Consider the following 110,211-nt stretch of genomic DNA (forward strand, 5'->3'; position numbering starts at 1 on the left):
GCCGCGGCCGGTTTCACCCCGCGGGTCGTGCAGCGCGCCGCCACCGTCCAGGGCCTGCTGGGTCTCGTCGCGGCCGGGGTCGGGGTCACCCGGCTGACCCGGTCCTCCCACAGCCTGCGCCGCAGCGGGGTGGCGTTCGTGCCGCTCGCCGGCGACGTCGCCCGGACCGAGCTGGTGTGGTTGCCGGGCAACGACAACCCGGCCCTCCCGGCGATCACCGACGTCGCGGTCGAGCTCGCCGCGACCACGGACCTGACCCAGGCGGGCTAGAACGTCTTGGCCGCGTCCCGGGCCGCCTCGTGCGCGATCCGGCCCAGCTCGTCCGCGTCCCCGGTGAGCGTGGGGTGGAAGCGGACCTCGGTGACGTCGTCGATGCCCGCCCAGTTCAGCCAGCCGGTGAAGAACGGCGCCTGGAAGTCCGTGCCGAACTCCTTGCCCAGCCCCGGTCCCCACACCGCGCTCGTGTAGACGACCGCCGCGCGCTTGCCGCGCCCGGCGAGCAGCCCTTGGTAGCCGGTCACCGCGTCGACCCCGAACACCAGCCCCGGCTGGGACACGACGTCGATGAACTGCTTGAGCACGTACGGCACCCCGGAGTTCCACATCGGGACGCTGAACAGGATCCGGTCGGCGGCGTCGAACCGCGCGAACGCCGCCTTCGCCGCGGCCCAGGCTTCGGCCTGCTCACCCTGCGGCGTGCCACCACCGAAGACGGTCATCTTGGCGCGCGCGGCAGCCGGGCCGAACGCGGGCAGCGAGCCGTCCCAGAGGTCCCATTCGTCGATCTCGGCGTCCGGGTGGATCGTGCGGTAGGTGTCCAGGAAGGTAGCTGCCAGGCGCAGCGACTGGGAGTCTTCGCCGCGTGGGGACGCGGAAACGTGCAGCAGATCAGGCATGGTGATGCTCCTCGATGGGGTGTCGGCTTCCGCCGGACGAAGAATCGGACTAGAGTCCGCTTATGTCTCCGAACCGTAGCGGACCCGAGTCCGCTTCGTCAACGCCGGTCGAACTGCCCGTCCTCGGCGCCCCCGTCCGCGAACGCGCCGACGCCGCCCGCAACCGCATCCGCGTCCTCACCGCTGCCGAAACCCTCTTCGCCGAACACGGCGTCGACGCCGTCACCATGGACGACGTCGCCAGTGCCGCCGGCGTCGGCAAAGGCACCCTCTACCGCCGCTTCGGCGACAAAGCCGGCCTCGCCATGGCCCTGCTCGACGAACGCGAACGCGAACTCCAGCAGCACCTCCTCACCGGCCCCCCACCCCTCGGCCCCGGCGCCGACCCCGCCGACCGCCTCGGCGCGTTCATCCACGCCTACCTCGACCTCCTCGCCCGCCAGCTCGACCTCGTCCTCCTCTCCGAGACCGCCACCACCGGCGCCCGCTTCCGCACCGGCGCCCACACCCTCTGGCGACGCCACTGCCACCACCTGCTCGAAACCGGCGGCGCACCCGACGCCGAAACCGCCGCCGACGTCCTGCTCGCCGCCCTCTCCGCCGAACAGGTCCGCCACTGGCTCCACGACCGCGAACGCACCGCGCAGACCCTGGCCGAGTCCCTCGTCCGCCTGGTTCGACCCTGGATGCCGGCCGCGTCCGGAAAGTGACCTTCCCCCGATACGGTCCACGCCGAACCGACACCGAGGGAGACCCATGCGGAAAGCCGGCCCCGCCTTCGCACTCTCGGCACTGCTCCTGACCGCGTGCGACCCCGGACCCGGCGCCGCCGCGCCGCCACCCACCCCGACCCTCGCCGCACCCGCCACCGACACCACCCAGCTCGTGGCGGCCGTCCGCGCCGGCATCGGCAAAACCCCCACCGCCACCTTCACCCTGAACGCCGAATTCGGCCCCGCCGGCAAAACCGCCACCGGCGCCCTCGAGTTCGACGGCGCCACCAGCAACCTCACGATCACCGTCGACGGCAGCGAAACCCGCGTCCTCGGCAAACGGACCTTCACCCACGCACCGACACCCGGCATCCCCGGCAAACCCTGGATCGGCACCGACCCCGGCAACCCCGACCCGATCGCCCAAGCCGCCGCCGCGGGCGTGCCCGTCGTCGTCAAGCTCCCCGACCTCGGCCGCGCCCTGACCGAGATCGAACGCGCCGGCCGCATCCTCTCCGCCGGGCAAACCTCCCTGCGCGAGCAGCCCGCCACCCACTACCGCCTCGAAATCGACGCCGCCAAAGCGCCCGACCTCTTCCCCGAGTTCGCCCAACCCCCGCTCGACGGCAAACCGGCCGAGCCCGTCACCGCCAAGCTGCCCGCCGAACTCTGGCTCGACACCGCGCAACGCCCCGTCCAGCTCACCATCGACCTGTCCCCCGGTTTCCCCGCCGGAAACGGCGTCAAGGGCACCACCGACTACCGCGACTGGGGCGACCCGGTCGACATCCCGGTCCCACCCGCCGACCAGGTCGTCGACCTCTCCGAGCTGATGAAGAAGATGGGCACCTGACCCGCGACGTCACGGTCCGTGTCCGGCGTCGGACCCGATCACCCGATCCGTAGAATCAACGGCGATGCGACGTCTTCGGTGGTACTGGGGGGCACTGGTCCTCGCCTGCGTGGCCCTGCTGGTGGGCTTCTTCGCCTTCTTCGGCTCCGAAAGCAAACCCGGGCAACCCCAGCCCCGGCAGGGCCCACCCGGCACCGGCCCGCTCACCGTCGTCGCCATGGGCGACAGCACCGTCTCAGGCGAAGGCGCCGGCCAGTACACCGCCACCACCAACGGCCAGGGCGGCAACTGGTGCCACCGCTCCCCCAACGCCTTCGTCGACAAGATCGCCCTCCCCGGCATCACCGCCCACGTCAACCTCGCCTGCTCCGGCGCCCCCGCCGAACAGGTCGCCCTCGGCGACGTCAAGCAGTGGACGGAAGGCTCCCAAGCCCAGCAGCTCGCGGCCCTCGTCAAGGACCACCGCGTCGCCGTCGTCGTGATCGCCGTCGGCGCCAACGACGAACCGAAGTTCTCCAACCAGGTCACCGACTGCTTCAAAGCCTGGTTCAACCCCGGCGGCCCCCCGTGCAGCACCGCGCTCAAGCAGACCTGGCAGTCCAAAGTGGACGCCATGGTGCCGAAGGTCGCCACCGCCGTCTCCGACGTCAAGAAAGTACTGGCCCAAGCCGGATACGTGCCCGCCGACTACCAGCTCGTCGTCCAGTCCTACGCCGCCCCCATCGGCCCCGACCTGCCCGAAGACCTGCGCAGCCTCAACGGCTGCCCCTTCCGCGTCGAAGACCTCCGATGGATCTCCCAGACCGGGATCGGCATCCTGTCCTCCGGCCTCAAAACCGCCGCCCAGCAAACCGGCGCACGGTTCCTCGACCTCGCCAAGGCAGGCGTCAAACACGAAGCGTGCAGCGGCGGCGCGAACCCCGCGACCGAATGGTTCACCCGCCTCACCCTGCAGCTGGCCGACCTCGGCCAAGCCGACCGCGCCGGGCACGCGCTACAGGAGTCGTTCCACCCCAACGCGGCCGGGCACACGGCGATCGCCAACTGCCTGACGGAGTTCCTCGCGGCCCGCGAAGGCAACGCCTCCTGCCTGGCCGGCGCGGACGGGAAGCTCCACTCGGCCCCGGAGGTCGTCGCCCGCTGAGCTGGCCTTCCCGCTCTACTGCGGGTTTTTGGCTGACTGGACCACGGTTTCTCTACCGTCGCCGGGCCGTATAGGTCGTTATACTCTCAAAGGTCGAGTGCGGCGCGCAGTGCGATGTCGATGCGCTCCTGGACGTCCTGGTCGATCTCGGCGATGCGTTCGTCGAACCAGGGCCGGTAGAGCCGGGTGAGGTTGAGCGTCGACACCCAGTAGCGGGCGTCGACCGCCACCCCGAGGATGTCCTGCGGGTCGCGCTCGAGCAGTTCGGTGCCGAGCAGCCAGGGGCGCTCGGACTCGTTCACCCCGTCCGAGGACAGCAGCACGACGGTGCGGTGCCGGGCCGGTTCGGTCGGGGGGTGGTACGTCCAGACTTCACCCCTGCGCACGCAGATCCTTCTCCGCCGCCGTACGCTCGGCCTCGTCGAACTCCGCGACGGCCGGCTCCGGCTTCTGCGGGGTGTAGCCCGTGCGAACCGCCTCGCGCCTGGCCGCCTTCGACAGCCAGGACGAGACCGAGATCCCGTGTGCCTTCGCGGCGCGTTCGGCGAATTCCAAGGCGCCGCTGTCCAGCGAAAGTGTCACCTTACGTGTTGCCATACCTTTTACCGTACCAGTGCCCCGGTCATCGGGCGGCCCGCCGGGGTCAGAACGTCGGCGAACGTCCCTCGAACGGCGTAGAGAGCACCACCGTCGTGCGGGTCGACACCTTCGCGGCCTCCCGGATCCGGCGCAGCAGGTCCTCCAGCGCCAGCGGCGACTGGACCCGCACCAGCAGGATGTAGGACTCGTCGCCGGCCACCGAGTAGCACGACTCGATCTCCTTGATGTGCTGGATCCGCTGCGGGTAATCGTCCGGCGCGCCCGGGTCGTTGGGCGTCAGCGAGATCAGCGCCGTCAGCGGCAGCCCGATCTGCTCGCCGTCGAGCCGCGCGGTGTACCCGAGGATGACCCCGCGCTGCTCGAGGCGGCGCACCCGCTGGTGCACCGCCGACACCGAAAGCCCGACCCGCTCGGCGAGGTCGGTGAAACTGCGCCGGCCGTCGGCCGCGAGCTCCTGGACGATCGACTGGTCCAGCGGCTCCAGGCCGCCGACGGTCATGCGTTCAGCACGACGAGCTCGTGCGGCTGGTTGTTCACGGACTCGACGCCGTCTTCGGTGACGATCACGATGTCTTCGATGCGGGCGCCCCACCGGCCCGGCTGGTAGATGCCCGGCTCGACGCTGAAGGCCATGCCCGGCTCCAGCGGCAGCGTGTTGCCCGCGATGATGTAGGGCTCCTCGTGCACGTCCAGGCCGATGCCGTGCCCGGTGCGGTGGATGAAGTACTCGCCGAAGCCGGCTTCGGCGATGACCTCGCGCGCGGCGGCGTCGACCGCTTCGGCCGTGACGCCCGGCTTGACGGCGGCGACCGCGGCGGCCTGGGCGCGCTGCAGCACCGCGTAGGTCTCGGCCACGTCGGCGTCGCGCGGCGTGCCGACGGCGTAGGTGCGGGTGGAGTCGGAGTTGTAGCCGGCCGGCAGCGGGCCGCCGATGTCGACGACCACGACGTCACCCTTCTCGATGACGCGGTCGGAGACGTCGTGGTGCGGGCTCGCGCCGTTCGGGCCGGAGCCGACGATCACGAAGTCGGCTTGGGTGTGGCCCTCCTCGACGATGGCCGCGGCGATGTCGGCGCCGACCTCGGCCTCGGTGCGGCCGGGCCGCAGCCACTCGTGGACCCGCGCGTGCACACGGTCGATGGCGGCACCGGCGTCCCGCAGCGACGCGATCTCGGCGGCGTCCTTGCGCATCCGTAGCTCCCGCACGACCGGGCCGGCGAGGGTCTGCTCGGCCTCACCGAGCGCCGCGCGCAGCGCCAGGACGTGCAGCGCCGGGGTGAAGTCACTGACCGCAACCCGTCCGGGCTTGCCGAGCCGGCCCGCGACGAGCTGGTACGGGTCGTCGCCGTCCACCCAGGTGAGCAGCTCGACACCGAGCTCGTCGGTCGGCACGTCGGCGTACCCGGGCGCCTCCAGCTTCGGCACGACCAGCGCGGGAGCGCCGTCAGCCGGCACGACGAGGGTGGTGAGCCGCTCGAAGGAGCCACCGGCCTGCCCGATCAGGTAGCGCAGGTCGGAACCGGGCGCGATCAGCAGGGCATCGGTGTCCGCGGCCGCCGCGGCGGCGCGGGCCCGGTCGAGGCGGGCACGAAGGGCTGCGGCGTCGGGGGCAGGCGTGTGGAGGGAACGGCGCGACATGGCCCCGAGCCTAGCCGGGTGGTCAGCCTGATCCACTCGCCCGGTGCCCCGACATGCCGCCCACTCCCCCGGTGGCGCACATCGGCCTAGGAGACGCGGGTGGGATGCGCGGCGCGGCGCGCCGCGGCCGGACTCGGGATCGTGGCGGCTGGCGGCGCACTCCGCCTGGCGTACGCGGTGGGCAGCGGGCTACCGGGGCGATGGCCGGGTTGCGTGCTCGCTCGCCGCCGCCAAGTCGCGCTGGCGACGCACCTTCCCGGCGCGGCGACGGGAGCCCATCGGGCCGAGCCAGCGGACCCCTCCGGCCGGACCGGCATCTCCCCCGATGCCCTCCTTCCCCACCCCAGGTGCGTCGCGCCCCCTGTCGGACGGGCCGGCGTGGCAGGCTGTGCGGGTGACCGGACCACTTGCCCTGCTCGACTCCGCGAGCCTCTACTTCCGCTCGTTCTACGCCCTGCCCGACTCGATGCGCGCCGCCGACGGGACGCAGGTCAACGCCGTGCGGGGGTTCGCCGACACGATCGCGCGGATCCTCACCGACCGGCACCCCTCGCGCCTCGTCTGCTGCCTCGACGCGGACTGGCGGCCGAAGTTCCGCACCGACCTGCTGCCCAGCTACAAGGCGCACCGGGTCGCCGAGGAGACCGACGCGAGCAACCCCGACGTCGAAGAGGTCCCCGACACCCTCACCCCGCAGGTGCCGATCATCCTCGAGCTGCTGGAGGCCTTCGGCTTCGCGACCGCGGAGGCGGCCGGCTACGAGGCCGACGACGTCATCGGCGCGCTCGCCACCCGCGAGAAGACCGACGCCGTCGAAGTCATCACCGGCGACCGGGACCTGTTCCAGCTGGTGCGCACCGAGCCGACCCCCACCTCGGTGATCTACGTCGGCAAGGGCTGGGCCAAGGCCGAGGTGCTCGGCCCGGCCGAGATCGCCGAGCGCTACAGCCTGCCCCGCGAGACGGCCGGTCCTGCGTACGCGGACATGTCCATGATGCGCGGCGACCCGTCCGACGGGCTGCCCGGTGTCGCCGGCATCGGCGAGAAGACCGCCGCGAAGCTGATCACGCAGTTCGGCTCCCTGGACGCGCTCCTCGAAGCGTCCGCGGCGAGCGACGCCCGGGTGCCGCTCAAGACCCGCCTGCGTCTGGCCGACGCGGCCGACTACCTCGCGGTCGCGCCGACCGTGGTCCGGGTCGCCGTCGACGCGCCGGTCGAGCAGTCCCGGCCTGACCCGGTCCCCGCGACCCCCGCCGACCCGGACCGCGTCGCCGAGCTGGCCGAGCGGTGGAACCTCGGCAACTCCGTCGAGCGGCTGCTGAACGCCCTGCCCGGCAACTAGAACAGCGTGCCGCACCACGGTGCCGTGACCGTGGTGAACAGCTCGTCGGCCCGTGCGACCGCCGCCGCGTCGTGGACCTCGATCCGGCCGGTGTCCGCCAGCGCGGTCGCGCTCCACTCGCCGAGGTAGAGCATGCCGAGCGTGTCGGCGTCGAGCGCGAGGTCCGCGGCGGCGTCCGTGCGATGGGCGCCGTCCGGGCCGACTTCGTAGTGTCCCGTGTTGGCCGGCAGGCTCCGGTCGGTCACCGCGAGCACCACCGGCTCGGCCGCGCGGTAGGTGCGTGCCGCGAGCGCCGCGGGGACGTCGACCGGGCGCAGCCACAGGTCGTCTTCGACGTCGAGGGCGCGGGCGTGCCGGTGGTCGGTCAGCATCGGGGCGAGTGGCTCGTCGACCGGACGGTGCCGGGCGTGCACGGCCGACACCAGGTCCACCGACAGCAGGAACCGCCACAGCGCGGCGCGCGCGACCGGGCCGGCCGCGTGCAGGTCGCGGACCTTCAGCACGGCGCCCTCGTCCGGCGCGTCGAGGGAGCGCCGCTCGACCGTCTTGTACACCGCGAAACCGTCGTCCCCGTCCGGTCCACTGTGGACGACCACGACGTGGATGCCGTCCCGGTCGACGTGCCGGTCGTGCGCGATCGGCCACCAGATGTCGGGGCGCCCGATCATGCCCGCCCGGCCGAGCCCGATCCGCCGGTACAGCTCGGGAATCTCCTTCACGGCCTCCTCGGGCGTGAGCATCCGGACGTCCCCGCCGGCCGGGACGCGCTCGTGCAGCCGGGCGGCGGGCCGCGGCAGCCGGACGGTCTTGCCGAGCGCGGCCGAGCCGTAGCCGAACCGGCCGTAGATCGTCGGTTCGCTCGCGTGCAACACGGCCAACGGCACGCCGCGCGCGGCGAAGTCGGCCAGCTGCACGGCCATCATCGCGGTCAGCACGCCGCGCCGGGTCCGGTCGGCGCGGACCCCGACGCCGTCGACCGCGGCGACCGGCACGACCCGTCCGCCGGGCACGGCGATCTCGGTGGTGTACGAGCTCGCGATCCCGATCGGGATGTCCCCGTCGAACGCGCCGAACTTGTGCGCGGCGGGCCAGGAATCCCCGAACCGGGCCCAGGGTTCGTCGGCGACCCGGTTGCCGTGCAGGGAACGGCTCAGCAGGTCGAACGTGCTGCGGCGGTCGTCCTCGGTGACGGGGCGGACGTCGAAGGTGCGCATGCCGCCGATCCTGCCGCCCCGCCCTCGGCGCAGCATCCCGTTTTCCGCCTCAGTAGTGGGTGCCGCTCCAGGACGCCACGCGGGTGCCGAAGAGCCGGTCGGCCGCCGCGGGCGCAGCCGGGTCACGCACGACGATGCGACCGGCTCCGGCCAGCGCGGACGGCCGCCACGTGCCGAAGTAGACCATCGCGAGCGTGGTGACGTCGAGGACGAGCCCGGCCGGCTCGCCGGTGCGCTCGGCGCCGTCCGGCGTGATCCGGTAGGTGCCGCTGTTGCCGGGCAGCACCGGGTCCGTCACCTCGACCACCACCGGCTCGGCAGGCCCGTATTCGCGGGCCGCCAGCGCCTTCGGAACGTCGACGAGCCGGGTCCAGTGCTCGTCCCCGATCCGGTCGACGGTGCTCCGCCGGTGGTCCTCGAGGATCAGTTCGATCGGCTCGTCGAGCGGCCGGGCGTCGGCGACGATCCGGTCGACGAGGTCGATGCCGAGCAGGAACCGCCACAGCCCGGCGAACGCGGCCGGCGTGCCGGGGAACAGGTCCACCAGGTGCAGCTGCTTGGTCCACGGGTGCTTCTGCAGGCCGTCGACGTAGTAGGTGGCGTACCCGTCCGGGCCGTCGGGCCCGTGGTGCACCAGCGCCTTCACCGGCGGGCTGGTGCGCCGCGCGTGGTTCTCGTAGAGCCGCCACAGCACCTCGGGCCGGGTCATCATGCCCGGCCGGAACTCGAGACCGTCGTACACGCGCGGGCACACTTCCAGCGCCTCGTCGAGCTCCAGCAGCTCGACCTCACCGCTCGAAGGAACGTCCGGGTGCAGCCGCACCCGATGGCGGTCGACGCTGTAGCCGCGGCACCGGGTCGCCAGGCCGTACCCGAACCGCCCGTAGATAAGCGCCTCCGACGCGAGCAGGTTCGCGAACACCACACCCCGCGCGGCGAAGTCCTCCAGCTGGGTCGTCATCAACGCCCGCAGCACCCCGCGGCGCGTGCGGTCGGCCCGCACGCCGACACCGGTCACGCCGACCATCGGCAGCCGCGCGCCGCCCGGGACGGTCAGCTCGGCGTCGAACGACCGCGCCGTCCCGACGAGCTCCGGGTCGAACGCCCCGAGCGTCCTGCCGGGCTGGTAGGCGCGGGCGGCCCGCTCCCAGTCCGCGTCGTCGCTCGGCGCCGCGTGCAAGCTGTCGCGGAAGAGGTTGCTCGCGGCACGGTGCTCGTCGACGCGCAGGGTCCGGATCTCGAAATCGGTCATGCCCGGATCATCGCCGGAACGACCGAGGTCCGGCCACCGGAATTCCCCGGTGGCCGGACCTCGGCTCGTGCGCTCGCGTTACTTCGCGGCGGGCGGCGACACCTCGTAGTTGCCGCCGTCACCCTTCACCGTGATCGTGATCTGCTGCGGCTTGCCGGCGATGGTCGCGGTGCACTCGAACTTCGCACCGTCCTCGACCTTCTGCTCGGCCGGGCAGGTCACCCCGGTGACCCCGTCGATCTTGTAGGTCTCCGTCAGCAGCTTCTGCACGTCGGTCTGCATCTGCGTGTTGTTGAAGACCTGAGTCTTGAAGAACCCGGGCGCGACAAAACCGAGGATGCCGACCACCGCGACGACCACGACCAGCACCACGATGCCGATCAGCAGGCCCTTCTTGGACTTCTCCGGCTTCTCGCCCTCCGGAGCCGCCCCGCCGGGGAACTGCTGCTGCTGGCCGTAGTCGTACTGGCCCGGCTGCTGCTGGCCATACTGTGGCTGCGCCTGCGGCCCGCTCTGCGGATACGCCCCACCCGGCTGCTGCCCGTACTGCGGCTGGGCCTGCGGGCCGCTCTGCGGATACCCACCGCCCGGCTGCTGACCGTACGGCGGCGGCTGCTGACCCCACTGCGGCTGCTGCGGCGGGGTGTACCCGCCAGGCTGCTGCCCGTACTGCGGCTGCTGAGGGTGCTGCGGCTGGCCCCACTGCTGTTGCTGGTTCGGGTCGTACGAAGGCGGCTGCTGGCCCCACTGGGGCTGTTCCTGCGGGCCGCTCGGCGGGTACGCGCCGCCCGGCTGCTGCCCGTACTGGGGCTGCTGTGGGTCGTTGCCGCCATACGGCGTGCTCATCGTCTGCCTCCGCCTGCCTCGATCATCTCGCTGTCCACCCCGAAACCGTCGTCAAGCCGCGTACGCACGGTGTTGTTCGCGATCCAACCACAGGTCGGAGCCGAGCACACGTGTCCACGCACATCCCCGCCGCCGCCGGCGAGCAGGCCTGACACGGAGTTCACGCCGCGCCCGCGGCCACCACGCCCCGGCGCAGCGCCTTCACCGCCTCGGCCGCCGCCGCGCCGACCGGGTCACCCTTGCCGAGCACGTCCCGGATCTGGTCGAGCAGGTCGATCACCTGGCGTGACCAGCGCACGAAGTCCCCCGCCGACAGCTCCTGGCCGTTCGCCTCCGCCGCCGTGAGCACCTTCTCCAGCGACTCACCCCGCGCCCACCGGTAGACCGGCCACGCGAACCCCGCGTCCGGCTCCCGGGTGCGGTCGAGCCGGTGCCGCCGCTCGTCCTCGGTCAGCTCCACCCACAGCCGCGCGGTCTCCTCCCACGCCTCGGGCACCGCGCCGCCGGGCAGCCGCGGCTCCCCGGCGGTGTCCCGGCGCGCCTCGAACACCAGCGTCGAGACGACGGCGGCGAGCTCCGCCGGCCCGAGCTTGCGCCACACGCCGTGCCGGATGCACTCCGCGGCCAGCAGGTCGGACTCGCTGTAGAGCCGGGTCAGCCGCCGGCCGTGCTCGGTGACGCGGTCCTCGCCGTCCCCGGCCGACTCCGGCCCCAGGTAGCCGCGCTCCCCCAGCAGCGCCAGGATCCGGTCGAACGCGCGCGCCAGCGAGTGCGTGGTCGCGGCCACCTTCCGTTCCAGCTGCTGGGTTTCCGCCGTCAGGCGCTGGTACCGCTCGACCCAGCGCAGGTTCGCCTCCCGCTCGGCCAGCCCGTGGCCCGGGTGCGCGCGCAGGGCGCGCCGCAGCGCCGCCAGCTCGCCGTCCTCGTTCGTGCCGGACCGCCGTTTCTGCCTGCCCGGCAAGGAAATCCCGGCGTTGCGCAGGGTCGAGGCGATGTCCCGGCGGGTCTTGGGCGAGCGCAGCTCGATGTGCTTGGGCAGCTTGATCCGGCCCAACGCCTCCACCGGGGCCGGGAAGTCGGCCACCGACAGCGGTCCGGACCACCGGTCCTCGGTCACCACGACCGGCCGCGGCTCGCGGATCGGGTCCAGCCCGGGATCCACGACGACGGCGAGCCCCGCCCGCCGGCCCGCGGGCACGGCGATGACGTCACCCTTGCGCAGCTTCTCCAGCGACTCGGCGGTCCCGGCCCGCCGCACCGCCGTGTTCTGCCGCGACAGCGCCTTCTCCCGCGTCGAGATCTTCGCGCGCAGCTCGACGTACTCGAGCATCTCGTCGAACTCCCCGGTCACGGCGGCGGTGTAGCCCTTCAGGGCTTCCTTGTTCCGCTCGATCCGCCGCGCCGTGCCCACCACCGACCGGTCGGCCTGGAACTGCGCGAACGACTGCTCCAGCAGCTCCCGCGCCGAGCTCGCGCCGACCTGGGCGACCAGGTTCACGGCCATGTTGTAGCCAGGCCGGAACGACGACCGCAGCGGATAGGTCCGCGTCGACGCGAGCCCGGCGACCTGCTTCGGGTCGACCCCCGGCTGCCACGCCACCACGGCGTGCCCCTCGACGTCGATACCGCGCCGCCCGGCTCGCCCGGTCAGCTGCGTGTACTCCCCCGGCGTCAGGTCGACGTGCGCCTCGCCGTTGTACTTCACCAGCCGTTCGAGCACGACCGTCCGGGCCGGCATGTTGATGCCGAGCGCGAGGGTCTCCGTGGCGAACACGGCCTTCACCAGCCCGCGGACGAACAGCTCCTCGACCGTCTCCTTGAACGCCGGCAGCAACCCGGCGTGGTGCCCGGCGATCCCGCGCTCCAGCGCCTCCCGCCACTCCCAGTACCCGAGCACGCCCAGGTCACCCTCGGGCAGCTCGGACGTCCGCTCCTCGATGATCCGGCGGATCTCCTCGACCTCGTCCGGCCCGTTGAGCCGCAGCCCCGAGCGCACGCACTGCGTGACCGCGGCGTCACAGCCGGCCCGCGAGAAGATGAACACGATCGCCGGCAGCAGCCCCGCCCGGTCCAGCTGCTCCACCACGTCCACCCGGGACGGCGGCCGGAACCGCGGCATCCGCGGTGCGCCCCGCCGCGACCCGCGCGGACCGCGGAACCCCGCGGGCGCGTACTGGCGGCCGATCTCTTCGGTGCGCCGCAGCAGGGTCGGGTTGATCCGCAGCTCGGCGCCGGCCGAATGGACGTCCTCGCCCGCGAACAGGTCCAGCAGCCGGTTCCCGACCAGCATGTGCTGCCAGAGCGGCACCGGCCGGTGCTCGTCGACGACCACCGTGGTGTCGCCGCGGACCTCCACGAGCCATTCGCCGAACTCCTCGGCGTTGCTGACGGTGGCCGACAGCCCCACCACGCGGACGTGCTCGGGCAGGTGCAGGATCACCTCTTCCCAGACCGCGCCCCGGAACCGGTCGGCGAGGTAGTGCACCTCGTCCATGACCACGTACCCGAGGTCGGTGATGGTCGACGACCCGGCGTAGAGCATGTTGCGCAGCACCTCGGTGGTCATCACGACCACCTGGGCGTTGCCGTTGATCGAGGAGTCGCCGGTCAGCAGCCCGACCGCGTCCGAGCCGTAACGCGCCACCAGGTCGCCGTACTTCTGGTTCGACAGCGCCTTGATGGGCGTCGTGTAGAAGCACTTGCGGCCTTCGGCCAGCGCCAGGTGCACGGCGAACTCGCCGACGATCGTCTTGCCCGCGCCGGTGGGCGCGCAGACGAGCACACCGTGGCCGCCTTCGAGCGCTTCGCACCCGCGGATCTGGAACTCGTCGAACTCGAAGGACGCTTCCGCGGCGAAGCGCGTCAGCTGGGGGTACTTCCCTCGACGCGAGGAGGCCGCGAAGGCCTCGGCCGGGGACTGAGAAGGGCTACTGGCCACCTCGTCAGGGTTCCACATGCCCCCGACAGTTTGCACGCGGTGTGACCGACGGCGTGGCGCCCCGCAGTCACCGCTTCTTTTGCTTCCGGCCGACACGCTGGTGTCGGCCGGAAGCGGCCGCCGTATAGGTCGTTATACACCAAGGTGGCGGGAACCGGTCCGGGCCGGGCGGCGTCGGAGGCTGCATGAGGGCGGGAGGTGGCTGGTGATGACCGAGCCGTGTCCGAGCTGCGGGCAGCTGGACCAGGTGCAGCACGTGCCCGCGGTCTACCACGGCGGGCATTCGTTCTACCGGGGTCAGGGGCCGGTGGTGGCCGTGCCCGCCGGTGACGGGGTCCTCTACACGAGCAGCCAGGTTTCGGGGATCACGGTGTCCGGGGTCGCCCGGGCGCTCGACCCCTTCCCTCCCCCGCGCCGCGGCGGCGGTCTGCTGGCCGCGGTGGTGCTGCTGGCGCTGGTCGGGAGCTGCTTCCTGCTGCTGCCGCTGTCGGCGGCCGATGACCCGCCGCCCGGTGGGGCCGGGGCGAAGGTGCTGGGGATCGTGCTGATCTCGCTGCCGTCGCTGTGCGTGTACGTCGCGGCCGGGACGCTGGTGTGGCTCTACGTCCGGCGGGTCCGGGCGCACCGCCGTCAGCGACGCGGGGTGCCGGCGGCGAAGCAGCTGTGGGAGCAGGGCTGGTTCTGCCACCGCTGCGGCGGGGTGTACTTCGCGGACACGCGCGCCGAGCGGCTGCTGACGCCCGCGCACTTCCGCCAGCTGGTGGCCCGGGCGGGTGGATACGAACGTTAGGCCAGGACGGTCAGCGCGCCCGGGACGCAGCTGACCGTCACCGGCACGCTCCCCTGCGGCTCACCGTCGGCGTAGGCGGGCCAGGTGTTGCCGGTCAGGGACACCGAACGGGCGCGCAGCGTGCGGACCGCCGGGTGGGTGAGGTGCTTGCCGGTGCGCAGTCCGGGGAGCATGCGGATCAGGCCGCGGCGGCTGACGTCCCCGACGACGGTGACGTCGAAGACGCCGTCCTCGGGGTCGGCCGTCGGGCAGATCGGGACGCCGCCGCCGTAGAAGCGCGTGTTGCCGACCGCCACCAGCGTCGCGTCGAGCTCCAGGCGCTCGGCGCCGGTGTCGACCACCACCGGCCGGGAGCGGAACGCGGCCAGTTCGGCGAGGATCGCCACGTCGTAGCGGCGCGGCCCGGACGGCCAGCGCATCCGGTTGGCGCGTTCGTTGACACTCGCGTCGAAACCCGCGCACAGCACGGTCGCGAACCAGGTGTCTCCGAGGCGGCCCAGGTCGATCCGCCGCCGGGCCCCCGACTTCAGGGCCGCCACCAGCGCGTCGACCGCCGGCAGCGGCTCGCCGGGGACACCGAGGGCGCGGGCGAAGTCGTTGCCGGTGCCGGCCGGGACGAGCCCGAGCGCGACGTCGTGGTCGGCGCAGAACTGGACACCCTGGTGCGCGGCGCCGTCCCCGCCGAGCACGATCAGGACGTCGAGGCCCGCGTCGTGGGAGGTCCGCATCAGCTCACGGGACTCTTCGACGGTGTTGGCGACCAGCACGTCGAGGCGGTCGACGGCGGCGCGCAGGCGCTCGGCGACCGTGTCCATGATCCGGGCGGCCGCGCCGTGCCCCGAGGCCGGGTGCACGGCGAGCGCGGCGTGGATCCCCACTACGTGATGTCGTCGGTGCCGGACCGGCCGCCGGAGGTGGTCGGTGTGGACGGCTCGTCGTCGATCTTGCTCGGCGTGTAGTCGAACGGCGCCGCTTCGTCGTCGTCCAGCTGGTCCCAGCCCTCGTCCGCGCGTTCGCGGTCCTTCTTGCGGTCGTGGATGCGGGCGAGCTGGACCGACAGCTCGAACAGCACGGTCAGCGCGCCGGCCAGGCCGAGCATCGAGAACGGGTCCGAGCCGGGGGTCACGAAGGCGGCGAAGACGAACAGCGCGAACACGATGCCGCGGCGCCACTTCTTCAGCTGCCGGTACTTGACCACGCCGACGCGGTTGAGCATCACCACGAGCAGCGGCAGCTCGAAGCTGATCCCGAAGATGATCAGCAGCGACAGCATGAACGAGATGTACTTGTCGGCGGTCAGCGCCGTGACGAACTCGTCCTGGCCGAAGCCCATCAGCAGCTGCAGGGCGTGCGGGAACAGCATGTACGCGAGCACCGCACCGGCGGCGAACAGCACCGAGGCGAAGCCGACGAACGTCAGCGCGTACTTGCGTTCCTTGGAGTACAGCCCGGGCGCGATGAACGCCCAGACCTGGTAGAGCCACGCCGGCGAGAACAGCACGGCGCCGGCCGCGAGGCCGACCTTCAGCTGGATCATGAAGGCTTCGAACGGCACCGTCTGCAGCAGCTGGCAGCCCTGGTAGCCGTTGAGCCGCCGGTCCGGCGGGATGGCGCAGTACGGGTCCTTGACGATCTCACCGAGCGACGGGATCGGCCCGACCTTGGTGCTGAACCAGAAGAAGCCCAGGATGCCGCCCACGACGACGGCGAGCAGCGCGAAGCCGAGACGGCGGCGGAACTCGTAGATGTGCTCGATGAGCGTCATCGTGCCGTCGGGGTTCTTGCGACGGCTGCGCTTGCTCCGCTTCGACCGGCGGGTGTCGCCGTTTCCGGAGGCGGGTTCCGCCACGGGATGTTCCGTTCTCGTCGGTGTCCGCCGGAGCGCGCCGGCTGGGGCGCGCTCCGTGGACCAGGGACCGGGTGTGGCCTAGCCGCTCAGCTGGCGTTCTTCTGCGGCTGGTCGGCGGACTGCTGCTTCTTCAGCTCGTCGAGCTGCCGCTGGAGGTCGGCGACCTGCTGGTCGGTCGCGGCGGTCGCCGGCGGGGCGACGGGCGTGGCCGGGATCTGCTTGGTCTCGACGGGCTCGGCGTCCTCGTGCGAGGCGCTCTTGTCGCCCGCGAGGTCCTTGGTCTCGGCCTTGAAGATCTTCATGGACTTGCCGATCGACCGCGCCGCATCGGGAAGCCGCTTGGCCCCGAACAGCAGCACGACGAGCAGCACCAAGATGATCAAATGCCATCCTTGCAATCCGTTGGCGAACAAGATGGCCTCCTATCTGCGTCTGGTAGGGATGTTACTGGTTTTCCGGTTTCCGGCGGCGCTCCGCGAAGGCGACGCGCAGCGCGGCCGACCGCGCGCGGAGGAGCCCGGCCCGGTCCTGGGTGTTCGTAGCCACCATGCTTGCGGTCTGCTTGAAACCACGCAAGACCTTGGCGGTCCGCACCAGCAGGACGACGAGCAGCAGCAGGCCGATCGCGGCGAGCACGACGGTGGGCAGGTACGGCACGTCGATCACCCTAGTGGTCGCAGGTTGACGGAAGGTGACGGGCTCGGGCCACCGCGTCGGCCGCCCGGCGTCCGACGTCCGCCGCGAGGTCGGCCGGGCTCTCCACCAGCGCTTCCCCGCCCAGCCCCAGCACCAGGCGCACCATCCAGGACTGGTCGGCGTAGCGCATCCGGATGCGGAGCCGGCCGCCGTCGAGCTCGTCGAGCTCCTCGCAGGGGTAGTACTCGGCTACCCAGCGTGCGTCCGGCTCGAGGACGAGCACCGCTTCCCGCTGGTCGGGACGCTCACGGAAGACGCCGTCGGAAATGTCGGTCGGGTGGGCGTGCGCGGGCGGCCGGGACGGCTCGTCGAGCACCGTCAGCTCGTCGATCCGGTCGAGCCGGAACAGCCGGACGCCCTCGGCGCGGCGGCACCACGCCTCCAGGTACCCGACGGCCTGCACGATGAGCAGCCGCATCGGGTCGACCGTGCGCTCGGTGACCTGGTCCTTGGACGCGGTGTAGTAGCGGATCCGCAGCGCCCGCCCGTCCTGCAGCGCCTGGGCGACCTGCTCGCGGGTCCGCGCGGTCTTCTTGCCCTCGCGCACGCCCCCGCCGACGACGACGCCGGCGGGCTGGGCCTGCCCGGCGGCGGACTCGATCTTGGCGATGGAGCGGCGCACCGCGTCGCCGTCGACCACGCCCGGCGTCTCGGCCAGCGCGCGCAGCGCGACCAGCAATGCGGTCGCCTCGCCGCCGGTGAGCCGCAGCGGGCGGTTCATCCCGGCGTCGTGGGTGACGACGATGGTGTCGCCCTCGAAGGACAGGTCGATCAGGTCGCCGGGCCCGTAGCCGGGCAGCCCGCACATCCACAGCAGCTCGAGGTCCTTGCGCAGCTGCTTCGGCGTGACGTCGAAGTCGTGCGCCGCCTCGTCGACGCGGATGCCCGGGCGCGCCAGCAGGTAGGGCACGAGCGCCAGCAGCCGCGGCATCCGGTCGGTGGACCCGCTCACGAAGCGCTCCCCTGCCGGGCCACGACGGCTTCGAGCCGGTCCTGGACCGTCTTGGCCAGCACGTCGGGTTCGAGCACCAGGACGTCGGGGCCCTGGGCGGTGATCCAGTCGGCCGCGGACTCCGGGAAGTACAACCCGATCTCGACGAGGTCGCCCTCTTCGCCGTCGACGGTCTCCCGGCCGATGACCTTCCCGCGGCGGCGGACCCCGGCGGCGCGGCCGTCGGCGACCCAGAGCCGCGCGGTGGTCACCGGCGCCGGTTCGGAGTCACCGGTCACCGACACGAGCTTGAGCAGGTTGACGCCTTCCGGGCGGTGCACGGCGCCGGGCTTGCCGACCGGACGCACCTGGCCGGTGACGCGGGAGAGGCGGAAGCAGCGGGTGGCGCCGCGGTCGCGGTCGTGCCCGACGACGTACCAGCGGGCCTTCCACGACACGACACCCCACGGCTCGAGGGTGCGCACGATGCGTTCGGGCGAGCCGCTGCGGCGGTATTCGAAGCGCACGACCTGGCCGTTCTGCACCGCGGCCAGGAGCGGCCCGAACGCCGGTTCGGCGCGCACGCGCGGCTCGACGATCATCGGCGCCTGGTCGTCGACCTCCAGGCCGGCGGCGCGCAGCTTCACGAGCGCGCCCTGCGCCTGCCCGGTCAGCTCCGGGGAGTCCCACAGCCGGGACGCCAGCGCGACCGCGGCGGCTTCGTCGGGGGCGAGGTCGATCTCGCCGAGCTCGTAGTCGCGGCGGGCGATGCGGTAGCCCTCGATCGCGTCGAAGGCGGAGTTGCGGCCGGTCTCCAGCGGGATGCCGAGCTCGCGCAGCTCGGTCTTGTCGCGCTCGAACATCCGGAAGTAGGCGTCGTCGCTGGCGGCGTCCCCGTATCCGGGCACGATGCCGCGAATCCGCTCGGCAGTGAGGTACTGCCGGGTGGACAGAAGGGCCAGCACCAGATTGACCAGCCGTTCGGCGCGTGCGGTGGACACCCCGTAGAGCCTAGCCCGCGCCGCCCGGCCCGATCGTGAGGTCCGGGGTGCGCGCGTCGTAATCGCCCCTCGCGGCGTCCACGGCGTCGAAGTTCGCCTCGGCCCAGTCCTTGAACCCGGCCATCAGCGCGCGCAGGCTTTCTCCCAGCGGCGTAAGGGAATAGTCGACGCGCACGGGCACCGACGGGGTCACCTCGCGGCGCACCAGGCCGTCGCGTTCGAGCACCCGCAGGGTCTGGGTGAGCATCTTCTGGCTGACCCCGGCGATGCGCCGCGAAAGGTCGCTGTAGCGCTGCGGCCCGTCACCGAGCGCGACCAGGATCAGGCTGACCCACTTGCCGGCGATCTCGTCGAGCAGCTTCCGGGTGGGGCAGGCGGCGAGGTAGGCGTCGTAGGCGGCCTTCTCGTCCTGCCGCCGCTGTTCCGCCGTGCGCGTGGCCACCGGGCGAACCTCCTCGTGCCGTGGGCACCTTCGGGTGCGTACTTCCCGTTGGAGAGTAGCTCCCCATACGTTCGCGAGGAAGGTTCACCTCGCGAAGGAGACGAAGATGCGTGCGATCGTGGTCCGCCGGTTCGGTGGCCCGGAGGTGCTGGAGCAGCTCGAAGTGCCGGTGCCCGAGCCGGGTCCCGGGCAGGTGCGGATCCGGGTGGCGGCGGCCGCGGTCAACCCGGTCGACGTCGCCACCCGGGCCGGGATCCTGACCGAGGCCGGGGTGATCCCGCCGCGGGCGGTGCTCGGCCTCGGCTGGGACGTCGCCGGAGAGGTCGACGCGGGCTCCGGCTTCGAGGTGGGCACCGCGGTGATCGGCCTGCGCGACCGCATCGCCCTCCCGCTCGGCGCCTACGCCGAGCAGATCGTGCTGGACGCCTCCGCCGTGGCTCCCGCGCCCACCGGCGTCTCCCTCGTCGAAGCGGCCACCCTCCCCCTCAACGCGCTCACCGCCGCCCAGGCGCTCGATCTCGTCGAAACCACCGGGACCGTCCTGGTCACCGGCGCGGCGGGCGCGGTGGGCGGGTACGCCGTCGCCCTCGCGCACGCCCGGAAGCTGCCTGTCGTCGCCGTCGCGGCCGAAAGCGCCGAAGCCACCGTCCGGGGCTTCGGCGCGGACCTGTTCGTCCCGCGCGGCCCGGACCTCGCCGAGCGGGTCCGGGCCCTGGTCCCGGGCGGGGTGGACGCCGCCCTCGACACCGCGCTCCTCGGCCTGGACACGCTCGACGCGGTCCGCGGCGGCGGGGAGTTCGTCGCCTTCGCCGCCGGGGCCGCGCCGATCCCCCTGCGCGGGATCCGCGTGCGGAACGTCTGGATCCGCGCGGACGGCGAGCGGCTGGCCGAGCTGGCCCGGATCCTTCCCCCGCGCGTCGCCGACGTGCTGCCGCTCTCGCGGGCCGCCGAAGCCCACGAACGGCTGGAAGCGGGCGGGCTGCGCGGCAGGCTCGTGCTGACGCCGTGAATCGTGCCTAGCCTGGACGCATGGATGATCGTGTTCTTCTCATCACCGGCGCCTCACGCGGGCTCGGCGCCGCCACCGCGCGGCTGGCCGCCACCACCGGGTTCAAGGTCGCTCTCGTGGCCCGCAAGGCCGAGTCCGCCGCCGCGCTGGCCGCCGAGCTCGGCGAGGACCGGGCGCTGGCGCTCGGCGCCGACGTCGGCGACTGGCCGAGCATCTCGGACGCCGTGAGCAAGACCGTCGAGCGGTTCGGGCGGCTCGACGCGGCCTTCGCCAACGCCGGTGTCGGCGTCGGGACGTCGTTCTTCGGCACCGGCGGTGACGACCCGGAGCGGTGGGCGGAGATGGTCCGCACCAACGTGCTCGGCGCCGCCTACACCGCCCGAGCGACGCTGCCCGCGCTCGCGGAGTCGTCAGGGCACCTGGTGATCACCGGCTCGGTCGCCGGCCGGTTCATCCGCAACGCGAGCCTGTACTCGGCGACGAAGTGGGCGGTGACCGGGCTGGCCGGTTCGATCCGCGAGGAGGCCGTCGGCTCCGGTGTGCGGGTCACGCTGGTCAACCCGGGCATCACCGACACCGACATCCTCGACGACGAGATGCGCAAGAAGCCGAAGCTGGAGCCGGCCGACATCGCCCGCGCGGTGCTCTACGCGCTGCAGCAGCCGCCGCACGTGGACGTCAACGAGATCATGGTCCGCCCGACCGGCCAGGTGCTCTAGCGGCTCAGGCGCGCGACGCGGCCCTGGGCACCGCTGGCCCAGCAGCTCGGTCCGGCGCAGTCCACCGAGTCGAAGCTGCCGGTGTCGAACGAGGTCCAGTGCCGCCCGCCGTCCGGGCTGTAGTCGCTGCCGCCGGTGCCGACCGCGATGACGCCGCCGCCCCGCCAGGCCAGCCCGGAGCGGTACCCGGCGGGGTACTGGCCCGGGGTGCGCCAGGTGCGGCCGCGGTCCTTCGTGAGCGCGACGGCCGGGCCGGGTGCGGTCGGGTTCGCGTAGTCGCCGCCGATCGCGATGCCCTCGCCCGGGGTCCGGAACGCGACGGCGAACACGCCGGCGGACGGGCTGCTCGGCAACGGCGTGTCGGACGCCGTCCAGTGGCGGCCGCCGTCGCCGGAGTGCAGGACGCGGGCGGTGGCGCCGCCGCCGGTGGCCAGCCAGGCGTCGAACGGCCCCGACGTGGTGATGCACTGCCCGCTGGCGGCGAACCCGGCCTCGCCGGGCAGGGCGGGCGGGAAGCCGCTGTCGGGCACCGGGCGCCAGCTGCGGCCGCCGTCGAAGGTGGCCTGGACGCGGAAGTGGCCGTCGACGGGGTCGCTCATCGCGAGGCCGCGCCAGGGGTCGAAGAAGGCCAGGCAGTCGTAGAACGCGGCGGCTTCGGTGTTCTGGAACGTCTGGCGCCAGTGCTTGCCGCCGTCGTCGGTCCGGTAGATCCGCGAGTCGGCGCCCGGGCCGATCGAGAGGGTCACGGCGTGGTCGGCGTCGAAGGCCTCGATGTCCCGCAGCTCGAGCGTCTCCGCACCCGGCGGGCCGACGGACTTCCAGCTCGCCCCGCCGTCGGTGGTGCGCAGGACGGTCCCCTGCGTTCCGCTGACCCACGCGACGCGGGCGCTGAGCGCGGACAGGCCACGGAACTGAGCGGTGACGCCGGTGGCCTTCACGTCCCACTTCGGCGAGTGCTCCCCCGCCGACGCCGGAGCCGCCACCGAGACCAGCAGGGCGAGCACGAGCAGCACAACACGCATGCGGGAGATCCTGCCGCACCCGCCCGGCGACTTTCGTAGGGAACACCGGGCGGGCGCGCGCGGGACTAGAGCGAGCTGATCAGGCGCTCCACGCGCTCGTCGACCGAGCGGAACGGGTCCTTGCACAGCACCGTGCGCTGGGCCTGGTCGTTCAGCTTCAGGTGCACCCAGTCGACCGTGAAGTCGCGCCCGGCGGCCTGGGCGGCGGCGATGAAGTCGCCGCGCAGCTTCGCCCGGGTCGTCTGCGGCGGGGTGTCCTTGGCGGCCTCGATCTCACCGTCGTCGGTGACCCGGCGGACCAGGCCCTTGCGCTGCAACAGGTCGAAGATGCCCCGGCCACGGCGGATGTCGTGGTAGGCGAGGTCGAGCTGCGCGATCCGCGGGCTGGATAGGTCCAGGTCGTGCTTGTGCCGGTACCGCTCGACCAGCCGGTGCTTGATCGCCCAGTCGATCTCGGTGTCGATCTTGCCGAAGTCCTGCTGCTCGACCGCTTCCAGCGCCCGGCCCCACAGCTCGACGACCCGCTCGTTCGCCGGGGTCGAGCCGTTGTCCTTGAGGTGCTGCACGGCGCGGGCGTGGTACTCGCGCTGGATGTCCAGCGCCGAGGCCTCGCGGCCGCCGGCGAGGCGCACCTGGCGGCGGCCGGTGAGGTCGTGGCTGATCTCGCGGATCGCCCGGATCGGGTTGTCCAGGGTGAAGTCGCGGAACTGGACACCCGCCTCGATCATCTCGAGCACCAGGTTCGCCGAGCCGACCTTGAGCATGGTCGTCGGCTCGGCCATGTTCGAGTCGCCCACGATGACGTGCAGGCGCCGGTAGCGCTCGGCGTCGGCGTGCGGCTCGTCGCGGGTGTTGATGATCGGCCGTGACCGCGTCGTCGCGCTCGAGACGCCTTCCCAGATGTGCTCCGCCCGCTGCGAGAGGCAGTAGACCGCGCCGCGCGGCGTCTGCAGCACCTTGCCGGCGCCGCAGATCAGCTGGCGGGTCACCAGGAACGGGAGCAGCACGTCCGCGATCCGGGAAAACTCACCCGCGCGGGTCACCAGGTAGTTCTCGTGACACCCGTAGGAGTTCCCGGCCGAGTCCGTGTTGTTCTTGAACAGGAAGATGTCGCCGCCGATGCCCTCGTCGGCCAGCCGCCGCTCGGCGTCGACGAGCAGGTCCTCGAGGATCCGCTCGCCGGCCTTGTCGTGCGTGACGAGCTGGACCAGGTCGTCACACTCGGCCGTCGCGTACTCGGGGTGCGAGCCGACGTCGAGGTAGAGCCGGGAGCCGTTCGACAGGAAAACGTTCGAAGAACGGCCCCACGAGACGACCCGCCGGAAGAGGTAGCGCGCCACCTCGTCGGGCGAGAGCCTGCGCTGGCCGTGGAAGGTGCACGTGACCCCGAACTCGGTCTCGATGCCAAAGATCCGCCGCTGCATTCCACCAGAGTAGGCGCTGCACCCCCTTCGAAGGTGCGCCGTTCGGGCGTCGACACGCCCCCAGTGCGCCACAGACGGTGAAAACTCCCCGAATCAGGCACGATTGAAGCGGCGCTCTTGACGACTTCCGGAAGGCGACTCCTTGACACACCAGCTCATCCAGGCCTTCCGGCGGGTCGGCCGGACCGACCGCGCCCTGATGCGGCGCAGCGCCGCGCTGCCGGCGACGAAGGCCGACGACGCGCTGATGGCGCTGTCGAGATCGGCGAACAAGTCCCGCCTGTGGTGGGGGGTCGCCGCGGTGCTGGCCACGCGCAAGGGCGCGCCCCGCCGCGCGGCGCTGCGAGGTGTCGTCGCGATCGCCGGGGCGAGCGCCGCCGCGAACCTGATCGGGAAGCCCCTGTTCCCCCGCCGCCGTCCGGCCGAGGAGGAGGTGCCCATGCACCGCCGCCTGCGGAAACGCCCGACGTCGTCCTCGTTCCCCTCCGGGCACTCGGCCTCGGCCGCGGCCTTCGTGACGGCGGTGGCGATGGAGTCGCCGCGCGCCGGTCTCGCGGTGGCCCCCCTCGCGCTCGCCGTCGCCTACTCGCGCGTCCACACCGGCGTCCACTGGCCCTCCGACGTCGGGGTCGGCCTGGGCATCGGGGTCGGCGTGGGCCTGGCGACCCGGCACTGGTGGCCGCTGCACGACGACGTCCCGGCCCGCACCGCCCACGACGCGGACGCGCCCGAGATGGTCGACGGCGACGACATGCTCGTGCTGGTCAACCCGAAGTCCGGCATCGACGGCCAGGACCCGACCGAGGACGCCCGGCACGCCTGGCCCAAGGCCGAGATCCTCCACCCGGACCCCGACCAGGACCTGATCGCCCAGCTCGAGAGCGAGATCGACGCCCGCGGGACGGTCCGCGCGCTCGGCGTCGCGGGTGGCGACGGCACCGTGGCCGCGGTCGCCGCGGTCGCCGCGGAGCGCGACCTGCCGCTGGCGCTGATCCCGGCGGGCACGCTCAACCACTTCGCCCGCGACGTGGGTGTCAGCTCCATGGTCGACGCGGACGAGGCGACCGAGATCGGCAACGCCGTCGGCATCGACCTCGGCGAAGTCGAGATCAAGGAGGCGGACGGCGACACGGCGCACCGCTGGTTCGTCAACACCGCGAGCCTCGGCGGCTACCCGGAGATGGTCCGGCTGCGCGAGAAGCTGCAGGAAAAGCACCCCAAGTGGCCCTCGGCCGCGATCGCGCTGACCCGGACGCTGCGGCACGCCAAGCCGCTGACCGTGCGGCTCAACGGCAAGCTCACCCAGGTCTGGCTGCTGTTCGTCGGCAACGGCACGTACGCCCCGAAGGGCTTCGCGCCCAGCCGGCGGCCCGCGCTCGACACCGGCCTGCTCGACGTCCGCTACCTGCGCGCCGACCTGCCCTACTCGCGGGCCCGGTTCCTGCTGGCCATGGTCACCCGCACCCTCGCGGCCAGCCACGTCTACCAGGAGCTCGATGTGGCCGAGCTGGACGTCGAGCTGCTGGACGGGCACCGGCGCGTCGCCACCGACGGCGAGGTCGGCCCGCTCGGCAACCGGTTCCGCTTCCGGTCCCGGCCCAGCGCCCTCACCATCTATCGCCTTTAATCTTTCTTTACTCTTTCTCAACAAACCCACAGCCACCCCTGGCTAGCGTCTTGATCGAGATGCGGGCAACCCTGCCCGCATCTCGGCGACGAACGGGGTGGGATGGATCTGGCGAGCGTGGTGCACCGGGCCGCCACCGACCCCGTGCTGCCCGGTGACGTCACCGCCCGCGCCCGTGACCTCGGGCCGCTCGAGTCGCCGTTCATCTGGCTCGGCCTCGCCTCGGCCGCCGTCGCGGTCCTCGCCGTGGTCGTCGCGCTCGCGCACCGGCGGCGGGTGCGGCGCTGGGGACTCACGGCGTTCGGCGTCCTCCTGCTGCTCGCGGCGGTCACTGCCCTGAACAGCTACGTCGGGTACGTGCGCACCTCCGACGACCTGGCCCGCCTGCTGCAGCGCGGCCCCGGTGTCGCCAACCTCGCCGGCCGCCTGCTCGACGACGGCAAGGAAGCCCCGTCAGCTCCGCACGCCTCGGGAGGCACCGCGGCCGCCGGGCAGCGGATCGACGTCCTGAACCTGCCCGATCCCGCGCACGGCGTGCCGTCGGGCAGCAACTACGTCGTCCTGCCGCCCGGGTACGCCGCCGACACGGCCCGCCGGTACCCGGTCGTCTACCTGATCCACGGCTACCCGTTCGGCGGCCCGCGCGACTGGCTGACCTCGGGTGACGCGCCCGGCACGCTGCTCGCGCTGCAGCAGGCCGGCGTCATCGCGCCGATGATCGTGGTGAGCGTCGACCTGACCGCGGGCAACCCGGCCACGGACTGGGAGTGCCTCGACGTGCCGGGCGGTCCGCAGCTGGAGACCTACCTCGCGAAAACGGTCGTCCCGGCGGTCGACCAGCGCTACCGCACCCTCGCCGACCGCGGCCACCGGGCGCTGGGCGGCATGTCCGGCGGCGGCTTCGGGGCCCTCAACATCGGCCTCCACCACGTCGACGAGTTCGCCACCCTGCTGATCGCGCTGCCGTACGACGACCTCAACGACTCCGTCGGTGTCCTGAACGGCGACCGGGCGGCGATCGCGGCCAACACCCCGCGCCGCTACCTGCCCACGATGAAGTTCTCCGCGCCGATCTCGGTGATGCTGGCTGTCGGCACCGGCGCGCCGACCGACGTCACGACGGCCCACCGGATCGCCGACGCCCTGCGCGCCCGCGGTCAGAACGCCGTGGTGCACGCCGAACGCGGGTTCAACCACACCTGGCACACCGCCCGGGCGACCCTGCCCTACCTGCTCGCGTTCGCCGACCAGGACTTCCGGGCCTCCCCCGCGACCTCCTGAAACCCGGTTGCGCCGTCCGGGACCCTGAGACATGGACCTCCCGACGCACTACGCCACCGGCCCCGCCGAAGCGGGCAGGCTCACCCGCACCCCGCACGGCCGCCTCGAGTACCTGCGCACCCAGGAGCTGCTCCGGCGCTTCTTGCCCGGCCACGAACGCGTTCTCGACGTCGGGGGCGGCACCGGCGTCCACGCGGCCTGGCTCGCCGCCGACGGGCATCCCGTCCACCTCGTCGACGTCGTCCCGGCCCACGTCGCCCAGGCGGCGACGCTCCCCGGCGTCACCGCCTCGGTCGGCGACGCGCGTGCCCTCGAAGCGGCCGACGCCACCTACGACGTCGTCCTGCTGTTCGGCCCGCTCTACCACCTCGTCGACGCCGGCGACCGCGCTCGTGCGCTGGCCGAGGCCCGGCGCGTGCTGCGCCCGGGCGGCCTGCTCGCGGCGGCCGGGATCAGCCGCTACCTCTCCCTGCTGGAAACCGGCGCCACCGGCACCCTCGGCCGCGTCGAACCGGTCCGCGCGGTCATCACCACCGGCGCGTACGACGCCCACGTCGGTTTTGTCGCCACGCACTGGCACACGGCGGACGAACTCCGCGACGAAGTCACCGAAGCGGGTTTCACCGGCACCGCCGTCTTCGGCGTCGAAGGGCCTTCGTGGCCCGCGCTCGACACGGCCGGGCTCTCCCGGTTCGACAACCTCGCCGAATCCGCCCTGCGGGCCGCCCGGATCGTCGAGCGGGACCCGCATCTCGTCAACGCCAGCGCGCACCTGCTCGCCGTCGCCCACCGGCCCGCATGACGAAGGCGGGGGCGCGGTCACCGACCACGCCCCCGCCTTCACCAAGTGCTACTCGCCTTCCGGCTTCTCCTCCGGCTCGTCACCCTGCGGGTCCGGCACCGGCAGCAACGTGTCCAGCGCCGTGCCCGTCAGCCTGCGGAACGAGCGGCGCGGCCGGTCGCGGTCCAGGACCGCCACCTCGAGCTTGATCGGGTCGGCCTCGCCGTTGCCGTTCGCCGACGAAGACGAGGATGACGTCGAAGACGACGAGGTGCCCGCCGACGAAGACGCCGTCGTCGACGGCTGGGCCGGCGTGCGCAGGGCCGCCACGGCCACGCCCAGAGCCGCCTGCAGGTCCAGGCCGTCCTCGAACGTCTCCTTCAGCTTCGCCGCGATCTTCTCGTTCTGGCCGCCCATCACGATGTACTGCGGCTCGTCGAAGATGGACCCGTCGTAGGTCAGCCGGTACAGCTGGTCCTCCGCCGCGCTCGCGCCGACCTCCGCCACGCAGACCTCCACCTCGAACGGCTTCAGCTGCTCGGTGAAGATGCTGCCCAGCGTCGCCGCGTAGGCGTTCGCCAGCGCCCGGGCGCTGACGTCACGACGGTCGTACTGGTAGCCCTTGAGGTCCGCGTGCCGGATGCCCGCCACGCGCAGGTTCTCGAACTCGCTGTAGCGCCCGACCGCGGCGAACCCGATGCGGTCGTAGATTTCGGAAACCTTGTGCAGGGTCGCAGACGGGTTCTCCGCCACGAATAGCACGCCGCCCGCGTACTTCAGCACCACCACGCTCCGGCCGCGCGCGATGCCCTTGCGCGCCAGCTCGGAACGCTCCCGCATCAGCTGCTCGGGAGAGGCATACAACGGCATCGTCACGGTGTGCGCTCCACGTCTTCCGGTGTTGCAACGTTCATTGGTCCAGGCCCCGCGTCAGGAGAGCCGGCTCTGCTGGCGCTCGATCCGCCCGGCCACCACGGCCTCCGCGACCGCCGCCGTCTCCGACTCCGGCAGCTGCACGGCGCCGTGCTCCGCGGTGATCGTCACGACGCTCGGGAAGATCCGGCGCACCAGGTCCGGGCCGCCCGACGCGGTGTCGTCGTCCGCCGCGTCGTACAGCGCCTCGACCGCCACCCGCACCGCGCCTTCGACGTCGGCGTCCGGGTCGTGCAGCTTCTTCAGCGCCGACTTCGCGAACAGCGAACCCGAGCCGATGCCCGCGTAACCGCCGTTCTCCTCGTACCGGCCGCCCGCGGCGTCGTACGAGACGATCCGGCCCGCGTGCTTGGCGTCCTCGGCTTCCAGGTCGTACCCGACGAACAGCGGGATCGCGGCCAGCCCGGCCATCGCCATCTCGAGGTTGGCCTTGACCATCCCGGCGAGCTTGTTCGTCTTGCCGTCCAGCGACAGCGAAACGCCCTCGATCTTCTCGTAGTGCGCGAGCTCCACCGCGTACAGCCGCACCATTTCCACGGCCAGCCCGGCCGTGCCCGCGATGCCGACCGCCGAGTACTCGTCGGTGACGTGGACCTTTTCGATGTCGCGGCTCGCGATCAGGTTGCCCGACGTCGCCCGCCGGTCACCCGCGATCAGCACACCGCCCGCGAACGTCAGCGCGACGATCGTCGTGCCGTGCGGCACGCCGAGGTCACCGGCGCCGTTGCCCACCCGTCGCTCCGGAAGCAGCTCCGGCGCCTGTACCCGCAAGAAGTCCGAAAACGACGACGTCGCCGACGAGAAGTACGCGGCCGGCAGCGCGGGACCCGAGATGCCCCTGGTGTTGTCCATACGTGCTCAAAAATCCCATCTGTGCGGGCCGCGACCCCACGCCCGGCGACCCGGCCCACCCGGACCACGGTCACCACCACGCAGGGCCCCGGCCGCCGGCTGAACGGTCGGCAAGGGCGCGGACGCCCCGAGCGGCTACTCGCCGCCCTTCTGCACGTAGGCCCGGACGAAGTCCTCGGCGTTCTCTTCGAGCACGTCGTCGATCTCGTCGAGGATCGTGTCCACGTCCTCGCCGAGCTTCTCGCGCCGCTCCTGACCCGCCGCGCCGGTGTCGTCGAACTCCTCGTCGGAGTCGCCGCCGCCGTGCTTTTCGATCTTTTCCTGGGCCATCTCGCCTCCCGGTGTGGCTGATGTTTCCTAGCCTACCCAGCGGCCCCGACATTCGGGGTCACGCCGCCATCGCTGGTGCGTCCCGCCTAGTCCGAACCGGTGAGCGCCTCCACCAGGTCTTCGGCCGTCGCCGACTCGTCCAGCAGCTTGCCGACGTGCGCCTTCGTCCCCCGCAACGGCTCCAGGGTCGGGATCCGGACCAGCGACTCCTTGCCGACGTCGAAGATGACCGAATCCCACGACGCCGCCGCGATCGAGGTCGCGTACTTCTCCAGCGCCCGGCCCCGGAAGTAGGCCCGCGTGTCCGACGGCGGGGTCGTCACCGCGGCCAGCACCTCTTCCTCGGTCACCAGCCGCTTCATCGACCCGCGCGTGACCAGCCGGTTGTACAGGCCCTTCGCCAGCCGCACGTCCGAGTACTGCAGGTCGACCAGCCGCAGCCGCGGCGCGCCCCAGGCCAGGCTGTCGCGCTGCCGGTAGCCCTCGAGCAGCCGCAGCTTCGCCGGCCAGTCCAGCCGGTCCGCGCACTCCTGCGGGTCGCGCGCCAGCGCGTCCAGCACCTCGCCCCAGACCCGCAGGACCTCCTTGGACGCCTGGTCGGCGTCCGTGCGGTCCAGGTTCTGGGAGACGATCTCGTGGTAGGCGAACTGCAGGTCCAGCCCGGTGTACTTGCGGCCGTTCGCCAGCGCGACCTTCGCCTTCAGCGTCGGGTCGTGGCTGATCTGGTGCACCGCGCGCACCGGCTCGTCCAGCTTCAGGTCGTCGAACCGGATACCGGACTCGATCAGGTCCAGGATCAGCGCCGTCGTCCCGACCTTCAGGTAGGTCGAGTACTCCGACATGTTCGCGTCACCGATGATGACGTGCAGCCGGCGGTACTTGTCCGCGTCCGCGTGCGGCTCGTCGCGGGTGTTGATGATCCCGCGCTTCAGCGTGGTCTCCAGGCCGACCTCGACCTCGATGTAGTCCGCACGCTGGGAGAGCTGGAACCCGGCCTCTTCGCTCTGCTGGCCGATCCCGACCCGGCCCGAGCCGGTCACCACCTGCCGCGACACGAAGAACGGCGTCAGCCCGGCGATGATCGCGGTGAACGGCGTCGAGCGCGCGCACAGGTAGTTCTCGTGCGTGCCGTAGCTGGCGCCCTTGCCGTCGACGTTGTTCTTGTACAGCTGCAGCTGGGGCTGGCCGGGCACGGACGCCGCCTTGAGCGCGGCCTCCTCCATCACCCGTTCGCCGGCCTTGTCCCAGATGACCGCGTCGCGCGCGTTCGTCACCTCGGGCGCCGAGTACTCCGGGTGCGCGTGGTCGACGTACAGCCGCGCCCCGTTGGTCAGGATGACGTTCGCCGCGCCCAGGTCCTCGACGTCGGGGTCGTGGCCCGGCCCGCCGGGGCCGGTCAGGTCGAACCCGCGCGCGTCCCGCAGCGGGGACTCCACCTCGTAGTCCCACCGCGCGCGCCGGGCGCGCGGGATGTCCGCCGCCGCCGCGTAGGCCAGCACGACCTGGGTCGAGGTGAGTACCGGGTTCGCCGTCGCGTCGCCCGGCACGGAGATGCCGTACTCGACTTCGGTTCCCATGATCCGCCGCATGTCCACCACCCTACGGGGTCGCCCTAGTGGAACGATGCACCCATGCCAGGCAGTGACGAACTCGTTGCCCTCTATGACCAGGCCGGCTCCGAAGTGGGCACGACCACCCGCTCCCGGGTCCGCGCGGAGGGCCTGTGGCACGCCGCCGGCGTCGTGCTGGTCCGTTCGGGTGACGGAAGCGCGGTCTACGTGCACCTGCGCACGCCGGAAAAGGACGTGTTCCCGTCCACCTGGGACTGCTGGGCCGGCGGGGTGGTCGCGGCCGGCGAGTCACCGGCCGGGTGCGCGCGCCGCGAACTGGCCGAAGAGCTCGGCGTCCACGGGGTGGAACCCGTTCCGCTGTTCACCAAGGTCTACGACGACGGCCGCAACCGCTGTCACAACTTCGCCTTCGAGGTCCGCTGGGACGGCCCGATCCACCACCAGGCCGAAGAGATCGTCGAAGGCCGCTGGATCCCGCTCGAAGAGCTGCGCGCCTGGATCGACGACCCGGCGCCGGAACTGCCCTTCATCCCCGACGGCCGCGAAGGCGTCCAGGAGTGGTTCCGCCGCTACGGCTGAGCCGTCAGCTTCGCCGCCATCGCGGGCAGCAGCCGCTTCGCCGCGTCGATCGCGCGCGCCGCGGTGCTCGCCGACACGGTCAGCCCGGACACCAGCGTTCCCTTGGCCAGCAACACCGTGCACGTCTTGCCCTCGCACCAGGCGCGCTGACGCTCGACCCCGGGCTGGGCCGGCACGTCCACCGGCTCCCCGGTGCACACCGTCTTCGCCACGACGTCCGCGCCCGGCTGGTCCGGGTAGACGGCGACCCGGTGCCGCAGCTCCGATCCGCTCGGGTAGCGCCAGCTCGCGGTCCGGCTGGCGACCGACGTCTCCTCGGAGAGGCACCCCGACGCCGCGCCCGACCCGGGCTGCACCCCTTCCTCCGCGACGTCCGCGTCGGTCAGCAGCGCCCGCTCGGCGAGCAGCCCGGCGTCCGGCGCCGCCGGCGTCACCGGAGCCGTCCTCGCGGCGGGGGCGGGGGCTTCCGTCGTGGGCGGGGCCAGCGTGGCCGTGGGGGCCGGATCGTCGTAGTACGTCTCGAGGTTGTTCGGGTCGGGTCCGTCGCAGCCGGTCAGGCCGACCAACGCGACCGCGGCCAAGGCAACCACCTGGCGATGACGCACCTGCTCCGGCCTCCCGTTGTCCGTCCGTGCCTGCGAAGGGTAGTGCAGCCCGTCAGTGCCACCCCAAAGAGGACCGGTGTCGCCAGTACTCCCCTGCATCCTCCGCCAGCCCGGCGAGCGCCGCTTCCTCGTCCGTGCTCAGGGAAAGCGTGGTGGCGGCCAGGTTCGCGGCCAGCTGCGCCGGGCTCGCCGGCCCGATGACGGCGGTGTCGGCCCAGCCCCGCGCGAGCACCGCCGCCACGGCGACCGCGTCCGGCCCGGTCCCGTGCGCCTCGGCGATGTCGGCCACGACCCGCGGCGCTTCGACGGCGAGCCGGCCGTTGGCCAGGGTTTCCTTGACCAGCACCCGGTTCCCGGCCGCATGCGCCGCGGCCAGCGCGGGCCCGGCGGACGGCTCGAGGACGTTCCAGGTGGACTGCACGGCCGAAAACACCGGCCGCCCGGCCACTTCCAGCGCGAACGCCCGCTCGATCGCCGCCGCCTGCGCCGGCCCGGACGTCGAGAACCCGACCGCGACCCCGTTCGCCGAAAGCTCGGCCAATGCCTCGAGCAACGGCTCGTCGCCGAACAGCGGACTGTCCACAGTGAGCGAATGGACCTGGTAGAGGCTCACCCGATCCCCCAGCAGCGCCAGGGTTTCCGCCCACTGCGCGGCGAACCGCGCGGCCGAGTGCTCCTTCACCTCGTGCACCTCGGCGTCGAGCCGCCAGCCGCCGACGTAGGCGTAACCCCACTTGCTCGAGACGACGACGTCGGTGTGCCCGCGCTCGTCGAGCCAGCCGGCGAGGAACTCCTCCGAGAGCCCGTAGGACCGGGCGACGTCGACCCGCCGGACACCGGCGCTGTAGGCGTCGTCGAGGACGGTGAACGTCGCGGCCCGCATCGACTCGACGTCGCGCACCCGCGGCAGCGCGTCGTCACGGCCGAGGTTGATGTAGGCGGGGCGGCCCAGCGCCGCCAGCCCGAGGGCGATGCGGTTCACGCCGTCTGCTTGTGCCGGAGGATGGCGAGCCACTGACCGGAGTTCTGGGCCTGCCGGTGGAGCTTCTCGAGCCGCGCAGCCGGGGCCCGGACGTACCCCTTGCCGAAGACCGGAGCGATCTGACGGAGGCTCGCGCCGCCTTCGCGGGCGGCGAGCAGCGCCCAGTCGGACGCGTCGGCGCAGGCCGCGGAAGCGCGGCGGAGCTCGCCCAGGATGTCGATGAGGTCCTGGGCGGGGACCTCCCCCGCCTCGACGGCGGCGGCGGTCGTCTCCAGCCAGGCCAGGACGTCGGACTCGGTGATGGGCGCGCGGGGCCGCCGGCTTTCTTCGCTCACAGCCGGTGAGTATAGGTCGTTATACGTCGATATACTCGGTGGCAGCCATGACGACACGCGCCGAATCCCAGCCGGAGGTCGAGCAGCTGCTCGACGTCTTCAAGGCGCTCGCGAACCCGGTGCGGCTGCAGGTGCTGCAGTGGCTGCGGGAGCCCGCGAAGCACTTTCCCGTGGAGCGGGCCATCGCCGACCCGGTCGAGGTCGGCGTCTGCGTGAGCCACATTCAGGAGAAGACGGGGCTCGCGCAGTCGACGGTGTCGGCGTACATGGCCGAGCTGCAGCGCGCCGGTCTGGTGCGCGCGACCCGCGTAGGCAAGTGGACGCACTACAAGCGCGACGAAGCCCGGATCGCCTCGCTCGTCGCCGTGCTGGGCCGCTCTCTCTGACCCCGCCGCCTGCTCCTCGGTCCGACCGTTGACTCATATCGTAAATCTGCGATACTTCGATGCATGAACAAGCCGCGGCTCGGCCGCTACGGGATCTGGACGTTCGACTTCGAGGATCAGCCGGCGAGCCTGATCCGGGACTCGGTGCAGGAGCTGGAAGGGCTCGGCTGGCCGGCCGTCTGGATCCCGGAGAGCACCGGCCGGGAAGCGCTCACCCACGCCGGGTTCCTGCTGTCGGCCACCGAGCGGCTCGCCGTCGTCAACGGGATCGCGCAGATCTGGTCGCGCGGACCGCGCTGGACCCGTGGCGCGGCCCTGCTACTGGCCGACGCGTACCCGGACCGCCACCTGCTCGGACTGGGCTTCGGCGGCGGGAAAACCGACGCGAAGCCCCTTCAGGCGATGAACGACTATCTCGACGAACTGGACGCCGTCACGAGTCCCAACCCCGAGCCGCGGACGCCGATCCGGCGGCTGCTCGCCGCGTACGGCCCGAAGATGCTGGAGCTGGCCCGGGACCGGTCGGCGGGCGCGCACACCTACCACGTGACCCCGGAACACACCGCCCAGGCGCGAGAGATCCTGGGCGCGGAATCGTTCCTCGGCGTCGAGCACGCCGTCCTCTTCGAAACGGACGCGGCCAAGGCGCGGGAGATCGCCCGCGACCACTTGCACCGGTACCTCACCTCGCCGTACAACGTCGCGAAGTTCCGGCGGCTCGGCTACACCGAAGCCGACATCGACGGCGGCCGCGGTAGCGACCGGCTCGTGGACGACCTGGTGTTCTGGGGTGACGTCGACACGATCACCGGCAAGCTGCGCGCCCACCTCGACGCGGGCGCCGACCACGTGGGCGTCCAGGTCATCGGCGTCGCGCCGGGCACCTCGGCCATGCCGCAGTGGCGGCGGCTGACCGAAGCGCTGCTACCGGCCGGGGCCGTCGCGTAGGCCGAACCGCGCAGTGCAGTGCCAGACGCGCTTGAGGACCTGAGGATCGTGCCGGCCGGCGCGCACGGCTTCGCCGATGACCCGCGCGTCGAGCCAGCCGTCCTCGGCGATCTCCACACCGGCGCGGACGACGTCTTCACCGCGAAAGTCGGCGTGCTCGGCCAGCAGCCCGGTCGAGAGCCGGAACCCGTGGTGCCAGTACGCCGGGAACGGCAGGGCGGCGGCCGCCGCTTCGACGTCGGTGCCCCGGAACGCCGGGTCCAGCACCAGCGCCTCGACGTCGTTCGCGAGCACGAGCGGACCGTGGACGTGGGCTTCGATGTGGTCGTCGAGCTCATCCTGGTGGTCGGCTTCGGCGAGCGGCAGGTGCGCCGCCGTGCCGAAGTCTTCGGGCTCGGCGAAGCTGTCCGGGTAGCAGAACGTCGTCCGCCGCAGCACTTCCCGCTTCAGCCGCAGGTGCGAGGAGCCGAACCGGACGGACCCGCCCGCCGGGCGGCGGCGGTAGTTGAGCGAGCCGTACTTCGGCCGGGCCGACGGCGGCAGGGCGTCGTAGGCGCCACCGAAGATGCGGTGCTCCCAGCGCCAGCGGTCGCCGCCCGGGTACGCCGTCAAGCCGCCGTTGCTCGTGCCCGTCTCGAACTGCGAGCGGTAGACGCCGTCGGTGGCCCAGTGCCGCAGCAGCGGCACCTCCCCCACGAGCCGGTCCGGGTGGAAGTGGACGGTGACGTCCAGGTCCTCCGGCAGCGGCGGGCCCTCGACCCGGTCCGCGACGTGCCGGACGGCTCGTGCCCACGCTTCTTCTCCGGTCCCCCTGGCCATACGACTCAGCTTACCCGAGCGGTATAGGGCGTTATACACACAGAACGACGTCCGAAAACCGCTGGCTCCGCGGGTGGTCCGCCAGCTTGACTGCGGCCATGCGGTTCGGTGGGTTCGGGGTCACGGTGCGGTTCGCGCTGCTGGCCGTCGTGTGGGGTGCGAGTTTCCTGTTCATCAAGGTCGGGCTCGGCGGGCTCTCCCCCGCCCAGGTCGCCCTGGCCCGCGTCGCGCTGGGCGCGCTGGCGCTGGGCTTCGTGCTGGCGGTGCGCCGGCGGCCGCTCCCCCGGGATCCCGTGCTGTGGAGCCATCTCGCGGTCGTGTCGGTGCTGCTGTGCGTGGTGCCGTTCCTGCTGTTCTCGTGGGCGGAACAGTACATTTCGTCCGGTTTGGCCAGCATCTTCAACGCGACGACACCGCTGATCACGATGCTGCTGGCCGCCGCGGCGCTGCCCGAGGAACGGTTCACGCCGCCGCGGGTGCTCGGCCTGCTGCTCGGTTTCCTCGGGGTGCTCACGATCGTCGGGGTGTGGCAGGGCGTCGACGTCTCCCACCAGCTGACCGCGCAGCTCGCCTGCCTCGGCGCCACCACGTGTTACGGCGCGTGTTTCGTCTACATGCGCCGGTTCGTGTCGCCCCGCGGGGTGGATCCGGTGGTCGTCGCGTTCGGGCAGACCGGCTCCGCGACGGTCATCCTCGCCCTGCTGGCCCCGGCGATCGCCGCCACGCCGGTCCACCTCGACCTGGCGGTGGTGGCGAGCATGCTCGCGCTCGGAGTCTTCGGCACGGGCATCGCCTACGCCTGGAACGTCCGGATCATCGCGGCCTGGGGCGCCGCGAACGCATCCGCGGTGACCTACCTCACACCGGTCGTCGGCGTGCTGCTCGGCGTGGTCGTGCTGGGCGAGCCGGTGAGTTGGAACCAGCCCGCCGGCGCCGTGCTCGTGGTGCTGGGCATCCTCGCCGCGCACGGCCGCCTAAGCCGGGCGGCGAAACCGGTGCCCGAAGCCGAACTGGTCCGAGAGTAGAGACGCCGATGGGGCGGTCGCCGAAGCGGCCGCCCCATCGTGCGCAGCGAACTACAGGTACTGACCGGTGTTCGTGGCGGTGTCGATCGCCCGCCCCGAGTCCTGGTTCTTGCCGGTGACGAGCGTGCGGATGTAGACGATCCGCTCGCCCTTCTTGCCGGAGATCCGGGCCCAGTCGTCCGGGTTGGTGGTGTTGGGCAGGTCCTCGTTCTCCGCGAACTCGTCGACGATCGCGTCCAGCAGGTGCTGCACGCGCAGGCCGGGCTGGTTGGTCTCCAGCACCGACTTGATGGCCGACTTCTTCGCCCGGTCCACGATGTTCTGGATCATCGCGCCCGAGTTGAAGTCACGGAAGTACAGGACCTCCTTGTCCCCGTTGGCGTAGGTCACCTCGAGGAACCGGTTCTCGTCGCTCTCCTCGTACATGCGCTCGACCGTGTGCTGGATCATCGCGTCGAACGTCGCCTTCGAGTCCCCGCCGAACTCGGCGAGGTCGTCGGCGTGGATCGGCAGACCCTCGGCCAGGTACTTGGAGAAGATGTCCTTCGCGCCTTCGGCGTCCGGACGCTCGATCTTGATCTTGACGTCGAGCCGGCCCGGCCGCAGGATCGCCGGGTCGATCATGTCTTCACGGTTGGAGGCGCCGATGACGATGACGTTCTCCAGGCCTTCGACACCGTCGATCTCCGACAGCAGCTGGGGCACGATCGTGGTCTCCACGTCGGACGAGACGCCCGAGCCACGGGTCCGGAAGATCGAGTCCATCTCGTCGAAGAACACGATCACCGGGGTGCCCTCGGAGGCCTTCTCCCGCGCCCGCTGGAAGATCAGGCGGATGTGCCGCTCGGTCTCCCCGACGAACTTGTTGAGCAGCTCGGGACCCTTGATGTTCAGGAAGTAGGACTTCCCGTCCTCGTTGTCGCCCCGCGCCGCCGCCACCTTCTTGGCCAGCGAGTTCGCGACCGCCTTCGCGATGAGCGTCTTGCCGCAGCCCGGCGGGCCGTAGAGCAGGACGCCCTTGGGCGGGCGCAGCTGGTACTCCTGGTACAGGTCGGCGTGCAGGAACGGCAGCTCGACCGCGTCCCTGATCTGCTCGATCTGCCGGGTGAGGCCACCGATGTCCTCGTAGCGGACGTCGGGCACCTCCTCCAGCACCAGGTCTTCGACCTCCGCCTTCGGCACGCGCTCGTACGCGTAACCGGCCTTGGAGTCGACCAGCAGCGAGTCGCCCGGCTTGAGCGGCTGCTCGGCCAGCAGATCGGAGAGCAGGACCACCCGCTCCTCGTCCGCGTGCCCGACCACCAGCGCCCGCGGGCTCGCGCCCTCGGAGTCCGGTGCGAGCACCTCACGCAGCGCACACACCTCGCCGGTGCGCTCGAAGCCGCCGCCTTCGACCACGGTGAGCGCCTCGTTGAGCCGCAGCGCCTGGCCACGACGCAGCGAAGAGACCTCGACCGCGGGCGAAACCGACACCCGCATCTTGCGGCCCGCCGTGAAGACGTCCACCGTGTTGTCCTCGTACGCCTCCACGAAGACGCCGTACCCGGACGGTGGCTGGGCCAGCCGGTCGACCTCCTCGCGCAGCGCGAGGAGCTGTCCCCGGGCTTCACGCAGGGTTTCGACCAGTTTGGTGTTCCGCTCGGTGAGCTGGCTCACCCTTTCCGAGGCCTCGGCGAGTCGTTGTTCGAGAACTCGGTTCTGCCGTGGCGAGTCGGTCAGTTTGCGGCGCAGCAGCGCCACTTCCTCCTCGAGAAAACGGATCTGCCGAGCCTGCTCGTCCGCCGTCGTCCCAGCTCCGGATGTTGCTGAAGGGTCGGCCTCCTCGCGCCGACCTCCGGGAAGGTCATGATGCATCGGGCACCTCCTCGGAGTGCTTTTCATTCCACGGTACCGGCGATCACCGACAAGAAAAGGCCTTTCCGGATCACAAGATCGGCGCGTCGCGGTTTCAGCACCTCGTCCAGCACGGACATTCCCGCAGCACAAGGGGCCATTTGTGTGCCGTGGCCCTGGCGTGTCGCGGGGGCATCCGGGGCTGGACGAAGCAAGCACGTCGGGAGTACCCAGCCCTTGACGGCCCCAATCGCGGTGCGGCCGGGCGATTCGGGCCAGTTCCGCCCTAACCGCGCGGCGGGCGCGCCCGGTGGCTAGCATCGGGCCGACGCCGGCCGCCCCATGGCCGGCCTCTCCGAAGGACGCTAGGGGGCACCACCCATGACCTACCCGCCGCAGCAACCGGGCGGCTACGGCCAGCAGCCCGGCGGCTACGGGCAGCAGCCCGGGCCCTACGGACAGCCCCAGCAGGGCGGTTACCCCCAGAGCGGACAACAGCCGCAGCCCGGCTACGGCGGCACCCAGCAGTTCGGCCAGCCGGACCCCTACGGCCAGCCCCAGCAGTACGGGCAGCAGGATCCCTACGGCCACCCCCAGCAGGGCGGTTACCCGCTCCAGACCGGCGCTGGGCCCCAGCAGGGCTATCCCCAGTACGGCGGGCAGCAGGACCAGTGGGGCCAGCCGCAGCAGGGCTTCGGCGGCTACGACCCGTACGGGGGCGGCGGCTTCGGTGACGCACCCCCGCCCAAGAAGAAGAAAACCGGGCTCATCGTCGGCATCGCGGCCGCCGCGGTGATCCTCGTCGGCGGCGGCGTGACCTGGTTCGTCCTGGCGAACGGCGACGACAACAACGCCGCCGCACCGCCCGCGAGCAGCAGCTCCCAGGCCCCGACGTCCGCGCCGAAGACGTCCACCCCGAAGAGCAAGAGCAGCTCGCCGACCAGCCCCTCGACGAAGAGCACGAAGCCCGTCGGCGGGCCCGCCCCCGGCGGGAAGCCCAGCTCCCAGGAGCTGTTCGACTCCGTCGCCGCCGCCTACAACGCCAAGAGCGCCAAGGACCTCGACGCGGCCATCTGCCGCAGCGTCCACCAGGACGGCTCCGTCGGCGAGGTCACCGGCGAGATCTCGCTCAAGCTGGACGGCGCGCCCCAGGACACCGGCACCTCGTCCACGGTGCACTGGACCAACAGCGTGAACGGCCAGACGGCCAAGGGTGTCTTCACCGGCAAGAACGAAGCCGGGCTGTGGTGCCTCCTGGACGTCAAGAAGGACCCGAAGTGACCGTCCAGCGGTGAACCGCGTGCTGGTCGCCGGGCTGGTGCTGATCGGCGTGGCCGGCGCGGGGGTGGTGCTGGGGCTGTTGCTCGTCGCGCCGTCGGGCTCCGCGCCCGCGCCGTCCGGCAGCACCCCGCCGGCGACCCGCGCTTCGACGTCCACCGTGCCGAGCGCGGTGGACACGGCGGCGGTGAACGTGCTGGCCAAGGCGATCGTCAACGCGATCACCGCCCACGACTCCGCCGCCTTCGGCAAGCTGACCTGCCGCCCGCAGACCGCCGAGGCGCTGGCCGGCCTGCAGCGGACCTGGGACGCCGCCGGGCCGGTCACGGCGACGCTGCGGCAGCTCCCCCAGGTCCGCGGCGAGTCCGCGACCGCGCTCGTGCACGTCGAAGCGGCGGGTGGCACGAAGGACACGCCGTTCCCGCTTCACAAGGAGAGCGGCCGCTGGTGCGTGCCGGGCTGACTCAGCCCTTGCCCTTGGCGGGACGCCGGGACACGCGCGGGGACACGGTGCCGTCCGCGAGCCGCCGGGCGGTGAGCAGGAACGCCGTGTGCGCGACCATCCGGTGGTCGGGGCGGACCGCCAGGCCCACCACGTGCCACGGGCGCATCAGCGTTTCCCACGATTCGGGCTCGGTCCAGCACTGCTGCTCGCGCAGCGACTCGGTGACGCGCGAAAGCTGCGTGACGGTCGCGACGTAGACCGTCAGCACGCCGCCCGGCACCAGGTGGGCGGCCACGTTCGGCAGCTGGTCCCACGGCGCCAGCATGTCCAGCACGACCCGGTCGACCTCGCCTTCGTGCGAGGCCAGGTCGGCGACGGTGAGCGACCAGTTGGCCGGCTTCTCGCCGAAGAACTTCACGACGTTGTGCTCGGCGTGAACGGCGTGGTCGTCGCGGATCTCGTAGGAGTGCACGCTCCCGGCCGGGCCCACCGCGCGCAGCAGCGAGCACGTCAGGGCGCCGGAGCCGGCGCCCGCCTCAAGCACGCGCGCGCCCGGGAAGATGTCGCCCCACATCACGATCTGCGCGGCGTCCTTCGGGTAGATCACCTGCGCGCCGCGCGGCATCGAAAGCACGTAGTCCGGCAGCAGCGGGCGCAGCGCGAGGTAGGTCGACCCGCCCGCGGACGTGACCACCGACCCCTCGGGACGGCCGATCAGGTCGTCGTGGGCCAGGCCGCCGCGGTGGGTGTGGTACTCACCGCCGTCGGCCAGCGTCAGGGTGTAGTGCCGCCCCTTCGAGTCGGTCAACTGCACCCGATCACCCGCGCGAAACGGTCCGCTGACCGACAACACTTCCTCCAGTACCCCGAATGGCCGACGACAGATCTTCGCAGGCCGCCCGGGCCGGGAACGCAGCGGGTCTCAGCCTCGGCGGGCGCGGCGGTTCAGCGCGGCGCGCAGGTCGTCGCGGCGCAGCACGCCCGCCGGGCGGCCTTCGTCGTCGACCACGAGGAACTGCCACGCCGGGGTCTCGCGGACCCGCTCGACGATGTCCTCCCCCGGCTCCGAGGCCAGCAGCACGGTCTCGGCGCGGATCGGCTCGGCCGCCAGCTCCGCCGGCGCGTGCGGGGACGAGCCCGCGAGCCGTTCCGCCGCGCCTTCGTCGAGCAGACCGGCGGCGACGCCGTCGGCGCGCACCAGCACCACACCCCGGCCCGCCGACGCGGCCAGCGCGTCCGAGACGGGGCTTTCGGCGGGCAGCTGCAGCACCGGCCGGACCAGCTCGCCCAGGACGAGGCCCTCCGGCCAGCCGCGGCGCCGTTCGGCCGCCAGCTCCGAGCGGGCGCCGAGGATGACGAACCACGCCGTGACGACGCAGACGCCCAGCCGCAGCCAGCGGTCCGGGCTCGCCGTCGCCAGGCCCCACAGCGCCCACACGAGCAGTCCGGCGGCCACGACGGCGCCGCCGGCGACCGCGGCGCGTGTGCCCTTCGCGCGGATGCCGGTGGCCGCCCAGACGCCGGCGCGGACCAGCCGGCCGCCGTCGAGCGGCAGGCCGGGAAGCAGGTTGAAGACGCCGACCGCGAGGTTCGCGACCGCGCACTCGGCGACCAGCAGCCAGACGGCGCCGTCCGGCGGCACCGCGAACATCAGCAGGCCGCAGAACCCGCCGAGCAGCAGCGACACCGCCGGGCCGGCCGCGGCGACGAGTCCTTCGTCACCCGGGCGCTTCGGCGTGCGGGCCACTTCGGACAGACCACCGAGGAGGAACAGGCGCAGCCGCCGGACCGGGATCCCCAGCCGCAGCGCGACCAGGCAGTGGCCGAGCTCGTGCAGCAGCACCGACAGCCCCAGCAGCAGCGCGAACGCGCCGGCCAGCAGCCACGACGTCGCCGCCGAGGCGTCCGGGAGCAGCCGTCCGACCAGCGGCGCGTACAGGACCACGACGATCAGCGACCCGATCCACCAGGACGGCGCGAGCAGCACCGGCACCCCGGCGACCCGGAACAGCACGAGACCGCCGTCCGGGCGGACGGCCTGCCGGGCGCCCCCGGTGCCCTGTTCACTGGTCGCGGCCATGCCGGAGAGCCTAGAGCCCCCGGTGTGGGTCCCGGGTGATCCGGCCCCGGCCGCAACCGGGTCGTGTCACGCCCCACCCCGCCCCAAGGCCACATTGGGTGCGTCTGACGCACCGAAGGCCGCCTTGGGTGCGTTGAACGCACCCAAGGCCACATTGGGGCGTTCGCCGTCGGGGGGGGTGGCTCGGGCGTTGCGGTCGCCGGAACTGTCGTACCCCGGCGTTACGCTCTGCCCATGCCCGACGCCGACACCGTCACCACGGATCCCCCCGCCGCTTCCGCCGTCGCCACCCAGGTGCGGCGGCGGCCCGCGTTGTCGCCGTCCCGGGCCAGCGACTTCAAGCAGTGCCCGCTGCTCTACCGGTTCCGCGCGGTCGACCGGCTGCCGGAGGTCCCGACGAAGGCGCAGCTGCGCGGCACGCTCGTCCACTCCGTGCTGGAGCGGCTCTTCGCGCTGCCCGCCGCCGAGCGGGTGCCCGCGCAGGCGCGGGAGCTGCTGGGTCCGGCGTGGACGGAGCTGTCGGCGGACCGTCCGGAATGGACGGAGCTGTTCGACGGCGAGAAGCCGGACGAGCACGCGGACTGGTTGCGCTCGGCGGAAAAACTGCTGGACGCCTACTTCGGGCTCGAGGACCCGCGGCGGCTCGAACCGGAGGCGTGCGAGCTGCACGTCGAGATCGAGCTCGGCTCCGGGGTGCTGCTGCGCGGCTACATCGACCGCGTGGACGTCGCGCCGACCGGTGAGATCCGGGTCGTCGACTACAAGACCGGCGCCGCGCCGCGCGAAATCGGCGAAGCCAAGGCGATGTTCCAGATGAAGTTCTACGCCGTGGTGCTGTGGCGGCTGCGCGGGATCGTGCCGCGGCAGCTGAAGCTGATGTACCTCACCGACGGCCAGTCGCTCGCCTACACCCCCGACGAAGCCGAGCTGATCCGCTTCGAACGCACGCTGGAAGCCATCTGGCAGGCCATCCTCAAGGCGGGCAAGACCGGCGACTTCCGGCCGAACAAGAGCAAGCTGTGCAACTGGTGCGACCACCAGGCGCACTGCCCCGAGTACGGCGGCACCCCGCCGGAGTACCCCGGCTGGCCGGAGCCCGACGCGGGCGACGAGACGCCGCTGGACCGGGCCGACTGATGGCCGACGCGTTCTACGTCCCCCTCGGCGGTGACCGCTTCGCCGCGACCGCCCACACGGCCGGACCCTGGTCTTCCGATTCGCAACACTTCGGCCCGCCTTCGGCGTTGCTGGTGCGCGCCCTCGAAAACGTCGAATCCGCCCACCCGGCGCAGCTCGCGCGCGTGACCGTCGAGATCCTCGGCCCGGCGCCGGTCGCCGAGCTCACCGTGCGGGCACGCGTGGAGCGGCCCGGCCGGTCGGTGGAGCTGCTCCAGGCCGAGCTGGCGAGCGCGGAAAGGGTTGTCGCGCGTGCGTCCGCCTGGCGACTCGCCACGTCGGACACGGCCGAGGTCGCCACCGACGCCGGCCCGCTGCTGCCCGCGCCGGACAGCGTCACCGAGTCGCCGTGGCCCGAGGGCTGGCAGGCCGGCTACCTCGACGCGGTGGAGTGGCGCGCGGTCCGCGGCGGCATGGACGTGCCCGGCCCGGCGGCGGTCTGGGCCCGCCAGCGCGTCCCGCTGGTCGACGGCGAGGAGCCGAGCGGGCTGCAGCGGCTGTTCACCGTCGCCGACTCCGGCAACGGCGTGTCCAACTTCCTCGACCCGCGCCGGTGGTGGTTCATCAACTCCGAGCTGACCGTGCACCTGCGGCGGCCGCCGTCGGGCGAGTGGATCGGCCTCGACGCCGTCACGCTGGTCGGGGCGGCCGGCATCGGCACGGCGACGAGCATCCTGCACGACGCCGGCGGCCCGGTCGCCACCGGCGCGCAGGCGCTGCTGGTCCGGCCGCGACAGGCCGGGGGCGGATAGCCACCCACAACGGGCCCGCATCCAATAACCTTCGCGGAACGACCGACATGAGGAGCGCTCCGGCATGCAGATCACCTCGGTGGTCAACCAGAAGGGCGGGGTCGGCAAGACCTCGCTGAGCGTCGGCACCGCGGCCGCACTGGCCGAACAGGGCCGGCGGGTGCTGCTGGTCGACCTCGACCCGCAGGGCCACGCGACGACCGAAATGCTCGGGTTGTCCGAAGTGCCGGCGGACCGGCCCAGCCTGGCCAAGGCGCTGGCGAAGACGTGGAAGGGCTCGATCGAAGAGCTCGTCGTCCCGCACCCGCGCAGCAACCTCGGCAAGGGCGGCGCGCTCGACGTCGTGCCGACCTCACCGGGGATGTTCGACCTGATCCGGCGGCTCGACTCGTTCCGCGTGCCCGGCTGGCAGCTGGCGCGGGTCATCCAGTTCGCGAACTACGACCACTGCGTCATCGACTGCCCGCCCGCGCTGGACGTGCTGACCAACAACGCGCTGGCGGCGTCGCACGGGATACTGGTCCCGGTCCAGCCGGACAAGACGAGCATCCGCGCGCTGCGGCTGCTGGCCGACCAGGTCCGGTACGTCGAGCAGACGGTCGGGCGGCAGCCGCTGTCGTGGTTCGGCCTGGTGCCGAGCCTCTACCGGCGCCCGATCTCGCACTACGCGGCCGCGGCGCTGCAGGAGATGTACGAGTTCGGCATCCCGATGCTCTCGCACCTGCCGCTGGGCGTGGTGATGAACGAGGCGGCGGCGCACGGTGTCCCGGTCACGACGTACGCCCCGGAAACCCTGCAGGCGCTTTCGTTCCGCGAGATCGCGACGACGCTCGACAGCTACCTTGAACAGAACCAGGCGCCCGCGGTGGTGCCAGCCGACGAGGAGTTCGTCTTCGAGGACTTCATCTCCGAGGTGGCGGTGGCGCGCAACGTCAACGACAACGGCGCCCGCAAGGGGCTGTACGACCTGCTGCCGAAGAAGCCGAACCGCCCCCGGTCGTGAGGTCCGCCCGGACCCCACGACCGGCGCGGGTCAGAGGCGGCAGGAGCGGATGTCGGAGGCCAGGATCGCCTTCGCGCCCACTTCGGCGAGCTCGTCCATCACACGGTTGACGTCCTTGCGCGACACCATCGCGCGCACCGCGACCCAGTCGTCGTCGGCCAGCGGGGCGACCGTCGGCGACTCCAGGCCGGGCGTGATGGCGATGGCGCGCTCGACGAGCGTGCGCGGGCAGTCGTAGTCCAGCATCAGGTACTGCTGGGCGAAGACGACCCCGCGCAGGCGCGCCGCCAGCTGCGACTTCGCCTTGCTCTGCTCGGTGCCCTTCCGCTGCAGCAGCACGGCTTCCGACACGCAGATCGGGTCGCCGAACGCCACGAGGTTGTTCTGCCGCAGCGACCGGCCGGACTCGACGACGTCGGCGATCGCGTCGGCGACCCCGAGCTGGATCGAGATCTCGACCGCGCCGTCGAGGCGGATCACCTCGGCGGTGACGCCGTGGCGCGCGAGGTCGTCGCGCACCAGCCGCGGGTACGACGTCGCGAGCCGCTTGCCCTGCAGGTCGGCCGGCTTCCAGTCCTGGCCCGCCGGGGCGGCGTAACGGAACGTCGAGCCGCCGAAGCCGAGCGCCTGGATCTCCTCGACCGGGGCGCCGGAGTCGAGGGCGAGGTCGCGGCCGGTGATGCCGAGGTCGAGGTCGCCGGACCCGACGTAGATCGCGATGTCCTTGGGGCGCAGGAAGAAGAACTCGACCTCGTTGACCGGGTCGAGCACGGTCAGGTCGCGCTGCTCATGCCGCTTCCGGTAGCCCGCCTCGCCGAGCATCTCCGTCGCCGCGGCGGCGAGGGCTCCCTTGTTCGGCACGGCAACACGCAGCATTTCGCTTCTCTCCTCGTATCTTCGAGCGACCCGTCACAGGTAGCGGTAGACGTCCTCGGTCGACAGACCGCGGCCGAGCATCAGCACCTGCAGCCGGTACAGCAGCTGGGAGATCTCCTCGGCGAGGCGGTCGTCGGACTCGTGCTCGGCGGCGATCCACACCTCGCCCGCTTCCTCGAGCACCTTCTTGCCCTGGGCGTGCACCCCGGCGTCCAGGGCGGCGACGGTGCCGGACCCGTCGGGACGGGTACGCGCGCGCTCGGCAAGCTCCGCGAACAGCTCATCGAAGGTCTTCACGGTCTGCAGATCCTTCCATCCCGGACCGGCGAGCGCCGCCCCGGCCCGCCGCGGATGCCGCCGATCTCACACCGAAGTGGACACGGCCTCCCGAGTACTGGGACGGCGTTCGAAGTCGAGGAGGTACTGCTTCCGCTCCAGGCCGCCGCCGTAGCCGGTCAGCGAACCGGTCGAGCCGATCACCCGGTGACACGGGACGATGATCGAGATGGGGTTCTTGCCGTTGGCGAGGCCGACCGCCCGCGCGGCCGACGGCTTGCCGAGCAGCTGCGCCAGCTCGCCGTAGGACGCGGTTTCGCCGTACGGGATCTCGAGCAGCGCGGACCAGACCGCGCGCTGGAACGGCGTCCCGCGGAAGGTCAGCGGAAGGTCGAACTCCCGGCGTTGCCCCGCGAAGTACTCCCCGAGCTGGCGCTGGGCGCGGTCGAAGATCTCCGCGCCGGTGCTGGGTTCGCCGAACACCGTCTCGGCGGGGCGGTGGCGCTGCTGGTGCATGTACAGCCCGAGCAGGGCGCCGTCCTCGGCGACGAGGGTCAGCGGGCCGCAGGGGCTGTCCACGACGAGGTGGGAAGGCATGGTTCTCCAGACGGGGTCAGGCGGCGGGCATCCGGTTGATCGCGTGGTCGCCGGTGGCCCACAGGTGCTGGGTGGCGTAGGCGCGCCACGGGCGCCACGCCTCGGACCGGGCGACGACGGCGGCCTGGCCGCCGAGGCCGAGCGCCTCCGCCGCGTACTTGATGCCGAGGTCGGTGGGCAGGAACGCGTCCGGGTCGCCGAGGGCGCGCATCGTGATGCTTTCGACCGTCCACGGCCCGAAGCCGGGCAACGCGGTCAGCGCGGCCCGCGTCTCGCCCCAGTCGCTGCCCGCGCCGAGGTCGAGCCCGCCGGTCAGGGCTTCGACGAGCGCCAGCAGCGTCCGGCGGCGGCTGCGGGGCATGGCCAGCGTCTCCGGGTCCAGCGAAGCCAGGGCCTCGGGGGACGGGAACAGGTGCGTCAGGCCGCCTTCGGGGTCCTCGACCGGCTCGCCGTGCGCGACGACGAGCCTCGCCGCGTGCGTCCGCGCGGCCGCCGTCGACACCTGCTGGCCGAGCACCGCGCGGACGGCGAACTCGGCGCCGTCGACCGTGCGCGGGACCCGGCGGCCCGGCGCGGCCGCGACCAGCGGCGCCAGCAGCGGGTCGGTGGCCAGCTGCTCGTCGACGGCGACCGGGTCGGCGTCGAGGTCGAGCAGGCGGCGGCAGCGGCTGGTGGCCGAGGGCAGGTCCCGCAGGTCGGTCAGGCTGAGGCGGCAGGCTATGTAGCCGGCAGCGGGGTCCCCGGGGCGTAGCGCGACGACGCCGTGGCCGCGCGGCAGCCGCAGCGTCCGGCGGTAGGCGCCGTCCCGCCACTCCTCCACGCCCGGCACGCCGGTGGCCACGAGGTGCCCGAACAGGTTGTCCGGGCACAGCGGCTTCCGGTAGGGCAGCCGCAGGACGATCGACCCGGCCGCGGCCGGGGGCGTGCCCTTCGCGCGGCTGCGCAGCTCGGTGGGCGAGAGCGCGAACACCTCTCGGACGGTGTCGTTGAAAGTCCGGATGCTGCCGAACCCGGCCGCGAGGGCCAGCTCGGTCATCGGCAGGGTGGTCGTCTCGATCAGGGTCCGCGCGGTCTGCGCCCGCTGGGCCCTGGCCAGGGCCAGCGGCCCGGCGCCCAGCTCGGCGAGCACCTGGCGCTCGACCTGCCGGACGCTGTAGCCGAGCCGGGCGGCCAGGCCGCGGACGCCTTCGGTGTCGACCACGCCGTCCGCGATCAGCCGCATCGCCCGCGCGACGAGGTCGGCGCGCTCGTTCCACAGCGGCGAGCCGGGACTGGCGTCCGGGCGGCAGCGCTTGCACGCCCGGAAGCCGGCCTGCTGGGCCGCCGCGGCGCTCGGGTAGAAGCTCATGTTCCGCGGTTGGGGCGGCGCCACCGGGCAGCTGGGCCGGCAGTAGATCCGGGTCGTCACGACCGCGGTGTAGAACCACCCGTCGAACCGGGCGTCCTTCGCCTGCACGGCCCGCACGCACCGCTCGAAGTCCTCATGCACCCCACCAGCATCGCCGAGCGCGGCGGCGAGGGCTAGCGGAAAAGCGACATGGGCGTGGTCAGCCGAGCAGGGCCGCCAGCGCCGGCACGTCGACCCCCACGAGCGAGTCGCGGAACACCCGCCGCTCCCCCGGCTCGACGGCGACGTCGTTCGGGACCACCAGCACCGTGCAGCCCGCCGCGACCGCCGACGCCGTGCCCGGCGGGGAGTCCTCCACCGCCACGCACCGCCGCGGGTCGACGTCGAGCAGCTCGGCCGCCTTGAGGTAGGGGCGCGGGTGCGGCTTGTTGAAGCTCTCGACCTCGTCGCCGCACACGGTGACGTCGAAGAACTCCCGGCCGATCGTGTTGAGCGCCAGCTCGGTCAGGTCCCGTTCCGTGGACGTCACGAGCGCGGAGCGCAGGCCGGCCTCGCGCACCGCGGTCAGCGCCTCGCGGGCGCCGGGGCGCCACGGCAGCGCGTCGTCGAACAGCCCGGCGGTGCGGCGGCGGATCTGCTCCCCGGTCGAGGCGACCGCCTCCGGCGTCACGGCCTGGCCGACGACCTCGAGCAGGTACGCCGAGGTGTCGTCCATGTTGGACCCGACCAGCGTCATCCGCTGCTCCTCGGAAAGGGTGCCGCCGAGGGCTTCCGCCGTCTCGTAAAGCGCGACGTCCCACAGCTTCTCGGAATCGACGAGGGTGCCGTCCATGTCCCACAGCACGGCGACGAGTCCGTCCACAGTGGATCCCTCCAGGGTCAGGTATTGAAGTACTTGGCTTCCGGGTGGTGGCAGACGATCGCGTCGGTCGACTGCTCGGGGTGCAGCTGGTACTCCTCGGACAGCTTCACGCCGATGCGGCCCGGCTCGAGGAGCGCGACGATCTTCGCCCGGTCCTCGAGATCGGGACAGGCGCCATAGCCCAGTGAGAACCGTGCCCCACGGTAGCCGAGCTTGAAGAACTCCTCGACGTCGTCCGGGTCCTCTGAGGCGACCGCCACACCGCCCGGGAGGGTCAGCTCGCCCCGGATGCGGCAGTGCCAGTACTCGGCGAGCGCTTCGGTGAGCTGGACACCGAGGCCGTGCACCTCGAGGTAGTCGCGGTAGGCGTCGGCGGCGAAGAGCTCGTTCGCGTAGTCGGCGATGGGCCGGCCCATGGTCACGACGGTGAACGGGACGACGTCGACCACACCGTCCGAGACGGCTTCCCGCGGCCGGTAGAAGTCGGCCAGGCAGAGGCGGCGGTCCCGGCGCTGGCGCGGGAAGGTGAACCGCAGCCGCTCCGGCGCGCCGGGCGACGGCTCGGTCAGCACGACCAGGTCGTCCCCTTCGGCGACACACGGGAAGTAGCCGTAGACGACGGCCGCGTGCGCGAGGACGCCGTCGGCGGTCAGCCGGTCGAGCCAGTACCGCAGCCGCGGCCGGCCCTCGGACTCCACCAGCTCGTCGTAGGTCGGCCCGCTGCCGCCGCGGGCGCCCTTGAGCCCCCACTGGCCCATGAAGGTCGCCCGCTCGTCGAGCATCGCGGCGTAGTCGCCGAGCGCGACCCCCTTGACCACCCGGGAACCCCAGAACGGCGGCGTCGGCAGCGGGACGTCGGTGGCGACGTCCGAGCGGGCGGGCGGCGGGCCTTCGAGGGCTTCCTCCTCGGCCTTGCGGGCTTTGCGGGCTTCGGCGATCCGCAGCGAGCGCTCCCGGCGTTCCTTGCGCTCACGGCGTTTCCCGTCCGCCTCGGCGTCCACAATGGGCGGCTCCCCGCGCTTGGCGGCCATGATCGCGTCCATCAGCCGCAAGCCCTCGAAGGCGTCCCGCGCGTAGCGGACGTCGCCGAGGTAGAGCTCGCTCAGGTCGTTCTCCACGTACGACCGGGTCAGCGCCGCGCCGCCGAGCAGGACGGGCCAGCGCGCGGAGACACCCCGGGAGTTCATCTCCTGGAGGTTCTCCTTCATGATCACCGTGGACTTGACCAGCAGCCCGGACATCCCGATCGCGTCGGCGCCCTGCTCCGCGGCCGCGTCCAGGATGGTCGTGATGGGCTGCTTGATACCGAGGTTGACCACCTCGTAGCCGTTGTTGGACAGGATGATGTCGACCAGGTTCTTGCCGATGTCGTGCACGTCGCCGCGGACGGTGGCCAGCACGATCCGGCCCTTGCCCGAGTCGTCGCCGGTTTCCATGTGCGGTTCGAGGTGCGCGACGGCCGCCTTCATCACCTCGGCGGACTGCAGCACGAACGGCAGCTGCATCTGCCCGGACCCGAACAGCTCGCCGACGGTCTTCATGCCGGCCAGCAGCGTGTCGTTGATGATCTCCAGCGCGGGCCGCTGCTCCAGCGCGCTGTCGAGGTCTTCGGTGAGCCCGTTGCGCTCGCCGTCGACGATCCGCCGTTCGAGCCGTTCGAACAGCGGCAGCGCGGCCAGCTCCTCGGCCCGCGACGCCTTCCACGACGCCGCGCTGACGCCTTCGAACAGCGCCATCAGCTCCTGGAGCGGGTCGTACCCCTCGCGGCGGCGGTCGTGGACGAGGTCGAGGGCGACCGCACGCCGGTCGTCGGGGATCCGGGCCATCGGCAGGATCTTCGACGCGTGCACGATCGCGGTGTCCAGCCCGGCCTGGACGCACTCGTGCAGGAACACCGAGTTGAGCACCTGCCGCGCGGCCGGGTTGAGGCCGAAGGAGATGTTCGAGAGGCCGAGCGTGGTCTGGACGTCGGGGTGGCGCCGCTTGATCTCGCGGATCGCTTCGATCGTCTCGATGCCGTCGCGCCGGGACTCTTCCTGGCCGGTGGCGATGGTGAAGGTGAGGGCGTCGATGATGATGTCGGACGTCCGCACGCCCCACTTCCCGGTGATGTCGCCGATCAGCCGGGACGCGATGTCGGCTTTCTTCCGCGCGGTCCGCGCCTGGCCCTCCTCGTCGATGGTGAGGGCGACCACGGCGGCGCCGTACTCGCTGACCAGCTCCATGACCTGGGTGAACCGGGACTCGGGGCCGTCGCCGTCCTCGTAGTTGACGGAGTTGACCGCGCAGCGGCCGCCGAGGCGCTGCAGCCCGGCGCGCAGCACCGGGACCTCGGTCGAGTCGAGCATGATCGGCAGGGTGGACGCGGTGGCGAGCCGCCCGGCGAGTTCGGCCATGTCGGCGGTGCCGTCGCGCCCGACGTAGTCGACACACAGGTCCAGGAGGTGGGCGCCGTCGCGGGTCTGCTCGCGGGCGATCTCGACGCAGTCGTCCCAGCGGCCTTCGAGCATCGCGGTGCGGAACGCCTTGGAGCCGTTCGCGTTGGTCCGCTCGCCGATCATCAGCACGCTGGCGTCCTGCTTGAACGGCACCGCCTGGTAGAGCGACGACACGCCGGGCTCGGGCCGCGGCCGCCGCGGGACCGGAGCGGTTCCGGCGACGGCGGCCGCGAGCTGCCGGATGTGCTCGTCGGTGGTGCCGCAGCAGCCACCGACCAGGCCGACGCCGAACTCGCGCACGAACCCCGTCAGCGCTTCGACCAGGGCCTCCGGGCCGAGCGGGTACACCGCGCCGGTCGGGCCCAGCTCCGGCAGACCGGCGTTCGGCATCACCGACAGCGGCACCCGGGCGTGCTTGGCCAGCTGCCGCAGGTGCTCGCTCATCTCGGCCGGGCCGGTGGCGCAGTTGAGCCCGATGACGTCGATGCCCAGCGGCTCCAGCGCGGCCAGTGCGGCGCCGACCTCGGTGCCGAGCAGCATGGTGCCGGTGGTTTCGACGGTGATCGAAGCGAGGATCGGGACGAGCCGGCCCTCGGCGGCCATCGCGCGTTTGGCGCCGATGATCGACGCCTTCGTCTGGAGGATGTCCTGGGTGGTCTCGACGATCACCGCGTCGGCGCCGCCGGCGAGCAGGCCGCGGACCTCCTCGCGGTAGGCGTCGCGCAGCGTGGTGAACGGCGCGTGGCCGAGCGTCGGCAGCTTGGTGCCCGGGCCGACCGAGCCGAGCACGAACCGCGGGCGCTCCCGGGTCGTGAACTCGTCGGCCGTCTCGCGGGCCAGGCGGGCGCCGGCCTCGGCGAGCTCGAAGATCCGGTCCGCGATGTCGTATTCGGCGAAGTTGGCGAAATTGGCCCCGAAAGTGTTGGTTTCGACGGCGTCCGCCCCGGCTTCGAGGTAACCGCGGTGGACCGACCGGACGACGTCCGGCCGGGTGACGTTGAGGATCTCGTTGCAGCCTTCGAGGCCGCCGAAGTCGTCCAGGTTCAGGTCGTGGGCCTGCAGGGCGGTGCCCATCGCCCCGTCGGCCACCAGGACGCGCGAGCTGAGGGCTTCGAGCAACGGTGACGACCCGCGATCGGACATGCTGAACAGCGTAAGGCCGGTGGTCGTAGGCTGGTCCGGTGAGTGAGCCCGTCGACGAGACCCCGCGGCCGCCCGGCGACCGCCCCGAACCCTCCCGGCCTCTGATGGTCGTGGCCTTTGAAGGCTGGAATGACGCGGGTGACGCGGCCAGCCGGGCCGTCGAGCATCTCCAGCTGAACTGGGACGCCACTCCACTGGCCGAGCTGGAGCCCGACGACTACTACGACTTCCAGGTCAGCCGCCCGACCGTCCGCATGGTGGACGGCGTCACTCGACGGGTGGACTGGCCGACGACGACGTTGTCGGTGTGCCGTCCCGACGGGTTCGACCGCGACGTGGTGCTCGTCCAGGGGCCCGAGCCGAACATGCGCTGGCGCGCCTTCTGCGCCGAGCTGCTCGAGCACATCAAGCAGCTGGACGTCGCGACCGTGGTGACGCTCGGCGCGCTGCTCGCCGACACCGCGCACACGCGGCCCGTCCCGGTCACCGGTACGGCGTACGACAAGGACACCGCGTCGCTCTACGGGCTCGAGATGAACAACTACCAGGGCCCGACCGGCATCGTCGGGATCCTGCAGGACTACTGCGTGCAGGCGGGCATCCCGGCCGTGTCGATCTGGGCTGCGGTGCCGCACTACGTGTCGCACCCGCCGTCCCCGAAGGCGACGCTGGCGCTGCTGCACAAGCTGGAGGACATCCTCGACGTCGAGATCCCGCTGGGCGCGCTGCCGGAGCAGTCCGAGGAGTGGCAGCGCACGGTCAGCGAGATGGCCGACGAGGACGAAGAGATCAGCGAGTACGTCCGCAGCCTCGAAGAGCGGGGTGACGCGCAGACCGAGGTCGCGGAGCAGGACGTCAGCGGGGACAAGATCGCCGCCGAGTTCGAGCGTTACCTGCGCCGCCGCGGCCGGGGCGGCGGGCAGGAAGGCTTCGGCCTCCGCTGAGGGCTACTTGAGCCAGCTGGTGGCGAACGCCCGCGCGGGGTTCGCCACCAGCATGGCCGTGACGACGTCACCGCCGAGCCGCCGGGTCAGGCGCGGCGCCAGGGTCGTGAGCAGGTAGGACGCGCCGGGCTCGTGACGGGCCGCCGCGGTCGTCGTGTCGCCGCCGAGCAGGATCTGCCCGCCGTGCCCCGCCTCGACCAGGGCTTCGAGACTGTCGAAGAGCCGCCCGTCGGTGGCGTGGTTGGCGCGCGACGGCCCGTCGAAGCCCAGGAACACGCCGGTCTCGGCGATCTCCCGCTGGATCCGCGGGTCCGGGTTGCGGTTGAGGTGCCCCAGGATCACCTGGTCGGGTGGCACGTCGAGCTGCCCGCACAGCAGCTCGGCGGTTTCGAGACCCGCCGTGCCCAGCTCGAGGTGCACGGCGATCGGCGCGCCGGTCTCGTGGTGCGCGACCGCGGCGGCGGTCATCGTGAGCCGGGCGTGGGAGTCGATCGTGTGGAACGCGCCGGCGACCTTGACCAGCCCGGCCCGCGGGCCGTCGCGCGGCTCGTCCGGCAGGTCCGCGGGCTGCGTGCCTTCGGTCAGGTCGGCGACGAACTCCCGCACCAGGCCGTCGACGACCCGGCCGAGGATCGACGGCGCGTAGTGCTCCGCGCGGTGGAGGCCGGTGGCCGCGACGACGTGGACCTCGAGCTCCTTCGAAATCCAGGCGAGCTCGCGGGTCCGGCGCGTGAGGCCGTACGGCGTCCACTGGACCAGCGCCGAGCCACCCGCGGTCCGGAACGCGAGCAGCGCGTGCGCGGCCTCGGTCGGGTCGTCCAGCTCCTGGCCGGGCAGCAGCTTCGAGGCGAAGAAGAGGTGGTCGTGCGCGTCGGTCACGCCCAGCTCGGCCGGGTCGATGTCACCCAGCACCGTCCGGACCCGCGGTTCCCCAGTCACAAAACCGAGTGTAACGCCTCAGCCGTTACAATGGGACGGTGTCCGAAGACTTCCGCCTCGACCTGGGCGCACCCTGGCTGAACCTGCTCGCCACCCGCGGCCGCCACTTCGGGGCGAACCCGACCGAGCGGATGCCGACACCGGAGCGGCTCACCGAGTGGTTCACCGCGGTCGGCCTGACTCCCCTGTCCCGGATCACCGGCGCCGACCTCGACGCGGCACACCGGCTCCGCGAAGTCCTGCGCGAGCTGGCGCTCGGCGCGGTCGACGGAATCGCCCCGAAGGCCGACCAGGTGCGAGCGCTGACGGCGTTCTTCCGGACCGAACCGGTCCACCTCGCCGCGCTCGACCGGCTCCACCGAAGTGCGCCCCCGACGGCCGCCGAGGCGTTGAGCAGGCTTGCGCTTCAGGCGGCCGACTGGCTCACCGGCCCGTTGCGCGACGACCTGCGCGTCTGCCCGGAGCAGGACTGCCGTGGGGTGTTCGCCGACCCGGGCGGCCGGCGGCGCTGGTGTCCGTCACCGGCGTGCGCCAGCCGAGGCCGGGTCCGCGCGCTCAGGGAGCGTCGGCGGGCCGGGTCATGACGGCCAGATGATCCGGCGCATCGGCACCGCGCCCCGGGCGCGCTTGCGCCACTCGCGCGGGTAACCCAGCGAAACCTCTTCGAAGCGGACGCCGTCCGCCTCGGTGGTCCGCGGGATGTGCAGGTGGCCGTAGACGGCGATTTCCGCGCGGTAGCGGACGTGCCAGTCCTCGGTCTTCATCGTGCCGCACCACATCGCGAACTCCGGCCAGTACAGCGGCGCGGTCGGGTGGCGGTGCAGCGGCCAGTGCGACATCAGGATCGTGCCGTGGTCGGCGGGGATCGCGTCGAGGCGCTCGGTGCTGAGCTTCAGCCGGTCTTCGCACCACGCCTGGCGGCTCGGGTACGGGTCCGGGTGCAGGAAGTACTCGTCGGTGCAGACCACGCCGGCCTCCCGCGCCTGACGCAGGGCCTCCTCCAGGGACTTCCCCTCGGCCTGCGGGGTCCGCCAGCTGTAGTCGTAGAGCAGGAACAGCGGCGCGATCGTCAACGGCCGCGGGCCGTGGCCCCAGACCGGGTACTCGTCTTCGGGCGTCAGGACGCCGATCTCACGGCACCGCTCGACGAGGTGCTCGTACCGGGCCTGGCCACGCAGCTGGCAGTCGTCGGTGTTCGTCGTCCACAGCTCGTGGTTGCCCGGCACCCAGACGACCTTCGCGAACCGCTCGCGCAGCGTCTTCAGCGTCGAGATGGTGGCTTCGGCCCGCTCGGCGACGTCTCCGGCGACGAGCAGCCAGTCCTCGGGCGTCTCCGGGACGACCGAGTCGAGGATGGGCCCGTTGCCCTCGTGGGTCACGTGGAGGTCGCTGGTGGCGAAGAGATGTGGCACCCCTCCACCGTAACCACCGCCCGAGTGGGAATTCGCCGGAACCGGGTGTTGCCGGCCAGCATCAGCACTCCGGCGAGGACGTAGACACCCGCCTGGACGTCCAGCAGCACCGCGGACCCGGTCGTCGCGACGAGCGTGCCGGCGAGCAGCGCGCCGACGGTGGTGAAGGTGGCGATGATCGCGAAAGTCGTGCTCAGCACGCGTCCGGCGCGTTCCGGCGTGACCGCGCTCTGGATCTCCGACAGCACCCCAGCGCCGACGACCACCCCGGGCGCGCCCACCAGCACGAACAACCCGACGTACACACCCATCGCCGTGGTCACCGCGGCCAGGTTCCAGATCACCGCGGACAGCAGGCCCAGCACCAGCGAGCCCCAGCCGAGCAGCGCGACCGGCGCCACCCGCCGGGCCACCGTGGCGATGGCGAACCCGGCGGCCAGGCCGCCGAGCGCCTGCACGCCACGCAGCAGGCCAGCGTCGGCTTCGCTGCCGCCGAGCACGTCCAGGACGTAGACCACGAACAACACGAGGAACATGCCCTGCGCCACCGACGTGAACACCAGCGCGAGACCGGTGCGCCACAGCCGCCGGTTGTGCGTGAGCTCGCGCAGGCCGTCGAGCCAGGCCCGCACCACAGGTTCGCGGGCCGCGACCGGCGCCGGCGCGGCCACCCGGCGGAACGGCTTGGCCAGCAGCGCCGCGGCCACGACCAGCACCGCGAGGTACCCGGTGATGACGTCCGCGAGCCCGCCGAAGCCCAGCAGCGCGCCGCCCGCCCAGCCCCCGGCCAGCCGGGCGACACTGCCGTTGACGCTCATCAGCCCGTTCGCGCCGGTCACGTCCGCGACGCCGACCAGCTCCGGGACGAGCGCGTTGCGCGCGGGTTCTAACACCGACGCGAGCGCCGCCTGCGCGGCCATCACGCCGTACACCACGGTGACCCCCGGCTCGGCCAGCAGCGGCAACGCGACGACGGCGAGCCCGCAGCAGACGCCGAACAGCACCGCGCGGCGGTTCCACCGGTCGGCCACGACGCCCGCGACCGGGCTGAGCAGCACCGCGGGCAGCAGGCCGAGCACGATGCTCAGCGCCGTCGTCGCGGCGGAGCCGGTGCGCTGGAAGACGTAGACCGGCAGCGCGACCTGCAGCATCCACTCCGCCGTCTCGCCGAAGAAGGCGGCCACCCACAGCCGGGCGAACGCCGGCACCCCCAGCAGCTGCTTCATTCCTCCGCCTTCCCCGAGTGCTCGATGCGCGGGAACGCCCGCAGGCCGACGTGCACCGGGCGCGCGTCCGGCGGCGCGTCCGTCCGGATCGGGCTCACGTACGGCCGGACCAGGGCGTCGATCGCCTCGGTCAGCCGGATCAGCTCGTCGGGCGTGGCACGCAGCGTGTACGTGTTCAACCCGGACGCCGCGCGCCAGGCCGGGTCGAGGCCGTCGAGCGAGTCCAGGTACCGCTGGGTCAGCTCCTGCTCGTGCCCAAGAGTTGCGCCGACCACGCCGAGCTGGGCGGCCCGGTGCGCCGGCTCGTCGGCCAGCTCCCCCAGCTCGAGCCCGACCTGCCGGGCGCGCCACGGCCGTTCGCGCCCGTCCTCCCCCTCGACCCGCTCGACCAGGCCGTACTGGGCGAGCTGCCGCAGGTGCCAGCTGCAGTTGGACGCGGTCGAGCCGACGGCTTCGGCGCACTCGCTCGCGGTGCGCGGGCCGACGGCTGTGAGGTGGTTGAGCAGGGCCGAGCGCAGCGGGTGCGCCAGGGCGCGCAGCAGCTCGACGTCCTCGATCCGCTTGCGCGGCGGCAGCTCGGCCATCGGTCGCCCCATCTGAAAGAGTCATTTCGAAAGTTCTCTTTCATAGTTGGTCCCGCCCGCGGGTTTGTCAACCGGCTCCGCTAACGTTCGCGGGGCAGCGGCTGCGCCGAGCAGTGACTGCGTCGTCACCCGACCTTGGATGGATGTTGCCCGACCAGCGCGAACTCGCCACCGCCGCCGCCCTCGCCCTCCCCCGGTTCGTGGGCTCGACCGCGCTGTTCCACGCGGCCGTCGCCGAGCGGATGGCCGTCACCCCCACCGAGCTGCACTGCCTGCACCTGCTGCACGGCGGGGTCAGCGACTCGCCGACCGAGCTCGCCCGGCTGCTCGGGGTGACCACCGGCGCGTTCACCCGGCTGCTCGACCGGATGGAGCGGCACCGGCTGGCCGAGCGCGCCAAGGACCCCGCGGACCGCCGCCGGCTCGTCGTCCGGCCGCTGCCCGACCGGATGGCGGAGCTCGCCGAGCTGTACGCGCCGATGGCCCTGTTCGTCGGAGAGCGGCTCGCACACCTCGACCGCCGTCAGCTGACCGCCCTGCTCGAGTTCCTCACCGACGGCACCGCCGCGGCCGAGCAGTCGACCCTCCAGCTCCCGGACGATGTGACCCACGCCATATCCAATTGACTAACTCTACGAATGTTGCGTTAGAGTGGTCGCACTATGAGGAACTGAACCGCGCCCATCCCGCTTCCGAGGCGGCACCCGGTCGAGCCTGACGCTCCCGCGTGCCACGACGCCCGGCGGGATCTCCGCTTCTTCTCATCCGGGCCCGGTGATCGCACATGTCCACCCTCTTTCCCTTGCAGGCCAAGGACGTCGTCTTCGGCTACGGCACCCGCGTCGTCCTCGACGGCGTCTCGCTGACCGCGTCCGCCGGGCAGCGGCTCGGCCTGGTCGGCGAGAACGGCACCGGCAAGTCCACCCTGCTGCGGCTGCTCGCCGGGCTCGAAGAACCCCGCTCCGGCGAGGTGCGGCGCGGCCCGGACGTCGGGTTCCTGCTGCAGGAGCTGCCGTTCGCCCTGGACGCGACCTTCGCCGACGTAATCGACGACGCACTCGCCGAGATCCGCGCCGCCACCGACCGGCTCGAGGAGCTGACCACCGCCATGACCGACCGTCCCGACGACGCGGACGTGCTCGAGGAGTACGGCCGGGTCCTGGAGTGGGCCCAGGCCCACGACCTCTGGGACGCCGACCGGCGCGCCAAGCTCGTCTGCGACGGGCTCGGCCTCGGCGGGGTCGAACCGGACCGGCGGCTCGGCACACTGTCGGGCGGGCAGCGGTCACGGCTCGGCCTGGCCGCGCTGCTGGTCCGGCGGCCGGAAACCCTGCTGCTGGACGAGCCGACCAACCACCTCGACGACACCGCGATGGACTTCCTGGAACGCCACCTCACCGAGCTGACCGGGATCGTGGTGCTGTCGTCACACGACCGGGTGTTCCTCGACGCCGTCTGCACCGACATCGTCGACCTCGACCCGGCCGCGGCCGACCGGCAGGCCGGCGGCGCGGTCCGCTACGGCGGGACGTACACCGACTACCTCGGCCACAAGAAGGCCGAGCGCGCCCGCTGGGAGCAGCGGTTCGCCGAAGAGCAGGAGGAGCTGAAGGAGCTGCGGGAGACCGTCGCGGTCACCGCGCGGAACGTCGCCTACGGCCGTGGCCCGCGGGACAACGACAAGTTCATCCACCACTTCAAGGGCGCCCGCGTCCAGAAGACGATCTCCCGGCGGGTGCGCGACGCCGAGCAGCGCCTGGAAAACCTCGAACGCGACCAGGTGCGCAAACCGCCGGCGCCGCTGCGGTTCCGGGCCGAGCTCACCGGTCATGCGACCGGTGACGGGCCCGCGATCTCGGTGCGCTCACTGGAGGTGCCGGGCCGGCTGAGCCTGCCCCGGCTGGACGTCGACGGCGCGGCGCGGCTGCTCGTCACCGGCGGCAACGGCGCCGGGAAGTCGACGCTGCTGTCGGTCCTGGCCGGGCGGCTGACTCCGGCGGGCGGAAGCGTCCACTTCGGACACGGGGTGCGGGTCGGGCTACTGGAGCAGGACGTCGTGTTCGCCGATCCGGAGCGGACGGCGGCCCGGGTGTACCGCGACGCGCTCGGCGAGGACGCTCCTCCGCTGAGCCACCTCGGCCTGCTCGCGTCCCGGGACCTGCGGCAGCCGGTGGGTGCGCTGTCCGTGGGCCAGCGACGGCGGCTGGCGCTGGCGGTGCTGCTCGCCGAACCGCCCGACGTGCTCCTGCTGGACGAGCCGACGAACCACATTTCGCTGACCCTGGCGGAAGAACTGTTCGCGGCGCTGGAGACCGCGCCGGGCGCGGTCGTCATCGCGTCCCACGACCGGTGGCTGCGCCGGGACTGGGCGGGTGACCACCTGGAGCTGGCCGCCGGCCGCCCCGCCGCAGTATAGGTCGTTATACACCGATCAGGGCGGAGCTTTCACGTGAAAGCTCCGCCCCCGGTGGTCAGAGGGTGATGCCGAGGAGGGCGTCGACGGCGATGCGGATGAGGCCCGGCGCCGCCGGGTCCGTGCCGTCCCGGCGCAGGGCTTCGGTCGCCCACGCGTCCACCGCCGCGAGCGCCTTCGGCGTGTCGAGGTCGTCGGAGAGGTGGTCGCGCAGCCGCGTGACGGTGTCCTCCGCGGACGGTCCCGTGGCGAGCGAGACGGCCTCGCGCCAGCGGGCCAGCCGCGTCTCGGCCTCCGTGAGCAGCCCGGCCGTCCACGCGCGGTCGGCGCGGTAGTGGCCGGCGAACAGGGCGAGCCGGATCGCACCCGGGTCGACCTTGTCGGCGCGCAGCCGGGAGACGAACACCAGGTTCCCGCGTGACTTCGACATCTTCTCGCCGTCGAGGCCGATCATGCCGGCGTGGACGTAGTGGCGGGCGAACTGCCCGTCCTTGGCGACGGCTTCGGCGTGCGCCGCGCTGTACTCGTGGTGCGGGAAGATCAGGTCCGACCCGCCGCCCTGGAGGTCGAACCCGAGGCCCAGCCGGTTGACCGCGATCGCGCTGCACTCGATGTGCCAGCCGGGCCGGCCGGCGCCGAGCTCGGACTCCCACGACGGCTCGCCTTCGCGGGCGGCGCGCCACAGGAGCGCGTCGAGCGGGTGGCGCTTGCCGGCGCGGTCGGGGTCGCCGCCGCGCTCGGCAAAGAACTTCGCCATGGTCGCCTCGTCGTAGTTCGACTCGTAGCCGAACTTCCCGGTCGCCGTGTGGTCGAAGTAGACGTCCGGGAACTCCGGGTCGTCGGCCCGGTACGCGCTGCCGTTGGCCAGCAGCTTCGCGATGACCTCGACGATCTCCGGGATGCTCTCGACGGCGCCGACGAACTGCTTCGGCGGCAGCACCCGCAGGGCGACCATGTCCTCGCGGTACAGCGCGGTCTCGCGCATGCCGAGCACGACCCAGTCGTCGTGGTCGCGCTCGGCGCGCTCCAGCAGCGGCTCGTCGATGTCCGTCACGTTCTGCACGTAGTGGACCTCGTGCCCGTTGTCCCGCCACACCCGGTTCACCAGGTCGAAGGTGAGGTACGTGGCGGCGTGGCCCAGGTGCGTGGCGTCGTAGGGCGTGATGCCGCAGACGTACATCCGGGCGGTGGCGCCGGGCGCGGTCGGGCGGATCTGCCCGGTGGCCGTGTCGTGGAGCCGCAGCGGGCGGGGGGTGCCGGGAACGCGGGGCACGTCGACCGATGACCAAGTCTGCATACCCTCGACTGTAAGCGTTCGTTCCGGCGCCCTCCCGCCCGGTGGGAGTCGTCCCCCACGTGGAGCAGTTGCTACTCCCGGCGTGCTGCGTTCGCCCTGATCGCGTCGCGGACGAACACGCCGATGCCCGGCCGCTGTTCGTCCTCGCGGACCAGGAACGCGAGCTGAGCCGGCTCTGTGACGTACAGCTCACCGATCCGCCGCTGCGTCGTGTAGGAGCACTCCCCCATGACCCGGCTCAGCATCGTCCGGTGCTCCTCGGCGAGGTCCATCGCCTCGGCGCCGTCCGGGGCGCCGCCCGCGTCGAGGAGCGCGGTCAGCCGGCGCACCCAGTCCTGCCGGGCCGCCTCCCCCGCCGCCAGGTCCTCCTTGGACGGTGTGGCCGCGCCCTGCCACTCGGGCGTGTTCCCCCATCGCTGCGCGGCTTCCTCCGCGTAGCCGGCCGGTTCCGTGAACCCGCCGAACACTTCGAACTTCTCTTCGGGCGTCAGTGCGTTGCCCATGGCTCTCGCCTCCATCACACGATCGACGGCCGCGACCATCCGCCCGAGCTCCCCGATGCGCTCGACCAGCAGCTCCCGCTGGCGTTCCAGGTGCGCGTCGGCGTTGATGCCCGGGTCGTCGACGAGGGTCGCGATCGTCTCGAGGGGGAACCCGAGCTCCCGGTAGAACAGGATGCGCTGCAACCGGTCGAGATCGTCGTCGTCGTAGCTGCGGTACCCCGACGGCGTCCGCCCGCTCGGGCTGAGCAGGCCGATCTCGTCGTAGTGGTGCAGCGTCCGGACGGTGATCCCGGCCAGCGCGGCGACCTTGCCCACGGGGTGGCCCATCGTTGCCCCTCCTCTTCCGGCCGGTGTGGCCCTTGCGGTGCCCACCGTGGTGCCTCACGCGACGTGAGGGTCAAGCGTCACCCTTCCGTAGCCGTCGTCGCGCGGCGGGCGCGGTTAGCCTGTCCCGATGAGCACGGAGGTCGCGGTGGGCAGCGCGGGCGTCGTGTTCGTGCTGGTCGCGGTGGTCCTCTTTGGTCTGCTGCGCCGGAAGCGGCGGCCGGTCCCCGGCACCCGGGCGGTCTTCGGCTCCCTCCCGCGTGAACCACTCTCCCCCGTGCGCCGCGCCGCGCTGCTGTCCCGGATCGAAGACGCCTTCGCGGCCGGCCGGTTCTGCGTCCTGCTCGGCGGCAGCGGCGTCGGCAAGACCCACCTGGCCGCCGCGTTCGCCCGGGAGAGCCGCTCTCCCGTGGTCTGGATCGCCGCGGAGGACACCGGGAACGCCGTCCTGACGTACGCGGAGCTGGCCGACGCCGGACCGGACGCCGAAGCGGCCGCCCGCGCGGGCCTGGCCTGGCTCGACGGCCTCGACGACGCGCTCGTGGTCTTCGACGGCGCCACCGACCCGGACGCGCTCAACCGGTGGCTGCCCGCGCGGGCCCGGGTGCTCGTGACGACGACCGTGCCGGACTTCGAGGTCCTCGGCGGCACGGTCCCGGTCGGCGGCTTCGCCGAGGCCGAGGCGACGCGGTTCCTCGACGCGCGGACGGGCGGGGAGTCCACTCCGGACGTGGTCCAGGAGCTGAGCTGCCTGCCGCTCGCGCTGGCCCAGGCGGGCGCGGTGCTGCGGCGGCACGGCCTCGCGGGGTACCTCGACCGGCTGCCGCACACGCCGCCGCTGGAGCACGAGCCGGGTGAGGCCCTCCCGGCCCGCGTCGAGGACACCACGCTCGCCGCGCTGCGGATGGTGGCCACCCGGGACAGCCGCGCGCTGGTCGTCGCGGAGCTGCTGGCGGTGCTCGCGTCGCGGGGCGCGCGCCGCACGCTGGTGCACCGCGCCGGACCGGACCCGGTGGCGGTCGACGCGGCGCTCGCCGGCCTCGCCGAGGCGTCCCTGGCGGAGTTCGACGTCCGCGACCAGGTCGTCGTGATGCACCGCCTGACCCAGCGGGCCGTGCTGGGCCGCCTGCACGCGGAAGAACGGCTGGCGCCGGCTCTCGACCGGGCGTTCGCCGTGGTCGAGGCGGGCGACCCGGGTGTGGACCTGGTCGGGCATTCCGCGGCCCTGTGGCGGCACTTCCGCGCGCTGCCCGCCGCCGAGCTCACCCCACGGCTCGGCCGGATCCTGCGGCTGCGCCGGCGCGCGGTCGAGGTGCTCGCCGAGGCGGGCGCGCTCGCCCAGGCCCGCACGCTCGGCCGCGAGGTGCTCGCCGACCACCACGCCTACCTGCCCACCGGCCACGAGGACACCGCCCTCGCCGCGCGGGCGCTGTACCGCGCGGGCGAGCGGGTGCCCCGGGCCGGGTGACGCGGGTCAGCGTCGCCGGGTGCGGAGGTAGTCCCCCACCACGGCCGCGCCGAGACCGTCGAGATCCGGCGCCACCACCCGGCCACCCGACCGGCGGGCGATCACGTCGACGAACGCCGTCAGCCGGGGGTCGTCACCCAGGCGGAACACCGTGATCGACGCGCCCAGCTTGGCCAGCCGGTCCACTTCGGACAGTGTCTTGTGGAGGGTCCGGGGCTGGGGCGGGTAGTCGAAGACCGCCTCGCCGTCCGGTTCCAGGTGCGCCGTCGGCTCGCCGTCCGTCACCATCAGGACCACCGGCTGCGCGTCCGGATGCCGCCGTAGGTGCTGGCCGGCCAGCAGCAGCGCGTGGTGGGCGTTCGTGCCCTGCTCCCACGCCCCTTCCAGCCCGACCAGCTCCGGCAGCTCCACGGACATCGCGTGCCGGCCGAAGGTGATCAGCTGCAGCGCGTCGTTGCGGAAGCGGGTGCTGATCAGCTGGTGCAGCGCGAGCGCGGTGCGCTTCATCGGCAGCCAGCGGCCTTCCTGCACCATCGACCACGACGTGTCGACCAGCAACGCCACCGCGGCGCGGGAGCGGTGCTCGGTCTCCACCACCTCGACGTCCTCGACGTCCAGCCGGACTGCGCTCTCCCCCACCGACACCGACCGCAGCACGGCGTTTCGGATCGTCCGCGGCACGTCCCAGGGCTGCATGTCCCCGAACCGCCACGGCCGCGACGCCCCGGTCGGCTCACCCGCCGCGCCCGCCGACTCGGTCTCGCGGTCGCCGGTCTTGCCGCGCAACGCGTTCACGATGTCGGACAGCGCTGTCTCGCCGAGGCGCCGCAACGCCTTGGGCGACAAGCGAAGCGTGCCGTCGGCGGCCCGTTCGAACAGGCCCTGGCGGCGCAGCTCGCGCTCCAGTTCGGACAGTCGCCGGGCGTCGACCCCGGCGTCCTTGCCGAGCTGGCGCTCGAGGGATTCGAGATCGATGTCCTCCAGCCGCGCGCCCGGGTAGGACTGGCTGAGCTGCTCGGCCAGCGCGTCCAGCTCGGCGAGGTCGGCCATCGCCTGGGCGCCTTCGCCCATGCCCAGGGGGTTCTTGCCGCGGAAACGCTCCGAACCCGTCCAGTCTTCGCCCGGCCGGGCGGCTTGCAGCTGAGCGTCCAAATTGGCCAGTTGCTGCGCGAGCCGCGGGTCGCCGAAGGCCTGCTGGGTCAGCTCGGCCAGCTCCGCGCGCTGCTCGGCGGACATCGAGTTGAGCATCCGCTGGGCCGCGGCGGACCGCTCGGCAAGCGCGTCGATCAGCTCCTCGACGGTGCGCGGGTTCTCCGGGAAGAACTCGCCGTGCTTGCCCATGAAGTCTTCGAAGCGCTCCTGGATGTCTTCGGCGCCCTGGGCGTGCGCGGCGAGCAGGTCGTTGAGGTCGGAGAGCATCTCGTTGATCCGCTCGACGTCCTCGGGACCGGCGTTCTGCAGGGCCTGCTTCATGCCCTGGAACCGCGACTCCATCAGCTCCTGGCCGAGCAGGTCCCGGATCTGCTGGTAGTTCTCCCGGCCCTGCTCGGACCGCCAGTCGTAGTTCGCCAGCTCGTTGACGGCCGCGGCCGTGCCCGGCGGAAGCGCGTCCAGCTGCGCCTCGCGGAAGCGCGCTTCGTCGTCCGGGTCGGGGAACAGCTCACGCCGCTCCGCATCGAGGGCCTCCTGCAGCAGGCGCTGGACCTCCTGCAGGGTGCCGTCGAGGTTGTTGCGCCGCTGGATCTGCGACCGGCGCTGCCACAGGCGCCGGGTGAGCTCGTCCAGGCCCGAGGTGCGGTCGGTGCCGCGCCGCAGGAGCTCCTCCAGCGCGGACCGCGGTGACGACCCGGCCATCACCTCGCGGCCGATCTCGTCGAGCGCGTCCCGCAGGTCGGCCGGCGGCGCGAGCGGGTCCGGCCCGTCGTGCCACGGGCCGTAGGAGTAACCGTCGGGAAGCGGGACCGCGGTCATCGGCCGTAGACGGTGGTCGTGTCGTCGGAGTCCTTGGCCAGGCGCCGGGCCAGGAACAGCGATTCCAGGGCGAGTTCGACGGCCGCCGCGATGCGCCCGGCCGGTTCGTCGGCCTGGACGCCGGCGCGCAGGGCGACCTCGTGCAGCACCGGCAGCTCCGGCAGGGCTTCGAGGACGTCCTTGCCCGGGACGCGCTCGCCGGTGGCGACCAGGTGGCCCTCGGCGACGGCGTCGGCCAGCGGCCGCAGGTCCAGCCCGGCGAACCGCTCGCGCGCGGTCTCGGCGACGGCGCGGCGCAGCAGGTGCACGAGGTGCTCGATCTCGCGGCCTTCCTCGCCGGGCTCGAACTCGATCTTGCCGCGCAGCACCGACGGGACGGCGTCGAGGTCGACCGGCCGGGCCACGGGGGGCTCTTCCCCGGTCAGGGCCGAGCGGCGCAGAGCGGCGGCCGCGACGGTTTCGGCCGCGGCGACGGCGAAGCGCGCCGACACGCCGGAGCGCTGGTCGATGACCGGCGATTCACGGAGGTTCCGGACGAACCGGGCGAGGACCTCCAGCAGCGGCTCGCCGACCTCGGCGACCAGGTGGGCCTCCTGCCGGACGACGGCGACCTCGGACTCGACGTCCAGGGGGTAGTGCGTGCGGATCTCGGCGCCGAAGCGGTCCTTCAGCGGGGTGATGATCCGGCCGCGGTTGGTGTAGTCCTCGGGGTTCGCGGTCGCGACGAGCAGGACGTCCAGCGGCAGCCGCAGGGTGTACCCGCGGACCTGGATGTCGCGCTCCTCCATCACGTTGAGCAGCGCGACCTGGATGCGCTCGGCGAGGTCGGGCAGCTCGTTGATGGCGACGATGCCGCGGTGGGCACGCGGGACCAGGCCGAAGTGGATGGTCTCCGGGTCGCCCAGGCTGCGGCCTTCGGCGACCTTCACCGGGTCGACGTCGCCGATCAGGTCACCCACCGAGGTGTCCGGCGTCGCGAGCTTCTCGGTGTAGCGCTCGGACCGGTGGCGCCAGGCGACCGGCAGGTCGTCCCCGAGCTCGGCGGCGCGGCGGATCGACGCGGGCGTGATCGGCTGGAGCGGGTGCTCACCCAGCTCGGAGCCCTCGATGACGGGCGTCCACTCGTCGAGCAGGCCGGCGAGGGTGCGCAGCAGGCGGGTCTTGCCCTGGCCGCGTTCACCGAGCAGGACGACGTCGTGGCCGGCCAGCAGCGCGCGCTCGAGCTGCGGCAGCACGGTGCGGGAGAACCCGACGATGCCGGGCCAAGCGTCTTCGCCCGTCTTCAGGGCGTTCAGGAGGTTGTCGTGGATCTCTTGCGCGATGGGCCGCGGCTCGTACCCGGCCGCGCGCAGGGCCCCGGCGGTGCGGGGAAGAGCGTCTGGAACAGCGTTCACCCGTTCGACGCTACTGCCGGATCGGCGGCCCGTCGACGTGGAGCGACTCCAGCGTGGGCGCGCACCCGCGGCGGGAGGCGGCCCGGTAAAATAGGGCGTCGTGTGCCGACCCAGTGCGACCTTCGCCGTCTGGTCCAGTGCGTGGCTGAACGGAGCCGCCGCGTCCGACGATGTGCTCGACGCCCTGCTCGCGTGGGGTGAAGCCCATGACGTCGTCGCTGCCGACGCGGCCGCGGCGGAGGCGTTCACCCTCCCGCTGGCCTTCAACCGGGCGGCCACCCCGGTCCAGCTGCTGATGGCCCTGCGTTCGCAGGGAGCGAAAAGCATGCAGCTGGTCCTCCCGGTCCCGGGCGACGTCCGCGGCCTCGGCGGCGGCGGCCCGTTCACCGAAGCGGCGTTGCGCGCCGGCGACGCGCTGGTGCTCGCCGACCTCGGTTTCGGGCTGGTGCCGGAGCCGATCGCCGAAGGCCTGGTGCGCTGGACGGTGTATTCGGTCTCGGCGGCGCCCGCGCCGGAGTTCGTCGGGCTCGCGGAGGCCGAGCACGGCCTGACGGACGCGATCCGCAACAGCGCGGGCGCGCTCCAGGCGCTGAACGTGGCTTCCGACCGGCCGGGCGTCCGTGCCGAGCTGTCGGCGCACCTGCGTTCCCGCCCGGACGTGGACTGGCCGGCGGGCACGCCCGGGCGGGCGTTGCGGGTGCTGCAGCGGGCGGAGGAGATCGCGGCGATCCTCGCGATCGCGTCGTCGGACGACCCGGGCGGCGCGTTGTCGGCGTCGGCGTCGAACCTGCGCGCGCAAGCCCTGCGGCCGCTGTCGGACGCGGTGCGGACGGCCCGGTGCGCGGCGGTGAACGAGGCCGTGCGGGTGTTCGCGGAGCAGACGGCCCGCGAGGGTTAGCGGGCCGGGCGCTTCGCCGGTTCGCAGCAGGCCACCGCGCACGGCGCCCCGTTGACCGTGCAGCCCGCTGCCGGAAACGGGGACAGCTTCCGCGGCTTCACCCCGTGCGTGTGCTCGCGGACCAGCTCGACCACCAGCTCCGCGAACCGCGGGTCGCTGCCCGCCGTCGCCGCGCGGGCGAACGCCATGCCGTGCTCGGCCGCTCGCTCGGCCGCTTCGTTGTCCAGGTCCCAGATCACCTCGAGGTGGTCGGACACGAACCCCACCGGCGACACGACCACGCCCGGGACCCCCGCCGCGTGCAGCGCGTCGATGTGGTCGACGATGTCCGGCTCCAGCCACGGCACCTGCGGCGGCCCGGACCGCGACTGCCAGACGACGTCGTACTCCTCGATGCCCGCTTCGGCCGCGACCAGGCGAGCCGCCTCCGCGATCTGGCGGGAATACCGACCGCCGCCCTCGGCCGGGGGGCCCGACGCCCGGTCTGCGCTCGACGGGACCGAGTGGGCCGTGAACACCGTGCGGATGCCCGGTGCGTTCCCGAGTGACGCGTGGGCCGCGCGGACGCCGTCCGCCACCGCCGACACGAACAGCGGGTGGTCGAAGAACTGGCGCAGCTTCACCAGTTCGGGTGCTTCGGCACCGACCGCGGCCCGGGCGCGCTCGATGTCTTCGTCGTACTGACGGCACGCCGAGTAGCCGCCGTACGCGCTCGTCGGGAAGACCAGGATCCGCTGGGCGCCCGAAGACGTCAGCGATTCGAGGGTGTCCTCGACCATCGGGTGCCAGTTCCGGTTGCCGAAGTGCACCGGCAGGTCCATCCCGGCGGCCGAGAGCTGCTTCTCGACCGCGGCGATCGCGTCGCGGTTCAGCTTGGTGATCGGCGAAACCCCGCCGAAGTGCCGGTAGTGCTCGGCGACCTCGAGCAGCCGGTCGCGGGGCACTCCCCGGCCCCTGGTGACGTTCTCGAGGAACGGCATGACGTCTTCGGGCCCTTCCGGACCGCCGAACGAAAGCCACAGCAACGCGTCGTATCCCACCCCTGCCATCTTGCCGATGTGGCGGCCCGCACGCTGACGCGGGCCGGTTATGAATCGACCGGTCCAAAACCCTGGTACGGTGGTCGCATGGCCAGGCCACGGGAGTTCGACGAGTCCGCCGCCGTCGAGAGCGCGATGAACGCGTTCTGGGACCGCGGCTACGAGGCGACGTCGACGCAGGACCTGTGCGAGGCCACCGGGCTCGGGCGCAGCAGTGTCTACAACACCTTCACCAGCAAGCGGGCCCTGTTCGGGCGGACGTTGGCGCACTACAGCGCCCGCGGGCTGGCCGGCCGGAAAGCGGTCCTGGACGGCCCCGGCACCGTGACCGAACGCATCGCGGCGATGTTCGGCGAGATCATCGAGGAAGAGCTCGACCACGGCCGCCGCGGCTGCCTGGTCGTGAACACGCTCGCCGAGCTCGGCACTCCCGACGACGAGATCGGCGAAGCCCTGCACCGCGACACCGCCCACCAGCTCGCCCTCCTCGCCGAGTGCGCGCGGGAAGGCGTCCTCGACGGCAGCCTGCAGCCCGGCCGCGACCCGGCCGACGTCGCGGAGTACCTGCTGAGCACCATTTCCGGGCTGCGCCTGATGTCCCGCCGGGGCGCGAGCGGCGAAGCCATGCACGCCGTCGCGGACCTCGCCCTCGCCGCCGTCACTCGCTGAGCCCCGCCCGACGACCGTCCAGTCGTGCCGCAATTTTGAACCGTCCGATACAGAATTGAGGAGACCCCGTGCCCCTGGCCGTCTTCGTCCTCGGGCTCAGCGTGTTCGCGCTGGGCACGTCCGAGTTCATGATCACCGGCCTGCTCCCCGGCATGGCCACCGACCTCGGCGTGAGCATCCCCGACGCCGGGCTGCTGATCTCCGCGTTCGCCATCGGCATGGTGGTGGGCGCGCCGCTGCTGGCGATCACCACGCTCCGGCTCCCCCGCCGCCGGACGCTGCTGGCGCTGCTCGCCGTCTTCCTCGGCGCCCACGTCGTGGGTGCCCTCGCCACCGGGTACGCGCTGCTGTTCGCGACGCGGGTCGTCGCGGCGCTCGCCTGCGCGGGCTTCTGGGCCGTCGCGGTGGCGACGACGATCGCGCTGGTCCCCGTCGAGCGGCGCGGGCGCGCGATGGCGGTGCTGGTCGGCGGGCTGACCGTGGCGAACATCGCCGGGGTGCCCGCCGGCACGTTCATCGGCCAGCACGCGGGCTGGCGGACGGCGTTCTGGGCGGTGGCGGCGGTGACGCTGCTGGCGGCGGCCGGGGTGGCCGCGCTGGTGCCGGAGACGACCGGCGGCGGACTGGACGTCCGGACGGAGCTGCGGCTCTACCGGCGGGGCCGGGTGTGGCTCGCGCTGGGCGTGATCGCGTTGTGCCAGGCCATGATCTTCGCCGCGTTCAGCTACCTCGCCCCGCTGCTGACCGAGACGGACGGCCTGCCGGAGTCTTGGGTCCCGGGTGTCCTCGCGCTGTTCGGCGTCGGCGCGCTCATCGGCATCACGGCCGGCGGGCGGCTGGCCGACCGGCACCCGTTCGCGACGCTCTACGGCTGCATCGGGCTGGCGCTGGTGTCCCTGCTCGTCCTCGCGCTGACCACCGACCCGGTGGTCGCCGTCGCGGCCGTGCTCGTCTTCGGGGCCGCCGGGTTCGGCGCGAACCCGGCGTTGAACGTGCGGACCTACGCCGTCGCCGGCGGCACGTCGACCCTGGTCGGCGCCAGCACGACGGCCGCGTTCAACGTCGGCAACACGATCGGGCCGTGGCTGGGTGGTGTCGCGATCGGCGCCGGTCTGGGCTTCCCCAGCGTGGCGTGGACCGGGATCGCCCTCGGCGCGGCGACGGTGGTCGCCCTCACGGTCGCGGTCGCCGTCCAGCGGAACGACGACCGCGAGCCGATCACCGTGTGAGGCTCAGATGCCGAGGGCGTGGACCCCGCCGTCGACCATGATCATCGAGCCGGTCGTGGCCGGGAGCCAGTCCGACAGCAGCGCGCAGACGCTCTTCGCCGTCGGGTCCGGGTCCGAGCTGTCCCAGCCGAGCGGCGCGCGGTCGCCCCAGCCGTCTTCGAGGTCCGAGAAGCCCGGGATCGACTTCGCGGCCATGGTCTTCATCGGGCCCGCGCTGACCAGGTTGACGCGGATGCCCTGCGGGCCCAGCTCCTTGGCCAGGTACCGGTTGACCGACTCGAGCGCGGCCTTCGCGACACCCATCCAGTTGTAGACTGGCCACGCGACGCGGGCGTCGAAGTCCATGCCCACGATCGAGGAACCGCGCCCCAGCAGCGGCAGGCACGCCTTCGACAGCGACATGAACGAGTACGCCGAGACGTCGATGGCGACCTTGACGTCGTCCGCTGGCGCGTCGAGGAACGGCGCGCCGAGGCAGCTCTGCGGCGCGAAACCGATCGAGTGCAGCACGCCGTCGAGGCCGTCGACGTGCTCGCGGATGTTGTCCGCGAGGCCGTCGAGGTGCTCCTGGTTGGTGACGTCCAGCTCGATCACCGGCGCGGGCTGGGGCAGCCGCTTCGCGATGGTCTTGACCAGCGACATCCGGCCGAAGCCGGTGAGCACGACCGTCGCCCCTTCCTGCTGCGCGATCTTGGCCGCGTGGAAGGCGAGCGAGGCGTCGGTGATGATGCCGGTGATCAGCAGGCGCTTGCCTTCGAGCAGTCCGGGCACGGGTCCTCCAGGTCTTGGGTTCGGGAAAACTAGAGAAGGGTCAGTGGCCGAGGCCGAGGCCGCCGTCGACGGGCAGCACCGCGCCGTTGACGTAGCCGGCTTCGTCCGAGGCCAGGTAGCGCACGGCGGCGGCGATCTCCGACGGCTCGGCGTACCGGCCGGAGGGCACCTGCGCGAGGATCTGCTTCTTGCGGTCCTCGGACAGCTCGTCGGTCATGTCGGTGTGCACGAACCCCGGCGCGACGACGTTCGCGGTGATGTTGCGGGAGCCCAGCTCACGGGCCAGCGAGCGGGCGAAGCCGACCAGCCCGGCCTTGCTGGCCGCGTAGTTGGCCTGCCCGGCCGAACCCGAGAGGCCGACGACGGAGGAGATGAAGACGAACCGGCCCCACTTGCCGCGCAGCATCCCGCGCGACGCGCGCTTCGCGACCCGGTAGGCGCCGGTCAGGTTGGCGTTGATCACGCGCTCGAACTGGTCGTCGCTCATCCGCATCAACAGCGTGTCATCGGTCAGGCCGGCGTTGGACACCAGCACCTCGACCGGGCCCTGGTGCTCCTCGACCAGCTTGAACGCGGCGTCGACCTGCTCGGAGTCGGTGACGTCCGCCTGGACCCCGAACAGCCCTTCGGGCGCGCCCGAACCACGGTGCGTGACGGCGACCTGGTGTCCCTGCTCCGCGAGGTCCCGGGCGATCGCCAGACCGATGCCCCGGTTGCCCCCGGTGACCAAGACCGACCGTCCCACTGTGTTCTCCCTCTTCGTCGACCGTGCGCGGCTGTCGGGCACGAGGTTATCGGCAGCTCCGCCGGGCCGCGCACCCGCGCCCGGGGTGTCCGCGACCGTCCTAAGCGGGTGTTAGGAACTGCCCTCCGACCTTGCTGGTTACCCGCTGGTTGGTCACCGTGAGTCGCAACACAGGAGGTCGACGATGACAACCCGGATCAGCGGCGCCAGCACGGGGGCCGTCAGCGAGAAACGCGTGATCGGCAACGTGCTGCGCGGCTCCATCGGCAATCTGGTCGAGTGGTACGACTGGTACGCCTACGCGGCGTTCACCACGTACTTCGCCAAGTCGTTCTTCCCGACGACCGACACCACGGCCGCCTTCCTCGGCACCGCCGCGGTGTTCGCGGTCGGGTTCCTCATGCGCCCGCTCGGGGGCTGGATGCTCGGCCGGTTCGCCGACCGGTTCGGCCGCCGCAGCGCGCTGGTGCTTTCGGTCACGCTGATGGCGGGCGGGTCCCTGCTCATCGCCGTCACGCCGAGCTACCACACGATCGGCCTGGCGGCGCCGATCCTGCTGCTGGTCGCCCGGCTGATCCAGGGCCTGTCGGTCGGCGGTGAGTACTCGACCTCGGCGACGTACCTGTCCGAAGTGGCCACGCCGGGCAAGCGCGGCTTCTACTCCAGCTTCCAGTACGTGACGCTCTACGGCGGCCAGCTGCTCGCCCTGGGCCTCCAGCTGATCCTGCAGGGCCTGCTCACCGAACAGCAGCTGACAGCGTGGGGCTGGCGGATCGCGTTCGGCGTCGGCACGGTCGCCGCGCTCAGCGTCATGTGGCTGCGGCGCGGGATGGACGAGTCCGAGAGCTACACGCGTGAAGCGGACGAAGCCAAGACGACCGGCGAACGCGGCACGCTGCGCGCGCTGGCCAAGTACCCCAAGGAGATCGCGCTCGTCGTCGGCCTGACGCTGGGCGGCACGGTGGCCTTCTACACCTTCGCCACCTACAGCCAGAAGTTCCTCGAGAACACCGCCCACATCCCGCGGCGCACCGTCACGATCATCCTGTTCTCGGCGATCCTGCTGGCGGCGATCCTGCAGCCGCTGGCCGGGAAGCTGTCCGACCGGATCGGCCGCCGCCCGCTGCTGCTGTTCTTCGGCATCGCGGGCACGCTGCTCACCGTGCCGATCATGACGCTGATGGGCTCGACCCGGAACCCGGTCGGCGCGTTCCTCCTCGTCCTGGCCGGGCTCGTCGTGGTGGCGGGGTACACGTCGATCAACGCGATCGTGAAGGCCGAGCTGTTCCCGACGAAGATCCGCGCCATCGGCGTCGGCCTGCCCTACGCGCTGACGGTCGCGATCTTCGGCGGCACCGCGGAGCTCATCGCGCAGGCGCTGAAGAGCGCCGGGCACGAGTCGGTGTTCTTCTACTACGTCGCGGGCTGCGTCCTCGTTTCCCTGATCGTCTACGGCACAATGCGGGAAACTTCGAAGACGTCCGAGCTCGAAGAGCGCTGAGAAAGGGATGACCGTGCGCGTGCTCCTCGTCGAAGACGACGCGGGGGTCGCCGCCGCGCTCGCCGAGTCGCTGCAGGCGCGCGGTCATCCCGTCACCAGCGTCGGCCGCGGGGCCGACGCCCTGCACGGCCACCGCGACGCCGACCTCGTCCTGCTCGACCTGGGCCTGCCCGACATCAGCGGGCTGGACGTGCTGCGCAAGATCCGCGCGGTCTCGCCGGTGCCGGTGATCGTGCTGACCGCCCACGGTGACGAGCGGTCCGTGGTGCGCGGCCTGCGTCTCGGCGCGGACGACTACCTGGTCAAGCCGGTGCGGCTGGCCGAGCTCCTGGCCCGGATGGACGCCGTCGTGCGGCGCGCGGTGGCCCGCGACGCGCCGGCCGGCGACGTCGTCCGGTTCGAGGACGTCGAGATCGACCTGCGCGCCCGCCGGGTGCGGGTCGCCGGGAACGACATCTCCTTGACGCACAAGGAGTTCGAGGTGCTGGCCGTGCTCGCCGCGCGGCCCGGCACCGCGGTCAGCCGCCAGCAGCTGATGGACGAGGTGTGGGGCGACGCCTACCTCGCGGTGTCGCGCTCGCTCGACGTCCACCTGACCGGGCTGCGCGCGAAGCTGGACCGGCCGGGACTGCTCACCACGATCCGCGGCTTCGGCTACCGGCTCGGCCGGGACTGACCCCGTGCGCGCCCGGCTGCTCGTCGTCCTGGTCGCCCTCGCCCTCGCGGTGGTCGCCGCGTTCGCCGTGCCGCTGCTGACGTCGACGGCCGAGCAGCGGACCCAGGAGCTGGTCATCTCCCGCACCGCCGACGTCGACCGGTTCGTCGTGCTGGCCCAGCAGGCCGTCGACACGCGCGACCCGGCGGCGCTCGCCGCCGACGCGGCCCGCTACGCCGAGCTGTACGGCGAAGGCGTTGTCATCGTCGACGCCCGGCGCGTGCCGCTGGTGCAGGCGGGCGGGCTGACCGCGGCCGACCCGGCGGTGCACACGCTGGTCGAGGCGACGATGCGCAACGAGCCGGCGCCCCGCGTCGACCGGCTCGGCCCGTGGTCAGCCGAACCGGCCTACTTCGCGCGGCCGGTCGGCACCGGCACGCGGGTGTCCGGCGTGGTCGTGCTGCGGGCGTCGGTGACGGCGGCGGCCGCGGACGTCGCCACCCGCTGGGGCACCATCGGCGCCGGCGCGCTGCTGGTCGCGGTGGTGTTCGTGCTGTTCGCCGTGGTGCTGGCCCGGTGGATGGTGCGGCCGCTGCACGAGCTGGAGACCGGGGTGCTGGCCGTCGCCGCCGGGCACCGCGCGCACGTCCCGGAACGCGCCGGGCCGCGTGAGCTGCGGTCGCTGGCCGGGGAGGTCAACCGGATGTCCGAGGCCGTGCTCGAAGCCGCCGACCAGCAGCACCGGCTGGTCGCCGACGCTTCGCACCAGCTGCGCAACCCCTTGGCCGCGCTGCGGCTGCGTGTCGACTCGCTCGCCGGGCGGGTCGAGGGTGACGAGGCCACCTACCGCGCGACCGTCCCCGAGGTCGAACGCCTGGAGAAGCTCCTCGACGGGATGCTGGCGCTCGCGCTGGCCGAGAGCACCGCCACGCGCGTCGCGGCCGGGGGCGCCGACGAGTCCTGCGACCTGGCGTCCGTGCTCGCCGAACGGGTCGACGCGTGGCGGCCCGTGGCCGACGACGCCGGTTCGGGGCTCGTCCCGCCACCGGGCCACGATGCGCCGGTGACCGTCCGCTGCCCCGAGGGCGAGCTCGCGCAGATCCTCGATGTGTTGCTGGACAACGCCGTCCACTACGCCGGGCGCGGCGCGAAGATCACCACGGACTGGGAGGCGGGCGCGGACACCGCGACGCTCGTCGTCCGCGACGACGGGCCCGGTCTGTCCACTGAGGACAGAGCACGGGCCACCGAACGGTTCTGGCGCGCGGGTGGTGAGGGCGCGCCGCGCGGCACCGGGCTCGGGCTGGCCATCGCGCAGCAGCAGGTGCGCACCCGGGGCGGGGTCCTGGACCTGCGCCAGGCCGAGCCGCACGGCCTCGAAGCCCGCGTCACGCTGCCGCTGCGGGAGGCGCCGCGATGACCTTCACCCGCCGCACCGCCCTGCTCGGCGGCCTGGGTCTCGCCCTGGCCGGCTGCTCGACGTCCGGCTACACCGGCGCCGAGCGCGCGGTCACGATCGCGGCCGGCGAGCGCGGCGGGTTCTACCTGGCCTTCGCCGAGCTGCTGGTCACGGAGCTGAGCCGCGCGGAGCCGCTGCTGCACGCCACCGCCGTGCCGACCGAGGCGAGCGTCGCCAACGTCGGCCTGGTGCAGCGCGGGCAGGCCGACCTCGGGCTGGTGCTCGCCGACGTCGCCCAGACCGCGCTCGGCGGTGGCGCGCCGTTCGGGGCGCGGGTGCCGCTGCTCGCGCTGGGCCGCGTCTACGAGAACTACCTGCAGCTCGTGGTGCGGGCGGACGGGCCGGTGCGCCGGCTCGCCGACCTGGCGGGCCGGCCCGTATCGCTGGGCGCGGGCGGCTCCGGCGCGGCCCAGCTCGGCGAGCGCCTGTTCGCCAAGGCCGGCGTCACCGTGGACGCCCGGCACCTGCTGTTCGACGACGCCGTCCAGGCGCTGGCCGGCCGCCGGATCGACGCCATGCTGTGGTCCGGCGGGGTGCCGACCCCGAAGCTCGCCGACCTCACCCGGACGACGCCGATCGCGCTCCTCCCGCTCGACACGCTCGTCCCGCCGCTGCGGGCGGCGTACGGACCGGTGTACGACCAGGTCCAGGTGCCCGACGGCGCGTACCGCGGGGTCGGGGCGCTGGGCACGATCGGCGTGGCGAACCTGCTGGTGTGCTCCCCCGCGCTGCCCGCCGACGTCGCCACCGCGGTGGTGCGACTGCTCGTCGAGCGCGCGACCGCCCTGGTGCCCGCGGAGGCCGTCGGGACGCAGTTCCTCGACGTGCGGACGCTGATCGGCACCCAGCCGGTGCCCCTGCACCCGGGCGCGGCGGCCACCTACCGGGCCCTGCACGGCTGACCGCTAGATTGGCCTTCGTGACCGCACCCCGCCGCCCGATCGTCGAGATGCCGCTGCGTGTGCGCTACCACGAGTGCGACGGCCAGGGCATCGTGTTCAACGCCCACTACCTGGCCTATGTGGACATGTGCGCGTTCGAGACGGAGAAGGCGCTGTTCGGCTCGCACGAGGAGTTCCTCGCCCAGGGCACCGACGTCGTGGTCGCGGAGGCGAACCTCAAGTACCGCGCGCCCGCCCGCTACGACGAAGAGCTGGTCGTCTCCCAGTACCTGAGCCACCTCGGGACGACGTCGATGATCTTCGACTTCGAGATCCGCCGCGCCGGGACACTCGTGCTGGCGGCGAACATCCGGTACGTGTTCATCGACCCGGCGACGCTGCGGCCGGCGGCGCCCCCGGACGCCGTCCGCAAGGTCTACGCGGCCCTGCTGCCCGAGGCCTGAGCCGTGTTCCGCGTTCTCTTCTACCAGCCGGAAATCCCGCCTAACACGGGCAACGCGATCCGCCTCGCGGCGAACACCGGGTGCGAGCTGCACCTCGTCGAGCCGCTGGGGTTCACGCTGGAGGACAAGCAGCTGCGCCGGGCCGGGCTCGACTACCACGACCTCGCGCGGGTGCGGGTGCACGCGTCGCTGGCGGAAGCGTGGGAAGTGTTGCTGCCGGCGAAGGTCTACGCGTTCAGCGCGTCGGCGACGCGGCTGTACACGGACGTTTCCTATGCGGCCGGAGACGTGCTGCTGTTCGGGCCGGAGTCGGTGGGCCTGCCCGACGCGGTGCAGCACGCGCCGGAGGTGACCGACCGCGTCCGGCTGCCGATGCTGGCGACGAGCCGCTCGCTCAACCTGGCCAACACCGCGGCGATCACGGTCTACGAAGCGTGGCGGCAGAACGGCTTCGCGGGCGCGTGATCACCGTCCGGTAGGTTCGCCCGATGCGACAGCAGTTCCTGGGGGCGCTCATCGGCGCCGCGTTCGGCACCGTGTTCGTCCTGGTCAACTCCGGCCCCCCGGTGCCGGCGGCGCTCGCCTGGGTGCTGCGCGCCCTCGCCGTGCTGGCGCTGGCGGCCGTGGTGGTCCTCGGCGTCCGCGCCGGCGGCCGCCCGACGCTCGAGGGCCGGCCGATGTTCGGGCCGAGCTACCGGGTGATCGTGATCGGCGAAGTGGTGCTGCTGGTCGCCGGGTTCTTCGTGCTCAGCCTGCTGGACGCGCCGGTCCAGGCGAACGTGGCGTGGATCGCGACGATCGTCGGGCTCCACTTCGTCGCGCTGGCGGCGGCGTGGAAGACCCGCTCGATCCTGGTGGTCGGGGTCGTGCTGACGGTGCTCGGCGTGGTCGGTCTGGCCCTGCTCGGCAGCGCGGCGGAGTGGGTCCCGTTCGTGAGCGGCGTGCTCTCCGGGGTGACCCTGCTCGGCGGAAGCCTCTACGGCGTCCGCCGAGCCTGAGTCACGGGAGTCTCTGGCCGAAGAACAGGCTCGCCGCCGCGCCCATCATCAGGATGAGCGTGCCGACCACCACCCACGGCTTGCTCGCGTCGGCGTCCTTGATCTCGTAGCCGATCTGCTCGCCGAGGTCGCCGTAGACCTTCTTCAGCTCCTCGGCACTCGCCGCCTTGTAGAAGTCGCCACCGGACAGGCGCGCGATTTCGCGCAGGGACTCGTCGTCGACGCTCACCGGCTGGGCCTTGCCGTCGATGTCGACCGAGCCGTGCGTGGTGCCGAACGAGATGGACGAGATCGGGACGCCGGCCTGCTTCGCCGCCTGGGCCGCCGTGTAACCGCCGCGGGCCGCATACAGGTCTTCGGGCACCGTCTGCTTGCCGTCGGACATCAGCACTATGCGAGCCGGGGGCGGGCCGTCGGCGCCGCCGACGACGCTGGAGAAGCTCTCCACCGACTGCAGGGCCGCGAAGATGCCCTCGCCGGTCGCCGTCGACTGGGCCAGCTTGAGGTTCTCGATCGCCTTGATCACGCCGTTGCGGTCGGTCGTCGGGTTGACCAGCACCGTCGCCGTGCCCGCGAACGAGATCAGGCCCAGGTTGATGCCCGGGGTCATGTTCTGCGCGAACTGCGTCGCCGCGTCCTGCGCCGCCTTCAGCCGGGTCGGCGCGACGTCGGTGGCCTCCATCGACAGCGACACGTCGATCACCAGCATCACGGTCGCCCGGTTGCGCGGCACCTTCTGCTCGGCGGTCGGCCCGGCCAGCGCGACGGTGAGGATGAGCAGCGACAGCACGATCAGCACCGCCGGCAGGTGCCGCACCCAGCCCTGGCTCTTCGGCGCGACCTTCTCCAGCAGCGCCAGGTTCGCGAACCGCATGGTCCGCTTCCGGCGCGCGCGCTGCGCGAGGACGTACCCGACGGCGACCGCCGCGACGGCGATCAGCAGCAGGAACCACCACGGCGCGGTGAACCCCGTCAAACTCACGCGACACCCCCCGACCAGCGCCGCTTGCGGGCCACGACGAACCGCACCATGTCGGCGATCCAGTCGGCGTCGGTGCGCAGCGTCAGGTGGGCCGCGCCCGCGCGGCGCAGGCCGGCCGCCACCAGCTGGCGGTGGGCGTGGGCCGCGGCCCCGAACTCCTTGCGCAGCAAGGCCGACGCGTGCACTTCGCGCTGTCTTCCTGTCTCCGGGTCGGCCAGCACGACGGTGCCCACCTCGGGCAGGTCGATGTCGCGCGGGTCGAGGACTTCGATCGCGATCAGCTCGTGGCGCCCGCCCAGCGCGCGCAGCGGCCGCTCCCAGGTCGGCTCCCCGAGGAAGTCGGAGATCACGACGGCCAGGCCACGCCGCCGCGGCGGACGGCGCAGGGCCTCCAGCGCCTCGGCGAAGTCGCCCCGGGTGCCTTCGGGCGCCCGCGGGGTCTGGACGACCTTGCGGATCAGGCCGCGCGCGTGCGCCAGGCCGCCGCGGGCCGGGATGCGGGTGGTCTCCGCGCCGTTCGACAGCAGCGCGCCGATGCGGTTTCCGCCGCCCCCGGTCAGGTGCGCGACCGCGGCGACCGCGCAGACCACCAGGTCACGCTTCTCGCAGAGCGCCGTGCCGAAGTCGAGGCTCGCCGAGAGATCGGCGACCACCCACGTCTCCAGCTCACGGTCGGCGACGGTCTCGCGGATGTGCGGGGTCGTGGTGCGGGCGGTGACGGCCCAGTCCATCCGGCGCACGTCGTCGCCGGGCTGGTACGGCCGCGCCTCGCCGGGCTCGGACCCCGGCCCCGGCACCAGGCCGAGGTGGTTGCCCTGCAGCAGCCCGTCGAGCCGGCGGCGGACGTCGAGCTCCAGCGTGCGGAGCCCGGCCTCCATCCGGTCGCCGCGCAGGATCGGCGGCGCCCACGAAGGGCGCTCGCCCTTCTCGTTCTTCGCCATCGCCGGGTTACCTGACCGGCGCGCCCGCCGGGACCGGGCCGCCCTGGCCGGCCCCGCCCTGCGGCCGGGCCGAGACCTGCGGCAACGGCACGGTCTGCAGCACGCGCGTGATGATGTGGTCGATGGGCACGCCGTCGGCGAGCGCGTCGTAGGACAGCACGAGCCGGTGGCGCAGCACGTCCGGCACGACGTCGACGACGTCCTGCGGCAGCACGTAGTCACGGCCGCGGACCAGGGCCAGCGCCCGCGCGGCGGCGATGATGCCGAGGCTCGCGCGCGGCGACGCGCCGTAGGACACCCAGCCGGCGACGTCGGCGAGGCCGTGCTCGTTCGGCGTCCGGGTGGTCAGCACCAGGCGCACGACGTAGTCGACGAGGGCGTGGTGCACGAACACCTGCGCCGCGACGCCCTGCAGCCGGACCAGCTCGCCCGGGCTGAGCACCTCGTGCGGGGTGGGCGGGGTGACGCCCATCCGGTAGATGATCTCGCGCTCCTCCTCGGCGGAGGGGTACTCGACGAGGATCTTGAACAGGAAGCGGTCACGCTGCGCTTCCGGCAGCGGGTACACACCCTCGTTCTCGATCGGGTTCTGGGTGGCCAGCACGAGGAACGGGTCGGGCATCGGGAACGTCTGCCCGCCGATCGACACGTGCCGCTCGGCCATCACCTCGAGCATCGCCGACTGGACCTTGGCGGGCGCGCGGTTGATCTCGTCGGCGAGCACGAAGTTCGCCACGACCGGGCCGAGCTCGACGTCGAAGCGCTCGGCGCCCTGGCGGTAGATCCGGGTGCCGAGGATGTCGGCGGGCACCAGGTCGGGGGTGAACTGCACGCGGGAGAACGACCCGCCGACGACCCGGGCGAACGTCTCCACGGCCAGGGTCTTCGCGACGCCGGGCACGCCTTCGAGCAGCAGGTGGCCCTTGGCCAGCAGGCCGACGAGCATCCGCTCGACCAGGCGGTCCTGGCCGACGATGATCCGCTTGACCTCGAACACGGTCCGCTCCAGCAACTGGGCGTCCCGGGCCGGCGTCGCGGGCTGCTGCCCGTTCCCGCCCTCGGCGTAGCCGGGCTCGGTCACTCTGCCTCCTCAAATCCGTGCGCCGCCCCCGCGACGGTGATCACGCGGTGCGACCGTACTGCGTCCCCCGGGCGTTCGTCCGTCCGGCACGCGGACGCGCTGCTGGCCCGTGGGTAGCCAACACCTTCCCCGGTGTGACATCTGTGAAGCAGGCGCTCAGCGGTGGTGCTCGAGGTCTTCGGGCGTGTCGATGTCGTCCGCTTCGCCCCGTTCGGCGGGGACGTCGGTGATCCGCAGCGCGGCGAGGGTGCGGCGCAGGGCGGCGTTTTCCAGCTGCGCGGGCAGGGCGTCCCGCAGTGCGGACACCCGCCACGCGCCGAGCAGCCACTGCCGCGCCCCGGCGGCGTCCACGAGCACCGCGCCGTCCCCGTCGCCGATCGCCGCCACCAGCCGGTCCACTGTGGACCGGCGGACGCCCGGCAGGTCGGCGGCCAGCACGGCGACCGCCTCGACGTCGCCGGGCACGAACGCGAGCCCGGCGGCCAGCGCGGCCACCGGGCCGCTGCCGGGCACCGGTTCGCGGGTCCACACGACGTCGAACCCGGGCCGCCGCGGGCCGACCGCGATGACGCGCTCGGCGCCGTCGAGGGCGTGGATCGCGCGGGCCAGCAACGGTTTCCCGCCCACCGGCAACGCCGGCTCGTCCACACCGGACAGCCGGCGGGCCGAGCCGCCGGCCACCACGATCCCCGCGTAGCGCATCCGGAGAACCCTAGCGGCCCAGCACGAGGTAGGTGAAGCCCAGCACGCCCCGGTAGTGCCCGACGTACTCGCGCAGCCGCCGGTCCAGCCACTCCCGCACGTCGCCGGCCCGCGGGTCACCGGGGTGCGCCGACAGCCATTCCCGCCACCCGGCGCGCGAGGTGGACTCGAAGTCGTCCCATTCGAGCTGGTCGGCGGTGCTGAGGTGGTGCACGTGCCAGCCGGCCGCGCCGGCGGCGTCGACCAGCTCCGGCAGGGTCAGCATGTCCGGGCCGAAGATCTCCAGCGCGGCCGGGTTCGGCGGGGCGGCCCAGAAGCCGTCGCCGTAGAGCAGCCGGCCGGACGGCACGACCCGGGCGAGCCCGTCGAGCGCCGCCTTCGTCGAGCCGAAGATGTGGGCGGCCCCGATGCAGAAGGCCCGCTCGGCGGGACCGTCCCAGGTCGCGGCGTCCGCCTCGGTGAAGTCCACCGCCAGGCCACGCTCAGCGGCCGCGGCCCGCCCGCGCTCGAGACCGGTCACGTCGGTGTCGACGCCGGTCACGCGCAGGCCGGGCGCGCGGGCGGCCGCCCGCAGGAGCAGCTCGCCCCAGCCGCAGCCGAGGTCGGCCAGATGCCCCTCCCCCAGCGCCATCCGGTCGAGCAGAAGCTCGGCGTGGGCCTCGGACAGGGGTGTGTTCCAGCGCATCCGGGTGCGCCGCAGCGCGTTCAGCTCGTCGTCCATCGGGCGATCCTGGGGCCCGGACGGCGACGGCGTCGACCGGGTTTCGGGCATACTCGGCCGGTGACCTACACCGTCGAGCCGCGGGTCGACGCCTACATCGACGCCCTGCCCGCGTGGCAGCAGGCGATCTGCCGGGAGGTCCGCGAGCTGGTGCACGCGGCGGACCCCGAGGTGGTCGAGACGATCAAGCGCACCCGGCAGCCGTACTTCGTCCTGGACGGCAACATCTGCGCCCTGCTGGCGGCGAAGGACCACGTCAACGTCTTCGTCTACGACGGCGGCATCGTCCCGGACCCCGAAGGCATCATCACCGCCGGGCACGACAACAAGACCGCCCGGACGGTCGCCTTCCGCGAAGGCGAGCCGATCAACGCGCCCGCGCTCACCGCCATGTTCCGGCAGATCATCGCGAACAACCGGGCCGGTGGCTGGCGCAAGCTCAAGCGCGAGCAGACGGGCTGACCGGCGCTCAGCCGACGAGCCGGGTCGCGTACGGCATGATCCCGCCGTAGCGCACCGGCGCGATCCGGACCCGCAGGCCGGACTGCGGCGCCTCGACCATCTGGCCGCCACCGAGGTAGAGCGCGACGTGGTGGATGCCGCCCGCGCCGCCCCAGAACAGCATGTCGCCGCGGCGCATCTGCGACAGCGGGACCCGGCGGCCCGCGGTGTACTGGTAGCCGCTGTAGTGCGGCAGGCCCCGGACCCCGGCGAACGCGTAGATCATCAGGCCGGAGCAGTCGAAGCCGATCTTGTTGTAGTCGCCGTAGCGGTCGGCGACACCGCCGTCGCGGATGCCGCGGGTCGGGCCGCTCGCGTTGCCGCCGCCCCACGCGTAGGGCAGGCCGACCTTGGACAGCGCCCGGGCGATGACTGCCTCGATGGATGTTCCCGCCGAGCCGGTCGGCCCCGCCGCCGGCTTGCTCGCCGGGCGGCCACCGCCGCCACCGGAGGAACCAAGCGCTGCCTGTCGGGCGCGCTCGTCGTCCTCGCGCTGCTTCTGCGCGAGCCAGTCCTGGTAGCGCTGCCGCTGGCCCTGCAGGCCGCTGACCTTGGCCTGCGCGGTGTAGAGCTGCTGCTCGACGTCGGCCTTGTTCTTCTCGAGCTGGGTGTTCTGCGTCGCCTGGCTGTCCTGCGCGCTGATCGCCCTGGCCTGCGCGGAGTCCGCGCTGGTCTTCGCCTCGCGCGCGGCGTCCTGCTTCTGCTGCGCGATCTCGGCGGCCTTGCGGGCTGCGGAGTCCTTGTTCGACTTCTCGGTCTGCGCCTGCTGGAGCCGGTCGAGGGCGTTGAGCCGGTCGCCGCCGACGGCGTCGAGCAGCTGCGCGCGGGCGAGCATGTCCTTGGGGCTGTCGGCGCTGAGGTACGCCGAGAGCGAGCCGACCGTGCTGCCCTGCTGGAAGCTGGCGGCGGCGAAGGTCCGGAGGTCCGCGCGGGCCTTCTCGATCGCGCCGGCCGCGGCGTCGGCCTCGGTCCGGGCGGCCTTGGCGTCGTTCTCCGCCTGGGTCGCCGCGTCCTGGGCGGACTGCAGGTCGACCAGGGCCTTGTTGGCCTCTTCCTGCTTGAGCTCGACGTCGTCCTGCAGCTGTGACAGCTTCTGCTCGGCCTGGGCGAGCTGGTTGGTCAGCTTGCCGACCTCACCGGCCTTCGCGTTCGCCTGGGCCTTGCTGGAGTTCAGCTCCGAGTCGCTCGGGTTGGGTGGCGGCGGGGGCGCGGCCAGGCCGGTGCCGCCCGCGCCGAACAAGATCACCAGGACCAGGGTGCTCACGGTCAGTCCACGGCGCCCGCTCGGCACACACCAGCCCCTGCGCCGTTCCGGCACGACCGCCACCTCCGCTCACCTGCGCACATCGCGCGTCACTGCAGTCACACCACTATCACAAGCATCACCGGAAACTTACACACCGTAGGCACCAATTCCCCTTATTGAGGGACCCCCGGCGCGGATGGCGCAGCCCACACCGCGTGTCGTCTTGAACCCCAAACAGGACACGCGTACTGTTTGAAGCACCGCGAGGTGTGCCATCCCGAATCCGGTCCTACGGTGGGGGTGCGCAAGACTCGCCAGCACCGAACCCGACCGAACTGACCTCAGGACTCGACCGCCGCACCGGCGCGGAAGTCCATGCCACTGGAGTTAGACGTGACCGCACCTGCCAGCAAGGACAGCTTCGGCGCCAAAGACACGCTGAAGGTCGGCGACGCCTCGTACGAGGTGTTCCGCCTGAACAAGGTCGAGGGCGCCGAGCGCCTGCCGTACAGCCTGAAGGTCCTGCTCGAGAACCTGCTGCGCACCGAGGACGGCGCGAACATCACCGCCGACCACATCCGCGCGCTGAGCTCGTGGGATCCGAAGGCCGACCCGTCGATCGAGATCCAGTTCACGCCGGCGCGCGTGATCATGCAGGACTTCACCGGTGTCCCCTGCGTCGTCGACCTCGCCACCATGCGCGAGGCCGTCACCGACCTCGGCGGCGACCCCGACAAGGTCAACCCGCTCGCCCCGGCCGAGCTGGTCATCGACCACTCGGTGATCATCGACGTCTTCGGCCGCCCCGACGCGTTCGAGCGCAACGTCGAGATCGAGTACGAGCGCAACCGCGAGCGCTACCAGTTCCTGCGCTGGGGCCAGGGCGCCTTCGACGAGTTCAAGGTCGTCCCGCCGGGCACCGGCATCGTGCACCAGGTCAACATCGAGCACCTCGCCCGCACGGTGATGTCGCGCAACGGGCAGGCCTACCCCGACTCCTGCGTCGGCACCGACTCGCACACCACCATGGTCAACGGCCTCGGCGTGCTGGGCTGGGGCGTCGGCGGCATCGAGGCCGAGGCCGCCATGCTGGGCCAGCCGGTCTCCATGCTCATCCCGCGCGTCGTCGGCTTCAAGCTGACCGGCGAGATCCCGGCCGGCGTCACCGCCACCGACGTCGTGCTCACGATCACCGAGATGCTGCGCCGCCACGGCGTGGTCGGCAAGTTCGTCGAGTTCTACGGCGAGAGCGTGGCCGCGGTGCCGCTGGCCAACCGCGCCACCATCGGCAACATGAGCCCGGAGTTCGGCTCCACCGCGGCGATCTTCCCGATCGACGAGGAGACCGTCCGCTACCTCAAGCTGACCGGCCGCTCGGCCGAGCAGGTAGCACTGGTCGAGGAGTACGCCAAGCTGCAGGGCCTCTGGCACGACCCGTCGCACGAGGCGGCCTACTCCGAGTACCTCGAGCTGGACCTCTCGACGGTCGTCCCGTCGATCGCCGGCCCGAAGCGCCCGCAGGACCGCATCGAGCTGTCGGACGCGAAGTCGTCGTTCCGCAAGTCGATCCACGACTACGTGGACGGCGAGGAGGCCACGCCGCACACCAAGATGGACGAGGCCTCCGAGGAGTCCTTCCCGGCCAGCGACTCACCGTCGCTGTCGTTCGCCGATGACGACGCCGCGCCGGTGACCTCGTCCGCCGCGAACGGCGCGTCGGGCCGCCCGAGCAAGCCGGTCAAGGTCTCGACCTCCGACCGCGGTGAGTTCGTGCTCGACCACGGCGCCGTGGTGATCGCCTCGATCACCTCCTGCACCAACACCTCGAACCCGTCGGTCATGCTCGGCGCCGCGCTGCTGGCGCGCAACGCCGTGGACAAGGGCCTCGCGGTGAAGCCGTGGGTCAAGACGTCGATGGCGCCGGGCTCGCAGGTCGTCACCGACTACTACACCAAGGCCAACCTGTGGCCGTACCTGGAGAAGCTGGGCTACCACCTGGTCGGCTACGGCTGTACCACGTGCATCGGCAACTCCGGCCCGCTCTCGGACGAGATCTCCGCGGCCATCCAGGAGAACGACCTCACCGCGGTTTCGGTGCTCTCGGGCAACCGGAACTTCGAAGGCCGGATCAACCCCGACGTGAAGATGAACTACCTCGCGTCGCCGCCGCTGGTCATCGCCTACGCGCTGGCCGGCACGATGGACTTCGACTTCGCGAACCAGCCGCTGGGCCAGGACAGCGACGGTACCGACGTCTTCCTGAAGGACATCTGGCCGACGGCGCAGGAGATCCAGGAGACCATCGACTACGCGATCACGCAGGAGATGTTCACCAAGGACTACGCCGACGTCTTCGACGGCGGCGAGCGCTGGAAGGCGCTGCCCACCCCGGAGGGCAAGACCTTCGAGTGGGACGCCGAGTCCACCTACGTCCGGAAGCCCCCGTACTTCGAGGGCATGACGCCGGAGCCGGCGGCGGTCACCGACATCTCCGGCGCGCGGGTGCTCGCGAAGCTGGGCGACTCGGTCACGACCGACCACATCTCCCCCGCCGGCGCGATCAAGCCGGGCACCCCGGCCGCGCAGTACCTGACCGAGCACGGCGTGGAGAAGAAGGACTTCAACTCCTACGGCTCGCGGCGCGGCAACCACGAGGTGATGATCCGCGGCACCTTCGCGAACATCCGGCTGCGCAACCAGCTCCTGGACGACGTGCAGGGCGGCTACACCCGCGACTTCACCCAGGACGACGCCCCGCAGTCGTTCATCTACGACGCGGCGCAAAACTATGCTGCGGCCGACATTCCGCTGGTCGTGCTGGGCGGCAAGGAGTACGGCTCCGGCTCGTCGCGTGACTGGGCGGCCAAGGGCACGTCGCTGCTGGGCGTGCGCGCGGTGATCACCGAGTCGTTCGAGCGCATCCACCGGTCGAACCTGATCGGCATGGGTGTCATCCCGCTGCAGTTCCCGGCGGGCGAGTCGGCCGAGTCGCTGAACCTAGACGGCACCGAGACGTTCGACATCTCGGGCATCACGGCGCTGAACGACGGCGACACCCCGCGCACCGTGCACGTCACCGCGACCAAGCAGGACGGCAGCAAGGTGGAGTTCGAGGCGGACGTCCGCATCGACACCCCGGGTGAGGCGGACTACTACCGCAACGGCGGCATCCTGCAGTACGTGCTGCGGAAGATGACGCAGGCGTAAGGGTTTCCGCGTTTGTGAAGGCCTCCCCGCTCCCGGAGCGGGGAGGCCTTCGCTCGTTTCCGCCCGCGGTGAACACGGGCCCGGCCGGGCTCGGCGATCACTACAGTCGCCTCCCATGGGGACGATCACGACACGCACCGTCGAATACCCGGCCGACGGCCTGACGATGGTCGGGCACCTCGCGGTCCCGGCCGGCGACGGCCGCCGTCCCGCGGTGCTCGTCGGGCCCGAAGGACCAGGGCTCAACGACTTCCAGCGCGGCCGGGCCGACGCCCTGGCCGAGCTGGGGTACGTGGCGCTGGCCTTCGACCTGCACGGTGGCCGCTGGTTCACCGACCCGCAGGAGATGCTGGCGCGGTGCCTGCCGCTGCTGGAGGACCCCGACCGGCTCCGCGACATCGGCTTCGCCGCGCTCGACGTGCTGCGCGCCGAACCCCGGACCGACCCGGACCACGTCGCCGGCATCGGCTACGGCACCGGCGGCGCGGTCGTGCTGGAGCTCGGGCGCGCCGGGGCCGGCCTGCGCGCGATCGCCACGGTCAACGGCTTGATCACCGGCCGGCCCGGTGAGGCGGCGCGCATCCGCTGCCCGGTGTGGGCCGGGGTCGGGTCGGAGGACCCGATCCAGCCGCCGGAGCAACGCGAGGCGTTCGCCGCCGAGATGCAGGCCGCGGGCGTCGACTGGCGCCTGGTCACCTACGGCGGCGCCGAGCACGCGTTCCACCACCCGCCGCTCGGGACCGGCCAGACCGTGCTCCCCGGCGTCGGCTACCACGCCCGGCACGCCGAACGTGCCTGGCGCGACGTCCTCGCCCTGCTCGCCGAATGCCTGCCCGCAGCCGAGTGAGCCGCTAGGCGGGCACGGCTTCCCAGCGCACGCTGGAAACCGAGGGCTCCAGCGAAAGCCGCGACACCGCCGACTCCATCTGGGCGTCGTCGCGCTGGTCGGCGGCCAGCTCGGCGCGGACCTCGACCGTGCGGCTCTCCGGCTGGTCCGTGCTCAGCACCGACAGCAGCCGGAAGTCCGTGCGGGCCAGCGCCTGCACGAGCAACGCTCGCACGTGCGCCTCCGAGTCGTCGCGGGTCACCGCCTGAAACTCGTAGCGGGCGGGGGTTTCCTCGCCCGAGTCGGGGCGGCGGTCGACGACCCGGCCCAGCGGCCGCAGCACCACGTTCACCCCGACCACGACGGTGGTCCCGGCCGCCGCGACCACGAACAACCCGGCGCCCGCCAGGGAACCCACCGCGGCGGAGCACCACAGCGTCGCCGCCGTGTTGAGGCCGCGGACGTTGAGGCCGTCGCGCATGATCACGCCGGCACCGAGGAAGCCGATGCCCGAGACGATCTGCGCGGCCACCCGCGTCGGGTCGGCGTCACCGCTACCGGACAGACCGCCGAAGCCGTGGGCGGACAGCAGGACGAAGAGCGTCGCGCCGACCGCGACCAGGGCGTTGGTGCGCAGCCCGGCCATCCGGGCGCGGAACTGGCGCTCGAACCCGATGACGGCGCCCAGGCCGACGCCGGCGCCGACGCGCAGCAGCATTTCGAAGATGGTCATGTCCGACTCGTTTCCGGCGTGCGCGCACTGCCGGACAGGAGGAGACCGGACGCTATCAGCCCAGCCGGAAGCCTCCGGTGAGCGCACGCCCGGTCGTCCGCTGACTGTCCGCTGGCATGTGCCGCTCACCTCGCTTCCGGTGCTCGTAGTTGATCAACCACACCACTGTAACCGAAACCTGCGGGTCAGGGCTGTGATGATCACTACGCCCAGTGCCGGCGCAGGTGCGGGACGAGGTCTGCGGCCGCTCGTCGGGGAGCAGGCGCTCGAACTGCCGGGCCGCGTCGAGGGTGCCGAACACCGGGCGGACGAAGGCGTCCAGGACCTCGTCCGGCACCCGGTCCGGGTGCTCGTAGCCGCCGCCGAGCGCACCGGTCCGGGCCCGCTGCGGCGTCGACGACCGGGTCGGCGCGGAGGGGGCCGTCGAGGGGCCGGATCCCCGCCGCGCGCGTGGACCTCTTCGCCCACGTGCTGCTCGCCGGGATGAACGAGATCGCGTTGCCGGCCGCCCGGGCCGACGACCACAAAACCGCGGTCGCCGAAGCCGAGGCCGCCGCCGGGGATCTGCTGGACCGGCTGCTCGGGACATGAGAACGGGCCGGGGCGACAGCGTCACCCCGGCCCGGTCACATCGGGCTTACGGCGTTTCGAACGGCTGGACGTTCGGCTGGAAGACCTGGCCGTTGGCCGGGACCTTCAGGTCGATCAGGTAGTCCGCCACGGCCTTGTCGACGCCGAGGGCGTCACCGAGGATGCAGTGGCCGAACGCGTCGACCGACAGCAGCCGGGTGTTGCCCAGCTGCGCCGCCATCCGCTGGGCGAACTTGTACTGCGTCGCCGGGTCGTAGTAGTTGCCGACCACGACGACCGGGACGTCGGTCTTCGCCTGCCACGGCCCGCGGTAGGCGTCCGGCTTCTTCGCCGGCCACACCGGGCAGGCCGCCGTGTCGGCGAAGGCCTGGTAGCGGCCGAAGGTGCGCGACTCGCGCTCCCACTTCGCGGCGATGTCCGGCACCTGCTCCTGCTTGATCTTGAACGGCTTGTCCGCGCAGTTGACGGCGAAGTACGAGTCGTCGCTGGTGTAGGGGCTGTCCGGGGCCAGGTCGGCGAGGCCCTGCTGGCCGCCGGTGAGCGCCTTCAGCCCGCGGGCCTGCAGCGTCTGCGCCTGCGCGCCCGCCGGGTGGATCGCGGTGTAGAGCACCTGCAGGTCCTCGGCCAGGGCGGGGAACCTCGACGGCGAGTACAGGATGCTCGAAACCGCGCCGGTGAACGCGTTGATGTCCAGTGGTTCGCTGCCCGGGAGGGTGATCGGCTGCTTGCGCAGGTACTCGCGCAGCTCGTCGAACTTCGCCCGCGGGGTGCCGTCGCTGAACGCGCACTTCGGGCCGGCCTGGTCGCACCGCTTCAGGAAGCCGTCGAGCGAGATCTCGAAGCCCTGCGCGCGCTGCCGGTCGTACTCGACGCCGTCGCTCGTGCGCAGCTTCGGGTCGACGTTGCCGTCGATGACGATCGCCCGGGACTGCTTCGGGAACATCGAGGTGTAGGTCGAGCCGATCAGCGTCCCGTACGAGAAGCCGACGTAGGTCAGCTTCCGGTCGCCGACCGCCGCGCGCAGCGTGTCGAGGTCACGCACGACGTCCTTGGTGGACATGTGGTTGAGCAGCGAGCCGGCGTTGTTCTTGCAGAACTGGCCGTAGTCGCGGTAACTGGCGAGGGTGGCGGAGATCTGGGGGCGGCTCAGCGGCACCGCGACCTGGGCGCCGAAGACTTCGTCCGCGTCCTCCTGGGTGGTGAAGCACCGCAGCGGGTTGCTGTCCCCGACCCCGCGCGGGTCGAACCCGATCAGGTCGAAGCGGTCGAGCACCGGCGGCTGGAAGATGAACGGGCCGCTGATCGGCATCCGCAGCCCCGAGCCGCCGGGGCCGCCGGGGTTGAGGAACAGCGAGCCGACGCGGGCGGCGGGTGTGCGGGCCGCGCGCTTGAGCAGGGCGATGTCGATGGTGCCCAGCGACGAGTTGTCGTGGTCGATCGGCACGCGGTAGCGCGCGCAGCTGTAGAACTTCACCTCGTCCGCGGGCACCCCGGCGAGGGTCGCGGACGGGCAGGCGCCCCAGCTCACCGGGGCGGTCGCGCCGACCACGGCCGGCTTGACGGCGGCGTCGGTCGCGGCGGCGGCGGTGCCGGTGGCCCCGGCCACGCCGAGCCCGGCCACGAGTGCCCCCACCAGCGCGAACGAGCGCACCCGGCCCTTTGTGGATCTCCGCACGACGTCTCCCTCCCTAGGTCACGCACTCGCCGCGCGTTCACGACGTCACGGCGCGTTACCCGGGTGAGACTGGCACAAATCGGTGAATACCGTCACCGTCCGAAAGGATGGTGGAAACCTATCGAGTGATGCGGTCCAGGAGGAAAACGGGCAACGGGCGGCCCGCCTCCTTCTGCTCCATCGCGTAGCCCGGCCAGAAGGCGAGGAGCTCCCGCCACATCGCGGTGTACTCCTCGCCCGTCAGCTCGCGCGCGACCACCTCCGCCGGGCGGCCCGCCAGTGCGACCGAGGCCTTCGGGTTCGTGCGCAGGTTGAGCGCCCAGGCCGGGTCGTTCGGGCGGCCCCAGTTGGACGCCGTCAGCACAAAGCCGTTGCCGTGCGGGTAGTAGAGCAGGTTGGTGCTGCGGGGCAGCCCGCTCTTGCGGCCGGTCGTCGTGAGGCGCAGGGACGGCAGCCCGGCGAGCGCGACGAGGCTCACCCGGCCGCCGAACGCCCGGTGCAGTTTTTTGTCCGCCCACACGACAAACCGAGCCGAACGCATCAGCCACGGCTTCGTGCCGACGGCCCGGGCCAGCGCCCGGAGAGGATTAGCCACGCACGGATCTTGCCAGGCTCACCCCGAACCGCTGCTGGGAGTCGGTCCACCACCGCTCAAGCGCGAACCCGGCCGCGGCCAGCTCGGCCTCGACCCCGGCGGGCCGGAACTTGGCCGAGATCTCGGTGCGGATGTGCTCCCCTTCGGCGAAGGCCACCGTCAGGTCCGCGCCGGGGATGTCCACGGTCAGCGCGCGCGGCGCCCGCAGGCGCATCTCGATCCACTCGTTTTCGGCATCCCAGTGCGAGACGTGCTCGAACTCGTCCGGGTCGAAGTTCGCGCCGAGCCGCGTGTTGATCACCCGCAGCACGTTCTTGTTGAACTCGCCCGTCACGCCGGCCGCGTCGTCGTACGCACGCTCGAGAACGCCAGGATCCTTCACCAGGTCGGTGCCGAGCAGCAGCCACTCCCCCTCGGCCAGGACCTCCCGCACCGACCGCAGGAACGCCGTGCGGTCGGCGGGCAGGAAGTTGCCGATCGTGCCGCCGAGGAAGGCCACCACCCGCGGCTGCCCGCCGGGCAGCAGGTCGAGGTGCTGGGTGAAGTCGCCGACGACCCCGCGGACCGTCAGCCCCGGGTAGTCCTTCGAGATCGCCTCGGCGGCTTCGGCGAGCGCGGACTCGGAGACGTCGAGCGGGACGAACGCCTCCAGCGTCCCGCTCGCGGTCAGCGCGTCGAGCAGCAGCCGGGTCTTCTCGCTCGACCCGGACCCGAGCTCGACGAGCGTGTGCGCGCCGGTCAGCTCCGCGACGTCACCGGCGTGCGCGGCCAGCACCTCGCGCTCGCTGCGGGTCGGGTAGTACTCCGGCAGCTGGGTGATCTTCTCGAACAGCTCACTGCCGTCGGCGTCGTAGAACCACTTGGGCGGCAGCCACTTCTGCGCGGCGGTGAGCCCGGCGACGACGTCCGCGCGCAGCTCCGCGGTGACGGCGTCGCCGGAACGGTGGTGGTCGAGATCGACTTCGGTCATCGGGACAGGCCTTCCAGGTTCAGGGGAAGCAGTTCGACGGGCCGGCCGCGCCGGACGCGCACCGCGTGGTGGTCGGGAACGGGTTTCCAGCGCGGATCGCCGTCACACGGTTCGGACGCCAGCAGCACACCCGTGGGTGTCTCCAGCACCGACAGCGCGTGCGTCCAGGTCGTGCCGATCAGCGTTTCGCCGTCGGTGAGCAGGAAGTTGAGCCGGGAGCCGGGTGCGGCCGCCTCGACGGCGGTGGTCAGCCCGGCCACCGCCGTCAAAGGGTCTTCCCCGGCCGCGAGCCGGGCGCGCAGCAGGCCCCAGAGCACAACCGAGTCCGTCGGCGCCTCCAGGGTCAGCAGCTCGGTGACCGGCAGGGTCTTGGCCAGTTCGGCCAGCGAGTCCGGGAAGCCGCGGACGACGCCGTTGTGGCTGAACAGCCACCGGCCCGTGGTGAACGGCGCCGCGGCCGCCTCGGTCACCGGCAAGCCGGTGGTGCCGTTGCGGGCCGCGGCGACGAACGCGTGCGCGGTGAGCGCCGCGGCCAGCGGCGGCAGCGACTCGTCCGTCCACAGGGGTGTCGAGCGACGGTGCCGCAGGGGCACCGCGCCCGGTTCGAGGTACCAGCCGAGCCCGAAGCCGTCGGCGTTCACCGTGCCGCCGCCCCGCATGTCCGCCGGGGCGTAGGACTGCACCAGCAGCGAATGCGGCGCGCGGAAAACGGCCTCGGCGGGGGAAACGGGCTCGCCGAGGTAGGCGATGTGCCTGCACATGGCGCCTAGCCCACCTCGCTCCGGGCCGCGTCACGTGCCGTGCGGAAGCCGGCGAAGATCTGCCGCCGGATCGGGTAGTCCCAGTTGCGGAACGTGCCGCGGACCGCCGCCGAGTCGGTGCCGAACGAGCCGCCGCGCAACACCTTGTACTCCGGCCCGAAGAACACCTCCGAGTACTCCCGGTACGGGAACGGCGCGAAGCCCGGGTAGCCGTGGAAGTCCGAGCTCGTCCACTCCCAGACGTCGCCGATCAGCTGGTGCACGCCGGTCGGCGACGCGCCGGCCGGGTACGCGCCCGCGGGCGCGGGACGCAGGTGCCGCTGGCCCAGGTTCGCGTGCTCGGCGCCCGGTTCCTCGTCACCCCAGGGGAAGCGCCGCGAACGGCCGGTCGCCGGGTCGAACCGCGCCGCCTTCTCCCACTCCGCTTCGGTCGGCAGCCGCCGGCCGGCCCACGCGGCGTACGCCTCGGCCTCGTGGAACGACACGTGCACCACCGGCTCCTCGGCCGTGACGCGCTCGTAGACGCCGAACCGGGTCCGCCACCAGCCGTCCTGCTCCCGCTGCCAGAACCGCGGGGCGGTGACGCCGCTCTCGCGCAGGTAGGCCCAGCCGGCCGGGCTCCACCACCGCTCGTCGTCGTAGCCGCCGCTGTCGAGGAACTCGGCGTAGGCCCCGCACGTGACCGGCACCGTGTCCATCCAGAACGCCTCGACGGCCGTCTCGTGGGCCGGCCGCTCGTTGTCCAGCGCCCACGGCTCGGCCGAGGTTCCCATCGTGAACACCCCGCCCGGCACCAGCACCTCCGCCGGCAGCGAGCCCGACCGCGCGGGCGGTGGCTCCGGCGCGTGCAGCACCGGCTCGCCCGTGCGCAGCTGGTGGGTGGCCAGCATGGTCTCGTCGTGCTGCTGCTCGTGCTGGGTGATCATGCCGAACGCGAAGGCCCGCTCGGTCAGCCGCCGCCCCTCCAGCGGCGCGTGTTCCAGCACGTCGAATGCCTTTTCACGGACCTGCTTGACGTAGGCCCGCGCCTCCGCCGGGCCCAGCAGCGGCAGCTCGGGCCGGTCGGCCCTGGCGTGCTGGAAGGCGTCGTAGATGTCGTCGATCTCCGGACGCAGCGGCTCCCGGCCGCCCACGTCGCGGACCAGCCACAGCTCCTCCTGGACACCGATGTGCGCCAGGTCCCAGACCAGCGGCGACATCAGCTTGGAGTGCTGGCGGACGAGGTCCTCGTCGTCGACCGCGTCGGTCAGCGCGACGCTGCGGGCCCTCGCCCGCGTCAGCGCCTCCGCGGCCCGGGCGCGCAGGTCCTGCGCGCTCAGCTCGGAAAGTGCGTCGGCTTCGATGCTCATGCGTTGCTCCCCGATCGGTACGCGCGCCCCTGCACGCTCTCGCTGATCTCGGTGATCGACTGTTCCGGCAACCCGGTGACCGCCAGCTCGGCGCAGCCGAGGTCGGCCAGCGCGGCCGCGGCGGCCGCGAGCCCCGGGTCGGCGAGGCCGGCCCGGGCCGCCGTGGTCCACCGGCCCGCCACCGGCGCGCACAGGTCGAGGACCTTGTCCACAGTGGACGGACGGCCGAGCAGCGCCGTGACCAGGGCCACCGGCGGCAGCCACTCGCCCGGCGGTTGCGCGTCGAGGTACCGGATCTCCAGGTACCCCTGCGGGCGGACCGGGGTGAACATCGTCGTGAGGTGGTAGTCGAGGTCCGCCGACGTCGGCTTCGGCAGCAGGGCGCCCGCGCCCCTGCCGTCGATCCAGTCGCCGAAGGTCAGCCCGTCCGGCGCGTCCCACGGCCGGTTGCCGCGCGGCAGCACCATCAGCGGGGTGTCCATCAGGCGCGCGGCCCACTCCGCCGCCGGATCGCGCGCCACGCGGGCCGTCCTCGTCCGGACCGCCTCGGTGTCGTGCACCGCGAGCCAGCGGGCCGAGGCGAACCCCGTGTCCCGCCCGGCGTGGACGCGGGAGTTGGCGAAGAGGGCGAGCAGCGGCGGCCCCATCGCGTGGGCGGCCGCCCAGCGGAAGGCGTACTGGTCGGCCTCCCCCGCGTCGACGCACACCTGCAGGCCCGCGGTGCTGCACATCATCGTGAGACCGCCGGGTCCGATCGGCGCGAACCGGCGTTCCATGGCCGCGTACCGCGGCGTGCGCAGGAGCCGGCGCGGCGCGCGGTGCGCGTCGATGCCGGATTCACCGAGCTGGAGCCCGTGGCGGGCGAGGAGTTCACCCAAGTGGCGGAGATCGGCCGAGACGGCTGCGTCGAGCTCACGCAGTGTGGCCTGGGGAAGGGCGGAGACTTCGACCTGGCACCCGGGTTCGAGACTCACGGGGTTGCCGGCCGGGAGGGGCGTGGCGGGGCTGTCGGGGCGGAGTGTCCGCGGGGTGTGCGGACCCAGCGCCGTGGCCAGGAGGTCGGGATCGAGCGGTCTTGCCGGGTCATCGGCGTGGTGCACGGTGAACTCCAGCTCGACGCCGGTCAGGCGCGGTGGTCCGTGCTTGAAACACACCGATGCGACGTACGCCTCGCCGGCCGCGCGGTCCGCGAGGACCCGCGCGGTCTGGTTGGACGCACTCCCCGACTTCTCGGGGAAGTCGTGCACCGTGGATGCTTCCGTCATGTCCGTTCCTTGTTCCGTGTGATGGAACTTCTTGACTTCGGACGCTACACGCGGGGTACGACAAAATCAGGGCTCGTCCTGCGCAGCGGGAGCCGATCACCACTTCGTAAGAACTCCCGGATCAGGGCAAAGCGGACTCGGTGCCCAGACCGAGCTCGGCCGCCGACGCCCGGACGGCCTCGATTACCAGGTGCAACGCGGGCCGGCGGAACGCGGTGCGCCGGTAGGCGATCGACACCGTCCGCAGCAGCGGCGTGGTGAGCGTGACGACGTCGATCCCCGGCGGCCGCAGCAGCCGCAGGCCCAGGTCGGAGACGAGGGTGACACCGAGGCCGGCCCCGACCATCGCCATCGCCGTCGACTGCTCCTCGACCTCGTGGTTGATCTTCGGGGCGAAGCCGTGGCGCTTGCAGGCCGTCCGCATCGCCCGGCCGAAGTGCGACTTCGGGCTGGCCAGGATCCACGGGTGCTCGGCGAGCTCGTCCAGCGACGCCGACCCCGACGGCACCGCGCCCCGCGGGACCGCCGCGTGCAGCCGCTCGACGGCCACGACCGCGCGTTCCAGCCCGGCGTCCCAGGCGGTCGGGGCGTCCGAATAGTCGATCACGAACGAGAGGTCGAGCGTGCCGTCCCGGACCGCTTCGGCGGTGTCCTCGGGCGCCAGTTCGCGGGTCCGCACCTCGATGCCGGGGTGCTCGCCGGCGAGCGCCGTGAGGGCCGTCGGCAGCAGTCCCGAGGCCACCGACGCCCACACCCCGGCCGTCAACCGGACCGTTCGGGCGTCCTGCGCCTCCTCCAAAGCGAGGGTCGCCCGTTCCACCGAACCGAGGATCTCCTCGGCGTGCTCGGTCAGCAGGGTGCCGAGCTCGGTCAGCTGGACGCGCCGCCCGAGCCGTTCGAACAGCTTGGCGCCCACGTCCCGTTCGAGCTGTGCGAGCTGCTGGGACACCGCCGAAGCGGTGTAGTGCAGCGCCGCGGCGGCCGCCGTGACGGTGCCCCGGCGGTGCAGCTCGCGCAGCATCCGCAAGCGATGCAGCGAAAGCTCCATACACCAAACCTAAACGAGATCGTGCAGCAGCGTTAAATGGACGCGAGGACCACCCGGGGCGCACTCTCGTGGAGGCGGTCGGCGAGACCGCCCCGACTTCCCCGGAGGTGAGTGGCCCCGATGACCCCCCGCAACGCCGAGCCGCTGATGCGACTCACGTGGACCGATCCCGTCACCGGCGCGCACGGCTACCTGGTCGTGCACAGCCTGGTCTCCGGCGTCGCCACCGGCGGAACCCGGATGCGGGCGGGCTGCACGATGAGCGAGGTCGAGGACCTCGCCCGGGGCATGGCCAACAAGACCGCCACGTTCAACCTGCCGGTCGGCGGGGCCAAGGGCGGCATCGACTTCGACCCGAAGGACCCGCGCGCCTTCGACGTCCTGAAGCGGTTCTGCGCGTTCCTGCGGCCGTGGCTCGACGCCCACTGGGTGACCGCCGAGGACCTCGGCGTGCCCCAGCACCTGATCGACGAGGTGTTCGCGGAGCTCGGCCTCGAGCAGTCGTACCACGCGGCGATCCGCCGTTCGGCCGATCCCGCGCGCACTCTGCGCCGGGTCCAGGCCGGCCTCAACGCGCCGGTCCCCGGCGGGCTGCTGCTCGGTGACGTCGTCGGCGGCTACGGCGTGGCGCAGGCGTGCCTCGGCGTCGCGGCGGCGTGGGACTGGGACGGGCGGGAGACGACCGTCGCGATCCAGGGCATCGGCACCATGGGCGGCGGCGCGGCCTGGTACCTGCACGAAGCCGGGATGAAGGTGGTCGCGGTCGCCGACGCGGCGGGCACGCTCTACGACCCGGTGGGCCTCGACGTCCCGGCGCTGCTGGAGCTGCGCGACCGCTTCGGCGAGGTCGACCGCTCCCGGCTGCCGGCCGGGGTCCGGGTGCTGCCGCGCGAAACGATCGTCGGGATCGACGCGGACGTCTTCGTGCCGGCGGCGATCTCCTACGCGCTGCGGCCGGACAACGAGAACCTGGTCAAGGCCAAGGTCGTCGTCGAAGCGGCCAACGCGGCGACCACCCCGGAAGCCGAAGCGGCGCTCTCCGCGCGTGGAGTCGCGGTGGTCCCCGACTTCGTCGCCAACGCCGGCGCGGCCGCCTGGGCGTGGTGGCTGCTGCTGGGCGAGGTCGGCGCCGACCCGGCCGACTCGTTCCTGCGGCTGCGCACCGAGATGCAGGCCAAGGTGGCGCTGCTGCTGACCGAGTGGAACATGGACCGGCTGCCGCTGCGCGTCACCGGGCTGCGGCTGGCCGAGACCACCCGGGCCCAGCGTGCCGAAGCGGCGCTGACGCCGGAAGGTGAGCCGGCGCTGCTCATTCCCTGACCCGGCTCGGAAGCCCCGCCCGGGGCTTCCGACCGTCAGCGGGCGAAGCGGTCGGTCGCGCCGACCAGGACGTCCTGCATCGACGCGTCCTGCGTGCTGTGGCCGACGTCGCCGAGCAGGACCAGCTCGCTGGCCGGCCAGCCGTGGTGCAGCAGCCAGGGCGTGCCGACGATGTTGCTCGTGTCGAGCACGCCCTGCGCCAGCACCGCCGGGATGTCGGCGAGCTTGCCGAGCTCGCGCAGGATCTCGCCGTCGGGCAGAAAGGCCCGGTTGCTGAAGTAGTGCGTGACCAGCCGGGCGAAGCAGAGCCGGAAGGCCGGGTCCTCGAAGGACTTGTGCGGGGGCACGCCCGGGAGCATCGCGTCCTCCCAGGCGCTCCAGTCGTCGGCCGCCTTGAGATGGACCGCCGGGTCGGGATCCATCAGCAGCCGGTGGTAGGCGGCGGACAGGTCGCCGTCACGCTCGCTCTCCGGCACTCCCCGGCGGAACTTCTCGAACGCCTCCGGGAAGTACGCGCCGAGGCCGCGGATCAGCATCTCGACTTCGAGGAACCGGTCGGTGGCGAGGCCCATCAGGACCAGTTCGCTGACCCGTTCGGTGTGCCGCAGGGCGTAGGTCAGGCTCAGCACGCACCCCCAGGAACCGCCGAACAGCAGCCACTTTTCGATGTCCAGCCGGGTGCGCAGCAGCTCGAAGTCCGCGACGAGGTGGTCGGTCGTGTTCGCGGAGAGGTCGGCGACCGGCGCGCCGGCGTGCGGGAGGCTGCGGCCGCAGCCGCGCTGGTCGACGAGCACCACCCGGTACTTCGCCGGGTCGAAGTACCGGCGGAGGTTCGCCGAACAGCCCGAGCCCGGGCCGCCGTGCACGACCAGCGCCGGCTTGCCGTCCGGGTTTCCGCAGGTCTCCCAGTAGATTTCGTGCCCGTCACCGACGTCGAGCAGGCCGTGCTCGTACGGTTCGATCTCGGGGTACAGCATCAGCGCGTCCTTCCTGCCCCACGGAATACAACAGCGCTGTCACATTAGCGGTCAAACGAGGGCGCCGGCCAGCTCCATGAGCGTGTCGGCCAGTTCACGCGGGCCCGCCGGTCCGATGTGGATGACCGCGTCCTCGCCCGTGCCGGAGGTGTAGCTGAGGTAGCGGCCCCAGTCCGTGTCGGCGTAGTGCAGGGGCTGCTGCAGGCAGGTGTGCCGCCCGACGTCGTCACGACGGCCGACGTAGAGCTCCCCGCTGCCCTGCACCGGCCGCTGGACCAGGCTGATGACGTCGGCGATCGCCGGGGCCAGCGGGTAGGCGTCCTGCCCGAGGCGGGCGGCCTCGGTCAGGTCCGCCACGCGGACCGAGCGCTGGTGACCGCCGCCCGGGCCGACCGGCGGCAGCTGCTCGACGAGGGACTCGGCGAGCCGGTTCCGGTCGATCTCCTGCACGCCGACGTGCGTGCCGTCGGAGACCGCCAGGATCGCCTGCAGCCCCTTCGCCGCCGCCAGCACGCCGTAGGTCTGCCCGTCCGCGCCGACCCAGCCGTAGAACTCCCGCGCCGGGTTCACCAGCAGCGGCAGCCAGTCGAGGAAGTCGACGGTGGCGCGGCCGCGCGCGTCGACCAGGCCCGCCTCCGCCAACGCGGCCTCGACCCGCTTGTCCGCTTCGTCGCGCTCCGCGTCCGAAAGCCACAACGGCTCCGGACGCAGGGTGATGTGCAGCTGCCCGACCTGTTCGCGCTCGGCCAGTGCGGCCAGCGCCTCGACCGGAACGTCCACCCGGCCTGTGACCACGTCCACCCGCTTACTCGCTCTACTCGCCGATGACCGGCGGGCTGGTCCGCTGGTCGGTGCCGAAGATCGCGTCCGGGTCCGCCTCGATCAGGAAGTCCGGCCGCTGGTGTTCATCATCTTCCTCACCCTCGCCCCGGCGGCCGCCGGCACCCATGGGTCCCAGCTGCCCGGAGCGCCCCCCGGCCGACCGCGCGGCGGCGGCCTCCGCGGCGGCGGCGTTGCCGAGGCTGCCCATGCCGGACCCGCGCCCGCTGCCCAGCCCGCGCTCCCCCGCGGCGCCGGCGCCGCTGCCGGTCCCGCCGCTGCCGCCGCCCCCGATCGGGCGGCCGTTGGAGTCGAGCAGCCGCCCGCCCGCCGAGCCACTGCTCGGCCCGCGGCCGCCGGTGCTCGAGTACGGGTCGTTGCCGAAGGTGTTCGAGTAGTTGTTGCCGCCGCCCCCACCGCCGGTGTTGGTCGGGTAGAAGTCGATCCCGTCGGGCGTCTTCCCCGGCCGGTCGGTGCTCGGCGGAAACGGCCGCGTCGTGGTCGGCCGGGTGGTGCTGGTCGGGCGCGTCTCGTCCTCGGACCGCGGGACGACGACCGGCCGGTTCGGGTCCGTGGGCCGGTTCGGGTCGGTGGGCCGGTTCGGGTCCGTCGGCCGGTTCGGGTCCGTGGGCCGGTCGGTGCTGCCGGGTTTGTCGGGGTTGCCGGTGTGGGTGGTGTCGACGCTCGTGGTCGAGGTGTGGTCGTCGTCGCCACCGGGCGGGTTCGGCTTGAGCTCGTGCTCGTTGATGATGAGCGGCCTGATCGGCGGCGGGCCACCACCTCGGTTGACGGAGATCGCCGCGCCGTCGGACTCCAGCACGCCGTAGTCGGTGGGGAGCGCCGACCGGGTGCTGTCGGTCGCGCTGCTGTACTGGTCCATCACGCGGACGTTGGTCTCGTTCGCCGCGTTGTACTTCGCCATGCCCTCCTGGTAGTTGTCCAGGTCGTTCTGAGCCATGAAGGGCCCGGCGATCGGGACCGCGGCCTTGAGGCCGATGCTCCAGGGACTGGGCTTGTCCGGCTTCGGCGGCACCTGGACGACGGTCTTGCTCGAATCCTCGAACACCGCGGCCTGGGTCTTGACCGAGTCGGTGGTCGCGTCCAGGGGCGCCGCACTGTCCCGGAACGCCATCTCCATAGGGCCGGCGCCCGCGTTCGCCGCGTCCGCCGCGTCGCCGCTCCAGGAGTTCACCATGCGTGCCTGCAGCGCCTTGATGCTCGCGCCGTGCTCCATGTAGGACTCGGACAGCTGCCGGACAGTGTCCGCCACCTGCTGGAGCCCTTTGGTGTCACCCTGGGTGAAGTTGTCGAAGATCTGCTTGCCGTCCACTCGTCAAGCCCCCTTGAGTGTCTTGATGATGCCCGCGGCAACCTGGTTCGCCGCTCCGCAGGAGTCGTCCTGCCCCTGGTAGCCCTGGGCGTACACGTCGAACGTGAGATCGTCGGCGATGCCGACACCGAGACCGCAGCCCCCCATCGGGCGTTCGTCCTTGATGCCGTAGTAGATGGCCGGGTAACCGTCGACGTCTGGAGCGCGCTCGAGGAACCGGATGTAGGTCTTGTTCTTGTAGCCGTTGTAAAGCCCGGCCAGGCCACCGGCTCCCCGGTCACGGTTGCCCGTCGCGAGCGTCACGGACACGCCGATGCCCTCGCCGCGTCGTTTCCAGGCGCAGGACGGTCCCGCCTCCGTGAACGCCGTGTCGCCCTTCGCCTGGTACACACCCGGGTCGGTGTACTTCAGTGGTGTGAGGACGTCCTGCGGCACGATCGCGCAGGTGTCGGCGACGTACTTGCCCGCGTCCAGCGGGACAGCGACCTTCGGCACGTCCGGGTCCGCCGGCTGAGCGTCCGACGCCGACGGTCCCGCCGTCGACGGGGAGGCCGTGCCTCCGGTCGTGGTCGTGCATCCGGTCGCGAGTCCCACCGAAACGGTCACGAGAACCGCCAGGACACCCAGTTTGCTTCGGAACAAGTTCTGCTCGCCTATGCCTTGAAAGTGTCGGACAGGTCCTGGTCGGTGACCACGGTCTTCGACTGCGCAGCCCGCAGCTTCGTGATGTAGTCCTGCGCGTACTTCTGCATGGACATGTTCTGGTTGAGTAGCGCCATGACCGAGTCCGAGCTGGTCGAGGCATAGCTTCCGCTGACCGGGTCCTGCCCCGGAGGCGCTCCGCTGTCGACAACGAGGCGCCGGATCTTGGTGCCGTCGTCGGTGATCTTGTCCAGGACGTCTTCCCACTGGCCGATCACCGCGTTGAGCTCGTCGGGGTCCATCTTGAACTGGCCGCCCTTGCCCCCGCCGCCGTACACGCGGCCCAGGCCGGTCAAGGCGTCACCCCAGAGCGCCTGCGCCGCCTGCCCGGCTTCGCCGATGATCACGTCCCGCACCTGCCCCTCAGTTCACCCACCGTGATGATGCAGAGACTAGCCAACTGTCTCAAGCCGTGTCAGCGAATCGCCGCAACGTTCCGACGATGGGGGCCGGGGTCCGGTTCCCGGCACTCCGGGTCACAGTACGTACGTACGGATTGCGAGAAGCCGGTCCGCGGTGCCAGGATTTCAGGATGCCACGCGTAAGCCAGGATCACCTCGACGCACGACGGCGCCAGATCCTCGACGGCTCGCGCGTGTGCTTCGCCCGCTACGGCTACGAAGGTGCCACAGTCCGGCGCCTGGAGGAAGCCACCGGCCTGTCCCGCGGGGCCATCTTCCACCACTTCCGCGACAAGGAGTCGCTCTTCCTCGCCCTCGCGGAGGACGACGCCGTCCGGATGGCCGACGTCGTCGCCGAGCAGGGCCTCGTTCAGGTGATGCGGGACCTGCTGGCCGGCGGCGACCACCCGGCCGACTGGCTGGGCACCCGCCTCGAGGTCTCCCGGCGGCTGCGCACCGACCCCGAGTTCCGCGGCCGCTGGGCCGAGCGGTCCGAGCAGCTGACCACCGCCACCCGGCTGCGCCTGCTGCGGCAGCGGGAGGCCGGGAAGCTGCGCGACGACGTCGACGTCGACGTGCTCACCGCCTTCCTCGAACTCGTCCTCGAAGGACTCGTCTCGCACCTGGCCATGGGGCTGCCCGCCGCCGGGCTCGGGCCGGTGCTCGACCTCGTCGAGGAAACCGTGCGGCGGCACCGGCCCGGCACGGTCTGATCCGGCGTGGTCCAATGGCCGCGTGGATCTTCTCGAGGCGCACGGCCAGGCGTTGCGCGCCTTCGGCGACGCCGTGCACAGCGCCGCGGCCACGGACTGGGACCGCGGGACGCCCTGTACCGAATGGACCGTCCGCGCCCTGGTGAACCACGTCGTCGCCGAGCAGTTGTGGGCGCCTTCGGTGCTCGCCGGCGCCACCCTCGACGACGTCGGTGACCGCTTCGACGGTGACGTCCTCGGCGAAGACCCGGTCGCCGCCTGGGACGCGGCCGCCGAGGCTGCCCGGGAGGCCTTCCTCGACGACGGGGTGCTCGAACGCGCCGTGCACCTCTCCCACGGACTGGTCCCCGCCCGGGAGTACGGCTGGCAGATGACGGTCGACGCCGCCGTGCACGCCTGGGACCTCACCACCGCGCTCGGCCGGCCCGGACCGGTCGCCGAGCCGCTGGCCGAACGGCTGCTCGACGTCGTCCGGCCGTGGGTGGACGACTGGCAGGGCCTCGGCCTGTTCGACCCGCCGGTCGCGGTGCACCGCGGGGCGGGGGCGGCCGCCCGGCTCGTCGCCCTGCTCGGACGCGAACCGCGCTGAGCCACCGGGTCAGGTGAGCGCGCCGACACACCGGAACTGCCGCGACAAGCGCCAAGAACACGTTAAGATTGCGACATCTTCGCAGTACACGCCCATTCACTACTAGGAGTGACCGTTTCGTGCGCGCAGCGCCGTCACCTGGTGACAGTACCCAGCCGGGTGACCGACCCGGCTGTCCGATAGGTTCATCCCCCGCCGCCAGGGCGGGTGCGGAATGACCCAGATCCTCTTCGCCGTGCTCGGCGTCCTCCTCTTCGTGCTGCTGACGGTCGGCACCGGGCTCGCCGTCGCGGCCGAGTTCTCCCTGACCGCGCTCGAGCGCAGCACCGTCGACGCGAACGTCCGCCAAGTCGGCGACCGCCGGGCCCTGACCGTCCAGAAGGCCCACCGGACGCTGTCCTTCCAGCTCTCCGGCGCCCAGGTCGCCATCACCCTGACCACGCTGATCACCGGGTACCTGGCCGAGCCGCTGATCGGCGAGCTCGTCCGGCCGCTGCTCACCGGCGTCGGGCTCCCCGAAGGGTTCGCCGAGGGCGCTTCGATCGTGCTCGCCCTGGTCATCGCCACCTCGCTGTCGATGATCCTCGGCGAGATGGTGCCGAAGAACCTCGCGATCGCCCGGCCGCTGCCGACGGCGCGCGCGGTCGCCGGCTACCACTCGCGGTTCTCCGCGCTGTTCCGCTGGCTCATCACGATCATGAACAACAGCGCGAACTTCCTCGTCCGGAAGTTCGGCGTCGAGCCGCAGGAGGAGCTGCGGTCCGCGCGCTCGCCGCAGGAGCTGGGCTCGATCGTGCGCTCCAGCGCCGAGAGCGGCACGCTCGACACGTCCACCGCGGAGCTGCTGGACCGCTCGCTGCGGTTCGGCGAGCGCACCGCGGAGGAGCTGATGACCCCGCGGGTGCAGCTCGAGTCGCTCGCCGTGGGCGACACGATCGAGGACCTCATCGACATCTCGCGCCGCACCGGGTTCTCGCGGTTCCCGGTGCACGCCGAGGACCTCGACGACGTCCGCGGCGCCGTGCACGTCAAGCAGGCCTTCGCCGTGCCCGCCGCCGAGCGCGCCGCCGTGCCGATCGGCTCGGTGATGCGGCCGGTGCCGACCGTGCCCGAGTCGCTGCCCGGCGACGACCTGCTCGACCGCCTGCGCGACTCGCGCTTCCAGCTCGCGATCGTCGTCGACGAGTACGGCGGCACGGCCGGGCTCGTGACGCTGGAGGACGTCGTCGAGGAGATCATCGGCGACGTCCGCGACGAGCACGACGACCGCGAAGCGCCCGCTTCGCAGCAGGTCGGCACCGACAGCTGGCTGGTGTCGGGCCAGCTGCGCGCCGACGAGATCACCGACGTCACCGGGTTCCGGATGCCCGACGGCGACTACGAGACCATCGCCGGGCTGATCCTCGAACGGCTGGGCAAGATCCCCGCCGAGGGGGACGCCACCGAGGTCGACGGCTGGCGGCTCACGGTGACCACGATGGACAAGCGCCGGATCGCCGAGGTCGAGGTGGCCCCGGTCCGGGCGCCGGTGGAAGCCGAGGTGGCCTCGTGAGCGACTGGCTGAACATCGCCCTCGTCGTGGTCCTGCTGCTCGCCAACGCCTTCTTCGTCGGCGCGGAGTTCACCCTGATCTCTTCGCGGCGGGACAGGCTCGAAGCGTTGCTGGAGCAGGGCAAGACCCGCGCGAAGATCGTGATCAACGCGAGCAAGCACGTGTCGCTGATGCTGGCCGGCGCGCAGCTGGGCATCACCATCTGCTCGCTGCTGCTCGGCCGCCTCGGCGAACCCGCGATCGCCCACCGGCTGTCGGCGTTCTTCGACCTGCTGGGCCTGCCCGAGACACTGCTGCACGCCGTTTCGTTCGCCATCGCGCTGGCGTTCATCACCGTGCTGCACGTCCTGATCGGCGAGATGGTGCCGAAGAACCTCGCCATCGCCGAGCCGGAGAAGCTGGCGCTGTGGCTGGTGCCGGTGCACGTCGGGTGGGTCAAGCTCGCCAACCCGTTCATCTGGCTGCTCAACTTCGTCGCCAACTCGCTGCTGCGCGCGGTGAAGGTCGAGCCGAAGGACGAGCTGGAGACGGCCTACACCTCCGACGAGCTGGCCGAGCTGCTCAGCGAGTCGCGCCGGGAGGGCCTGATCGACCAGTCCGAGCACCGGCGGCTCACGCAGACGCTGTCGTCGGTGCAGAAGACGGTGGCCGACGTGCTGGTGCCGACGGCCGAGCTGACCACGCTGCCGTGCGGGCCGACGGTCGGCGACGTCGAGCGGGCGGTGTCCTCGACCGGCTTCTCACGCTTCCCGGTCTGCACCGACGACGGCCGGCTGACCGGCTACATCCACGTGAAGGACGTCCTCGACCTGGCCGGCCACGACCCCGCGACGATCGTGCCCGCCGCGAAGACCCGCGCGCTCACCGAGCTGCGGGCCGACGCGCGGCTCGACGTCGCGCTTTCGGCCATGCGCAAGGAAGGCAGCCACCTGGCGCGGGCGCTCGACACGGGCGGGAACGCCGTCGGCGTCGTCGCCCTCGAGGACCTCGTCGAGGAGTACGTGGGCACGGTGCGCGACGGAACCCACGTCGGCGCATGACCGCCGTCGAAGTGCTCGCCGAACCGGACTGGCTGGCCCGGGAGGCGGCGCACGCCGAGCGGATGCGGAAGTGGACGGTCCCGCACCAGGAGCGCCGGTCGCGCGGCGAGAAACACCCGGTGCTGGACTTCCTGTTCACCTACTACTCGTACCGGCCGTCGCATCTGCAGCGGTGGCAGCCCGGGCCCGGCGTCGCGCTCGCCGGGCCCGCAGCGGGACGCTTCCTGGACCGCAAGGGGTACGTCTCGACGCCCGACGGCGTCCGGCTGGATCCGTCGGGAGTTCCTGAAGGAAAGAAGCGGACGGCGGAGTTCGTCCTGGGCTTGCTGACGGCGACGGCGTCGCGCTCCCCGCGGCTGAACTGCTTCGGCCTGCACGAGTGGGCCATGGTCTACCGCGAGCCGGCGGATTCGGTGCGCCACGACCAGGTCCCGCTGCGGCTCGGCTCGGCGGGCACCGACGCGGTGGTGGAGTCGCTCGACATCCGGTGCGGGCACTTCGACGCGTTCCGCTTCTTCACCGGACCGGCGCGGCCCCGCAACGAGCTGACGCCCACGAGGGAGACGCAGGTCGCACTCGAGCAGCCGGGGTGCCTGCACGCGAACATGGACCTGTTCAAATGGGCGTACAAGCTCGACCCGTTCGTGCCCGCGGAGCTCGTGGCGGACTGTTTCGAGCTGGCGGTCGAGATCCGGACGCTCGACATGCAGGCCAGCCCGTACGACCTGGCCGGGCTCGGATATCCGCCGGTCCGGATCGAAACCGCCGCGGGAAGAGCCGAATACGCCCGCGCCCAGGGCGGTTTCGCCCGCCGGGCCGCGCCGGTGCGTCATCGCCTGATTGCGCTTTGCCATCGCCTGGTCAGCGCAGCACCCTGAGCGCGGGCAACTGTGAGTCAGATTATTCTCTCTCCGATACTCACCTGTTAGGGTGATAACGGTTTGATTGCATCGCAGCGCGTGCTTGGCATGCGCTCACCCCGAAAGGATGACGATGGGGCGACACGCACGGGACGAGGAGCCGGTGCCGCACCCTCAGGACCGCACGCCGCGCGAGGGCCGGCCGGCCGCCCCGGGTCGCCCGGGCCCCGGCGAAGCCTCGGGTTCGTACCCGGCCGCTCGTCGTGGCGAGGCCTCCGGCGCCTCTCGGACTCCCAAGCGCAGCTCCATCTCCGAAGCGTTCGGCATCGCGGGCCGCGGCGCCTCCCGGGCTCCCGGTCGAGGCGAGGCTTCTGGTTCCTATCCCGTCACCCGTTCTGGTGAAGCTTCGGGCTCGTACCCCGTCACCCGTTCTGGTGAAACTTCCGGCTCCTACCCCGAGGCAGGTCGCGGTGCCGCCGCCGACGCCCATCCCACCAGCCGCGGCGAAGCTTCCGGCGGCTACCCGGCTGTGAGCACTGGTTCCCACCCCGCCGGTCGCAGCGAAGCCTCTGGCGGCTACCCCGTGGCGAGCCGCGGTGCCGCCGCCGATGCCCCGCTTACCGGCCGCGGCGAAGCCTCCGGCAGCCGCCCCGCCGCAGGCACCGGGTCCCATCCCACCAGCCGCGGCGAAGCCTCCGGCAGCTACCCGGCCGCGGGCACCGGATCCCACCCCACCCCTCGCGGGGAAGCCTCCGGCGCGTACCCGGCCGTCCGCCGGGGCGAAAGCTCCGGCTCGTACCCCGTCGCCGGTCGCGGCGAGGCCACCGGCGCCCACCCCACCGGCCGGGGCGAGGCCTCCGGGAGCTACCCGGCCGCCCGTCGCGGTGAAAACTCCGGCTCCTACCCGGTCACGGCTCGCCGCGACGGCGCCTACCCGGCCCGTCGCGGTGAAGCTCCCCGCGGCGCAGTCCAGAACGAGACCGCCGCCGAGCGGACCGAGGTCATCACCCGACACGGTGAGGCCTCCGGCAACTACCCGATCACCGCGCGCAGCGACCAGTCCGGTTCCTTCCGCACCGTCGCCCGCGGCGAAGACCCGAGCCGCGAAGACACCGCTTCCCGCGGCGAGGGCACCCGGACCCGCCGGACCTCCGCCGGCGACGACACGCCCCGGACCACCGGCCGCCGCGAAAGCGCGCGTGCCGCCCGCCGGGCGGCGAACGGCGAAGACGGCACCGGCTCGCGCCGGAGCCGCGGCCGCGGCGAGACCACCGGTCCGCACCGGACCGCCGGCGCAAGCGAGTCGACCGGCTCCCACCGCACCGCGGGCGCCAGCGAATCCACCGGATCCCAGCGCGTCGCCGCCGCGAGCGAGTCCACTGGCTCCCACCGCACCGCGGGCGCCAGCGAATCCACCGGATCCCACCGCACCCTCGGCAAGGGCGAGGCGACCGGCTCGCACCGGATCGTCGGCAAGAAGGCCCCGCGCCGCCGGATCGCCGGGTGGCCGATCGCCTGCCTGGTGCTCGCCGCCCTGATCGGGCTCGGGGTGGTCGGGTGGAACTGGGCCGACAGCGAGCTCAACAGCCGCGCCGAGGCTCAAGCCGCCAGCTGCTCCACCGGCACCTCGCACATGCGGATCATCGTCACCCCGAGCGCGCAGAAGCCGCTCACCGCCGCGGCCGATCGGTGGAACGCCGCCGCCACCGTGGTGCACGGCCAGTGCGTGCACGTGATGATCGAAGCCAAGCCCTCGTCGCAGGTGCTCGACGCGCTGGTCGGCCGGTCCAACCTCGACGCCATCGGCGGTCTCCCGGCGGCCTGGCTGCCCGAGTCGTCGTACTGGGTCAGCGAGCTGACCACCAAGAAGCCCGAAATGATCGGCTCGCCCGCCCAGTCGGTGGCGAACGCCCGCTCGGCGGACTACCCGTTCATCGGGCTCTCGGGCACCGGCATCGACGACACCGTGCTGCGCGCCGCCCAGACGTTCCGCGAGTTCCTCGAGCAGCCCGCCCAGCAGGCGGACTTCGCCGCCGCGGGCATCAAGTCGGCCTAGACGCGAGTCCCGTTGTCGAGCTCGGCCACCACGGCGAGGTCGTCGTCGGCCAGCTCGAAGTCGAAGATCCCGAAGTTCTCGCGGATGCGGGTCGTGGTGGCCGACGCCGCCACCGCGACCGTGCCGTCCTGCAGGTGCCAGCGGAGCACGATCTGGGCCGGTGTCTTGCCGTACTTCGCCGCGAGCGCGGTGACCGTCTCGTCCGCCAGCAATGCGCCGTTCGCGGCCGGGCTCGACGCGGCCGTCACGATGCCGCGCTCGGCGTGGAACTCGCGCAACGGCAGCTGTTGCAGCCACGGGTGCAGCTCGACGACGTTGACCGCGGGGACCGCGCCGGTGGCGTCGGCCAGCCGGCGCAGCTCGGAGACGCCGAAGCCGGCCACACCCACCGCG

Annotated in this window: 113 protein-coding genes (2 of these 113 only partly in view); 46 read left to right on the forward strand and 67 right to left on the reverse strand. The window is 72.4% G+C overall.

Going from position 1 to position 110,211, the window contains the following annotated elements:
- A protein-coding gene (locus tag ACZ63E_RS30485) for a LysR family transcriptional regulator (protein ID WP_465339589.1) crosses the window boundary here: on the forward strand, positions 1 to 270 show its end. The gene continues 633 nt to the left of window position 1, outside the view; only the last 270 of its 903 coding nucleotides appear in the window; its start codon lies off the left edge, out of view; it ends in the stop codon at positions 268 to 270.
- Here ACZ63E_RS30485 and ACZ63E_RS30490 read toward each other — a convergent pair.
- Positions 267 to 896 carry an FMN-dependent NADH-azoreductase gene (locus ACZ63E_RS30490; protein WP_465339591.1) on the reverse strand — a complete coding sequence of 210 codons (630 nt, stop codon included), beginning with the start codon at positions 894 to 896 and terminating at the stop codon, positions 267 to 269. The genes ACZ63E_RS30485 and ACZ63E_RS30490 overlap by 4 nt on opposite strands.
- A 62-nt stretch (positions 897 to 958) precedes the next feature.
- Between ACZ63E_RS30490 and ACZ63E_RS30495 the strand changes: the two genes are divergently transcribed.
- The 3 genes from ACZ63E_RS30495 to ACZ63E_RS30505 all read left to right on the forward strand — a co-directional run bounded on the left by ACZ63E_RS30495 (position 959) and on the right by ACZ63E_RS30505 (position 3,606).
- On the forward strand, positions 959 to 1,606 hold the full coding sequence (locus ACZ63E_RS30495; protein WP_465339592.1) for a TetR/AcrR family transcriptional regulator: 648 nt from the start codon (positions 959 to 961) through the stop codon (positions 1,604 to 1,606).
- A 46-nt stretch (positions 1,607 to 1,652) separates the two neighbouring features.
- Positions 1,653 to 2,462: an SCO4651 family lipoprotein gene (locus tag ACZ63E_RS30500; protein WP_465339594.1), complete on the forward strand. Its 810-nt coding sequence runs from the start codon at positions 1,653 to 1,655 to the stop codon at positions 2,460 to 2,462.
- Positions 2,463 to 2,526: 64 nt separating this feature from the next.
- Positions 2,527 to 3,606 carry a GDSL-type esterase/lipase family protein gene (locus ACZ63E_RS30505; protein WP_465339595.1) on the forward strand — a complete coding sequence of 360 codons (1,080 nt, stop codon included), beginning with the start codon at positions 2,527 to 2,529 and terminating at the stop codon, positions 3,604 to 3,606.
- An 86-nt stretch (positions 3,607 to 3,692) separates the two neighbouring features.
- Here ACZ63E_RS30505 and ACZ63E_RS30510 read toward each other — a convergent pair whose 3' ends face one another.
- The 4 genes from ACZ63E_RS30510 to ACZ63E_RS30525 are packed head-to-tail and all read right to left on the reverse strand — an operon-like array spanning position 3,693 to position 5,844.
- The gene (locus ACZ63E_RS30510; protein WP_465305072.1) at positions 3,693 to 3,992 is read right to left on the reverse strand and encodes a hypothetical protein; all 300 of its coding nucleotides are present in this window, start codon (positions 3,990 to 3,992) and stop codon (positions 3,693 to 3,695) included.
- Entirely contained in the window at positions 3,979 to 4,203 is a 225-nt protein-coding gene (locus ACZ63E_RS30515; RefSeq protein WP_465305073.1) for a hypothetical protein, read from the reverse strand. The genes ACZ63E_RS30510 and ACZ63E_RS30515 overlap by 14 nt, the downstream gene beginning before the upstream one ends.
- Before the next feature lie 46 nt (positions 4,204 to 4,249).
- On the reverse strand, positions 4,250 to 4,705 hold the full coding sequence (locus ACZ63E_RS30520; protein ID WP_247023285.1) for an Lrp/AsnC family transcriptional regulator: 456 nt from the start codon (positions 4,703 to 4,705) through the stop codon (positions 4,250 to 4,252).
- A complete protein-coding gene (locus ACZ63E_RS30525) occupies positions 4,702 to 5,844 on the reverse strand; it encodes a M24 family metallopeptidase (RefSeq protein ID WP_465339597.1) in 1,143 nt (380 codons plus the stop codon). Before ACZ63E_RS30525 ends, ACZ63E_RS30520 begins: the two co-directional genes overlap by 4 nt.
- 394 nt (positions 5,845 to 6,238) lie before the next feature.
- On the opposite strand from ACZ63E_RS30525, the gene ACZ63E_RS30530 reads away from it, so the two are divergent.
- Positions 6,239 to 7,186 (forward strand): 5'-3' exonuclease, encoded by a 948-nt coding sequence (locus ACZ63E_RS30530; protein ID WP_465305078.1) that lies wholly within the window; start codon positions 6,239 to 6,241, stop codon positions 7,184 to 7,186.
- Here ACZ63E_RS30530 and ACZ63E_RS30535 read toward each other — a convergent pair.
- The 4 genes from ACZ63E_RS30535 to ACZ63E_RS30550 form a co-directional block, all read right to left on the reverse strand.
- Positions 7,183 to 8,400 (reverse strand): GNAT family N-acetyltransferase, encoded by a 1,218-nt coding sequence (locus tag ACZ63E_RS30535; protein WP_465339598.1) that lies wholly within the window; start codon positions 8,398 to 8,400, stop codon positions 7,183 to 7,185. The genes ACZ63E_RS30530 and ACZ63E_RS30535 overlap by 4 nt on opposite strands.
- Positions 8,401 to 8,449: 49 nt before the next feature.
- Complete coding sequence (locus ACZ63E_RS30540) at positions 8,450 to 9,652, reverse strand: GNAT family N-acetyltransferase (protein ID WP_465339599.1); 1,203 nt, start codon at positions 9,650 to 9,652, stop codon at positions 8,450 to 8,452.
- A 78-nt stretch (positions 9,653 to 9,730) separates the two neighbouring features.
- On the reverse strand, positions 9,731 to 10,498 hold the full coding sequence (locus ACZ63E_RS30545) for a DUF4333 domain-containing protein (RefSeq protein ID WP_465305084.1): 768 nt from the start codon (positions 10,496 to 10,498) through the stop codon (positions 9,731 to 9,733).
- 160 nt (positions 10,499 to 10,658) lie between these two features.
- On the reverse strand, positions 10,659 to 13,436 hold the full coding sequence (locus ACZ63E_RS30550) for a DEAD/DEAH box helicase (protein ID WP_465339821.1): 2,778 nt from the start codon (positions 13,434 to 13,436) through the stop codon (positions 10,659 to 10,661).
- Between the two features lie 208 nt (positions 13,437 to 13,644).
- Between ACZ63E_RS30550 and ACZ63E_RS30555 the strand changes: the two genes are divergently transcribed.
- Positions 13,645 to 14,226: a hypothetical protein gene (locus ACZ63E_RS30555; protein WP_465339600.1), complete on the forward strand. Its 582-nt coding sequence runs from the start codon at positions 13,645 to 13,647 to the stop codon at positions 14,224 to 14,226.
- Here ACZ63E_RS30555 and ACZ63E_RS30560 read toward each other — a convergent pair.
- From ACZ63E_RS30560 to ACZ63E_RS30590, 7 genes are all read right to left on the reverse strand, one after another.
- Positions 14,223 to 15,104: a diacylglycerol/lipid kinase family protein gene (locus ACZ63E_RS30560; protein WP_465339601.1), complete on the reverse strand. Its 882-nt coding sequence runs from the start codon at positions 15,102 to 15,104 to the stop codon at positions 14,223 to 14,225. The two genes, ACZ63E_RS30555 and ACZ63E_RS30560, sit on opposite strands and share 4 nt — an antisense overlap.
- On the reverse strand, positions 15,104 to 16,075 hold the full coding sequence (gene tatC / locus ACZ63E_RS30565) for a twin-arginine translocase subunit TatC (protein ID WP_465305090.1): 972 nt from the start codon (positions 16,073 to 16,075) through the stop codon (positions 15,104 to 15,106). The genes ACZ63E_RS30560 and tatC overlap by 1 nt, the downstream gene beginning before the upstream one ends.
- Positions 16,076 to 16,161: 86 nt before the next feature.
- Entirely contained in the window at positions 16,162 to 16,458 is a 297-nt protein-coding gene (gene tatA / locus ACZ63E_RS30570; RefSeq protein ID WP_395936003.1) for a Sec-independent protein translocase subunit TatA, read from the reverse strand.
- A gap of 61 nt (positions 16,459 to 16,519) precedes the next feature.
- On the reverse strand, positions 16,520 to 16,732 hold the full coding sequence (locus tag ACZ63E_RS30575) for a bacteriophage holin (protein ID WP_465305092.1): 213 nt from the start codon (positions 16,730 to 16,732) through the stop codon (positions 16,520 to 16,522).
- Between the two features lie 10 nt (positions 16,733 to 16,742).
- Positions 16,743 to 17,723: a helix-turn-helix transcriptional regulator gene (locus ACZ63E_RS30580; protein ID WP_465339602.1), complete on the reverse strand. Its 981-nt coding sequence runs from the start codon at positions 17,721 to 17,723 to the stop codon at positions 16,743 to 16,745.
- Positions 17,720 to 18,703: a helix-turn-helix transcriptional regulator gene (locus ACZ63E_RS30585; RefSeq protein WP_465339603.1), complete on the reverse strand. Its 984-nt coding sequence runs from the start codon at positions 18,701 to 18,703 to the stop codon at positions 17,720 to 17,722. Before ACZ63E_RS30585 ends, ACZ63E_RS30580 begins: the two co-directional genes overlap by 4 nt.
- Before the next feature lie 10 nt (positions 18,704 to 18,713).
- Positions 18,714 to 19,145, reverse strand: a complete 432-nt coding sequence (locus ACZ63E_RS30590; protein ID WP_465339605.1) for a winged helix-turn-helix transcriptional regulator — start codon at positions 19,143 to 19,145, stop codon at positions 18,714 to 18,716.
- Between the two features lie 106 nt (positions 19,146 to 19,251).
- Between ACZ63E_RS30590 and ACZ63E_RS30595 the strand changes: the two genes are divergently transcribed.
- Positions 19,252 to 20,154 carry an NADP-dependent oxidoreductase gene (locus ACZ63E_RS30595; RefSeq protein ID WP_465339607.1) on the forward strand — a complete coding sequence of 301 codons (903 nt, stop codon included), beginning with the start codon at positions 19,252 to 19,254 and terminating at the stop codon, positions 20,152 to 20,154.
- Positions 20,155 to 20,174: 20 nt separating this feature from the next.
- Positions 20,175 to 20,873 carry an SDR family oxidoreductase gene (locus ACZ63E_RS30600; protein WP_465339609.1) on the forward strand — a complete coding sequence of 233 codons (699 nt, stop codon included), beginning with the start codon at positions 20,175 to 20,177 and terminating at the stop codon, positions 20,871 to 20,873.
- Here the strand turns inward: ACZ63E_RS30600 and ACZ63E_RS30605 are convergent.
- Positions 20,870 to 21,895, reverse strand: coding sequence for a WD40/YVTN/BNR-like repeat-containing protein (locus ACZ63E_RS30605; protein WP_465305104.1), 1,026 nt, complete (start codon positions 21,893 to 21,895; stop codon positions 20,870 to 20,872). The two genes, ACZ63E_RS30600 and ACZ63E_RS30605, sit on opposite strands and share 4 nt — an antisense overlap.
- Positions 21,896 to 21,960: 65 nt before the next feature.
- Positions 21,961 to 23,319, reverse strand: coding sequence for a Pup--protein ligase (gene pafA, locus ACZ63E_RS30610; RefSeq protein WP_364567011.1), 1,359 nt, complete (start codon positions 23,317 to 23,319; stop codon positions 21,961 to 21,963).
- Positions 23,320 to 23,518: 199 nt separating this feature from the next.
- On the opposite strand from pafA, the gene ACZ63E_RS30615 reads away from it, so the two are divergent.
- The 3 genes from ACZ63E_RS30615 (at position 23,519) to ACZ63E_RS30625 (ending at position 27,029) form a co-directional block, all read left to right on the forward strand.
- On the forward strand, positions 23,519 to 24,946 hold the full coding sequence (locus ACZ63E_RS30615; RefSeq protein WP_465339822.1) for a phosphatase PAP2 family protein: 1,428 nt from the start codon (positions 23,519 to 23,521) through the stop codon (positions 24,944 to 24,946).
- A gap of 102 nt (positions 24,947 to 25,048) precedes the next feature.
- The gene (locus ACZ63E_RS30620; protein ID WP_465339611.1) at positions 25,049 to 26,227 is read left to right on the forward strand and encodes an alpha/beta hydrolase; all 1,179 of its coding nucleotides are present in this window, start codon (positions 25,049 to 25,051) and stop codon (positions 26,225 to 26,227) included.
- A 31-nt stretch (positions 26,228 to 26,258) separates the two neighbouring features.
- Positions 26,259 to 27,029 carry a class I SAM-dependent methyltransferase gene (locus ACZ63E_RS30625; protein ID WP_465339612.1) on the forward strand — a complete coding sequence of 257 codons (771 nt, stop codon included), beginning with the start codon at positions 26,259 to 26,261 and terminating at the stop codon, positions 27,027 to 27,029.
- A gap of 48 nt (positions 27,030 to 27,077) precedes the next feature.
- Here ACZ63E_RS30625 and prcA read toward each other — a convergent pair whose 3' ends face one another.
- The 4 genes from prcA to dop all read right to left on the reverse strand — a co-directional run bounded on the left by prcA (position 27,078) and on the right by dop (position 30,712).
- Complete coding sequence (gene prcA, locus ACZ63E_RS30630; RefSeq protein ID WP_465339614.1) at positions 27,078 to 27,884, reverse strand: proteasome subunit alpha; 807 nt, start codon at positions 27,882 to 27,884, stop codon at positions 27,078 to 27,080.
- A 54-nt stretch (positions 27,885 to 27,938) separates the two neighbouring features.
- Positions 27,939 to 28,793, reverse strand: coding sequence for a proteasome subunit beta (gene prcB / locus ACZ63E_RS30635; protein ID WP_465305113.1), 855 nt, complete (start codon positions 28,791 to 28,793; stop codon positions 27,939 to 27,941).
- 135 nt (positions 28,794 to 28,928) lie between these two features.
- On the reverse strand, positions 28,929 to 29,123 hold the full coding sequence (locus ACZ63E_RS30640) for a ubiquitin-like protein Pup (RefSeq protein ID WP_013226725.1): 195 nt from the start codon (positions 29,121 to 29,123) through the stop codon (positions 28,929 to 28,931).
- An 86-nt stretch (positions 29,124 to 29,209) separates the two neighbouring features.
- Positions 29,210 to 30,712 (reverse strand): depupylase/deamidase Dop, encoded by a 1,503-nt coding sequence (gene dop, locus ACZ63E_RS30645; RefSeq protein ID WP_465305115.1) that lies wholly within the window; start codon positions 30,710 to 30,712, stop codon positions 29,210 to 29,212.
- Positions 30,713 to 30,754: 42 nt separating this feature from the next.
- On the opposite strand from dop, the gene ACZ63E_RS30650 reads away from it, so the two are divergent.
- A complete protein-coding gene (locus tag ACZ63E_RS30650) occupies positions 30,755 to 31,273 on the forward strand; it encodes an NUDIX domain-containing protein (protein WP_465339615.1) in 519 nt (172 codons plus the stop codon).
- Here ACZ63E_RS30650 and ACZ63E_RS30655 read toward each other — a convergent pair.
- The 3 genes from ACZ63E_RS30655 to ACZ63E_RS30665 all read right to left on the reverse strand — a co-directional run bounded on the left by ACZ63E_RS30655 (position 31,264) and on the right by ACZ63E_RS30665 (position 33,195).
- Positions 31,264 to 31,863: a hypothetical protein gene (locus ACZ63E_RS30655; protein WP_465339617.1), complete on the reverse strand. Its 600-nt coding sequence runs from the start codon at positions 31,861 to 31,863 to the stop codon at positions 31,264 to 31,266. The genes ACZ63E_RS30650 and ACZ63E_RS30655 overlap by 10 nt on opposite strands.
- 67 nt (positions 31,864 to 31,930) lie before the next feature.
- Entirely contained in the window at positions 31,931 to 32,860 is a 930-nt protein-coding gene (locus ACZ63E_RS30660) for an aldo/keto reductase (protein WP_465339618.1), read from the reverse strand.
- Positions 32,857 to 33,195, reverse strand: a complete 339-nt coding sequence (locus tag ACZ63E_RS30665; protein WP_465305123.1) for a hypothetical protein — start codon at positions 33,193 to 33,195, stop codon at positions 32,857 to 32,859. The genes ACZ63E_RS30660 and ACZ63E_RS30665 overlap by 4 nt, the downstream gene beginning before the upstream one ends.
- 47 nt (positions 33,196 to 33,242) lie before the next feature.
- On the opposite strand from ACZ63E_RS30665, the gene ACZ63E_RS30670 reads away from it, so the two are divergent.
- On the forward strand, positions 33,243 to 33,581 hold the full coding sequence (locus tag ACZ63E_RS30670; protein ID WP_465339620.1) for an ArsR/SmtB family transcription factor: 339 nt from the start codon (positions 33,243 to 33,245) through the stop codon (positions 33,579 to 33,581).
- Positions 33,582 to 33,644: 63 nt separating this feature from the next.
- Positions 33,645 to 34,529, forward strand: coding sequence for a TIGR03620 family F420-dependent LLM class oxidoreductase (locus tag ACZ63E_RS30675; RefSeq protein WP_465339622.1), 885 nt, complete (start codon positions 33,645 to 33,647; stop codon positions 34,527 to 34,529).
- Here ACZ63E_RS30675 and ACZ63E_RS30680 read toward each other — a convergent pair.
- A complete protein-coding gene (locus ACZ63E_RS30680; RefSeq protein ID WP_465339624.1) occupies positions 34,506 to 35,348 on the reverse strand; it encodes a DUF3626 domain-containing protein in 843 nt (280 codons plus the stop codon). The two genes, ACZ63E_RS30675 and ACZ63E_RS30680, sit on opposite strands and share 24 nt — an antisense overlap.
- A 98-nt stretch (positions 35,349 to 35,446) precedes the next feature.
- On the opposite strand from ACZ63E_RS30680, the gene ACZ63E_RS30685 reads away from it, so the two are divergent.
- Positions 35,447 to 36,373, forward strand: a complete 927-nt coding sequence (locus tag ACZ63E_RS30685) for a DMT family transporter (RefSeq protein ID WP_465339625.1) — start codon at positions 35,447 to 35,449, stop codon at positions 36,371 to 36,373.
- Positions 36,374 to 36,424: 51 nt separating this feature from the next.
- Here ACZ63E_RS30685 and arc read toward each other — a convergent pair whose 3' ends face one another.
- Entirely contained in the window at positions 36,425 to 38,227 is a 1,803-nt protein-coding gene (gene arc / locus ACZ63E_RS30690; protein WP_465305133.1) for a proteasome ATPase, read from the reverse strand.
- A 360-nt stretch (positions 38,228 to 38,587) separates the two neighbouring features.
- Between arc and ACZ63E_RS30695 the strand changes: the two genes are divergently transcribed.
- Both ACZ63E_RS30695 and ACZ63E_RS30700 read left to right on the forward strand, forming a co-directional pair.
- On the forward strand, positions 38,588 to 39,487 hold the full coding sequence (locus ACZ63E_RS30695; protein WP_465339627.1) for a hypothetical protein: 900 nt from the start codon (positions 38,588 to 38,590) through the stop codon (positions 39,485 to 39,487).
- 10 nt (positions 39,488 to 39,497) lie between these two features.
- Complete coding sequence (locus tag ACZ63E_RS30700; RefSeq protein ID WP_465339629.1) at positions 39,498 to 39,947, forward strand: hypothetical protein; 450 nt, start codon at positions 39,498 to 39,500, stop codon at positions 39,945 to 39,947.
- Between the two features lies 1 nt (position 39,948).
- Here the strand turns inward: ACZ63E_RS30700 and ACZ63E_RS30705 are convergent, their stop codons facing one another.
- Both ACZ63E_RS30705 and ACZ63E_RS30710 read right to left on the reverse strand, forming a co-directional pair.
- Complete coding sequence (locus tag ACZ63E_RS30705; protein WP_364622923.1) at positions 39,949 to 40,779, reverse strand: tRNA (adenine-N1)-methyltransferase; 831 nt, start codon at positions 40,777 to 40,779, stop codon at positions 39,949 to 39,951.
- A 72-nt stretch (positions 40,780 to 40,851) separates the two neighbouring features.
- Entirely contained in the window at positions 40,852 to 42,009 is a 1,158-nt protein-coding gene (locus ACZ63E_RS30710) for a site-2 protease family protein (protein WP_465305139.1), read from the reverse strand.
- A 234-nt stretch (positions 42,010 to 42,243) separates the two neighbouring features.
- Between ACZ63E_RS30710 and ACZ63E_RS30715 the strand changes: the two genes are divergently transcribed.
- From ACZ63E_RS30715 to ACZ63E_RS30725, 3 genes are all read left to right on the forward strand, one after another.
- Positions 42,244 to 43,146 carry a RecB family exonuclease gene (locus ACZ63E_RS30715; protein ID WP_465339631.1) on the forward strand — a complete coding sequence of 301 codons (903 nt, stop codon included), beginning with the start codon at positions 42,244 to 42,246 and terminating at the stop codon, positions 43,144 to 43,146.
- Positions 43,146 to 43,937, forward strand: a complete 792-nt coding sequence (locus ACZ63E_RS30720; protein ID WP_465339632.1) for a thioesterase family protein — start codon at positions 43,146 to 43,148, stop codon at positions 43,935 to 43,937. The genes ACZ63E_RS30715 and ACZ63E_RS30720 overlap by 1 nt, the downstream gene beginning before the upstream one ends.
- A gap of 64 nt (positions 43,938 to 44,001) precedes the next feature.
- Entirely contained in the window at positions 44,002 to 44,940 is a 939-nt protein-coding gene (locus ACZ63E_RS30725) for a ParA family protein (RefSeq protein WP_465339634.1), read from the forward strand.
- A gap of 30 nt (positions 44,941 to 44,970) precedes the next feature.
- Here the strand turns inward: ACZ63E_RS30725 and hisG are convergent, their stop codons facing one another.
- The 6 genes from hisG to metH all read right to left on the reverse strand — a co-directional run bounded on the left by hisG (position 44,971) and on the right by metH (position 52,480).
- A complete protein-coding gene (gene hisG / locus ACZ63E_RS30730) occupies positions 44,971 to 45,816 on the reverse strand; it encodes an ATP phosphoribosyltransferase (RefSeq protein ID WP_465339636.1) in 846 nt (281 codons plus the stop codon).
- Positions 45,817 to 45,849: 33 nt separating this feature from the next.
- Positions 45,850 to 46,113, reverse strand: a complete 264-nt coding sequence (locus tag ACZ63E_RS30735; protein WP_247051907.1) for a phosphoribosyl-ATP diphosphatase — start codon at positions 46,111 to 46,113, stop codon at positions 45,850 to 45,852.
- Positions 46,114 to 46,179: 66 nt separating this feature from the next.
- Positions 46,180 to 46,689 (reverse strand): methylated-DNA--[protein]-cysteine S-methyltransferase, encoded by a 510-nt coding sequence (locus tag ACZ63E_RS30740; RefSeq protein ID WP_465339638.1) that lies wholly within the window; start codon positions 46,687 to 46,689, stop codon positions 46,180 to 46,182.
- A gap of 16 nt (positions 46,690 to 46,705) precedes the next feature.
- On the reverse strand, positions 46,706 to 48,178 hold the full coding sequence (locus tag ACZ63E_RS30745; protein ID WP_465339639.1) for an AlkA N-terminal domain-containing protein: 1,473 nt from the start codon (positions 48,176 to 48,178) through the stop codon (positions 46,706 to 46,708).
- 58 nt (positions 48,179 to 48,236) lie between these two features.
- A complete protein-coding gene (locus tag ACZ63E_RS30750) occupies positions 48,237 to 48,899 on the reverse strand; it encodes an HAD family hydrolase (RefSeq protein WP_465339640.1) in 663 nt (220 codons plus the stop codon).
- A 17-nt stretch (positions 48,900 to 48,916) separates the two neighbouring features.
- Positions 48,917 to 52,480: a methionine synthase gene (gene metH / locus ACZ63E_RS30755; RefSeq protein ID WP_465339641.1), complete on the reverse strand. Its 3,564-nt coding sequence runs from the start codon at positions 52,478 to 52,480 to the stop codon at positions 48,917 to 48,919.
- Between the two features lie 38 nt (positions 52,481 to 52,518).
- Here metH and ACZ63E_RS30760 point away from each other — a divergent pair, with 38 nt between their 5' ends.
- Positions 52,519 to 53,424, forward strand: a complete 906-nt coding sequence (locus ACZ63E_RS30760) for a PAC2 family protein (RefSeq protein ID WP_465339642.1) — start codon at positions 52,519 to 52,521, stop codon at positions 53,422 to 53,424.
- A gap of 3 nt (positions 53,425 to 53,427) precedes the next feature.
- Here ACZ63E_RS30760 and ACZ63E_RS30765 read toward each other — a convergent pair whose 3' ends face one another.
- Positions 53,428 to 54,363 carry a phosphotriesterase family protein gene (locus ACZ63E_RS30765; RefSeq protein WP_465339644.1) on the reverse strand — a complete coding sequence of 312 codons (936 nt, stop codon included), beginning with the start codon at positions 54,361 to 54,363 and terminating at the stop codon, positions 53,428 to 53,430.
- 38 nt (positions 54,364 to 54,401) lie between these two features.
- Between ACZ63E_RS30765 and ACZ63E_RS30770 the strand changes: the two genes are divergently transcribed.
- Positions 54,402 to 54,947: a CGNR zinc finger domain-containing protein gene (locus tag ACZ63E_RS30770; RefSeq protein ID WP_465339645.1), complete on the forward strand. Its 546-nt coding sequence runs from the start codon at positions 54,402 to 54,404 to the stop codon at positions 54,945 to 54,947.
- Here the strand turns inward: ACZ63E_RS30770 and ACZ63E_RS30775 are convergent.
- The 3 genes from ACZ63E_RS30775 to ACZ63E_RS30785 are packed head-to-tail and all read right to left on the reverse strand — an operon-like array spanning position 54,942 to position 57,585.
- Complete coding sequence (locus tag ACZ63E_RS30775) at positions 54,942 to 55,775, reverse strand: metallophosphoesterase family protein (protein ID WP_465339646.1); 834 nt, start codon at positions 55,773 to 55,775, stop codon at positions 54,942 to 54,944. The two genes, ACZ63E_RS30770 and ACZ63E_RS30775, sit on opposite strands and share 6 nt — an antisense overlap.
- Complete coding sequence (locus ACZ63E_RS30780) at positions 55,739 to 57,001, reverse strand: MFS transporter (RefSeq protein ID WP_465339647.1); 1,263 nt, start codon at positions 56,999 to 57,001, stop codon at positions 55,739 to 55,741. The genes ACZ63E_RS30775 and ACZ63E_RS30780 overlap by 37 nt, the downstream gene beginning before the upstream one ends.
- Entirely contained in the window at positions 56,998 to 57,585 is a 588-nt protein-coding gene (locus ACZ63E_RS30785) for an ArsR/SmtB family transcription factor (RefSeq protein ID WP_465339648.1), read from the reverse strand. Before ACZ63E_RS30785 ends, ACZ63E_RS30780 begins: the two co-directional genes overlap by 4 nt.
- Before the next feature lie 146 nt (positions 57,586 to 57,731).
- On the opposite strand from ACZ63E_RS30785, the gene ACZ63E_RS30790 reads away from it, so the two are divergent.
- Positions 57,732 to 58,211, forward strand: a complete 480-nt coding sequence (locus ACZ63E_RS30790; RefSeq protein ID WP_465305633.1) for a MarR family winged helix-turn-helix transcriptional regulator — start codon at positions 57,732 to 57,734, stop codon at positions 58,209 to 58,211.
- Positions 58,212 to 58,369: 158 nt separating this feature from the next.
- Positions 58,370 to 60,001 (forward strand): ABC-F family ATP-binding cassette domain-containing protein, encoded by a 1,632-nt coding sequence (locus tag ACZ63E_RS30795; RefSeq protein ID WP_465339650.1) that lies wholly within the window; start codon positions 58,370 to 58,372, stop codon positions 59,999 to 60,001.
- Positions 60,002 to 60,056: 55 nt separating this feature from the next.
- Here the strand turns inward: ACZ63E_RS30795 and mshC are convergent, their stop codons facing one another.
- Both mshC and ACZ63E_RS30805 read right to left on the reverse strand, forming a co-directional pair.
- On the reverse strand, positions 60,057 to 61,295 hold the full coding sequence (gene mshC, locus ACZ63E_RS30800) for a cysteine--1-D-myo-inosityl 2-amino-2-deoxy-alpha-D-glucopyranoside ligase (RefSeq protein ID WP_465339651.1): 1,239 nt from the start codon (positions 61,293 to 61,295) through the stop codon (positions 60,057 to 60,059).
- Positions 61,296 to 61,366: 71 nt separating this feature from the next.
- Positions 61,367 to 62,125, reverse strand: coding sequence for a MerR family transcriptional regulator (locus ACZ63E_RS30805; RefSeq protein WP_465339652.1), 759 nt, complete (start codon positions 62,123 to 62,125; stop codon positions 61,367 to 61,369).
- 127 nt (positions 62,126 to 62,252) lie between these two features.
- Between ACZ63E_RS30805 and ACZ63E_RS30810 the strand changes: the two genes are divergently transcribed.
- The gene (locus ACZ63E_RS30810; RefSeq protein ID WP_465339653.1) at positions 62,253 to 63,590 is read left to right on the forward strand and encodes a hypothetical protein; all 1,338 of its coding nucleotides are present in this window, start codon (positions 62,253 to 62,255) and stop codon (positions 63,588 to 63,590) included.
- Between the two features lie 6 nt (positions 63,591 to 63,596).
- Here ACZ63E_RS30810 and ACZ63E_RS30815 read toward each other — a convergent pair whose 3' ends face one another.
- On the reverse strand, positions 63,597 to 65,561 hold the full coding sequence (locus ACZ63E_RS30815) for a vWA domain-containing protein (RefSeq protein ID WP_465339654.1): 1,965 nt from the start codon (positions 65,559 to 65,561) through the stop codon (positions 63,597 to 63,599).
- Positions 65,558 to 66,955: an ATP-binding protein gene (locus ACZ63E_RS30820; protein WP_465339655.1), complete on the reverse strand. Its 1,398-nt coding sequence runs from the start codon at positions 66,953 to 66,955 to the stop codon at positions 65,558 to 65,560. Before ACZ63E_RS30820 ends, ACZ63E_RS30815 begins: the two co-directional genes overlap by 4 nt.
- 100 nt (positions 66,956 to 67,055) lie before the next feature.
- On the opposite strand from ACZ63E_RS30820, the gene ACZ63E_RS30825 reads away from it, so the two are divergent.
- Positions 67,056 to 67,853: a hypothetical protein gene (locus ACZ63E_RS30825; protein ID WP_465339656.1), complete on the forward strand. Its 798-nt coding sequence runs from the start codon at positions 67,056 to 67,058 to the stop codon at positions 67,851 to 67,853.
- Here the strand turns inward: ACZ63E_RS30825 and ACZ63E_RS30830 are convergent.
- Positions 67,850 to 68,893: a ferrochelatase gene (locus ACZ63E_RS30830; protein WP_465339823.1), complete on the reverse strand. Its 1,044-nt coding sequence runs from the start codon at positions 68,891 to 68,893 to the stop codon at positions 67,850 to 67,852. The two genes, ACZ63E_RS30825 and ACZ63E_RS30830, sit on opposite strands and share 4 nt — an antisense overlap.
- A gap of 87 nt (positions 68,894 to 68,980) precedes the next feature.
- Here ACZ63E_RS30830 and ACZ63E_RS30835 point away from each other — a divergent pair, with 87 nt between their 5' ends.
- Positions 68,981 to 69,562, forward strand: a complete 582-nt coding sequence (locus tag ACZ63E_RS30835; protein WP_465339657.1) for a TetR/AcrR family transcriptional regulator — start codon at positions 68,981 to 68,983, stop codon at positions 69,560 to 69,562.
- Positions 69,563 to 69,630: 68 nt separating this feature from the next.
- Positions 69,631 to 70,791: a Cmx/CmrA family chloramphenicol efflux MFS transporter gene (locus ACZ63E_RS30840; protein WP_465339658.1), complete on the forward strand. Its 1,161-nt coding sequence runs from the start codon at positions 69,631 to 69,633 to the stop codon at positions 70,789 to 70,791.
- Positions 70,792 to 70,794: 3 nt separating this feature from the next.
- On the opposite strand, the gene fabI is transcribed toward ACZ63E_RS30840, so the two are convergent.
- Together fabI and fabG are read right to left on the reverse strand one after the other, a co-directional pair.
- Positions 70,795 to 71,562 (reverse strand): enoyl-ACP reductase FabI, encoded by a 768-nt coding sequence (fabI, locus tag ACZ63E_RS30845; RefSeq protein WP_465339659.1) that lies wholly within the window; start codon positions 71,560 to 71,562, stop codon positions 70,795 to 70,797.
- Positions 71,563 to 71,602: 40 nt separating this feature from the next.
- On the reverse strand, positions 71,603 to 72,307 hold the full coding sequence (fabG, locus tag ACZ63E_RS30850; protein ID WP_465339660.1) for a 3-oxoacyl-ACP reductase FabG: 705 nt from the start codon (positions 72,305 to 72,307) through the stop codon (positions 71,603 to 71,605).
- A gap of 184 nt (positions 72,308 to 72,491) precedes the next feature.
- Between fabG and ACZ63E_RS30855 the strand changes: the two genes are divergently transcribed.
- Genes ACZ63E_RS30855 through ACZ63E_RS30885 form a run of 7 tightly spaced genes read left to right on the forward strand, consistent with a single transcriptional unit; the run spans position 72,492 to position 78,265 of the window.
- Complete coding sequence (locus ACZ63E_RS30855) at positions 72,492 to 73,808, forward strand: MFS transporter (RefSeq protein WP_465339662.1); 1,317 nt, start codon at positions 72,492 to 72,494, stop codon at positions 73,806 to 73,808.
- Between the two features lie 7 nt (positions 73,809 to 73,815).
- Positions 73,816 to 74,484, forward strand: a complete 669-nt coding sequence (locus ACZ63E_RS30860; RefSeq protein ID WP_465339663.1) for a response regulator transcription factor — start codon at positions 73,816 to 73,818, stop codon at positions 74,482 to 74,484.
- A gap of 4 nt (positions 74,485 to 74,488) precedes the next feature.
- On the forward strand, positions 74,489 to 75,883 hold the full coding sequence (locus ACZ63E_RS30865; RefSeq protein ID WP_465339664.1) for a sensor histidine kinase: 1,395 nt from the start codon (positions 74,489 to 74,491) through the stop codon (positions 75,881 to 75,883).
- A complete protein-coding gene (locus tag ACZ63E_RS30870; protein WP_465339665.1) occupies positions 75,880 to 76,824 on the forward strand; it encodes a TAXI family TRAP transporter solute-binding subunit in 945 nt (314 codons plus the stop codon). The genes ACZ63E_RS30865 and ACZ63E_RS30870 overlap by 4 nt, the downstream gene beginning before the upstream one ends.
- Positions 76,825 to 76,841: 17 nt before the next feature.
- Positions 76,842 to 77,267, forward strand: coding sequence for an acyl-CoA thioesterase (locus ACZ63E_RS30875; protein ID WP_465305202.1), 426 nt, complete (start codon positions 76,842 to 76,844; stop codon positions 77,265 to 77,267).
- 3 nt (positions 77,268 to 77,270) lie between these two features.
- Positions 77,271 to 77,732 carry a tRNA (cytidine(34)-2'-O)-methyltransferase gene (locus tag ACZ63E_RS30880; RefSeq protein WP_465339666.1) on the forward strand — a complete coding sequence of 154 codons (462 nt, stop codon included), beginning with the start codon at positions 77,271 to 77,273 and terminating at the stop codon, positions 77,730 to 77,732.
- 23 nt (positions 77,733 to 77,755) lie between these two features.
- A complete protein-coding gene (locus ACZ63E_RS30885; RefSeq protein WP_465339667.1) occupies positions 77,756 to 78,265 on the forward strand; it encodes a hypothetical protein in 510 nt (169 codons plus the stop codon).
- A 1-nt stretch (position 78,266) separates the two neighbouring features.
- On the opposite strand, the gene ACZ63E_RS30890 is transcribed toward ACZ63E_RS30885, so the two are convergent.
- The 5 genes from ACZ63E_RS30890 to ACZ63E_RS30910 form a co-directional block, all read right to left on the reverse strand.
- Positions 78,267 to 79,247: a VWA domain-containing protein gene (locus tag ACZ63E_RS30890; RefSeq protein ID WP_465305208.1), complete on the reverse strand. Its 981-nt coding sequence runs from the start codon at positions 79,245 to 79,247 to the stop codon at positions 78,267 to 78,269.
- Positions 79,244 to 80,188, reverse strand: coding sequence for a DUF58 domain-containing protein (locus ACZ63E_RS30895; protein ID WP_465339668.1), 945 nt, complete (start codon positions 80,186 to 80,188; stop codon positions 79,244 to 79,246). The genes ACZ63E_RS30890 and ACZ63E_RS30895 overlap by 4 nt, the downstream gene beginning before the upstream one ends.
- Positions 80,189 to 80,195: 7 nt before the next feature.
- Positions 80,196 to 81,269 carry an AAA family ATPase gene (locus ACZ63E_RS30900; RefSeq protein WP_360181304.1) on the reverse strand — a complete coding sequence of 358 codons (1,074 nt, stop codon included), beginning with the start codon at positions 81,267 to 81,269 and terminating at the stop codon, positions 80,196 to 80,198.
- Between the two features lie 156 nt (positions 81,270 to 81,425).
- On the reverse strand, positions 81,426 to 81,971 hold the full coding sequence (gene mobA, locus ACZ63E_RS30905) for a molybdenum cofactor guanylyltransferase (RefSeq protein WP_465339669.1): 546 nt from the start codon (positions 81,969 to 81,971) through the stop codon (positions 81,426 to 81,428).
- Positions 81,972 to 81,981: 10 nt separating this feature from the next.
- Positions 81,982 to 82,692, reverse strand: a complete 711-nt coding sequence (locus ACZ63E_RS30910; RefSeq protein ID WP_465339670.1) for an SAM-dependent methyltransferase — start codon at positions 82,690 to 82,692, stop codon at positions 81,982 to 81,984.
- Positions 82,693 to 82,752: 60 nt separating this feature from the next.
- Between ACZ63E_RS30910 and ACZ63E_RS30915 the strand changes: the two genes are divergently transcribed.
- On the forward strand, positions 82,753 to 83,154 hold the full coding sequence (locus ACZ63E_RS30915) for a DUF1801 domain-containing protein (RefSeq protein ID WP_465339671.1): 402 nt from the start codon (positions 82,753 to 82,755) through the stop codon (positions 83,152 to 83,154).
- A gap of 7 nt (positions 83,155 to 83,161) precedes the next feature.
- On the opposite strand, the gene ACZ63E_RS30920 is transcribed toward ACZ63E_RS30915, so the two are convergent.
- Positions 83,162 to 84,484, reverse strand: coding sequence for an NlpC/P60 family protein (locus tag ACZ63E_RS30920; protein ID WP_465339824.1), 1,323 nt, complete (start codon positions 84,482 to 84,484; stop codon positions 83,162 to 83,164).
- A gap of 330 nt (positions 84,485 to 84,814) precedes the next feature.
- On the opposite strand from ACZ63E_RS30920, the gene acnA reads away from it, so the two are divergent.
- Positions 84,815 to 87,646, forward strand: coding sequence for an aconitate hydratase AcnA (gene acnA / locus ACZ63E_RS30925; RefSeq protein WP_465339672.1), 2,832 nt, complete (start codon positions 84,815 to 84,817; stop codon positions 87,644 to 87,646).
- Between the two features lie 115 nt (positions 87,647 to 87,761).
- The gene (locus tag ACZ63E_RS30930) at positions 87,762 to 88,493 is read left to right on the forward strand and encodes a dienelactone hydrolase family protein (RefSeq protein ID WP_465339673.1); all 732 of its coding nucleotides are present in this window, start codon (positions 87,762 to 87,764) and stop codon (positions 88,491 to 88,493) included.
- Positions 88,494 to 88,497: 4 nt separating this feature from the next.
- Here ACZ63E_RS30930 and ACZ63E_RS30935 read toward each other — a convergent pair whose 3' ends face one another.
- Positions 88,498 to 89,205, reverse strand: coding sequence for an MgtC/SapB family protein (locus ACZ63E_RS30935; protein ID WP_465339674.1), 708 nt, complete (start codon positions 89,203 to 89,205; stop codon positions 88,498 to 88,500).
- 55 nt (positions 89,206 to 89,260) lie between these two features.
- The gene (locus ACZ63E_RS30940) at positions 89,261 to 89,542 is read right to left on the reverse strand and encodes a hypothetical protein (protein WP_465339675.1); all 282 of its coding nucleotides are present in this window, start codon (positions 89,540 to 89,542) and stop codon (positions 89,261 to 89,263) included.
- Between the two features lie 98 nt (positions 89,543 to 89,640).
- On the opposite strand from ACZ63E_RS30940, the gene ACZ63E_RS30945 reads away from it, so the two are divergent.
- Positions 89,641 to 89,796, forward strand: a complete 156-nt coding sequence (locus ACZ63E_RS30945; RefSeq protein ID WP_465339825.1) for a hypothetical protein — start codon at positions 89,641 to 89,643, stop codon at positions 89,794 to 89,796.
- 46 nt (positions 89,797 to 89,842) lie between these two features.
- Here ACZ63E_RS30945 and ACZ63E_RS30950 read toward each other — a convergent pair whose 3' ends face one another.
- The 7 genes from ACZ63E_RS30950 to ACZ63E_RS30980 form a co-directional block, all read right to left on the reverse strand.
- On the reverse strand, positions 89,843 to 91,447 hold the full coding sequence (locus ACZ63E_RS30950; protein ID WP_465339826.1) for an alpha/beta hydrolase: 1,605 nt from the start codon (positions 91,445 to 91,447) through the stop codon (positions 89,843 to 89,845).
- 142 nt (positions 91,448 to 91,589) lie between these two features.
- Positions 91,590 to 92,012: a nitroreductase family deazaflavin-dependent oxidoreductase gene (locus ACZ63E_RS30955; protein ID WP_465339827.1), complete on the reverse strand. Its 423-nt coding sequence runs from the start codon at positions 92,010 to 92,012 to the stop codon at positions 91,590 to 91,592.
- Between the two features lie 46 nt (positions 92,013 to 92,058).
- Positions 92,059 to 93,036: an L-histidine N(alpha)-methyltransferase gene (egtD, locus tag ACZ63E_RS30960; RefSeq protein ID WP_465339676.1), complete on the reverse strand. Its 978-nt coding sequence runs from the start codon at positions 93,034 to 93,036 to the stop codon at positions 92,059 to 92,061.
- The gene (gene egtC / locus ACZ63E_RS30965) at positions 93,033 to 93,797 is read right to left on the reverse strand and encodes an ergothioneine biosynthesis protein EgtC (RefSeq protein WP_465339677.1); all 765 of its coding nucleotides are present in this window, start codon (positions 93,795 to 93,797) and stop codon (positions 93,033 to 93,035) included. Before egtC ends, egtD begins: the two co-directional genes overlap by 4 nt.
- Positions 93,798 to 93,802: 5 nt before the next feature.
- Positions 93,803 to 95,146, reverse strand: a complete 1,344-nt coding sequence (egtB, locus tag ACZ63E_RS30970; RefSeq protein WP_465339678.1) for an ergothioneine biosynthesis protein EgtB — start codon at positions 95,144 to 95,146, stop codon at positions 93,803 to 93,805.
- Positions 95,143 to 96,411, reverse strand: coding sequence for a glutamate-cysteine ligase family protein (locus ACZ63E_RS30975; protein ID WP_465339679.1), 1,269 nt, complete (start codon positions 96,409 to 96,411; stop codon positions 95,143 to 95,145). Before ACZ63E_RS30975 ends, egtB begins: the two co-directional genes overlap by 4 nt.
- Positions 96,412 to 96,532: 121 nt before the next feature.
- A complete protein-coding gene (locus ACZ63E_RS30980; protein ID WP_465305232.1) occupies positions 96,533 to 97,459 on the reverse strand; it encodes a LysR family transcriptional regulator in 927 nt (308 codons plus the stop codon).
- 120 nt (positions 97,460 to 97,579) lie between these two features.
- Between ACZ63E_RS30980 and ACZ63E_RS30985 the strand changes: the two genes are divergently transcribed.
- Positions 97,580 to 98,779 (forward strand): Glu/Leu/Phe/Val dehydrogenase dimerization domain-containing protein, encoded by a 1,200-nt coding sequence (locus tag ACZ63E_RS30985; protein WP_465339680.1) that lies wholly within the window; start codon positions 97,580 to 97,582, stop codon positions 98,777 to 98,779.
- A 35-nt stretch (positions 98,780 to 98,814) separates the two neighbouring features.
- Here ACZ63E_RS30985 and pip read toward each other — a convergent pair whose 3' ends face one another.
- Genes pip through ACZ63E_RS31010 form a run of 5 tightly spaced genes read right to left on the reverse strand, consistent with a single transcriptional unit; the run spans position 98,815 to position 102,954 of the window.
- Positions 98,815 to 99,756, reverse strand: a complete 942-nt coding sequence (gene pip, locus ACZ63E_RS30990) for a prolyl aminopeptidase (protein WP_465339682.1) — start codon at positions 99,754 to 99,756, stop codon at positions 98,815 to 98,817.
- A 51-nt stretch (positions 99,757 to 99,807) separates the two neighbouring features.
- Positions 99,808 to 100,536, reverse strand: coding sequence for an ESX secretion-associated protein EspG (locus tag ACZ63E_RS30995; RefSeq protein WP_465339829.1), 729 nt, complete (start codon positions 100,534 to 100,536; stop codon positions 99,808 to 99,810).
- Between the two features lie 34 nt (positions 100,537 to 100,570).
- Complete coding sequence (locus ACZ63E_RS31000; RefSeq protein WP_465339684.1) at positions 100,571 to 101,905, reverse strand: WXG100 family type VII secretion target; 1,335 nt, start codon at positions 101,903 to 101,905, stop codon at positions 100,571 to 100,573.
- 3 nt (positions 101,906 to 101,908) lie between these two features.
- A complete protein-coding gene (locus ACZ63E_RS31005) occupies positions 101,909 to 102,511 on the reverse strand; it encodes a DUF3558 domain-containing protein (protein ID WP_465339685.1) in 603 nt (200 codons plus the stop codon).
- A gap of 47 nt (positions 102,512 to 102,558) precedes the next feature.
- Positions 102,559 to 102,954: a hypothetical protein gene (locus tag ACZ63E_RS31010; RefSeq protein ID WP_465339686.1), complete on the reverse strand. Its 396-nt coding sequence runs from the start codon at positions 102,952 to 102,954 to the stop codon at positions 102,559 to 102,561.
- Between the two features lie 185 nt (positions 102,955 to 103,139).
- On the opposite strand from ACZ63E_RS31010, the gene ACZ63E_RS31015 reads away from it, so the two are divergent.
- The 6 genes from ACZ63E_RS31015 (at position 103,140) to ACZ63E_RS31040 (ending at position 109,818) form a co-directional block, all read left to right on the forward strand.
- Positions 103,140 to 103,721, forward strand: a complete 582-nt coding sequence (locus ACZ63E_RS31015) for a TetR/AcrR family transcriptional regulator (protein ID WP_465339688.1) — start codon at positions 103,140 to 103,142, stop codon at positions 103,719 to 103,721.
- A gap of 22 nt (positions 103,722 to 103,743) precedes the next feature.
- On the forward strand, positions 103,744 to 104,310 hold the full coding sequence (locus tag ACZ63E_RS31020; protein WP_465339689.1) for a TIGR03086 family metal-binding protein: 567 nt from the start codon (positions 103,744 to 103,746) through the stop codon (positions 104,308 to 104,310).
- A 214-nt stretch (positions 104,311 to 104,524) separates the two neighbouring features.
- Positions 104,525 to 105,862 carry a hemolysin family protein gene (locus ACZ63E_RS31025; protein WP_465339690.1) on the forward strand — a complete coding sequence of 446 codons (1,338 nt, stop codon included), beginning with the start codon at positions 104,525 to 104,527 and terminating at the stop codon, positions 105,860 to 105,862.
- Entirely contained in the window at positions 105,859 to 106,902 is a 1,044-nt protein-coding gene (locus tag ACZ63E_RS31030) for a hemolysin family protein (protein ID WP_465305250.1), read from the forward strand. The genes ACZ63E_RS31025 and ACZ63E_RS31030 overlap by 4 nt, the downstream gene beginning before the upstream one ends.
- A complete protein-coding gene (locus ACZ63E_RS31035; RefSeq protein ID WP_465339691.1) occupies positions 106,899 to 107,780 on the forward strand; it encodes a 3-methyladenine DNA glycosylase in 882 nt (293 codons plus the stop codon). The genes ACZ63E_RS31030 and ACZ63E_RS31035 overlap by 4 nt, the downstream gene beginning before the upstream one ends.
- 565 nt (positions 107,781 to 108,345) lie before the next feature.
- On the forward strand, positions 108,346 to 109,818 hold the full coding sequence (locus tag ACZ63E_RS31040; RefSeq protein ID WP_465339692.1) for a hypothetical protein: 1,473 nt from the start codon (positions 108,346 to 108,348) through the stop codon (positions 109,816 to 109,818).
- On the opposite strand, the gene ACZ63E_RS31045 is transcribed toward ACZ63E_RS31040, so the two are convergent.
- Positions 109,815 to 110,211, reverse strand: the 3' portion of a protein-coding gene (locus tag ACZ63E_RS31045) for an aldo/keto reductase (protein WP_465339693.1). 380 nt of this gene lie beyond the right edge of the window; the window shows 397 of its 777 coding nt (coding positions 381–777); its start codon lies off the right edge, out of view; it ends in the stop codon at positions 109,815 to 109,817. The genes ACZ63E_RS31040 and ACZ63E_RS31045 overlap by 4 nt on opposite strands.

It is taken from the genome of Amycolatopsis sp. NPDC104819 (genome assembly GCF_055583145.1).

Bases quoted from the DNA above. Each gene is read 5' to 3' on its own strand.
- ACZ63E_RS30855 (WP_465339662.1), top strand. From the start codon at position 72,492: ATGACAACCCGGATCAGCGGCGCCAGCACGGGGGCCGTCAGCGAGAAA.
- ACZ63E_RS30895 (WP_465339668.1), bottom strand. From the start codon at position 80,188: ATGGCGAAGAACGAGAAGGGCGAGCGCCCTTCGTGGGCGCCGCCGATC.
- ACZ63E_RS30835 (WP_465339657.1), top strand. From the start codon at position 68,981: ATGGCCAGGCCACGGGAGTTCGACGAGTCCGCCGCCGTCGAGAGCGCG.
- ACZ63E_RS30975 (WP_465339679.1), bottom strand. From the start codon at position 96,411: ATGACGGAAGCATCCACGGTGCACGACTTCCCCGAGAAGTCGGGGAGT.
- egtC (WP_465339677.1), bottom strand. From the start codon at position 93,797: ATGTGCAGGCACATCGCCTACCTCGGCGAGCCCGTTTCCCCCGCCGAG.
- ACZ63E_RS30670 (WP_465339620.1), top strand. From the start codon at position 33,243: ATGACGACACGCGCCGAATCCCAGCCGGAGGTCGAGCAGCTGCTCGAC.
- ACZ63E_RS30955 (WP_465339827.1), bottom strand. From the start codon at position 92,012: ATGCGTTCGGCTCGGTTTGTCGTGTGGGCGGACAAAAAACTGCACCGG.
- ACZ63E_RS30810 (WP_465339653.1), top strand. From the start codon at position 62,253: ATGAGCACGGAGGTCGCGGTGGGCAGCGCGGGCGTCGTGTTCGTGCTG.
- ACZ63E_RS30500 (WP_465339594.1), top strand. From the start codon at position 1,653: ATGCGGAAAGCCGGCCCCGCCTTCGCACTCTCGGCACTGCTCCTGACC.
- acnA (WP_465339672.1), top strand. From the start codon at position 84,815: ATGCCACTGGAGTTAGACGTGACCGCACCTGCCAGCAAGGACAGCTTC.
- ACZ63E_RS30860 (WP_465339663.1), top strand. From the start codon at position 73,816: ATGACCGTGCGCGTGCTCCTCGTCGAAGACGACGCGGGGGTCGCCGCC.
- ACZ63E_RS30600 (WP_465339609.1), top strand. From the start codon at position 20,175: ATGGATGATCGTGTTCTTCTCATCACCGGCGCCTCACGCGGGCTCGGC.
- ACZ63E_RS30495 (WP_465339592.1), top strand. From the start codon at position 959: ATGTCTCCGAACCGTAGCGGACCCGAGTCCGCTTCGTCAACGCCGGTC.
- ACZ63E_RS30545 (WP_465305084.1), bottom strand. From the start codon at position 10,498: ATGAGCACGCCGTATGGCGGCAACGACCCACAGCAGCCCCAGTACGGG.
- mshC (WP_465339651.1), bottom strand. From the start codon at position 61,295: ATGCAGACTTGGTCATCGGTCGACGTGCCCCGCGTTCCCGGCACCCCC.
- pafA (WP_364567011.1), bottom strand. From the start codon at position 23,319: ATGCAGCGGCGGATCTTTGGCATCGAGACCGAGTTCGGGGTCACGTGC.
- ACZ63E_RS30725 (WP_465339634.1), top strand. From the start codon at position 44,002: ATGCAGATCACCTCGGTGGTCAACCAGAAGGGCGGGGTCGGCAAGACC.
- ACZ63E_RS30930 (WP_465339673.1), top strand. From the start codon at position 87,762: ATGGGGACGATCACGACACGCACCGTCGAATACCCGGCCGACGGCCTG.
- ACZ63E_RS30685 (WP_465339625.1), top strand. From the start codon at position 35,447: ATGCGGTTCGGTGGGTTCGGGGTCACGGTGCGGTTCGCGCTGCTGGCC.
- mobA (WP_465339669.1), bottom strand. From the start codon at position 81,971: ATGCGCTACGCGGGGATCGTGGTGGCCGGCGGCTCGGCCCGCCGGCTG.
- egtB (WP_465339678.1), bottom strand. From the start codon at position 95,146: ATGAGCATCGAAGCCGACGCACTTTCCGAGCTGAGCGCGCAGGACCTG.
- ACZ63E_RS30720 (WP_465339632.1), top strand. From the start codon at position 43,146: ATGGCCGACGCGTTCTACGTCCCCCTCGGCGGTGACCGCTTCGCCGCG.
- pip (WP_465339682.1), bottom strand. From the start codon at position 99,756: ATGCTGTACCCCGAGATCGAACCGTACGAGCACGGCCTGCTCGACGTC.
- ACZ63E_RS31015 (WP_465339688.1), top strand. From the start codon at position 103,140: ATGCCACGCGTAAGCCAGGATCACCTCGACGCACGACGGCGCCAGATC.
- ACZ63E_RS30980 (WP_465305232.1), bottom strand. From the start codon at position 97,459: ATGGAGCTTTCGCTGCATCGCTTGCGGATGCTGCGCGAGCTGCACCGC.
- ACZ63E_RS30985 (WP_465339680.1), top strand. From the start codon at position 97,580: ATGACCCCCCGCAACGCCGAGCCGCTGATGCGACTCACGTGGACCGAT.
- ACZ63E_RS30870 (WP_465339665.1), top strand. From the start codon at position 75,880: ATGACCTTCACCCGCCGCACCGCCCTGCTCGGCGGCCTGGGTCTCGCC.
- ACZ63E_RS30535 (WP_465339598.1), bottom strand. From the start codon at position 8,400: ATGCGCACCTTCGACGTCCGCCCCGTCACCGAGGACGACCGCCGCAGC.
- ACZ63E_RS30815 (WP_465339654.1), bottom strand. From the start codon at position 65,561: ATGACCGCGGTCCCGCTTCCCGACGGTTACTCCTACGGCCCGTGGCAC.
- ACZ63E_RS30650 (WP_465339615.1), top strand. From the start codon at position 30,755: ATGCCAGGCAGTGACGAACTCGTTGCCCTCTATGACCAGGCCGGCTCC.
- ACZ63E_RS30595 (WP_465339607.1), top strand. From the start codon at position 19,252: ATGCGTGCGATCGTGGTCCGCCGGTTCGGTGGCCCGGAGGTGCTGGAG.
- ACZ63E_RS30505 (WP_465339595.1), top strand. From the start codon at position 2,527: ATGCGACGTCTTCGGTGGTACTGGGGGGCACTGGTCCTCGCCTGCGTG.
- ACZ63E_RS30780 (WP_465339647.1), bottom strand. From the start codon at position 57,001: ATGAAGCAGCTGCTGGGGGTGCCGGCGTTCGCCCGGCTGTGGGTGGCC.
- ACZ63E_RS30490 (WP_465339591.1), bottom strand. From the start codon at position 896: ATGCCTGATCTGCTGCACGTTTCCGCGTCCCCACGCGGCGAAGACTCC.
- dop (WP_465305115.1), bottom strand. From the start codon at position 30,712: ATGCGGCGGATCATGGGAACCGAAGTCGAGTACGGCATCTCCGTGCCG.
- prcB (WP_465305113.1), bottom strand. From the start codon at position 28,793: ATGGACAACACCAGGGGCATCTCGGGTCCCGCGCTGCCGGCCGCGTAC.
- ACZ63E_RS30525 (WP_465339597.1), bottom strand. From the start codon at position 5,844: ATGTCGCGCCGTTCCCTCCACACGCCTGCCCCCGACGCCGCAGCCCTT.
- ACZ63E_RS30935 (WP_465339674.1), bottom strand. From the start codon at position 89,205: ATGACCATCTTCGAAATGCTGCTGCGCGTCGGCGCCGGCGTCGGCCTG.
- metH (WP_465339641.1), bottom strand. From the start codon at position 52,480: ATGTCCGATCGCGGGTCGTCACCGTTGCTCGAAGCCCTCAGCTCGCGC.
- ACZ63E_RS30615 (WP_465339822.1), top strand. From the start codon at position 23,519: ATGCGGCGCAGCGCCGCGCTGCCGGCGACGAAGGCCGACGACGCGCTG.
- ACZ63E_RS30540 (WP_465339599.1), bottom strand. From the start codon at position 9,652: ATGACCGATTTCGAGATCCGGACCCTGCGCGTCGACGAGCACCGTGCC.
- ACZ63E_RS30910 (WP_465339670.1), bottom strand. From the start codon at position 82,692: ATGGACGACGAGCTGAACGCGCTGCGGCGCACCCGGATGCGCTGGAAC.
- ACZ63E_RS30885 (WP_465339667.1), top strand. From the start codon at position 77,756: ATGCGACAGCAGTTCCTGGGGGCGCTCATCGGCGCCGCGTTCGGCACC.
- ACZ63E_RS30785 (WP_465339648.1), bottom strand. From the start codon at position 57,585: ATGGCCGAGCTGCCGCCGCGCAAGCGGATCGAGGACGTCGAGCTGCTG.
- ACZ63E_RS30625 (WP_465339612.1), top strand. From the start codon at position 26,259: ATGGACCTCCCGACGCACTACGCCACCGGCCCCGCCGAAGCGGGCAGG.
- ACZ63E_RS30520 (WP_247023285.1), bottom strand. From the start codon at position 4,705: ATGACCGTCGGCGGCCTGGAGCCGCTGGACCAGTCGATCGTCCAGGAG.
- arc (WP_465305133.1), bottom strand. From the start codon at position 38,227: ATGCATCATGACCTTCCCGGAGGTCGGCGCGAGGAGGCCGACCCTTCA.
- ACZ63E_RS30515 (WP_465305073.1), bottom strand. From the start codon at position 4,203: ATGGCAACACGTAAGGTGACACTTTCGCTGGACAGCGGCGCCTTGGAA.
- ACZ63E_RS30715 (WP_465339631.1), top strand. From the start codon at position 42,244: ATGCCCGACGCCGACACCGTCACCACGGATCCCCCCGCCGCTTCCGCC.
- ACZ63E_RS31035 (WP_465339691.1), top strand. From the start codon at position 106,899: ATGACCGCCGTCGAAGTGCTCGCCGAACCGGACTGGCTGGCCCGGGAG.
- ACZ63E_RS30605 (WP_465305104.1), bottom strand. From the start codon at position 21,895: ATGCGTGTTGTGCTGCTCGTGCTCGCCCTGCTGGTCTCGGTGGCGGCT.
- ACZ63E_RS30740 (WP_465339638.1), bottom strand. From the start codon at position 46,689: ATGCCTTCCCACCTCGTCGTGGACAGCCCCTGCGGCCCGCTGACCCTC.
- ACZ63E_RS30710 (WP_465305139.1), bottom strand. From the start codon at position 42,009: ATGGCCGCGACCAGTGAACAGGGCACCGGGGGCGCCCGGCAGGCCGTC.
- ACZ63E_RS30555 (WP_465339600.1), top strand. From the start codon at position 13,645: ATGACCGAGCCGTGTCCGAGCTGCGGGCAGCTGGACCAGGTGCAGCAC.
- ACZ63E_RS30795 (WP_465339650.1), top strand. From the start codon at position 58,370: ATGTCCACCCTCTTTCCCTTGCAGGCCAAGGACGTCGTCTTCGGCTAC.
- egtD (WP_465339676.1), bottom strand. From the start codon at position 93,036: ATGACCGAAGTCGATCTCGACCACCACCGTTCCGGCGACGCCGTCACC.
- hisG (WP_465339636.1), bottom strand. From the start codon at position 45,816: ATGCTGCGTGTTGCCGTGCCGAACAAGGGAGCCCTCGCCGCCGCGGCG.
- ACZ63E_RS30620 (WP_465339611.1), top strand. From the start codon at position 25,049: ATGGATCTGGCGAGCGTGGTGCACCGGGCCGCCACCGACCCCGTGCTG.
- ACZ63E_RS30695 (WP_465339627.1), top strand. From the start codon at position 38,588: ATGACCTACCCGCCGCAGCAACCGGGCGGCTACGGCCAGCAGCCCGGC.
- ACZ63E_RS31025 (WP_465339690.1), top strand. From the start codon at position 104,525: ATGACCCAGATCCTCTTCGCCGTGCTCGGCGTCCTCCTCTTCGTGCTG.
- ACZ63E_RS30680 (WP_465339624.1), bottom strand. From the start codon at position 35,348: ATGGCCAGGGGGACCGGAGAAGAAGCGTGGGCACGAGCCGTCCGGCAC.
- ACZ63E_RS30805 (WP_465339652.1), bottom strand. From the start codon at position 62,125: ATGGGCCACCCCGTGGGCAAGGTCGCCGCGCTGGCCGGGATCACCGTC.
- ACZ63E_RS30640 (WP_013226725.1), bottom strand. From the start codon at position 29,123: ATGGCCCAGGAAAAGATCGAAAAGCACGGCGGCGGCGACTCCGACGAG.
- ACZ63E_RS30675 (WP_465339622.1), top strand. From the start codon at position 33,645: ATGAACAAGCCGCGGCTCGGCCGCTACGGGATCTGGACGTTCGACTTC.